This window comes from Pseudoalteromonas sp. T1lg88 (assembly GCF_002964765.1).
GTDB lineage: Bacteria > Pseudomonadota > Gammaproteobacteria > Enterobacterales > Alteromonadaceae > Pseudoalteromonas.
Genome location: NZ_PQCF01000032.1, coordinates 403,699 through 519,041, shown reverse-complemented (window position 1 = coordinate 519,041; position 115,343 = coordinate 403,699). Strand labels below are relative to the sequence as shown.

The 115,343-nt window shown below is 49.5% G+C and carries 85 protein-coding genes, 4 tRNA genes and 3 pseudogenes (2 of these 92 only partly in view); 27 read left to right on the top strand and 65 right to left on the bottom strand.

Translation table 11 applies throughout. The annotated features are described in order from the left end of the window. The 8 genes from lapB to gyrA form a co-directional block, all read right to left on the bottom strand. On the bottom strand, positions 1-1,015 hold the 5' portion of the coding sequence (gene lapB, locus C2M34_RS13915) for a lipopolysaccharide assembly protein LapB (protein WP_105198902.1). Its footprint begins 122 nt before the window's first position; the window shows 1,015 of its 1,137 coding nt (coding positions 1-1,015); it begins with the start codon at positions 1,013-1,015; its stop codon lies off the left edge, out of view. A 2-nt stretch (positions 1,016-1,017) separates the two neighbouring features. Beyond that, a complete protein-coding gene (locus tag C2M34_RS13910) occupies positions 1,018-1,317 on the bottom strand; it encodes a lipopolysaccharide assembly protein LapA domain-containing protein (RefSeq protein ID WP_105259107.1) in 300 nt (99 codons plus the stop codon). 25 nt (positions 1,318-1,342) lie between these two features. Beyond that, entirely contained in the window at positions 1,343-1,627 is a 285-nt protein-coding gene (gene ihfB, locus C2M34_RS13905) for an integration host factor subunit beta (RefSeq protein WP_105198900.1), read from the bottom strand. A gap of 61 nt (positions 1,628-1,688) precedes the next feature. Then, entirely contained in the window at positions 1,689-3,356 is a 1,668-nt protein-coding gene (gene rpsA, locus C2M34_RS13900) for a 30S ribosomal protein S1 (protein WP_105259106.1), read from the bottom strand. A gap of 104 nt (positions 3,357-3,460) precedes the next feature. Then, a complete protein-coding gene (cmk, locus tag C2M34_RS13895; RefSeq protein WP_105198898.1) occupies positions 3,461-4,171 on the bottom strand; it encodes a (d)CMP kinase in 711 nt (236 codons plus the stop codon). A 167-nt stretch (positions 4,172-4,338) separates the two neighbouring features. Beyond that, positions 4,339-5,619 carry a 3-phosphoshikimate 1-carboxyvinyltransferase gene (aroA, locus tag C2M34_RS13890; protein WP_105259105.1) on the bottom strand — a complete coding sequence of 427 codons (1,281 nt, stop codon included), beginning with the start codon at positions 5,617-5,619 and terminating at the stop codon, positions 4,339-4,341. Continuing rightward, a complete protein-coding gene (gene serC / locus C2M34_RS13885) occupies positions 5,619-6,701 on the bottom strand; it encodes a 3-phosphoserine/phosphohydroxythreonine transaminase (protein ID WP_105259104.1) in 1,083 nt (360 codons plus the stop codon). The genes aroA and serC overlap by 1 nt, the downstream gene beginning before the upstream one ends. Before the next feature lie 112 nt (positions 6,702-6,813). Next, on the bottom strand, positions 6,814-9,516 hold the full coding sequence (gyrA, locus tag C2M34_RS13880) for a DNA topoisomerase (ATP-hydrolyzing) subunit A (protein WP_105216067.1): 2,703 nt from the start codon (positions 9,514-9,516) through the stop codon (positions 6,814-6,816). A gap of 191 nt (positions 9,517-9,707) precedes the next feature. On the opposite strand from gyrA, the gene ubiG reads away from it, so the two are divergent. The 4 genes from ubiG to yfaE all read left to right on the top strand — a co-directional run bounded on the left by ubiG (position 9,708) and on the right by yfaE (position 14,736). After that, positions 9,708-10,418 carry a bifunctional 2-polyprenyl-6-hydroxyphenol methylase/3-demethylubiquinol 3-O-methyltransferase UbiG gene (gene ubiG / locus C2M34_RS13875; RefSeq protein ID WP_105198895.1) on the top strand — a complete coding sequence of 237 codons (711 nt, stop codon included), beginning with the start codon at positions 9,708-9,710 and terminating at the stop codon, positions 10,416-10,418. Positions 10,419-10,923: 505 nt separating this feature from the next. Beyond that, the gene (gene nrdA / locus C2M34_RS13870) at positions 10,924-13,206 is read left to right on the top strand and encodes a class 1a ribonucleoside-diphosphate reductase subunit alpha (RefSeq protein ID WP_105198894.1); all 2,283 of its coding nucleotides are present in this window, start codon (positions 10,924-10,926) and stop codon (positions 13,204-13,206) included. A 71-nt stretch (positions 13,207-13,277) separates the two neighbouring features. Further along, on the top strand, positions 13,278-14,408 hold the full coding sequence (nrdB, locus tag C2M34_RS13865) for a class Ia ribonucleoside-diphosphate reductase subunit beta (RefSeq protein WP_105198893.1): 1,131 nt from the start codon (positions 13,278-13,280) through the stop codon (positions 14,406-14,408). Positions 14,409-14,460: 52 nt separating this feature from the next. Continuing rightward, on the top strand, positions 14,461-14,736 hold the full coding sequence (gene yfaE, locus C2M34_RS13860) for a class I ribonucleotide reductase maintenance protein YfaE (RefSeq protein WP_105216071.1): 276 nt from the start codon (positions 14,461-14,463) through the stop codon (positions 14,734-14,736). Positions 14,737-14,738: 2 nt separating this feature from the next. Here yfaE and C2M34_RS13855 read toward each other — a convergent pair whose 3' ends face one another. Then, on the bottom strand, positions 14,739-15,263 hold the full coding sequence (locus tag C2M34_RS13855; protein ID WP_105198891.1) for a YaeQ family protein: 525 nt from the start codon (positions 15,261-15,263) through the stop codon (positions 14,739-14,741). A 150-nt stretch (positions 15,264-15,413) separates the two neighbouring features. Here C2M34_RS13855 and C2M34_RS13850 point away from each other — a divergent pair, with 150 nt between their 5' ends. Continuing rightward, positions 15,414-17,786 (top strand): TonB-dependent receptor, encoded by a 2,373-nt coding sequence (locus C2M34_RS13850; RefSeq protein ID WP_105259103.1) that lies wholly within the window; start codon positions 15,414-15,416, stop codon positions 17,784-17,786. Positions 17,787-17,872: 86 nt separating this feature from the next. Here the strand turns inward: C2M34_RS13850 and C2M34_RS13845 are convergent, their stop codons facing one another. The 22 genes and pseudogenes from C2M34_RS13845 to C2M34_RS13740 form a co-directional block, all read right to left on the bottom strand. Continuing rightward, entirely contained in the window at positions 17,873-19,618 is a 1,746-nt protein-coding gene (locus tag C2M34_RS13845) for a DUF3466 family protein (protein WP_105259102.1), read from the bottom strand. An 11-nt stretch (positions 19,619-19,629) separates the two neighbouring features. Further along, entirely contained in the window at positions 19,630-21,540 is a 1,911-nt protein-coding gene (uup, locus tag C2M34_RS13840) for an ATP-binding cassette ATPase Uup (protein WP_105259101.1), read from the bottom strand. Next, positions 21,527-21,775, bottom strand: a complete 249-nt coding sequence (locus tag C2M34_RS13835; protein ID WP_105198887.1) for a glutaredoxin family protein — start codon at positions 21,773-21,775, stop codon at positions 21,527-21,529. The genes uup and C2M34_RS13835 overlap by 14 nt, the downstream gene beginning before the upstream one ends. Beyond that, complete coding sequence (gene rlmKL / locus C2M34_RS13830) at positions 21,768-23,888, bottom strand: bifunctional 23S rRNA (guanine(2069)-N(7))-methyltransferase RlmK/23S rRNA (guanine(2445)-N(2))-methyltransferase RlmL (RefSeq protein WP_105259100.1); 2,121 nt, start codon at positions 23,886-23,888, stop codon at positions 21,768-21,770. Before rlmKL ends, C2M34_RS13835 begins: the two co-directional genes overlap by 8 nt. A gap of 53 nt (positions 23,889-23,941) precedes the next feature. Continuing rightward, complete coding sequence (locus C2M34_RS13825; RefSeq protein WP_105259099.1) at positions 23,942-24,469, bottom strand: cell division protein ZapC domain-containing protein; 528 nt, start codon at positions 24,467-24,469, stop codon at positions 23,942-23,944. A 135-nt stretch (positions 24,470-24,604) separates the two neighbouring features. Beyond that, entirely contained in the window at positions 24,605-25,615 is a 1,011-nt protein-coding gene (gene pyrD / locus C2M34_RS13820) for a quinone-dependent dihydroorotate dehydrogenase (protein ID WP_105198884.1), read from the bottom strand. 79 nt (positions 25,616-25,694) lie between these two features. Continuing rightward, positions 25,695-29,273, bottom strand: a pseudogene (locus C2M34_RS16100) (NAD-glutamate dehydrogenase domain-containing protein); the annotation flags it as partial. A 110-nt stretch (positions 29,274-29,383) separates the two neighbouring features. Beyond that, positions 29,384-30,406, bottom strand: a pseudogene (locus C2M34_RS16095) (NAD-glutamate dehydrogenase); the annotation flags it as partial. Between the two features lie 321 nt (positions 30,407-30,727). Then, a complete protein-coding gene (locus C2M34_RS13810; protein WP_105198882.1) occupies positions 30,728-33,046 on the bottom strand; it encodes an efflux RND transporter permease subunit in 2,319 nt (772 codons plus the stop codon). Between the two features lie 2 nt (positions 33,047-33,048). After that, on the bottom strand, positions 33,049-34,047 hold the full coding sequence (locus C2M34_RS13805; RefSeq protein ID WP_105259098.1) for a YCF48-related protein: 999 nt from the start codon (positions 34,045-34,047) through the stop codon (positions 33,049-33,051). Positions 34,048-34,122: 75 nt separating this feature from the next. Then, positions 34,123-35,490 carry a DUF1329 domain-containing protein gene (locus C2M34_RS13800; protein WP_105198880.1) on the bottom strand — a complete coding sequence of 456 codons (1,368 nt, stop codon included), beginning with the start codon at positions 35,488-35,490 and terminating at the stop codon, positions 34,123-34,125. 12 nt (positions 35,491-35,502) lie between these two features. Beyond that, on the bottom strand, positions 35,503-37,590 hold the full coding sequence (locus tag C2M34_RS13795; protein ID WP_105198879.1) for a DUF1302 domain-containing protein: 2,088 nt from the start codon (positions 37,588-37,590) through the stop codon (positions 35,503-35,505). Between the two features lie 452 nt (positions 37,591-38,042). Next, positions 38,043-40,661, bottom strand: coding sequence for an aminopeptidase N (gene pepN, locus C2M34_RS13790; RefSeq protein WP_105259097.1), 2,619 nt, complete (start codon positions 40,659-40,661; stop codon positions 38,043-38,045). Between the two features lie 72 nt (positions 40,662-40,733). Further along, positions 40,734-42,209: a Na+/H+ antiporter NhaC gene (gene nhaC / locus C2M34_RS13785; protein ID WP_267894356.1), complete on the bottom strand. Its 1,476-nt coding sequence runs from the start codon at positions 42,207-42,209 to the stop codon at positions 40,734-40,736. A 145-nt stretch (positions 42,210-42,354) separates the two neighbouring features. After that, entirely contained in the window at positions 42,355-44,385 is a 2,031-nt protein-coding gene (prc, locus tag C2M34_RS13780; RefSeq protein WP_105259096.1) for a carboxy terminal-processing peptidase, read from the bottom strand. A 14-nt stretch (positions 44,386-44,399) separates the two neighbouring features. Further along, positions 44,400-45,044: an RNA chaperone ProQ gene (gene proQ, locus C2M34_RS13775; RefSeq protein WP_105198877.1), complete on the bottom strand. Its 645-nt coding sequence runs from the start codon at positions 45,042-45,044 to the stop codon at positions 44,400-44,402. Positions 45,045-45,058: 14 nt separating this feature from the next. Next, positions 45,059-45,337, bottom strand: coding sequence for a hypothetical protein (locus C2M34_RS13770; RefSeq protein ID WP_105198876.1), 279 nt, complete (start codon positions 45,335-45,337; stop codon positions 45,059-45,061). Next, positions 45,334-45,795: a GAF domain-containing protein gene (locus C2M34_RS13765; protein ID WP_105198875.1), complete on the bottom strand. Its 462-nt coding sequence runs from the start codon at positions 45,793-45,795 to the stop codon at positions 45,334-45,336. The genes C2M34_RS13770 and C2M34_RS13765 overlap by 4 nt, the downstream gene beginning before the upstream one ends. A gap of 142 nt (positions 45,796-45,937) precedes the next feature. Continuing rightward, a complete protein-coding gene (locus tag C2M34_RS13760; RefSeq protein ID WP_105198874.1) occupies positions 45,938-46,324 on the bottom strand; it encodes a hypothetical protein in 387 nt (128 codons plus the stop codon). A gap of 288 nt (positions 46,325-46,612) precedes the next feature. Beyond that, on the bottom strand, positions 46,613-48,862 hold the full coding sequence (locus tag C2M34_RS13750) for a hypothetical protein (RefSeq protein WP_105259094.1): 2,250 nt from the start codon (positions 48,860-48,862) through the stop codon (positions 46,613-46,615). Positions 48,863-49,343: 481 nt separating this feature from the next. Further along, positions 49,344-49,434: transfer RNA gene (locus tag C2M34_RS13745), tRNA-Ser, on the bottom strand. A 42-nt stretch (positions 49,435-49,476) separates the two neighbouring features. Beyond that, positions 49,477-49,567 (bottom strand) — tRNA-Ser (locus C2M34_RS13740). Between the two features lie 223 nt (positions 49,568-49,790). On the opposite strand from C2M34_RS13740, the gene C2M34_RS13735 reads away from it, so the two are divergent. Genes C2M34_RS13735 through C2M34_RS13715 form a run of 5 tightly spaced genes read left to right on the top strand, consistent with a single transcriptional unit; the run spans position 49,791 to position 51,817 of the window. Then, the gene (locus C2M34_RS13735; RefSeq protein WP_105198872.1) at positions 49,791-50,456 is read left to right on the top strand and encodes a Bax inhibitor-1/YccA family protein; all 666 of its coding nucleotides are present in this window, start codon (positions 49,791-49,793) and stop codon (positions 50,454-50,456) included. A gap of 56 nt (positions 50,457-50,512) precedes the next feature. Further along, on the top strand, positions 50,513-50,866 hold the full coding sequence (gene tusD / locus C2M34_RS13730) for a sulfurtransferase complex subunit TusD (RefSeq protein ID WP_105216106.1): 354 nt from the start codon (positions 50,513-50,515) through the stop codon (positions 50,864-50,866). Next, on the top strand, positions 50,863-51,219 hold the full coding sequence (gene tusC, locus C2M34_RS13725; protein ID WP_105259093.1) for a sulfurtransferase complex subunit TusC: 357 nt from the start codon (positions 50,863-50,865) through the stop codon (positions 51,217-51,219). Before tusD ends, tusC begins: the two co-directional genes overlap by 4 nt. Beyond that, the gene (locus tag C2M34_RS13720) at positions 51,216-51,485 is read left to right on the top strand and encodes a DsrH/TusB family sulfur relay protein (protein WP_105216110.1); all 270 of its coding nucleotides are present in this window, start codon (positions 51,216-51,218) and stop codon (positions 51,483-51,485) included. The genes tusC and C2M34_RS13720 overlap by 4 nt, the downstream gene beginning before the upstream one ends. A 2-nt stretch (positions 51,486-51,487) precedes the next feature. Beyond that, the gene (locus C2M34_RS13715; RefSeq protein ID WP_105189849.1) at positions 51,488-51,817 is read left to right on the top strand and encodes a TusE/DsrC/DsvC family sulfur relay protein; all 330 of its coding nucleotides are present in this window, start codon (positions 51,488-51,490) and stop codon (positions 51,815-51,817) included. 55 nt (positions 51,818-51,872) lie between these two features. On the opposite strand, the gene C2M34_RS13710 is transcribed toward C2M34_RS13715, so the two are convergent. Next, on the bottom strand, positions 51,873-53,090 hold the full coding sequence (locus C2M34_RS13710) for an amidohydrolase family protein (RefSeq protein WP_105198868.1): 1,218 nt from the start codon (positions 53,088-53,090) through the stop codon (positions 51,873-51,875). A 10-nt stretch (positions 53,091-53,100) separates the two neighbouring features. Beyond that, on the bottom strand, positions 53,101-54,486 hold the full coding sequence (locus C2M34_RS13705) for an amidohydrolase (RefSeq protein ID WP_105259092.1): 1,386 nt from the start codon (positions 54,484-54,486) through the stop codon (positions 53,101-53,103). A 399-nt stretch (positions 54,487-54,885) separates the two neighbouring features. Between C2M34_RS13705 and C2M34_RS13700 the strand changes: the two genes are divergently transcribed. From C2M34_RS13700 to C2M34_RS13690, 3 genes are all read left to right on the top strand, one after another. After that, on the top strand, positions 54,886-55,248 hold the full coding sequence (locus tag C2M34_RS13700) for a DUF3718 domain-containing protein (protein ID WP_105198866.1): 363 nt from the start codon (positions 54,886-54,888) through the stop codon (positions 55,246-55,248). 221 nt (positions 55,249-55,469) lie between these two features. Beyond that, on the top strand, positions 55,470-56,351 hold the full coding sequence (locus tag C2M34_RS13695) for a fructosamine kinase family protein (protein WP_105259091.1): 882 nt from the start codon (positions 55,470-55,472) through the stop codon (positions 56,349-56,351). A gap of 77 nt (positions 56,352-56,428) precedes the next feature. Further along, the gene (locus C2M34_RS13690) at positions 56,429-56,632 is read left to right on the top strand and encodes a CPXCG motif-containing cysteine-rich protein (protein WP_105198864.1); all 204 of its coding nucleotides are present in this window, start codon (positions 56,429-56,431) and stop codon (positions 56,630-56,632) included. Here the strand turns inward: C2M34_RS13690 and C2M34_RS13685 are convergent. Then, complete coding sequence (locus C2M34_RS13685) at positions 56,629-57,252, bottom strand: riboflavin synthase subunit alpha (RefSeq protein WP_105259090.1); 624 nt, start codon at positions 57,250-57,252, stop codon at positions 56,629-56,631. The genes C2M34_RS13690 and C2M34_RS13685 overlap by 4 nt on opposite strands. A gap of 70 nt (positions 57,253-57,322) precedes the next feature. Between C2M34_RS13685 and C2M34_RS13680 the strand changes: the two genes are divergently transcribed. The 4 genes from C2M34_RS13680 to C2M34_RS13665 all read left to right on the top strand — a co-directional run bounded on the left by C2M34_RS13680 (position 57,323) and on the right by C2M34_RS13665 (position 60,005). Next, positions 57,323-58,675: an MATE family efflux transporter gene (locus C2M34_RS13680; protein WP_105259089.1), complete on the top strand. Its 1,353-nt coding sequence runs from the start codon at positions 57,323-57,325 to the stop codon at positions 58,673-58,675. Continuing rightward, positions 58,650-59,678 (top strand): DUF3080 family protein, encoded by a 1,029-nt coding sequence (locus C2M34_RS13675; RefSeq protein WP_105259088.1) that lies wholly within the window; start codon positions 58,650-58,652, stop codon positions 59,676-59,678. The genes C2M34_RS13680 and C2M34_RS13675 overlap by 26 nt, the downstream gene beginning before the upstream one ends. Before the next feature lie 145 nt (positions 59,679-59,823). After that, positions 59,824-59,900 (top strand) — tRNA-Val (locus C2M34_RS13670). A 28-nt stretch (positions 59,901-59,928) separates the two neighbouring features. Then, positions 59,929-60,005: transfer RNA gene (locus C2M34_RS13665), tRNA-Val, on the top strand. A 570-nt stretch (positions 60,006-60,575) separates the two neighbouring features. Here C2M34_RS13665 and C2M34_RS13650 read toward each other — a convergent pair. The 3 genes from C2M34_RS13650 to C2M34_RS13640 all read right to left on the bottom strand — a co-directional run bounded on the left by C2M34_RS13650 (position 60,576) and on the right by C2M34_RS13640 (position 63,203). Continuing rightward, positions 60,576-60,941: a VOC family protein gene (locus C2M34_RS13650; protein WP_105259087.1), complete on the bottom strand. Its 366-nt coding sequence runs from the start codon at positions 60,939-60,941 to the stop codon at positions 60,576-60,578. A 116-nt stretch (positions 60,942-61,057) separates the two neighbouring features. Beyond that, complete coding sequence (gene glnS, locus C2M34_RS13645) at positions 61,058-62,725, bottom strand: glutamine--tRNA ligase (RefSeq protein WP_105198859.1); 1,668 nt, start codon at positions 62,723-62,725, stop codon at positions 61,058-61,060. An 85-nt stretch (positions 62,726-62,810) separates the two neighbouring features. After that, a complete protein-coding gene (locus C2M34_RS13640; RefSeq protein WP_105259086.1) occupies positions 62,811-63,203 on the bottom strand; it encodes a VOC family protein in 393 nt (130 codons plus the stop codon). A gap of 172 nt (positions 63,204-63,375) precedes the next feature. On the opposite strand from C2M34_RS13640, the gene C2M34_RS13635 reads away from it, so the two are divergent. The 4 genes from C2M34_RS13635 (at position 63,376) to C2M34_RS13620 (ending at position 69,389) form a co-directional block, all read left to right on the top strand. Beyond that, entirely contained in the window at positions 63,376-63,795 is a 420-nt protein-coding gene (locus tag C2M34_RS13635; protein ID WP_105259292.1) for a CBS domain-containing protein, read from the top strand. Between the two features lie 82 nt (positions 63,796-63,877). Next, entirely contained in the window at positions 63,878-64,942 is a 1,065-nt protein-coding gene (locus C2M34_RS13630; RefSeq protein ID WP_105198857.1) for a DUF3083 family protein, read from the top strand. 212 nt (positions 64,943-65,154) lie between these two features. After that, on the top strand, positions 65,155-66,294 hold the full coding sequence (locus C2M34_RS13625; protein WP_105216123.1) for an efflux RND transporter periplasmic adaptor subunit: 1,140 nt from the start codon (positions 65,155-65,157) through the stop codon (positions 66,292-66,294). 2 nt (positions 66,295-66,296) lie between these two features. After that, entirely contained in the window at positions 66,297-69,389 is a 3,093-nt protein-coding gene (locus C2M34_RS13620) for an efflux RND transporter permease subunit (protein WP_105259085.1), read from the top strand. A 187-nt stretch (positions 69,390-69,576) separates the two neighbouring features. Here C2M34_RS13620 and C2M34_RS13615 read toward each other — a convergent pair whose 3' ends face one another. The 10 genes from C2M34_RS13615 to recC form a co-directional block, all read right to left on the bottom strand. Continuing rightward, a complete protein-coding gene (locus C2M34_RS13615) occupies positions 69,577-70,197 on the bottom strand; it encodes a TetR family transcriptional regulator (protein ID WP_105198854.1) in 621 nt (206 codons plus the stop codon). Positions 70,198-70,337: 140 nt separating this feature from the next. Continuing rightward, positions 70,338-71,210, bottom strand: a complete 873-nt coding sequence (locus C2M34_RS13610) for a hypothetical protein (protein WP_199878801.1) — start codon at positions 71,208-71,210, stop codon at positions 70,338-70,340. Positions 71,211-71,567: 357 nt separating this feature from the next. Beyond that, on the bottom strand, positions 71,568-71,918 hold the full coding sequence (locus C2M34_RS13605) for a hypothetical protein (protein WP_105259083.1): 351 nt from the start codon (positions 71,916-71,918) through the stop codon (positions 71,568-71,570). A gap of 115 nt (positions 71,919-72,033) precedes the next feature. Next, on the bottom strand, positions 72,034-72,714 hold the full coding sequence (locus C2M34_RS13600; RefSeq protein ID WP_105259082.1) for a hypothetical protein: 681 nt from the start codon (positions 72,712-72,714) through the stop codon (positions 72,034-72,036). 344 nt (positions 72,715-73,058) lie between these two features. Next, positions 73,059-74,396 (bottom strand): N-succinylarginine dihydrolase, encoded by a 1,338-nt coding sequence (gene astB / locus C2M34_RS13595; protein WP_105259081.1) that lies wholly within the window; start codon positions 74,394-74,396, stop codon positions 73,059-73,061. A 241-nt stretch (positions 74,397-74,637) separates the two neighbouring features. After that, on the bottom strand, positions 74,638-75,141 hold the full coding sequence (locus tag C2M34_RS13590) for an Mpo1 family 2-hydroxy fatty acid dioxygenase (RefSeq protein WP_105259080.1): 504 nt from the start codon (positions 75,139-75,141) through the stop codon (positions 74,638-74,640). Between the two features lie 68 nt (positions 75,142-75,209). After that, positions 75,210-75,587 carry a hypothetical protein gene (locus C2M34_RS13585; RefSeq protein WP_105259079.1) on the bottom strand — a complete coding sequence of 126 codons (378 nt, stop codon included), beginning with the start codon at positions 75,585-75,587 and terminating at the stop codon, positions 75,210-75,212. Next, the gene (gene recD / locus C2M34_RS13580) at positions 75,587-77,428 is read right to left on the bottom strand and encodes an exodeoxyribonuclease V subunit alpha (protein ID WP_105259078.1); all 1,842 of its coding nucleotides are present in this window, start codon (positions 77,426-77,428) and stop codon (positions 75,587-75,589) included. Before recD ends, C2M34_RS13585 begins: the two co-directional genes overlap by 1 nt. After that, positions 77,421-80,987 (bottom strand): exodeoxyribonuclease V subunit beta, encoded by a 3,567-nt coding sequence (recB, locus tag C2M34_RS13575; RefSeq protein WP_105259077.1) that lies wholly within the window; start codon positions 80,985-80,987, stop codon positions 77,421-77,423. The genes recD and recB overlap by 8 nt, the downstream gene beginning before the upstream one ends. Continuing rightward, entirely contained in the window at positions 80,974-84,231 is a 3,258-nt protein-coding gene (gene recC / locus C2M34_RS13570; protein ID WP_105259076.1) for an exodeoxyribonuclease V subunit gamma, read from the bottom strand. Before recC ends, recB begins: the two co-directional genes overlap by 14 nt. A gap of 159 nt (positions 84,232-84,390) precedes the next feature. Between recC and C2M34_RS13565 the strand changes: the two genes are divergently transcribed. Beyond that, the gene (locus C2M34_RS13565; RefSeq protein WP_158681453.1) at positions 84,391-84,936 is read left to right on the top strand and encodes a DUF6795 domain-containing protein; all 546 of its coding nucleotides are present in this window, start codon (positions 84,391-84,393) and stop codon (positions 84,934-84,936) included. A 139-nt stretch (positions 84,937-85,075) separates the two neighbouring features. Here C2M34_RS13565 and C2M34_RS13560 read toward each other — a convergent pair whose 3' ends face one another. Beyond that, positions 85,076-86,854 (bottom strand): choice-of-anchor I family protein, encoded by a 1,779-nt coding sequence (locus C2M34_RS13560; protein WP_105212891.1) that lies wholly within the window; start codon positions 86,852-86,854, stop codon positions 85,076-85,078. Between the two features lie 136 nt (positions 86,855-86,990). Beyond that, the gene (locus C2M34_RS13555; RefSeq protein ID WP_105259075.1) at positions 86,991-88,034 is read right to left on the bottom strand and encodes an alkene reductase; all 1,044 of its coding nucleotides are present in this window, start codon (positions 88,032-88,034) and stop codon (positions 86,991-86,993) included. Positions 88,035-88,156: 122 nt separating this feature from the next. Here C2M34_RS13555 and C2M34_RS13550 point away from each other — a divergent pair, with 122 nt between their 5' ends. Then, positions 88,157-88,741 carry a TetR/AcrR family transcriptional regulator gene (locus C2M34_RS13550; RefSeq protein WP_105199235.1) on the top strand — a complete coding sequence of 195 codons (585 nt, stop codon included), beginning with the start codon at positions 88,157-88,159 and terminating at the stop codon, positions 88,739-88,741. 187 nt (positions 88,742-88,928) lie between these two features. Then, positions 88,929-89,795, top strand: coding sequence for a patatin-like phospholipase family protein (locus tag C2M34_RS13545; protein WP_234398822.1), 867 nt, complete (start codon positions 88,929-88,931; stop codon positions 89,793-89,795). A gap of 27 nt (positions 89,796-89,822) precedes the next feature. On the opposite strand, the gene lepB is transcribed toward C2M34_RS13545, so the two are convergent. The 9 genes and pseudogenes from lepB to glk all read right to left on the bottom strand — a co-directional run bounded on the left by lepB (position 89,823) and on the right by glk (position 99,374). Further along, positions 89,823-90,539 carry a signal peptidase I gene (lepB, locus tag C2M34_RS13540; RefSeq protein ID WP_105259073.1) on the bottom strand — a complete coding sequence of 239 codons (717 nt, stop codon included), beginning with the start codon at positions 90,537-90,539 and terminating at the stop codon, positions 89,823-89,825. A gap of 92 nt (positions 90,540-90,631) precedes the next feature. Further along, positions 90,632-91,849 carry an organoarsenical effux MFS transporter ArsJ gene (gene arsJ, locus C2M34_RS13535; RefSeq protein WP_199878800.1) on the bottom strand — a complete coding sequence of 406 codons (1,218 nt, stop codon included), beginning with the start codon at positions 91,847-91,849 and terminating at the stop codon, positions 90,632-90,634. A gap of 12 nt (positions 91,850-91,861) precedes the next feature. After that, positions 91,862-92,866, bottom strand: coding sequence for an ArsJ-associated glyceraldehyde-3-phosphate dehydrogenase (locus tag C2M34_RS13530; protein ID WP_105259071.1), 1,005 nt, complete (start codon positions 92,864-92,866; stop codon positions 91,862-91,864). Positions 92,867-92,893: 27 nt separating this feature from the next. Next, a pseudogene (locus C2M34_RS13525) lies at positions 92,894-93,237 on the bottom strand (metalloregulator ArsR/SmtB family transcription factor). A gap of 139 nt (positions 93,238-93,376) precedes the next feature. After that, positions 93,377-94,381, bottom strand: a complete 1,005-nt coding sequence (gene gap / locus C2M34_RS13520) for a type I glyceraldehyde-3-phosphate dehydrogenase (protein ID WP_105212898.1) — start codon at positions 94,379-94,381, stop codon at positions 93,377-93,379. A 17-nt stretch (positions 94,382-94,398) separates the two neighbouring features. After that, positions 94,399-95,019: a bifunctional 4-hydroxy-2-oxoglutarate aldolase/2-dehydro-3-deoxy-phosphogluconate aldolase gene (gene eda / locus C2M34_RS13515; protein WP_105199229.1), complete on the bottom strand. Its 621-nt coding sequence runs from the start codon at positions 95,017-95,019 to the stop codon at positions 94,399-94,401. Positions 95,020-95,043: 24 nt separating this feature from the next. Beyond that, the gene (gene edd / locus C2M34_RS13510) at positions 95,044-96,906 is read right to left on the bottom strand and encodes a phosphogluconate dehydratase (protein WP_105259070.1); all 1,863 of its coding nucleotides are present in this window, start codon (positions 96,904-96,906) and stop codon (positions 95,044-95,046) included. A gap of 362 nt (positions 96,907-97,268) precedes the next feature. Continuing rightward, positions 97,269-98,306 (bottom strand): LacI family DNA-binding transcriptional regulator, encoded by a 1,038-nt coding sequence (locus C2M34_RS13505; protein WP_105199227.1) that lies wholly within the window; start codon positions 98,304-98,306, stop codon positions 97,269-97,271. 18 nt (positions 98,307-98,324) lie between these two features. Beyond that, complete coding sequence (gene glk / locus C2M34_RS13500) at positions 98,325-99,374, bottom strand: glucokinase (RefSeq protein WP_105259069.1); 1,050 nt, start codon at positions 99,372-99,374, stop codon at positions 98,325-98,327. 354 nt (positions 99,375-99,728) lie between these two features. Between glk and C2M34_RS13495 the strand changes: the two genes are divergently transcribed. Beyond that, positions 99,729-100,754 (top strand): LacI family DNA-binding transcriptional regulator, encoded by a 1,026-nt coding sequence (locus C2M34_RS13495; RefSeq protein WP_105199225.1) that lies wholly within the window; start codon positions 99,729-99,731, stop codon positions 100,752-100,754. Positions 100,755-100,786: 32 nt separating this feature from the next. On the opposite strand, the gene C2M34_RS13490 is transcribed toward C2M34_RS13495, so the two are convergent. Next, positions 100,787-101,251, bottom strand: coding sequence for a hypothetical protein (locus C2M34_RS13490; RefSeq protein WP_158677939.1), 465 nt, complete (start codon positions 101,249-101,251; stop codon positions 100,787-100,789). Between the two features lie 253 nt (positions 101,252-101,504). On the opposite strand from C2M34_RS13490, the gene C2M34_RS13485 reads away from it, so the two are divergent. Continuing rightward, complete coding sequence (locus C2M34_RS13485; RefSeq protein ID WP_105259067.1) at positions 101,505-102,869, top strand: hypothetical protein; 1,365 nt, start codon at positions 101,505-101,507, stop codon at positions 102,867-102,869. A gap of 74 nt (positions 102,870-102,943) precedes the next feature. On the opposite strand, the gene C2M34_RS13480 is transcribed toward C2M34_RS13485, so the two are convergent. The 6 genes from C2M34_RS13480 to C2M34_RS13455 form a co-directional block, all read right to left on the bottom strand. Further along, positions 102,944-105,337, bottom strand: a complete 2,394-nt coding sequence (locus C2M34_RS13480; protein ID WP_234398821.1) for a glucan 1,4-alpha-glucosidase — start codon at positions 105,335-105,337, stop codon at positions 102,944-102,946. A 14-nt stretch (positions 105,338-105,351) separates the two neighbouring features. Then, entirely contained in the window at positions 105,352-106,839 is a 1,488-nt protein-coding gene (locus C2M34_RS13475; protein ID WP_105259065.1) for an MFS transporter, read from the bottom strand. Next, the gene (locus tag C2M34_RS13470) at positions 106,829-108,670 is read right to left on the bottom strand and encodes an alpha-amylase family glycosyl hydrolase (RefSeq protein WP_105259064.1); all 1,842 of its coding nucleotides are present in this window, start codon (positions 108,668-108,670) and stop codon (positions 106,829-106,831) included. Before C2M34_RS13470 ends, C2M34_RS13475 begins: the two co-directional genes overlap by 11 nt. A 123-nt stretch (positions 108,671-108,793) precedes the next feature. Further along, positions 108,794-110,305 carry a tryptophan halogenase family protein gene (locus tag C2M34_RS13465; protein WP_105259063.1) on the bottom strand — a complete coding sequence of 504 codons (1,512 nt, stop codon included), beginning with the start codon at positions 110,303-110,305 and terminating at the stop codon, positions 108,794-108,796. A gap of 62 nt (positions 110,306-110,367) precedes the next feature. After that, the gene (locus C2M34_RS13460; RefSeq protein ID WP_105212907.1) at positions 110,368-113,166 is read right to left on the bottom strand and encodes a TonB-dependent receptor; all 2,799 of its coding nucleotides are present in this window, start codon (positions 113,164-113,166) and stop codon (positions 110,368-110,370) included. 384 nt (positions 113,167-113,550) lie between these two features. Next, positions 113,551-113,718, bottom strand: coding sequence for a hypothetical protein (locus tag C2M34_RS13455; protein ID WP_158677940.1), 168 nt, complete (start codon positions 113,716-113,718; stop codon positions 113,551-113,553). A gap of 102 nt (positions 113,719-113,820) precedes the next feature. Here C2M34_RS13455 and C2M34_RS13450 point away from each other — a divergent pair, with 102 nt between their 5' ends. Next, on the top strand, positions 113,821-115,343 hold the 5' portion of the coding sequence (locus tag C2M34_RS13450; RefSeq protein WP_105259061.1) for an alpha-glucosidase family protein. 94 nt of this gene lie beyond the right edge of the window; 1,523 of the gene's 1,617 nt are visible here — the first part of the coding sequence; it begins with the start codon at positions 113,821-113,823; its stop codon lies off the right edge, out of view.

Here is a 115,343-nt window from a genome sequence, read left to right as displayed (position 1 = left end):
CTATGTATGATTGAATAAGTTTATCTATTGGGTTTAGCGCTTCATCAAGCTGCGCGTTTTGCCCTGCAAGTAATTGTAGCAAAAAACGAAAGCCGCGAATATTAGGTTGTTTCTTTAAACTCTTGGTGATGAACTCAACCGCTTGTTTGCGCTGCCCGGCATCAAGCAAGTGCTGGCAATAGTGAATTTTAAGACCAATACCGCCTTTATCGACCAGCTCGGCCAACAAGTGTTCAAACTGATGCTCTAGCTGCAAATGGTGGTAGCTCTTGCTTAAGCGCTCAAGCACTAAGGGGGAGCTAAAGGTAAACTGGCAAATTAAATCACGCCAATAATGAATGGCCTGCACATAATCTTCGCGCTCATAGGCCAATTGCCCAAGTTCATACAGAGGACGTACGCTCGGCTCACCCACGCCCAAAGCCTGCGACATTAGCTCAGGTGCATGATCCGCAGCACCGGCTTCACAATAAAAATTAGCTATGGCAATTTTTTGCTGACGCTGGGTAAATAGATGAGCATAACGCTGATGCAAGGCAATGCCTTTGTGCCATTCGCGGGTCTGCGAATACAAAGAAATTAGCGGCTCAAGCGCCTGAGGTCGTTTTTGCTTAATAAGAATAAGCAGGTGCTCTTCGGCACTGTCCAACAAGCCGGCGAGGATATAGTCCTGCGCCAACTCCAGGCGACAGGTAGTCAGCTGGTCCTCGTTAAGATTAGGGTGTTCAAGCAACAATTCGTGAATTTTAATGGCACGATCCAGCTCACCACGGCGACGAAACAAGGTCGCCAAAGTCAAATAATGCTCCACCGAGTCGGCGGATACTTCAAGAAGTTGAATTAGGTGCTCAAGACCCTGATCGTCTTCCCTATCGAGAAGAAACTTCAGGCCTTTGCTGTATTCTGCGGTGATTTTACGACTGTGCTGATGAGCTTGATTTTTAGCACTGTTTTTACCCATGATCCAGCCGTAACCGGCGGCTACGGGCAAGAGTAAAAACAACAGCTCCAGCATAACTAGTTATCTTTTACAGATGCCAGAGCGGTACTTTGACTTTGCTCTTGGGCATTACGGGAAAGTTGCTCGTTGCGTTTTTGCAAGCGATAGTTTTGCCACTTTAACTTTGAAAATAAGCGGAAGCTAACAAAGCAGCCTAAGACTAATCCGACAATAAAACAGACGCTCATTAGCGCGGCTAATGGCATGGTGGCGCTGGCAATAAGGTAATTGACCTGGACTAGCTGTGGATTTTGCGAACCTAGTACAAAGGCAATAAAAATACACAGTACAAACAGAATGAACTTTACAACCTTCACTCAGCGGTTACTCCATCCGTGATGATTAAATACTGGCGTTAACGCGGTCGCGTAATTCCTTGCCCGGTTTAAAGTGCGGCACGTACTTACCGTCTAGCTCAACGGTTTCCCCAGTCTTAGGGTTACGACCTGTGCGCGGTGCACGGAAATGTAGAGAGAAACTACCAAAGCCACGGATTTCGATGCGCTCGGCTTCAGACAATGAACCGGCCATCTGTTCTAGAATTTCTTTAACGGCATTCTCAACATCGCGGGCTTGGATATGAGCGTGACTTTGTGCAAGTTGTTCTATTAGTTCTGACTTGGTCATAATGTTTCCTTAGGGGCTTACAAAGGAAGGGCTTGCGCCCTTCCTAAGACAAGACTAAATATTAGTCTTTCTGTGCATTTTTGAATGCAGCAGCCATAGCATTTTCGAACTGAGGCTCATCTGCCTTCAACTTCTCTAATGCTTCTTTTTCTTCAGCTTCGTAAATCGCTTTAACTGAAAGGCGGATAGCGCGGTTCTTACGATCTACGCCTACAAACTTAGCTTCGATTTCGTCGCCTTCAGAAACAACGGCAGTTGCATCTTCAACACGCTCTTGTGCAATGTCAGCTACACGGATGTAACCTTCAACGCCTTCGATAAGCTCTACAGTTGCACCTTTAGCGTCAACAGCAGTTACTTTACCTTTAACAATAGCACCTTTTTTGTTTGCGTCCAGGTAGTTATTGAAAGGATCAGCTTCGATTTGCTTAACGCCTAGAGAGATACGCTCACGCTCTGGGTCAACCTGAAGTACGATAGCAGTGATTTCGTCGCCTTTCTTGTACTCACGTACAGCTTCTTCGCCTGGAGTGTTCCAAGAGATGTCTGAAAGGTGTACAAGACCGTCGATGCCACCGTCAAGGCCGATGAAGATACCGAAGTCAGTGATTGACTTGATCTTACCAGTAACTTGGTCGCCTTTGTTTTGTAGACGAGCAAATTCTTGCCAAGGGTTAGCTTTACATTGCTTAAGACCTAGAGAAATACGACGACGCTCTTCGTCGATTTCTAGAACCATTACGTCTACGTTGTCACCTAGTGAAACAACTTTAGATGGGTGGATGTTTTTGTTAGTCCAATCCATCTCAGAAACGTGTACTAGACCTTCTACGCCTTCTTCGATTTCAACGAAACAACCGTAGTCAGTTAGGTTAGTTACACGACCAGATAGCTTAGCGCCTTCTGGGTAACGGTTAGCAATTTCTTGCCATGGATCTTCGCCAAGCTGCTTAAGGCCTAGAGAAACACGTGTCTTCTCTTTGTCAAACTTAAGAACTTTAACGTTGATTTCGTCGCCAACATTTACGATTTCTGAAGGGTGCTTAACACGCTTCCACGCCATGTCAGTGATGTGTAGTAGACCGTCAACACCACCTAGGTCAACGAACGCACCGTAGTCTGTAAGGTTCTTAACGATACCTTTAACTTCTTGACCTTCAACAAGGTTCTGAAGAAGTTCTTCACGCTCTTGTGAGTTTTCAGATTCGATAACTGCACGGCGAGAAACAACAACGTTGTTACGCTTCTGGTCAAGCTTGATTACTTTGAACTCAAGCTCTTTACCTTCAAGGTGAGTTGTGTCACGTACTGGACGAACGTCAACAAGTGAACCAGGTAGGAAGGCACGGATAGAATCAACTTCAACAGTGAAACCACCTTTAACCTTACCGTTGATAACACCAGTAACAGTTTCGTTTTCTTCACATGCTTTCTCAAGGCGGATCCACGCTTCGTGGCGCTTCGCTTTCTCACGAGAAAGGATAGTTTCACCGAAACCGTCTTCGATTGCATCTAGAGCAACATCTACTTCGTCACCAACAGCAACTTCTAGTTCACCAGCAGTATTTTTGAACTGCTCTGCAGGGATAGCACTTTCTGACTTAAGGCCAGCGTCTACAAGAACAATGTTGTTCTCGATAGAGATTACGGTACCTTTTACGATTGAGCCCTGTTGAGCTTCAAAACCCTGTAGGCTTTCTTCAAATAACTGCGCAAAATTTTCTGACATACTTAATACGTCTCTATAAGTTAAATTCTCCACGTCGCGTCACTGCTCAGCGGGGTTATTAATTAAGCACGTGCGTCCTGCTCATGCGTAGGTATAATTACTGCTTATTTACTTAGCTTCGCCAACTTGCCGTCAACAACGGCCTGGTCGATAATCGACATGACTTTGGCAAATACTTGCTCGGCATTGAGCTCAGTGGTATCTAAGCTTACCGCGTCTTCCGCGGGAATAAGCGGCGCCACGGCGCGATTCATATCACGCTCGTCACGAGCTTTAATGTCGATAAGTAGACCACTTAGTGTAACATCCAGCCCCTTAGCCTTCAACTCTTTAAAGCGTCGCTCGGCGCGCTCTTCAGCGCTGGCGGTCAGGAATATTTTTACATTGGCCTCGGGAAACACCACAGTGCCCATATCGCGGCCATCGGCAATCAGCCCGGCATCGCCGCGAAAGGCGCGTTGGCGGCGCAATAGTGCTTCACGAACGCGAGGCAGAGCCGCAACTTTTGAAGCTGCCGCGCCCACTTCTTCATTACGAATACCATGGGTCACTTCCTCGCCTTCGAGAATAATCTTGCTGCTTTCGCTTTGAGCATCAAAGCTAAATTGCACATCTAAATTTGCTGCAAGCGGGACTAAGGCTTCTTCATTGTCGAGTGCTATCTGATGGTGTAGCGCCGCAAGCGCCAAAACACGATAAATTGCGCCACTGTCGAGCACGTCCCAGCCCAACTTTTGCGCGAGTAAACGACACACTGTACCTTTGCCCGAGCCACTGGGCCCGTCAATGGTGATCACCGGCATAGATGCCTGCATTTAAACCTCCTGCATGCACAGCAAACATTTTAAAATCGCCGCATTATACGCGAACTATTTTGTAAATTCGCGTTAATACGCCAGATTTTTAAGATTGTTTTGTAACGGATCAACAAATGGTTAGATAAAGATGCCCGCTTGCCATAAGCCGTAAGCGGGCATGGAGATTAGCTGCAGCTGACGCTGGCTAAGGTATCAAAATAGGTAGGAAAGGTCTTGGCGGTACAACCAGGGTCGTTAATGGTCACCGGCCAACCACCGACCGCCACCATGGAAAAACACATGGCAATACGGTGGTCGTTATAGGTGTCAATGGCCACATCCGCTAAGTGCTGTGGCGGTGTGATCTCGATATAATCATGCCCTTCCACCACCTCGGCGCCGAGCTTTTTCAACTCTGTGGCCATGGCATACAAACGATCGGTTTCTTTCACCCGCCAATTGTAAATATTGCGAATGGCGGTTTTGCCCTTGGCAAACAGCGCTACCGTGGCAAGTGTCATGGCTGCATCGGGAATGGCATTGGCATCGATATCAACGCCATTGAGCTGTCCTTTACGTACCACCAGCTTATTGTCGTACCAATCAATATCGGCACCCACCTGCTCCATTACCTTGGCAAAGCCTATGTCACCTTGAACCGACGCCTTACCGACACCGTGAATGGTGATCTCGCCACCATTAATAGCGGCCGCAGCAATAAAGTACGACGCCGATGACGCATCGCCCTCTACCATGATTTCACCGGGAGAGACATATTGCTGCCCCCCTTTCACATGGAAACTCTGGTAGTTATTGTTGCTTACCTCGACACCGAATTTACGCATCACCCCCAGGGTGATATCTATATAAGGCTTGGAGACCAGCTCACCCTTAATGCTGATATTAGTGTCGCCACTAAACAGCGGTGCCGCCATTAACAGCGCGGTTAAGAACTGACTGGAAATACTGCCGTCTATAGTGACTTCGCCACCGGCCAGGGTTTTTCCTTTGATGGCCAAAGGCGGATAATCCTGCGTTTTCAGGTAGTCGATATCAGCCCCTAAAGCACGCAATGCATCAACTAGGTGGCCGATTGGGCGCTCTTCCATACGCGGCTCGCCGCTTAACTCAAACTCGCCTGGTGTGGCAGCAAGTACCGCCGTAAGCGGCCTGTAAGCGGTGCCGGCATTACCCAAAAACAAAGGCTCTTGTGGCGTAGTAAGTTTGCCCCCTTGGCCATGGACCCAGGCCTGAGTCTTGTCCTCGTTGAGCTCAACCTCAACACCCATTAGCGCAAGTGCCCCTAGCATATGACGAATATCGTCGCTATCGAGCAGGTTGGTCACCCTAGTGGTGCCTTGAGACAAGGCCGCCAACAAAAGAATACGATTAGATAAGCTTTTCGAGCCAGGTAACACCACTTCGCCTTGCACCTTATTAATGGGCTCTAAGCGCAATGACTCCATTAACTGTGCTCCTGGGCGAACTGCTCCATAAAGGTTACCAGGGCCTCGATACCCGCCACCGGCATGGCATTGTAAATACTGGCGCGCATACCGCCGACAAAACGGTGGCCCTCAAGCGCTAATAAGCCAGCCTGTTGTGACAAGGCCAGGAAGCGCTCATTCAGGCTCTCGTCGTTTAACCAAAATGGCACATTCATCAATGAGCGGCAGTCTTTAGCAACCTTGTTGCTGTAGAAATCCGATGCATCAATGTAGTCGTATAAAATCGCCGCCTTATTCTTGTTATGGCGCTGCATAGCTGGCACACCGCCCTGTTCCTCAAGCCATTTAAAGACCACATCGGCCAGATACCAGGCAAAGGTAGGTGGAGTGTTGTACATGCTGCCCTGCTCGGCCTCGATGGCGTAATCAAGTATTCCCGGGCGCGGCACGCCTTCTCGCTCAAACAAAGTCTTACGTACAATAACTATGGCCAGACCCGATGGGCCGATGTTTTTCTGTGCCCCTGCGTAAATCACATCGAACTGATTTACATCGATATCGCGCGATAAGATCATAGAGGACATATCGGCAACAATCGGCGCCGTTGGGTGAGATGGTACATCGAATAACTCAACGCCATCTATGGTTTCATTCGGGCAGTAATGGATATAACTGGCTTTTTCAGGTAAAGGCCACTGAGACACAGGAAGCACACCGAATTGTCCGTCTTTATCATCGCGAACATTGATTTCCACAACATCTGTGTATTTTTTCGCTTCCTTAGCGGCGCCATCAGACCAGATACCTGTGTTGATATACACGGCTGGAGCATCATCAAGGTGCAGGTTCATAGGCACAGCGGCAAATTGACCGCGACCACCACCGTGCATAAAGAGTACGGCAAATTCATCGCTGATGTTCATTAGCCGACGCAGACGTGCCTCACACTGTTGAGCCATGGTCAAAAAGGGTTCGGCGCGGTGACTTACTTCCATAACCGATACACCTAGTCCTTGCCAGTTTAAAAACTCTTGCTGTGCTTTTTCCATAACGGCTGGAGGTAACATGGCAGGGCCGGCACAAAAATTATAAACGCTCATTACTTCTTCCTCATTCCACTTCGCGTACCCACACAATACCCATTGTGCAGGCGATGTAACTTGAAAATATTTTATACAGGGCTAAAAAAAGCGGCCGAAGCCGCTTTATAGATTATGAGTCTTGCTCAGGGCTCTGCTCAGCCTCATCGGCGGGAGCCTCCCCCTGGACCACGGCTTCTTCATCGTGTTCCAGTATGGCCAGTTCATCTTCATCGATTTCTTCGATACGTTGTAAACCAACCACCTGCTCGCCGTCAACTGTACGAATCAAAATAACACCTTGAGTATTTCGACCCACGGTAGACACTTCATTCACGCGAGTACGAACCAAGGTGCCACGATTAGAAATAATCATGATCTCGTCGTTGTCATCGACCTGAACGGCACCGACTACGGCGCCATTACGCTCACTCACCTTGATAGAGACCACACCTTGAGTCGCACGACTCTTAGATGGATAATCTTCAAGGGCGGTACGCTTACCATAACCATTTTCGGTCACGGTTAAGATAGCACCATCTGACTTAGGTACGATTAAGGACACCACGCGCTGGTCATCGGCCATCTTAATGCCGCGTACACCGGTGGCGGTACGACCCATAGGACGTACACCCTTGAACTTGATTTCCGGATTACCTTCTTCGTCAAGTACTGGGTTACCGTTTTCGTCAACCACGGCCGACTCTTCCGCTTCTTTAAAGCGTACAACCTTACCAGCATCGGTAAAGAGCATGATCTCGTTGCTGCCATCTGTGATGTCCACACCGATCAGGCTATCGCCTTCGTTGAGGTTAACGGCAATAATACCGCTGGCGCGCTGACGACTATAAGCGGTTAGTGGCGTTTTCTTCACGGTACCAAAAGCAGTCGCCATAAAGACATACTTATCTTCTTCGTACTCACGCACTGGCAAGATAGCGGTAATGCGCTCGTCAGCTTCAAGCGGCAACAAGTTAATAATTGGCTTACCACGGGCAGCGCGGCTGGCCAATGGCAACTGGTACACCTTCAACCAGTACAGACGACCTGCGGTCGAGAAGCACAAGATGGTGTCGTGGGTGTTGGCGACCAGCAGACGCTCGATAAAGTCTTCATCCTTCATCTTGGTTGCTGATTTACCCTTACCACCACGGCGCTGCGCCTCGTAGTCACTCAGCGGCTGATACTTCACATAGCCTTCATGTGACAGGGTGACTACCACGTTTTCTTCGGTGATCAAATCTTCCAGGCTGATATCGTGGGCCGCGGCACTGATTTCGGTGCGGCGCTCATCGCCATAGGTTTCCTTGATGGTAACCAATTCATCGCGGATCACTTCCATCAAGCGCTCCGGCGAGCCAAGGATATGTAATAGTTCAGCGATTAGCTCAAGTAGCTCTTGATATTCATCAAGGATCTTCTCGTGCTCAAGACCGGTTAGCTTATGTAGGCGTAGCTCAAGGATAGCCTGCGCCTGCTGCTCAGATAAATAGTACTGACCATCGCGAATACCTAAATCATCCGCCAGCCAGTCTGGACGAGCGGCGTTATCACCGGCTTTTTCCAGCATGGCTTTAACATTACCCAGCTCCCATGGACGGGCTACAAGGGCTTGCTTTGCTTCTGCTGGTGTCGGTGACTTACGAATAAGTTCGATAATAGGATCGATATTAGCAAGCGCTATCGCCAAACCTTCAAGGGTATGAGCGCGCTCACGGGCCTTGCGTAAATCGAATACGGTACGACGGGTAACAACTTCACGACGGTGCAGGATAAATGCTTCAAGCATTTCCTTGATGTTAAAGCACTTCGGCTGGTTACCGTCCAGGGCGACCATGTTGATACCGAACACGGTTTGCATCTGGGTTTGGGCGTACAGATTATTCAGTACCACCTCGCCCACTTCGCCGCGTTTGATCTCAATAACGATACGCATACCGTCTTTATCAGACTCATCGCGCAGCGCACTGATACCTTCGATCTTTTTGTCTTTAACAAGTTCGGCGATTTTTTCGATAAGGCGGGCTTTATTCACCTGATACGGAATTTCATGAACGATAATGGTCTCGCGACTCGTTTTTTCGTCCACTTCTACTTCCGCGCGAGCGCGAATATAAACCTTGCCACGACCTGTTTTATAGGCCTGCTCTATGCCTTTTTTACCATTGATAATGGCCGCTGTTGGGAAGTCCGGGCCTGGAATATATTCCATCAGCTCGTCAATGGTGGTTTGCGGCTCTTTGATAAGCGCTAAACAGCCGTTGATCACTTCGGTTAGGTTGTGCGGCGGGATATTGGTCGCCATACCTACGGCGATACCCGATGAACCATTAACCAGCAGGTTAGGTACCTTGGTCGGTAATACATCTGGGATCTGCTCGGTGCCGTCATAGTTAGGCACGTAATCAACGGTTTCTTTTTCTAAGTCGGCTAACAACTCTTGGGAAAGTTTTGCCATGCGTACTTCGGTGTAACGCATCGCCGCCGCCGAGTCACCATCCACGGAACCAAAGTTACCTTGGCCATCGACCAACATATAACGCAGTGAAAACGGCTGCGCCATACGTACTATGGTGTCATATACGGCACTGTCGCCGTGCGGGTGGTATTTACCGATGACGTCGCCCACTACACGGGCAGACTTTTTATACGGTTTGTTCCAGTCATTGCGGAGTTCATTCATGGCGAACAAAACACGACGGTGTACCGGCTTTAGGCCGTCACGAACGTCGGGAAGCGCACGTCCTACGATTACACTCATGGCGTAATCCAGGTAGGAATTCTTTAACTCATCTTCAATATTAACCGGAAGGACTTCATTGGCGAGATCAGTCATTGATATCACTTTCCTTCTTATTTGCGACAGGGTGTAATCGGCACGAGTTTAACTCGGCTTATCACCTGCCCCATTGTCGTTATTATCTCAGCCAATGCTATCACATAATTTTTATTTTTACAGGCGCTAAATCTTTGCGATTTCACAAAATCCCCCCGTATAATGGCCTCAGACGAACGAGGAAGTTTTTTATGACCGAACATCAAAATGTAGATACGGATGAAATTGCAAAATTTGAAGCCATAGCACAGCGCTGGTGGGATCTCGATGGCGAATTTAAACCCTTACACGAAATAAACCCCTTGCGCCTGGACTTTATCGCCCAACATGCCAACGGCCTGGCCGACAAAGAAACTCTGGATATAGGCTGTGGCGGTGGCATCCTCGCCGAGAGCATGGCCAAACTCGGGGCCAAGGTCACCGGCATAGATATGGGCCGTGAGCCACTGAATGTAGCCAAGCTCCATAGTTTAGAGTCTGGTGTTAAAGTCGATTACCAACAAATTACCGCTGAGCAGTATGCGGCGGAGCATCCAGAGCGTTTCGATATAGTGACCTGTATGGAAATGCTTGAGCATGTGCCGGATCCTCAATCCGTGATAGCTAGCGCTGCCGCCCTTGCCAAACCCGGTGCCCAGGTTTATTTCTCAACCTTAAATAAAACCGCCAAGGCCTATCTGTTTGCCATCGTTGGCGCCGAGAAATTACTTAAACTTGTGCCCGAGGGTACCCACGACCATAAAAAGTTCATTCGCCCATCGCAGCTTATCCAATGGGCTGAACAGGCCGGGCTCAAAGTTCGCCACAGTGCCGGGCTAAGCTACAACCCACTGACTAAACAATACACCTTAGGCCAGGATCTAGACGTTAACTACATTTTGCACTTTGAAAAGCTGGCGTAACGCAAGTGTAGCGAATCCGCCTGGCGTTTTTTAAAACTGCGGATACACTATATCTGGTGGTTTGTTATTTTTTAAACACCAGATATAGTGCGCGGGTAAGAATTAGCGTGATGAAAAGATGGTCGACTTGATGATAAAAAACCCAGTCGGTTAGACTTGGAAAAAATCATTAAATTTGTGTTTTTTGACGTTGCTTTTCGCTGACCGACAGAGTTAAAAATGTTTGAAGGTTAACGGTCACTAACCGTGGCGACTTATCCACAGATTGTCACAGTTTGCACCTCTTGCAAATACACGCAGACCCCACTATCTTGTGAATCACAATGATGAAAACACCATATCTAGTGTTTGAATCTTATACAGCTCTAAATGCTTGGTGGCCGTGGGCGATGGCGCAAAGCGAAGGTATGCTAAAACGTAGTAAATACATCGCCTGCAATAGCTGAAAAAGACACTTTTAACAGCTGTGCGCTAATACAACTAATTATAATTACGGGCAATAACTATGACTCAACAGTTATCTGTTAGCAAACGCGATGGACGTAAGGAAGCGTTGGATTTAGATAAAATTCATCGTGTCATTACTTGGGCCGCTGAAGGGCTCAATAATGTATCTGTATCTCAGGTAGAACTTAAGTCCCATATTCAATTCTATGACGGCATTCGCACCGAAGATATTCACGAAACGATTATCAAATCGGCGGCGGACTTGATCTCTAAAGATACGCCTGACTACCAGTATTTGGCGGCGCGTCTGGCTATTTTCCACCTGCGTAAAAAAGCCTATGGTCGTTTTGAGCCACCTAAGCTGTATGATCATGTTGTTAAGCTCGTTGAAGACAAGCGTTACGATCAGCATTTAATGACCGACTACACTCAGTCGGAATTCGAGCAGATGGATCAGTTTATCGACCATAGCCGCGATTTAAACTTCAGCTATGCTGCCGTTAAACAGCTGGAAGGTAAGTACCTGGTACAAAACCGCGTCACCGGCGATATTTATGAAAGCGCCCAGTTCCTTTATATCTTGGTTGCTGCCAGCTTGTTCTCAGATTACCCCAAAGAGACGCGCCTTGATTATGTGAAGCGTTTCTATGATGCGGTGTCTTTGTTTAAGATCTCATTGCCTACGCCTATTATGTCGGGCGTGCGTACACCAACGCGTCAGTTCAGCTCATGCGTACTGATCGAATGTGCCGACAGCCTGGATTCAATTAACGCCACTTCATCGGCGATTGTAAAATACGTATCTCAGCGCGCTGGCATCGGTATCAACGCTGGTCGTATTCGCGCCTTAGGTAGCCCAATTCGCAACGGCGAAGCCTACCACACAGGCTGTGTACCTTTTTATAAGCACTTCCAAACGGCGGTTAAAAGCTGTTCGCAAGGCGGCGTACGTGGCGGTGCCGCGACTCTGTTCTACCCGCTTTGGCACCTAGAGGTTGAAAACCTACTGGTACTTAAGAACAACCGTGGTGTTGACGATAACCGTGTACGTCACCTTGACTACGGTGTGCAGTTCAACAAATTGATGTATACCCGTTTGATCAAAGACGGCTTTATCACCCTGTTCAGCCCATCGGATGTACCGGGTCTTTACGATGCCTTCTTTGAAGATCAGGAGCTGTTTGAAGAGCTTTACGTAAAATACGAGCAAGATGAGTCTATTCGTAAGAAGCGTATCAAGGCCATTGAACTCTTCTCAATGTTTTTACAAGAGCGTGCCAGCACAGGCCGTATCTACCTGCAGAACGTTGACCACTGTAATACTCACAGCCCGTTTGATGCCAAGGTTGCACCGATACGCCAGTCTAACCTGTGTCTGGAAATCGCTTTACCAACCAAGCCACTGAATGATGTGAACGACGAAACCGGTGAAATCGCTCTGTGTACTCTGTCAGCCTTTAACCTGGGCGCCATTGAGTCACTGGACGAGCTTGAAGAGCTAGCCGAGCTGGCCGTACGTGCCCTTGATAACCTGTTGGATTATCAAGAATACCCGGTACCGGCTGCCTACAATGCCACCATGGGTCGTCGTACCTTGGGTGTGGGCGTGATCAACTTCGCCTACTATCTGGCGAAAAATGGTAAGCGTTATTCGGATGGCAGTGCCAACGGCCTGACGCATAAAACCTTTGAAGCGATTCAGTACTATCTGATGAAAGCATCAAACGAGCTGGCCAAAGAAAAAGGCGCGTGTCCTAAGTTTAATGAAACCACTTATTCGCAAGGCATCATGCCTATCGATACCTATAAAAAGGATCTTGATAGCGTCTGTAATGAGCCACTGCACCTGGATTGGGATGGTCTGCGCGAAAGCATTAAAGCTCACGGCATGCGTAACTCAACGCTGTCGGCTCTAATGCCTTCTGAAACCTCGTCGCAAATCTCAAATGCCACTAACGGTATTGAGCCACCGCGCGGTCATATCAGCGTTAAGGCATCTAAAGACGGTATCCTTAAGCAGGTTGTACCTGAGTATGAGCGTCTTAAAGATCAATATGAATTACTGTGGGATATTCCATCGAACGATGGCTACCTGCAGCTAGTGGGCATAATGCAAAAGTTCGTTGACCAGACTATTTCGGCCAACACCAATTATGATCCGAATAAGTTCGATGGCGGCAAGGTGCCTATGAAGCTCTTGCTTAAAGATCTGTTGACTGCCTATAAACTGGGTGTGAAGACCTTGTACTATCACAACACCCGTGATGGTGCCTCGGACGCCCAAGACGAGTTTAAGCCTCAGGCCGATGACGGCTGTGAAGGCGGCGCTTGTAAGATATAATAATAATTAAGCAAGCGGCTTCTGAGCCGCTTTGCTTTGTTGTTCGACCCTGATTTTGAGATCCCACGACCATGTCATACTCCACTTTTAGCCGTAATCGTAACGACCAATTAAAAGAACCGATGTTTTTCGGACAAACGGTGAACGTATCGCGCTATGACCAGCAAAAGTACCCAATTTTTGAAAAGTTGATCGAAAAGCAACTATCCTTCTTCTGGCGTCCAGAGGAAGTAGACGTCAGTAAAGACCGCGTTGATTTTCAGTCTCTGCCTGAGCATGAGCGTCATATCTTCTTAAGCAACCTTAAGTACCAGACCCTGCTCGACAGCGTCCAAGGCCGCTCACCAAACGTGGCTCTGCTGCCTATTGTTTCCTTGCCCGAACTGGAAACCTGGATTGAAACCTGGGCCTTTAGTGAAACCATTCACAGCCGCTCGTACACCCATATTATTCGTAACGTGACTCAGTCACCGGAAGTTATTTTCGATGACATAGTGACCAATGAAAAAATCGCCGATCGCGCCGAGGAAGTGACCCGTTATTACGACGACCTGATCCACCTAACCTCACTTTATAACCTGTATGGCCCAGGCCAGCACATGGTTAATGGTGAAGAGATTGATGTCTCCTTGTATGAGCTGAAAAAGCGCCTGTACTTGGCCATGATGTCGGTGAATATCCTTGAAGCCATTCGCTTTTATGTATCATTCGCTTGCTCCTTCGCCTTTGCCGAGCGCGAGCTGATGGAAGGTAATGCGAAAATCATCAAGCTGATCGCGCGCGACGAAGCCCTGCACCTATCTGGCACTCAACATATCTTGAACATTATGCAAGAAGGCAAGGACGACCCACAAATGGCCGAAATCGCTGCCCAGTGCCGTGAGCAAGCTATACAAATGTTCGTTGATGCCGCTGAGCAGGAAAAAGAATGGGCCGAATACCTGTTTAAAGACGGCTCCATGATAGGTCTGAATAAAGACATTCTTTGCCAATATGTGGAATACATCACCAATGTGCGTATGAGCGCGGTAGGTCTGCCGGCACAGTTTGCCACTCAGAGTAACCCTATTCCATGGATCAACTCCTGGTTGGTATCGGACAACGTTCAGGTGGCGCCACAAGAAGCAGAAATTAGCTCTTACCTGGTCGGTCAAATCGACTCAGAGGTTGATGCCAACGACTTTGGCGACTTCGACCTATAATAAGAAGGGCTCCTTGTGAGCCCCTTTTCCCCCTCATATCAGTACATAATCCGTGTGCAAAGCAACTAAGACCAATATTACCTTTAACGGCAAAGCACTAACCCATGACTCGGATAGTCCATCTATCCTGCATAGCTTGGAGCGCCAAGGAGAAACTCCCGCCTATCAATGCCGCGAGGGCTTTTGTGGTGCCTGTCGGGCTGTTTTGGTGCAAGGGAATGTCAACTATAGCCACGAGCCGCTGGCCTTTGTCCGTGATGGCGAAATTTTGCTGTGCTGCAGCACCCCAGACGGTGATCTGGTTATTTCCAGTGACAATGAAGGCTAATCTCAGGGCCAGCTTATCAAAACCTGCGAGCTTACATAGCATTCAGCCGTGGTAATACTCAACTGATCCCACTCCACACATACATCCCAATGCAAAGAGCGCGCTAGCACAGCTTCCAATGCATTAACAAAACCCGGTTCCAAGGCGATCAGCTCGGCGCGATTATGGGCTAACTGCCAACTAGTGAGCTCGTCATTAATGGGGATGGTGGTGATCACATACAAAGACTGGGCGCGATTATAAATCTTGGTTAATTCATCGCAATTGTCATTAAATACTTCTATAACCAGTTCATAATCGTCATGGAGATCGTAGGCAACAATATCGATTTGCGGCTTTTGTTTGCTCTCACACAAGACCAGATCATGGCGATAAGCAAACAGACAAAAACCGATTAGACGTAGAATAAAATGATCAAGCAGCTCTTCATCTCTGCGTGAGGTAGTAAAGTGTTCGTTTAGCTGACAATGATGGACATTGTCCACAATAGCAAAATGTGCTTTAAAGACCCTTCCTCTGTCGCTCATGGCAAAGATGTCTACGCTGGCTACTCGATAGCAATAAGTATAGTGTACTCTCGCTCATGCAAATTTTATTTAAGTTATACTATAACATTATTGTGCTGTATGATTTTATAATGTTATAGTATCACCATTGTTAGTTAACGGATTTTCTTTATGTTTAAACCAGCCGCAATATCCTGTGCCGTCGCCGCCCTACTCGGCTCGGCAAACGCCTTCGCCGGCACGGTTACTGGCCGCGTCGTCGATGAGCAACAACAACCCTTAAGTGACGTAGTGATCCACTACCATGGCAAGCAACATAGTGTGCGAAGCGATCAGCAAGGTTATTTCACCCTTGAACTAGATCAGGCTGGCCAGCTGCATTTCAGCAAAGAAAACTACATAGATAAGCGCTTGGAAGTAAGTGCACAAGCGCAACAACTGGATATCATGCTCAGCGCCTCGGCGATTGAAACCGTGGTGATCTACGCATCAGGGTTAGATAAAAACAACCTCGACATGGTCTCGCCGGTTTCCGTACTCAGTGGCGATGAATTACGCGACAGAGCCCAGCCAACCTTAGGCGAAACATTAAAAGGTCTACCTGGCATTAATGCCAGTTATTTCGGTCCGGTATCTTCAAGCCCAGTGATCCGTGGCTTAGACGGCCCGCGCGTTAAAATCACCCAAAACGGCCTGGACAGCGGCGATGCCTCACGCGTCGGCCCAGATCATGCGGTGGCCACCGAGTCCATCGTTGCCGAACAAATAGAAGTATTACGCGGCCCAGCAACCCTGCTTTATGGCTCCGGCGCCATTGGCGGCGTGGTTAATGTGGTCGATAACCGTATTCCAACGGATCGTATCGAAGGCTATCAAGGAGCCGCCGAATACAGCCATGATACGGTTTCCAACACCAATACCTATGCGGGCAAATTTACCTCAGGGTATGATGGCTTTAATTTCCATGTTGATGGCAGCGATCGCGTTGGCCATGACTATGAAACACCCACCTTTACCCTTGAAGAAGATGGCGAACTAGAGCCCCATGACCGCGTTGCCAACACCTTTATCGACAGTGCTACGGTAAATATCGGCAGCAGCTATGTCAGCGAGCATTGGACCCTGGGTCTTTCCTACGGCACCATAGAAACTGACTATGGCATTCCCGCTCACGCCCATGATCATGGCCATGAAGATGAGCACGGACATGAGGATGAGCTTGATGGCCATAATGAAGCGGAGCATGAAGGCGAAGAAGGCGTATTTGCACGAATGCAGCAAGATCGCTGGCAGGCGCTCGCAAGCTACTCTTTCCATGACAGCTTTGTTGAAGCCCTGACGCTGCGCGCCGGATACAGCGACTATGAACATGGTGAAATCGAAGGCGAGACCCTAGGCACCCTGTTTAGCAATACCAGCCGCGAGGCCCGTTTAAACGCCAAACACCGTCTCGGAAACTGGCATGGCACCCTAGGTTATCATTACAGTGATTCCGACTATAGCGCAGCCGGCGAAGAAGCTTTCACCCCGTCGACCAAAACCAAGGTGCATGCCCTGTATTTATTGGAAGAGCGGGAATTTGAGCGTTGGACCCTAGAGTTAGGTGCCCGTGTCGAAGACTATCAACTAGACAGCGAGATAAGCGATGAAGTCGGCCATCACGACCATGAAGAAGCGGGTCATGAAGAGTCAACGACTGCTTATGAGTACAGCGATACCAACTTAAGCCTCTCACTTGGCGGCATTTGGAATTACCAGGACGGCTATGCCTTGGCCTTAAGTGTATCGCGCTCCGAGCGAGCGCCGTTAACCGGCGAGTTGCTTGCTAACGGCACCCATATTGCTACCGGCACCTATGAGCTGGGCCTGGCCTATCATATTGAAGACGGTGAAGCGCATTTTGAAGGCGAAGACATAGCTCAGGAAACCGCGACTAATATCGATTTCAGCTGGCGTAAATATGTGGGCGATTTTGGTTTTAACTTCAGCGCCTTCTATAACGACGTGGACGATTTCTACTATCAGGAGAATACCGGACTGGTATTCGACCATGATGCTGGTTTTACCGATGCCACACTTGCCGATGACGACGCCCTCGCCGTTTACCAATATCGCAGTAGCGACGCCGAGCTCTACGGATTTGAGCTAGATGCACACTACGCCTTGTCATCAAGCTGGCAAATCAAAGGCTTCGCCGATTCTGTTAGGGCAAAACTCAAAGATGGCGAGCATCTACCACGCATCCCGGCGGCAAAAATCGGCTCCCAGTTAAATTATCTCTATAAAGATTGGGATTTTGCTTTGGTTGCCACCCATTACCTTGAGCAGGATGATTTCAGTGCGTTCGAAACCAAGACTGATTCCTACACCCTGGTAGATTTTAAGGTGAACTATCACTTTAGCCTGGGTCAATTCGATGGCGTTGCCTATCTGCAGGCGCAAAACCTAGGGGATGAACTTGGCTTTGTTCACACATCCTTTATCAAGGATCAGGCCCCTTTACCTGGACGTAACTTGCGTTTAGGTGTCAGAGCCTATTTCTAAATATAAACGCCACCTGCATCACTGGTGGTTTAAAACACGCAATAAAAAGCCCGGTAAAACCGGGCTTTTTTAATGTACTAAGACAATTATTTAAAACGACGTCTCAACGCCAATAAAGGTAAGGCCAATAGTGCCAGCCAACCTAATGAGCCACTTTGGCGCTCATAGCTGCCGGCCGCTTCCGGTGGACACTCTTCAATCTCACCACCTGCTATGCGGCTTAATTTAACCGGCATTGCCACACTTTCAAAAAGAACTTTGCCACTGTCATCCACTTCGACTTCACCACGGGCATTGAGCTTTTCTTTGCTCTTAGTAGCAACACCATAGATAACGCCATCATCGTCAATGGCTGTTGCTTCGGCAAAGTTGTAAGGGTAATTACTTTCGCCATCGATATCATAACAAGGAAGCAAGTCATTAATATTAGCTACCGTGTCATCGCCAATGTTGTAAATAAAGCCTTCGCGGCGACGGCTTGATGAATTCACTACATCAACCTCACCCTCACCTATGATCACGCCATGGATGTTAACATCGCGGGCCACAGAGCTTGAGCTGACAAAGTAGTCACTTGGGAACACGGTTTGACCCGTGTTGAGATCATGGTAGAAGAATTTAGTTGTATTTCTGTTGTCTATAGCCTTATTGCCATATCCGGTAATAATGCCGGCTTCGCTAATGGCTACCGCTTTACCGCTAAACCAATCATCTTCCTGGTTTAGTAGCTCTATTACTTCACCGTTTTTGAAAACCACAGGCATAACCCGTAGCGTATTGTCATTATCGTATTTACGTACATGAGAATAGCCTACAGCGATCCCCTGACTGTTTACGGCTAACGCCACCGAGCTAAATGCATGTCCCTCGTCTTCATCAGGCACTAGGCCAAGACCTAGATCCTTGGTTTCAACGGTATTTAAATCCGCGTCCAGGGTCCAAAGTATGGCACGGCGATCATAAAAGGCACCCAGAGCATTGCTGGCCTCTAAGTTTTCCATGCGCCAAATACACACAGCAACTGGCTCGTCTTCACCGTCACAACGTTCGTCATAATCTTCCTGGCGGTCAACGGGAACGCCGATGGATGCGCTACCAACCACATAGTAGCCGCCATCGGGGCGCTGCACTATATCGGAAGCCATGCTGGTGCCACCGTACAGAGCAGAGACAGGCTCTAATGTACTTACCACACCCGTTGGTGACACCACTACGCCACGCGAGCGATAGTCACGAACAAAGTAGGTTTCTGCTTCATTTTCACCACTGGGAGTAAATTCTATTTTCTTATAAGGCGCCGAGCCGCTGCCCACGCGCACGCCATCTTCGCTGATGGCGTTATATAAGTTACTGACACTGCGGGTGTAGCCATCATAATCAGTAGATGTTTGATCGAGTAATACCTGCTCAACCGCAGGGCTCGGAGTAAAGTTTACCGCAGCCACATCGGCGAGCTTCTGCCAGTTTTCATTGCCATTATTTGATGACAAGAAGCCCAACATAAAGGTTAAGGCATCGGCATTTAAATTTCCGCCGGCAATATCGTCCAGGGTAAAGGTAATTTCCTTGTCGATTGCATCAAATCGGTCTTCTTTCCAATTATCATAGGCACGAGTAATGATGCTCTCGGTAAAATCGATATAGCTAACGTCGATAGGCAGGTTATAAATGCCGCGGACCTGGCCTATTACTTCACCGTTATTGTTGGCGTCGGTGATAAAGTGGTGTTTTGCAGTGTCTAAGGTACTAAGTTCTTCTAGTTGATATACCGCGGCTTGCGCGCTGGCGCTAAGGCCCGCAAATATGCTCAATGCAACCAAGGATTTTTTCATCTTCTTCCCTACTACTGATTTTGTAATTCTTCGAGTTCTTCCCAACGGGCGAACGCAGCTTCAAGCTTCGACTCAAGCTCTGCCAATAGGTTCAACTTGGCGTTGGTTATTTCATTGTCTTGCTTAAAAAAGTCACTACTATTGACCTCTTGCTGCAGGCTGTCAATAGCTTCTTCCAGTTCTTCTACCTGATTAGGCAGTTGTTCTAACTCGCGTTTATGCTTATAAGACAATTTATTCGCAGATTTTTGCTTCACTGCCTTGGGCGTATCAAGGGTCGCTTTTTGTGCTTGTTTTTTAGCTGCTTCCTCGGCCGCTAAAATCTGCTGCCTATAGGCTTCATAATCGCTGTAACCACCCACTACCTCGGTGATTTTACCTTCACCATCAAAACCCCAGACGCTCGAACAGGTGTTATCGATAAACTCCCGGTCGTGGCTGACTATCAAGACTGTGCCCTGATACTGGTTCACGATTTCTTCAAGCAGCTCAAGGGTTTCAATATCCAGATCATTGGTCGGTTCGTCAAGCACAAGTACATTGGAAGGCTTTAAGAAGATCTTGGCTAGTAATAAGCGGTTTTTCTCACCGCCCGAGAGCGCCTTAACCGGGGTACGGGCACGTTTTGGCGGAAACAGGAAGTCTTGCAAGTAACCTAGTACATGGCGGCTGCGACCACCAATTTGCACTTCCTGCTTACCATCTGCGACGTTATCCTGAACGCTGGCTTCTTCATCTAGCTTGGCACGATACTGATCGAAATAGGCGATTTCCAGGTTCACCCCTTGCTTGAGCTTGCCGCTGTTTGGCTGCAGTTGTCCAAACAACAACTTTAACAAGGTGGTTTTACCAACACCATTAGGGCCAACCAAGCCAACGCGGTCGCCACGCATAAGCAAGGTCGAAAAGTCATCGACTATGACCTTATCACCAAAGGCATGGCATAAGTGCTGTGCCTCGGCCACCAGTTTGCCCGAACGAGCGGCGGTTTCTATGTTTAAGTCCACCTTGCCTACTTGCTCGATACGTTGTTTACGCTCCTGACGCAAAGATTTCAGCGCCCGCACACGTCCTTCATTACGGGTACGACGCGCTTTAATACCCTGGCGGATCCAGGCTTCTTCTTCGGCGAGCTTTTTATCAAACTCGGCGTTTTGCTGCTCTTCTACTTTTAAATCATGAGCCTTACGCTCTAAGTAGGTGGCATAATCACCGGGATAAGAGACAAGCAGCCCGCGGTCTAAATCGAGAATACGTGTCGCCAGGGCGCGGATAAAGGCACGGTCGTGGGAAATAAAGACGATGGCGCCTTTAAACTCTTTTAAGAATTGCTCTAACCATTGCACCGAGGCCACATCCAGGTGGTTGGTAGGCTCATCAAGAAGCAGTAAATCAGGCTCGCCTACTAACGCCTTGGCCAAGGCCACCTTGCGCAACCAACCACCGGATAAGGTGGCTAACAAGGCATCGGCATCCAGTTGTAATTGCCCCAGTACCAGCTTGATTTTAGACTCAAAACGCCAGCCGTCTTTGGCTTCTATTTCCGCAGAAATGTTAGCTAAACGCGCCAGTGCCTTATCATCGTCGGCATTAACCGCCAAGGCGGCATTGAGGTTATGGAATTCTTTTAGCAAACGCGCCAAGGCCGGTAAACCGTCGGCTACGTAATCAAATACGGTGCCGTCACTATCGCGAGGGGGATCTTGCTCTAAGCGGGCAATTTTTAGTTCGCCAACCTGGTTTATATCACCATCATCGAGTAAAACATCACCGCTTAGTACCTTTAAAAACGTCGACTTACCGGCGCCGTTGCGGCCCACCACACATACTCGCTCGCCTTGTTCGATAACGGCATTGGCGCCGTCAAGTAAGGGATGCGTACCATAGGCTAGTTGCCCGTTTGTTATTCTAATTAGGTCCATACTGCTTAATCAATTCGCTGATTGCCTGCTGGTCAAAAGGCCACCCCAGCTCGGCCTGTGGGTTATGTGCCAAAGCCAGCACCGGAATGCGTATCTGATACGCTTCGAGCCACTGTGGCTGGTCGATAATATCGCGCAACTCAATGGCTTCGATATCCGGATGCTGTTGCAATAATGCCTGCGCCTGCTCACATAGATGACAGCCATCGGTATGATAGAGCACCACCTTAGCCATGGCGGATCAACCAGGCATTGTGGATATGCTTGTTGCGGGCGAAGTCCGGCGACTGAGTCTGCTCGGTAATGTTTTCACACTGCAAGCCTTGTAATGCCAAGGCATCCACATCCATCTTAAAGCCGCGCTTGTTATTGGAAAATAACAAGGTGCCCTGCTTGGCCAGTAGCTTGGACGCATCCTTGATAAGGGTCACATGATCACGCTGCACATCGAAGCTGTCGCGCATGCGTTTCGAGTTAGAGAAGGTCGGCGGATCTAAGAAGATCAGATCATACTCGCCGCGGGTACGCTTAAGCCACTCGATACAATCGCCCTGCTCAAAACGGTAACGCGGGCTTTTCAAGTTGTTGAGGGCAAAGTTGCGCTGCGCCCACTGCAAATAGGTTTTTGACATATCCACCGTGGTTACCGACTTGGCACCGCCAAGCGCCGCCTGCACCGATGCGGTACCGGTATAGGCGAAAAGATTAAGTACACGTTTACCCTGGCTCAGCTCACGCACCCGCTTACGGGCCAAACGGTGATCCAGGAAGATGCCGGTGTCGAGGTAATCAAACAGGTTCACCTCAAATTTAGCGCCGTACTCAGAGACCACCATGGTTTTACCCTGAGAGCCCTGAGTTTGATACTGGCTATCGCCCTTTTGCTTACGGCGCTCCTTCAGGGCAATTTGTCCCGGCGCAATTTCCAAGGTCTCACAGGTGAGCATAAGCACGTCCTGCAGGCGCTTTTGCGCAACATTGGGGTCAATATTCTTTGGCGCTGCGTATTCGTAAATCACAGCGCTGTTTTGGTAAACATCAACGGCAACGTTGTATTCCGGAATATCCGCATCGTAAAGACGATAGGCGCTGATCTCATCGCTTTTAAGCCACTTTTTCAAAGCCTGACGGTTCTTCTTCAGGCGATTAGCAAAGGCCACGGACTCTTCAAAATGCAATGGCGTTTTGCTTTCGCTCTGTCCTTGTGTCTGCTGCTCGGTAATATCGTACAGGGCCAACAAGGTATCGAGCGGGCCGTTTTTAAACTTGTATTGCTTGTGTTTTACCAGTTTAAACAGCTTGAGCATTTCTGGCTCGCTGATCAGAAGTGCTGCACGCCAATGGCAAAAGTGCTGCTTCAACTGGTGACCCATTTGGCGATACAAGGCGACGATTTCCGCCATAGAGCCAAGACGCTCACCATAAGGCAAGTTCGCCAGCAGGACACCTGGGCGTTTCGCTGGCGCCTTCATATCGGCAAGATCACCAACGGCAAAGTCGATACATTCACTCACGCCGGCGTTAGCAGCATTCTCTTGCGCCTTTTTAACTACCTGAGGGTTGATATCGCGACCGATAAGCCAAGGTTTTACGTCATCGTTAACCTGGTCTTTAATGCTTTGCTTTAGCTCTTTAAATTTGGCAATACGGAAGCTGGGCAGGCGCTCAAAGGCAAAGCCTTCGCGTGATAGTCCGGGAGCCTTGTTTTGGGCCATCAGCGCCGCTTCGATAAGCAAGGTGCCGGAGCCACAGGTTGGGTCGAATAAAGGCTTGCTGGTGTCCTCAAGCCAACCGCTACGCATCACCAGCGCTGCAGCTAGGTGTTCTTTTAATGGTGCCTTACCCTGGGCGCTACGATAACCGCGTTGCGACAGGCGTGGGCCGGAATAGTCGATATACAGGGTCAGTTTATCGCGGTTAAGTTTGGCAACCATACGTACGTCCGGCGTTTCTTTGCTGACGCTGGGACGACGCTCGTACAAGTCATAGAAATAGTCACAAATGGCATCCTTGATCACCAAGGCGCCGAACTGAGTGTTTTTCAGCTGCCGATTGGTACCGCTAAATTCCACCGCAAAGGATTGATCCGGACCGAAAAACTCCTGCCATGGCTGAAAGCGGGCAAAATTATACAGGGAGGTTTTGTCTTCGATGTCGCTGCCTTGTTGCAACACCAACATGACGCGGGTGGCCAAGCGGGTGCACAAGCACACCTTTTGTGCGGTTAAACTATCGGCGCTGAACTCGACGGCACCAACGCGCTGTTTGGTAACTTCAGCACCTAGTTCGGTGAGTTCTTGTTGTAGCAGTTGTTCTATGCCAATGGATGTAGAAGCGACAAATTGCAAGGTGACTTTCCTATCTCGTAAATTCCCCGAGATTGTATCACAGCCCCTTTGTCTTAGGCGCTTTTTTGTTGTCCTTGGGCGGAGAAAATCGGTGTGATACGGTCGTTTAGCACCTTGATCACAGCAAACTGTTGCAGCTGTAAATTTTCATCAAGGGCAAAGCTAGACTCAAGGCATAGACACACACTTGCTTGCTCGGTGCAGTCAACAATCAGGAATTGTCCACTTTGCTGGGAAGAAGTCAGCTGTACCACGGCTTCGTGATTGGCTTGGTTGCCAGTATAGGGGGCGAAGAACCAGCTTTTTGCCAGCATGGGCTTAAGGTAGTGTTTGACCGCGGTGGCGTTAAGGGCAATCTGACAGATATGGGCATCATTCCACAGCGAAAACCCGCTTAGGTACTGACAAACCTGCTGATAGAACTCGGCATCACGCAGATTAAAGTTGGGCTGGGTAAAGGCTTCATCAATCAACTGGCGGCTTTTATACGGCGTGCAAAACTGCATGTCACCCATGTCGAGTAACAGTGTATTGCGCTCTTCGCATACTTGCCATTGCCAATCTTGTTGTGCCTGTAACATCCCTTCCTCGATTTAATCTAAATTAAAGTCAATAAAATCAATGCTTATAACTTTGGATTATAGCGCTTGGCGATCCCCTGTAAAATTAATTCTAATAATATTTTACGAGGGATCGTCCGTATTAATAGCGGATCCTTATAAGCCGCTTAAGATCCGTTTAACCAGCGCCGGGCCTTCGTAGATAAATCCGGTGTAAATCTGCACCAAATCTGCTCCGCCATTGAGTTTCTCTTTGGCCGCTTCAGCGCTGTCGATACCGCCGACGCCGATAATAGGCAACTGACCATTGGAAATACGCTTGATCTCCTTGATCACCTCTAAAGACTTGGCACGCACAGGACGACCAGACAAGCCACCGGCTTCATCCGCATACTGTAGGCCCTGCACTGCGGTGCGATCTAAGGTGGTGTTGGTCGCAATCACGCCATCTATCTTGTTGTTTAACAAAGAATGGGTAACCTGCTCTACCTGCACCTGATCAAGATCAGGGGCTACCTTTACCAGCATGGGCACTTGTTTATTGTGCTTGGCAATAAGATCCAACTGTTCGTTTTTCAGGCTGGATAAAAGATCATCCAGCGCCTCGCCGTACTGCAGATCACGCAGACCCGGCGTGTTCGGCGAAGAAATATTCACCGTGATATACGAGGCGTGCTCGAACACCTTACGCATACAGTGGATGTAGTCATCCTTGCCCTGCTCGTTTGGCGTGTCCTTGTTCTTGCCGATATTAATACCCAGGATGCCGCGATAGTTTGACGCCTTAACGTTGGCAACCAGGTTATCTACGCCCTTGTTGTTAAAGCCCATACGGTTGATCACCGCATGCTGCTCTGGTAGGCGGAAAATACGCGGCTTATCGTTACCGGCTTGTGGTCGTGGCGTCACCGTGCCTACTTCGATAAAACCAAAACCCATTTGCGCAAAGGCGTCGATGCATTCGGCGTTTTTATCCAGACCGGCGGCCAAACCCACTGGGTTTTTAAATTCCAGGCCTAGAAATTCCGTTGGCTTATCGGCCACATTTTGCGACCAGGCCATAGACAATGGTGTGTTGGCAAAGCGACGTAGGTTGTTTAGCGCAAAGTCATGCGCCCATTCCGCGTCCTTGGTGAACATAAAACGGCGTGCTAATTCGTAAAACATGGATCCCCCTAGAAAAAAATACCCCAGCCAAAGGCCGGGGTATTCTACAGAGTTTTACTGCTTATTAACAGAGAGCTTAGTTACGTTGATCACAGTTATGTGCAAGTAACATCAACTCACGCAGAGCTACAGAGAACTTCGCAAAATCATGACTTTGTGACGTCTTAAATTCGCTTAGCATCTGCTGCCAACGATGCAATAAGGCATCGTTTGCGTCCATCCAGGCGTCGATTTGCGCATCAACATCCTGTTCCTTGTCATCGAAGCTGCGCAGTACAACATCAGTCAAGGTACGCTGCTGCCAATCCAGCTCTTCGCGGTACGAGGCACGAGCAAGGGCTTGCCAGTGGTTTTGTACCGGCTGATTGGTGATCTGCGTAAGGAACCAGTGTAGACCCATACGCGCACCCAGCTTGAAGTAAGTGCTTGAAACAATCGCCGTAGGACGCTTGCTTTGCGTTGCCACTTCCGCCAGATCCATGGCTGAGAACAGGCTTGAAAGCGATACGATACGCATCGCCAGTTGCGCCGGAACGCCCTTGTCTGCCAATGCAGTCGCGTTTTTGCGGATCTGCTCGCTCTCTGCGCTCACCATGTAGCTGTGCAGGTTGTCCGTTAGATCTTTAAAGCAAGGTGCAAAGTGCTCGATGCTCTGCTCAATGGTCAAGGCCTTGTTGCGGTGACGTAAGAACCAACGCGTGGCACGACGTACGGTACGACGAAGCTGATACAACATTTCTGTTTGCACCGCTGCATCAACCTGGTTGTCCAGGGCACTGATCTCGCTCCAGGTTGTTGGCAAGGCGAAGATTTCGCGGGCAATGCTGTAGCACAGGGCGATTTCAGCATCCGAGGCACCGGTTTCTTCGTGCATGCGCACCATAAAGTTAAGACCCATGTCGTTAACTATGTTGTTAGCCAACTTGGTGGCAATAATTTCTCTGCGTAGCGGGTGATTGTCCATGGCCGCATTGAAACGCTCGCGCAGTGGCGCAGGGAAAGATTGCACCAACAACTGACGGTAGTATGGGTTTTCCGATACTTCGTCCGTTACCAAGGTTTCTTTCAGTACCATTTTCGCGTACGACACCAACACAGACAGCTCAGGACGAGTCAGGTCTTTACCTGATGCGGCGCGCTCTGCCAGCTCTTCATCGCTTGGTAAGAATTCGATAACGCGATCCAGCTTGCCTTCTTTTTCAAGGGCGTGGATAAAGCGTACCTTTTCTTTAAGCGTTGACGCGCCTTTTAACTGAGTCACGGAAATGGTCTGGGTTTGACGGTAACAGTCTCTCAGTACCAACTCTGATACTTCGTCTGTCATCGCATAGAGCAATTCGTCACGCTGTTTCTTAGTCAAGTCGCCTTCACCCACTAGAGAGTTAAGCAAGATCTTGATATTCACTTCGTTATCCGAACAGGCTACACCACCTACGTTATCGGTAAAGTCGGTGTTGATACGACCGCCTTTAGCAGCAAACTCGATACGACCCAATTGCGTCGCACCCAGGTTACCACCTTCACCGAAGATCTTCGCACCCAGCTCGCCGCCGTTGATACGAAGCGCATCGTTAGCGCGATCGCCTACGTCTGTGTCGGTTTCAGACTTAGACTTGATGTAAGTACCGATACCACCGTTCCATAGCAGGTCTACAGGCATCATCAGTATGGCTTTGATCAGCTCAGTTGGCGTCATCGCCGCCTTCTTGGTGCCAATCATCTTCTTAATCTCAGGCGTCAAGGTGATTGACTTGGCGCTACGGTTAAAGATACCACCGCCTTGAGAGATCAATTCGCTGTTGTAATCTTCCCAGCTTGAACGCGGCAGGTCGAATAAACGCTTGCGCTCTTCCCAAGACGTGGCTGCGTCCGGGTTCGGGTCGATGAAGATGTGCATATGGTTAAATGCCGCTTGTAAGCGCGTGTGCTTAGATAGCAACATACCGTTACCGAATACGTCACCGGCCATGTCGCCGATAGCAATGGCGGTAAAGTCTGTGTTTTGACAATCAATGCCGATTTCACGGAAGTGACGTTTCACGACTCCCAAGCACCCTTGGCGGTAATACCCATCTTCTTGTGGTCATAACCAACAGAGCCACCCGAGGCAAAGGCATCGCCTAGCCAGAAGCCATACTCTTGCGCGATACCGTTAGCGATATCAGAGAAGGTCGCGGTGCCTTTATCGGCAGCAACAACCAGGTACGGGTCGTCTTCGTCATGACGAGTGACATCGACAGGGGCAACAATTTCGCCATGAACTATGTTGTCTGTGATATCAAGTAGACCGCGGATAAAGATCTTGTAGCACTCTTGACCTTCGGTAAAGAAGGCTTCGCGCTCACTCGGTAGCTGCTTACAAACGAAACCACCTTTAGAACCAACAGGTACGATAACCGTGTTCTTAACCTGCTGCGCCTTAACCAGACCCAATACTTCGGTACGGAAGTCTTCACGACGGTCTGACCAACGAAGGCCACCACGAGCAACCTTACCACCACGTAGGTGTACACCTTCAACGCGTGGTGAATAAACAAAGATTTCAAACGCAGGAAGTGGCAGTGGTACATCCGGGATCAAGCTTGGCTTAACCTTGAATGAGATGTAAGACTTAAACAGACCATCTTCAGCTTTTTGGTAGTAGTTGGTACGCAAGGTTGCCTTGATCATATCAACGTACAAGCGAATGATACGGTCATCATCCAGGTTAGCTACGTTTTCAAGGGCTTCGTAAATTTGCGCAATCAGCTTCTCAATGGCTTTATCTGTGCCAGGAGCCTTAACCGAGAACTTCTTAGCAAATAGTTTAACGATTTGCGTGGCGATGTCCGGGTAGTTGGCAAACGTGCTTTCGATGTAGCTTTGCGAGAAGGTTACGCCGATTTGACGCATATACTTGGCATAGGCGCGCAGGATTGATGCTTCACGACCCGCTAGGCCGCCAACCAATACCAGGCGGTTAAAGCCGTCGTCTTCCAGGCGGTTGTTCCAAACATCCGTTAGCGCTTTTTGGAAACGAGCAGAAACCTTGTCGAAGTCCGCTACTTCTTTGTTGCTCAGCAACATAGAGAAGTCCATGATCCAGTTTACCTGGCCATCAGACGTTTTCACCGCGTATGGAGTTTCACCGATAACGCGCAGACCGAAGTTTTCCAACATCGGCATAACGTCAGACAGGTGAATAGGCTCATCTTTGTGGAACAAAGATAGGCGTACTATGTTTGAGCTTACTTCTTCTTGTGGACGGTAGAAAAGCATTTCCAGCTTGTTGTCGTCATCAAGCAACTCTAGCTTTTCGATATCAACCACGGCAGCGCTAGGCAGTACCTGATCTTTGTAAGCGCTGGCAAACGCATTAGCGTATTTGCGGTTAAGTTCGTTACCACGGGCTTCGCCATTACTACCAAGTAATGCCGATTGCAGTTTATCTTCCCAAGTGCGGGCAGCTTCTACTAAATTGTTTTCGATTTCTTTCACGTCGTAATCTACGTTGTCGTCTTGCACGCGCACTATGTAGTGAGTACGAGCAAGGTTTGATTCTGAGAAATAAGTGGTAAAGGCCACTTTGTCGTTCGAGCCAAAGGCTTCTGCAAGAATTTGCTGGGTTTCGCGGCGCAGCGCTGTGTTATAACGCTCACGTGGCACATACACCATGCACGAGAAGAAACGACCATAAGTGTCTTTGCGCACGAACAGGCGACACATATCACGTTCTTGGATTTGCAATACGCCCATGGCTACATCAAGTAGTTCGCTTTCGCGAGCTTGCACCAGTTCGTCACGAGGATAGGTTTCAAGAAGGTTTAACACCGCTTTATAGGCGTGCGTACCCGCAGCGAAATCACTCATATCCAATACACGGCGGATCTTCGACTTCAACACCGGCACATCGGCGGCGCTGTTATTGTAGAAGCTCGATGAGAACAAACCGATAAAACGGTCTTCGCCTACCACGTTGCCGTCTTTATCGAAACGCTTAATGCCGATATAGTCGGTGTGCGCCGGACGGTGTACACGGGAAACCGAGTTGGTTTTAGTCAATACCAAAAGGTTATTGCTACGCGCTTCTTTGCGAGCGGTTTCTGGCATGTCTGACAGTAAGCGTACATGGTTTTCATCTGAGTTCTTCATCAGACCTAGGCTTGAGCCTTCCACGCCCTTAAGCTGATGGTCACCCTTCACCGGCGTCAGCAGGTATTGACGGTAACCCATAAAGGTAAAGTTATCGCTGGCCAGCCACTCTAGAAACTCCAGGGTTTCATTAAGCTCAACCGCATCAACATTGTGCGGGCGCTTAGGCAAGTCTTTGATCACTTCAAGCAACTTGCTGCGAATTGGCTGCCAGTCTTCTACTGCCAGTGAGACATCGTTTAGAACCGACTCAAGCTCGGCTTTAAAGGCATTGATTTCGCCTTCATCGGTTTGACGGTCAATCTCGATAAAGAACACTGTTTTCGTCGAGTTCGACTCTTGCTCGGCTTTTAGGTTCGAAAGATTGATGATGGCGCCATCGTTATCGCGCTGAATTTTTAACGGTGTATGCAGCAACAGGTGTGAAGCTATATTGGCACGATTCAGTGACATGCGCACCGAGTCCACCAAAAATGGCATGTCCTTAGCTATGATTTCAACGATGGTGTGAGAGGATTGCCAACCGTGTTTTGCTACTTCAGGGTTAATTACGCGGATCACCGCTTCGTCGCCCTTGTTTCCCTCTAGGGAATTCCAAAGACTAAGCGCTGCCCCGTAGAGGTCACTGTCATTTCTGTGTACTAGGTCCTCAGCCGACATATTGCTGTATAACGCATGGGCGAATTTGTCGACCAGTGACACCTTGTCTGGATTAACTTTGCTCTTAATAAGCTTGCTGACGTTATTCAGAATAACGCTAGCGTGACCGTCATTTTGTGTCATTGTGTGTTCCTTAATCTATACCGCCTTGTGAACGGGTGACTGAATAGCGTGGAGTCGGGGTGAATTCTAACCCTTTTACAGCTAATAAACAGCCTTTTCGATGAAATCAGACCAATGATTTCAGCGCTTTGACGCATTATTCACAAAATATAGATAGAAATGGCCGAGACCGGCCATTTCCGTTAACACGTATTCACATTATTTTTTCTGGTCAGACCACAAGAAGGCGCTGATTGCTGGAATTATAAGCAAGGCACCTATCATGTTTACCAGGAACATAAAGGTTAACAAGATGCCCATATCGACCTGAAACTTCAGCGCCGAGAAAATCCAGGTACTTACACCCACTGCCAAGGTGATACCTGTAAATAGCACAGCACTGCCCCGCTCAACCAAGGCATTACGATACGCCTGACTTACACTAAGGCCCTGCTTAAGCTGGATCATCTTGGAGGATAGGATATAAATACCGTAATCAACACCTATACCCACACCCAGGGCGATAACCGGCAAGGTCGACACAGTAAGGCCAATCTCCAATGCCACCATCAGCGCCTGCGCCAGGGTCGATACTATATACAGAGGCAGAACCACGGCTATGGTCGCGCGCACCGAGCGGAAGCTGACCAAGCATAGGGCTATCACAGCACCATAGACATACAGCATCATCGGCGTTTGCGCTTCGGATACGGACTCATTAGTGGCCGCCATCACGCCGATAGGACCTGAGGCCAAACGGAATTGCAGTTTGTCGGTGCCAAACTCGGCGCCCACTTCCTTCACCGTCGCCACTACCTGATCTATGCTTTGCGCCTTATGGTCTTTCATAAAGATGATCACCGGCATCACAGAGCAATCGCCATTAAGCAGGCCTGAGCTTGTCTCCACCCGCGACGACGCCTGCACCAGAGATGCGGTATTGCGCGGCAGGGTTTGCCATTTTAAATTGCCTTCGTTGTAACCGGCGTTGACCGCCTGCGCCACACTGGCAAGAGACACACTGCTTTGCACCCCAGGGACGTTTTCAATACGCCACTGGAATTGACGAATACGCTCCATCACATCGTGCTCGGTACAAGCCGCTGGATAGGCTTCAACTATCACCTTAAGGATATCCGAGGAGATCTCGTATCTATCTGAGATCAAGAAGGTATCCTGGTTATAGCGGGCATCTTCGTGCAACGCTGGCGCGCCTGCATGTAAGTCGCCGATATGCATCTTTTGTGATTGCCAATAACCGAAGGCAAAAAGCAGCGCCGTACAAATAAGGATAATGGCGGCATATTTTCTATCGGTGGCGCAAACCAGTAACTCACGGAGCTTAAACAGCGCATCTTTATTTCTGTTATCCGCGGACAGCACGTGCAGGTTACTCACATTCAAGTAAGAAGCAATCACGGGTAACAACACCAGGTTGGTAAAGATGATCACCGCCACCCCTAAACTTGCGGTAATGGCCAGCTCACGAATAATGCCGATGTCGATAGCAAGCAAGGTTAAAAAGCCCACAGTGTCCGATAGCAAGGCGATACCACCTGGGATCATCAGGGCCTTAAAGCTCGACTCCGCAGCATTTTTAGCGCTGCTGCCCAGTTGTACTTTTTTGGCGATATCATTGATCATTTGCACGCCGTGGCTCACGCCTATGGCAAAAACCAAAAACGGCACCAGAATCGACATGGGATCCAGACCAAAGCCCAGGGTTGAGAGCAAACCAAGCTGCCAGACCACAGCGATAAAGGAGCAGACAATTGGCAACAGGGTCAGCTTAAAGCTTTTACAGAACAGCCACACCATAATAAAGGTGATCACTATTGCGAGGGCAAAGAAGAGCAATACGCCCTTGGCACCATCGGCGATATCACCGGCCATTTTCGCAAAGCCGATAATATGAATGCTGACGTTGTCCGTACTCAGGTCATCACGGATTTTGCTTTCAAGCTGCTCGGCAATCGCCAAGGTATCGAGCTTCTCACCGGTTTGTGGGTCGAACTCCATCAGCTGGGCACTGACCATGGCACAGGAATAATCAGACGCTATCATGCGCCCTACTACCTTGGCCTTTTCTATGTTTTCTTTTACCCGGGCTAAGCCACGCTCATCGGGACGAAAATTCGCAGGAATAATGGGGCCGCCACTAAAACCATCTTCGACCACCTCAACAAAGCGGGCACTGGGCGAGAAGATCGAATTAACCAATGGGCGGTTAACGCCGGGAATAAAGTAAAGCTGATCATGTACCGACTTTAACTGAGTAAAGAACTCTTCATTAAAGATGTCACCACCGGCATCACAAACGGAAATTAATATGCTGTTGGCGCCACCAAATTGCTTCTCATGCTTGGTGTACACCTTCATATATTCATGGTTAAGAGGGATGTTTTTATTAAATGAGGCGTCGAGTTTAAGCTGAGTAGCCTGAAAAGCCAGGGCTAATGTGGCCAACACAAAGGCCATTATCACCCACATGCGATGGCGGAATAAACTACGCTCTAATGCTTCCACTATAATTTGCATGATTAGTTAAACTCCTTGCTTTGGATCCCAGCTTCGGTGGCCAGTATCAATTGTCCATTGAACAGCACCCCGTTTAAGATGGCTTTACCATCACTGAGTTGCTCACTTTGCAATTGCGTGCTGCTGGCATCATCCAGATGGTAGATCACCGCCGAGTTGCCGAAAATATACAGCTGCTTATCGGCAGTCGTCATCATGCTGTTCATGGTCGCCTGCTCATTCGCCATCAGCTGTTGCCAACCATCTTCTTCGCTATAACTAAAAGCATTACCACGTAAACCTGCTACATAAAGCTTATCGGCCATTTCGGTAATATCAAAAAACGAGCCTTGATAGATTTCTTCTTCACGCTGCCAGGTTTGGCCACCGTCGCTGCTGTGCGCTATCAGGCCCATTTCACCCACTATATACAAGCCTTTGCTGGTTGTCGCAATGCGGTTAAAGTGCGGCAAAATAGAAGCAGTCTCGCTTTCATAGCCTTCTGGGTCTTCGGCTTTAAGCTCATTTAAATAGTCGCGGTCTTCGGCAAACAACAAGCTATCGAGGAAGCGCTTTTGCCAACTTTGGCCGCCGTCCTGGGTAACGAAATACATACCGTATGCACCCACGGCTATGCCCTGTTGCGCATCCATAAAGGTAATATCCAAACAAGGCTTATCAAGCTCAGGTAAAAACTGCTGAACTTGCCAGCTTTGCCCGCCATCTTGGGTATTTAAGATGGTAGCGTCATGGCCGCATGCCCAGCCTTGGTTGTTATCAATAAAGAACACCGAGGTCAGTAACACGTCTACCGGTGATTGTGCCTGTTGCCACTGCTGAGCATCGTCACTGATCACTATGGTGCCATGTTGGCCAACGGCAATCACACGCTCAGCGGTGGCGGTAATATCGGTGAAAAGTGTATGCGTCGCCTGCTCGGCTTGGTAAGCGGGCTGAGGTGTTGTTTGAGCTACAACGTGCAGCGACAAAAGCAACGTTGCCCAACTAAGCAAGTACTTCATATAAATATGCGCCCAAAAAAGAGAAATTGAATCAAGGAGCCGAGCCCACTAGGTGAGCCCGGCTAAGTACGAGGATTAACGGCGACCTTCGCGGCGAAGAGCGTTAGATGTAAACTCATTGTCATTGAATGACTGTGAGAAATCATACATAGCTTCTTGGTTATCCAGACCAATGGCCAGGTAACGACGAGAGTTAAGGTCATGATAAACCTCAAGCGTACTCCACTGCGCCGGTACTTCGTAGTAGTTCAAGCCATAGGCCATAGCTACACGGTATAGTTGATCACGGTTGTCGTATAGGTCGGCCACAGAGATCTGCCAGCTGTCTTCGTCAATGTAGAAGGTACGCTTCTTATAGGTGTGACGCGTGCCCTCTTTCAAGGTTGCTTCAACCACCCAGACACGGTGCTTCTCATAACGCAGATGCTCAGGGTTTACATGACCCGGTTTGAGGATATCATCGTACTGCAATGAATCACTGTGCAGCTTGTAGCTGTTATAAGGGATCAATAATTCTTGCTTACCCTTTAGCTCCCAGTTGTAACGGTTAGGTGAGCCGTTAAACATATCGAAGTCATCGGTCGTGCGCAGGTTGTCTGACGCCGTTCCCGGGGCATCATAAGCAACGTTTGGTGCACGACGTACGCGGCGCTGACCCGTGTTGTAAGTCCATGCCTGACGCGGAGTCAGGATTTGGTCCATGGTTTCATGAACCAATAATGCGGTACCTGCAAGACGCGCCGGCTCGGTGACGCTTTGCTTAAATTTGAAGAGGATATTTGACTCTTCCAGCTGCTCAGGCGTGGCATCGTCGGCGGCGTACTTGATCAATAACTGCTCGTCAAAGCCAATCAGGTTATAGGCACCGGAAGCCGTTGGCATCGCCTGACCACCAAAGCGCGAAATAGACTGACCACGGTAGCGCAGCAGGTGGTTCCAAATGGCTTCAAGACCATTGGCAGGAATAGGAAATGGAATACCAATGGCTGTGTTTTTAATACCGTTACCACCTTCAATCAACTCGGCTTGAGTGGCGTACTTCTTGGTCGCATCGTAGAAGGCTTGAGGATATGAGGCACTACGGCGAGTTGGGTACACAGGCATCTTAAAGGTATCTGGGTAGGCTTCAAACAAGGCTATCTGGCCTGCACTAAGCAGGTGTTTGTACTGCTCCAGATTTGATTTGTCTATGGTGTACAACACCTGATCCGCAGCAAACGGATCCGGATGGTGCATGCCCGGCTTATAGTTTGCCGGCACTTCGGTGATACCACCATCCCAAGCAGGTATAGAACCATCTTGGTTTCCGGCCTTAACGGCGCCAATTGGCGTTAAGTCCGCGCCAAGGCGTTCCACTTGCTCCGGCGAAATTTTAGCCTGTACTGCAGTGGTAGCGAAAATGCTACAAAATGCTGCTGCAATGAGGGTAGGTTTAGTCAACATACGGATACCCTTTTAAATTGAATATTTGATATTAAAGGAAACAAAATCACGATCGGCAAATGTATTGGTCGCGCCGCCGCCCCAGAATGAGTTATAACCAAGATCAAAAGACCAGGTATTTTGATAGTTAAAATTCATATTAATGCCCAATGATTTTCTGTCTTCAATAAACAGGAACATGGGATCTGGAGTAATACCATTGACATCGTGTGAGAATACGAAACGCGGCGAGAAGTTAACGCCCGAGAACAGGTCATAATAATCGCCCTTGGCGATCAGACGATAACCCCAGGCCGAAGCCGTTGGGAATGGGTTGGTTTCAGGACCATTTGACAAAGCCATATGCAAGGCCGAATAGTCATCCGCCAAAGGCCCCTGCATAATGCCGCTACGGCCAGTACCGGAAACGTTCAAGCGTAATTCGTCATAGGCCGGCATATTGTTAATGCGTACACCGCCTACTTCACCAACCACAGCCCAGCTATCGGCACCCAGTGCAGGGCCAAACAGGTGTGTTGCAGTAAATTGCACTTGTGCTGTATTACGTAAAATATAGCCTTGAGCCGTACCACCTGGGCCAACTACCGCAGTGGCATCGCCTGGGCTGAGCTGAGAAATACCGGCGAATTCTGGACGAAGTCCTGCCAATGCCAGTTGCTCAGGCATACCTGCGTACAATAGCTCTACGTCATCAACCTGGAAAGGCTCGTCTTCACGGAAAGCAAATTCACCGGCAAGCGCGGTTTCACCAATGGAGGTATTAAAGCTTAAACCGTATAACTTGATGTCCTCTGGATAATCAAGCTTGGCCTTGGTAAAGGCTTTCAAGTCGTTTACGTTGTCGCTGTTGATCTCTGTGCTCATGATCATCGCCAAGTCTTCACCTATGGCGGTAAAGTCCGATACCTGACCCGAGATCACCGGACGACGACTGTGGTAATTAATGTAATACAAGGCCACTTCGGTGTCGTTCAGCTCAGGCATAAACATGCCAAGGCGCAAACCATATTGACCGCCATCGCTAGGCTCTGTTTTGCCTCGACTACCCTCGCCCTTCAGGGCCACTTTAGTTGGGTAAGCAAGGTACATGCTTGCTAGCAATTGCTGGCCTTCTGCGGATGTCGGGTCAATGCCCTGAGCCGCTGCTGCTGCTTGCCAATCGGCGGCAAGGTTATTCAAGCTGTCGGTTAAAAACGCCAAATCGATATCCGGGTTTGAGGTAAAGCCCAGCTGTACGTTTTGGTTAAAGCCGTTTTCCGAGGCAAAATCATTGGTCGAGAAATAGCTGCCGGTTGCAGGCAGGCGAGTTTCATGCCACTGATATTGATAAAAACCTTCTAGGAAAAGGTTTTCGGTAATACCCAATGAGGCCCATAACATGCCCACAGGAATAAAGGCTTCTTTTAACTCGGCGCCCGGCGCTTTTAAGCGGTCGATATCAACCGGGTTCACGTTGATGCCGTGAGAGATAAGTGTACTTTCACCCCAGTTAACAACCTGTTGGCCTAAACGCACAGATAGCGGGTTTTGACCTTCATTGAAATCGAAGTCGGCCCATACAAAGGCATCAAGAAGACGGAAGTCGGCACAGACCTGCTCTTTGGTTTCGTCGTAATCGCACGGGTCTACGCTTTCGCCGGATACCGGATTGGTGTAGGCGTAATCACCATCCATCAGGGCAAAATCGTAAAAATACATAAAGCGGGAGAACAAGCCGTAAGATTCGCCATTGATAGCCAGCTCATGAGTACCCTTTAACAATTGCGAAAAGGTATCGCCCTTGTCGAAATTCAGGTTACCCGCATCGCCGTTGTTTGAATAGGCGCCGGGTTGGCTCCACACGTCACTAGAACTATATACGGGATTAAGCGCGGCGTTGTAAGTGCTCCAGTCAAAGCGTGGGTGGTTACTCTTACCTATATACTGAAAATCACGGTTTTCGGTACGAATGCTCTGGCCGTATGAGAACGTCGAATCAAAATTGATATCGAAATCACCAACCGTAAAGCTGGCACTGTGTGCGGCGCTACTCATGCCCAACATCGCTGCGCCGACGCTGAGCGCTAACCGATGCTTCACAAATAGTGGCTGTCTTATCATTGTTGCTTCCCCCTTAGCGCGGGTAATTTTTAGATCAAGTTATTGTTTTTAGTGTAGTCTTGTGCATTTAAAAGGATAGGCTACAGTTACGAACAGTCTACATGAATGCTTTGTAACTGGCGTTAAATTTCCTTTTCATATGCTAATGGTATGACATCCTACCACTATTTTTATACATGACAATAACGTTAACGACAAATGCAATTTACATTACCGTCAAATAATCTAAAAATTGCTGTATTTATATTCGCTCCAGCACAACGAATTTATTTTCCCCAGTCAGGGTAAGGCGGGATCGACCAAATATGCCCAGAGCGGACATATGCGGTAATACTTTTTAGCGGCGGGAAAGCGCATGCGACTAGTATTATCGTCATACACTTAAATGGCAGTGCTTGACCTATTACCGGGCCAAGTCACTGCTCATAGGTTAGGTGCTGCGCAAATATTGCTTATTCACTTAAGGCTTTTTCAACCTTTTCAAAGAGATCTTTGCTCAGATTCGGTAATGCCATCAGGCGTTGTAACTGGGCACGCATCAATTGTTGACGGTCCAAGTCATAACGGCGCCAGGCCAACAGCGGAGTAATTAACCGCGAGGCATTTTGCGGGTTTATATCGTTAAGCTTTACCAGCACATCCCCAAGAAGCTCATAACCACGGCCATCCTGGTGATGGAACACCCTTGGGTTGCTCATGGTCAGGGGCCCCAACAAGGCTCTTACCCGGTTCGGATTTTGCCAAGAGAAGTGCGGGTGTTCAAACAAGGCGCTAATATCACTCAAGGCATGTTCGCCCTGCTTCATCGCCTGTAAGTTAAACCATTTATCCAATACCAGGACATCGTCGGCCCAGCGCGTTGCAAACTCTCCAAGCAAGATGTTTTCTTGCTTATGCTGCGCCAACACCAAGGCTTTTAGCGCCGCCAGCGACAAGGTCATAGAGCCATTGGTCGCTTGCTCGGCAATATAGTCGGTGGCGACATCAAGGCGTGCCAGGTAGTACATGCAGGCAGCAAGCAAGGCGCGTACCCCAGTGCTTTGAGCTGTTTGTTGCTTGTCGTCCTTAAACTGCTCTACGACGGCTTCTAATTGCGGGCGCAGATGCTTGGCAATATCCGTTTCAAAAGCATCAATAATGCTATTGAGCGCATCGACCGGGATTTCGCTATATCCGCTGCTCAGAGTGTCAAAGCTCGGCAAGTACAAAAGCTCGGCAATCAAAGCCAGATCAGCTTCTTCACCTGATAAAACGCCATTTAGCAACTCGCTCATGGTTGCCAATACCAGATCCGGCAACTGAACTTGCTCATTAACTTGCGCCACAGCCTGATTAACGCAATGACTGAGTGCGGCTTGCTGTGCATCCCAGCGGCTAAAGTCACTGCTGGCGTGGCGAACAATATGCAATTGATCCGCCAAGGCTTGGGCAAACTGCACCTGCACCGGCGCCGAAAAATCTTCAAAAAGAACGGCGACCGGGCGCTCATCAACCTGCTCAAACACAAATTCCTGACTTTGCTCACTCAGGTGTAAAACCTTGTCCAGGTCTTGGCCGTCACGCTTCAGCGCCATGGGCTGCCCCTGTTGATTTAACAACTCTATGGCCACCGGAATTAACAAGTTGTCCTTATGGGGCTGCTCCGCGGTTGGCTTATGGGTTTGCGTTAAGCTCAGGGTGTAGCGTTTGGCGTCGCTGTCGTAATCTTCGCGCACCGAAACCAAGGGCGTGCCCGCTTGTCCGTACCAGAGTGAAAACTGCGATAAATCCGTGTCATTGGCATCATGCATGGCGGCAACAAAGTCATCACAGGTCACCGCCTGGCCGTCATGGCGCTCAAAATACAGCTTCATGCCCTTTTGGAAGCCCGCTTCACCAAGCAAGGTATGCAGCATGCGGATCACTTCGGCGCCCTTGTCATACACGGTTACCGTGTAAAAGTTATTCATTTCAATGACTTTTTCTGGGCGTATGGGGTGCGCCATGGGGCCTGCATCTTCGGCAAACTGATGAGTACGCATCACCTTCACGGCATCGATGCGGTTAAGGGCGCGAGAGCCTAAGTCACTGCTGAACTCCTGATCGCGAAATACCGTTAAACCTTCTTTTAAAGACAGCTGGAACCAGTCGCGACAAGTAACCCGGTTACCTGTCCAGTTATGGAAATACTCGTGCCCGACAATGGACTCGATAAGATGAAAATCCCTGTCTGTGCTGGTGTCACTATTGGCCAAAACGCACTTGGAGTTAAAGATATTCAGACCCTTATTCTCCATGGCGCCCATATTGAAAAAATCGACCGCCACTATCATGTAGACATCCAGGTCGTATTCGAGGTCGAAGCGCTGCTCATCCCATTGCATAGCGCGCTTAAGGGAGGCCATGGCATGAGGCGCTTTGGAGAGGTTCCCTTTATCAACATACAGCTCCAGCGCCACCTCGCGGCCCGAGGCCGTGGTATAGGTATCGCGCAGCACATCAAAATCACCCGCCACCAAGGCAAAGAGGTAACTGGGCTTTTTAAACGGGTCTTGCCAGGTGGCGAAATGCTTACCGTCGGCTAAGTCCCCACTGTCGATTTTATTGCCATTGGACAAAAGGTGAGGAAACTGCGCCTTGTCGGCCACTATGGTCACCTTGTAACTTGCCATCACATCGGGGCGGTCAAGGAAATAGGTGATTTTACGAAAACCCTGGGCCTCACATTGAGTGCAGTAGGCACCATCTGACAAATACAGGCCTTCGAGCGAGGTATTGGTTTCGGGTGCGCATTCGGTGGTGATCTCAAGGCTAAAAGCCTGCTCAGGCAACTGCCCTATGATCAGCTGCTCGTCTTCAATGCGATAGGCGCTGTGCGCTAGGTCGTTGATGCGCACCTGCAGCAGAGTTAAATCTATGCCATCGAGTACCAGCTCATTGCTTGGGTTATCAAGGTTGGCGCGCACCAAGGAGCGGGCTACTACTTGTGTGTTTAGTGGCGCGAGTTGGACCTGTAATTCGAGTTCGTCGATAAAAAATGCGGGCGCTTGGTAATCACGTAAATACTGGGCATGGGGTTGAGTCGCACTCATGGGTGACTGTCTCCTAAAACTTAAAGCGGGCATCAAATGATGCCCGTACTGCAATTAATCGCTGTGTGTGGCTTATGCCTGTCCCTGCACTTTTGCCTCGGGCTGCAGATGCTTGGGCTCGATACGGAGAATTTTAATACCCAGGTAGGCGTAGATAATCGCCAGCACCGGGTTGATTAAATTAAAGAAAGCATAAAAGGCATAATCAAATGGGTTGATCAACAACACGCTTTGCATATAGGCACCGCAGGTGTTCCAAGGGATCAGTGGACTGGTAATGGTGCCACCGTCTTCCAGGGTACGGGACAGGTTGACCGGTTGTAAGCCGCGTTTTTTATATTCTTCTTTAAACATACGCCCCGGCACTACGATGGCGATATATTGATCCGCAGCCACCAGGTTTGTACCGATACAGGTCGAAATGGTCGCCGCTACTAAAGAGCCGGTAGACTTAGCGATTTTTAAAATGCTGCGTACAAACACCTCAAGCAGACCTGTTTTCTCCATAATGGCACCAAACATAAGCGCCATCATGATAAGCCATGTGGTGTTGAGCATGCCCGACATACCGCCGCCGGATAGCAAATCATCCATTTTTGCATCACCCGTGCTAATGGCAAAACCATCAAAGAAGGTGGCCCATACCAGCTTAAAGTAGCCGATCAGCTGACCTTGGCTGACATCCACCTGAGATGCCAGTAAATCACTTTGGAATAACAGCGCCCACACGGCACCGAGCACGGCACCAATGGAAATTGCCGGGAACGCAGGCATTTTACGAATGGCTAGAACCAGCAGCACCACTAAAGGCATGAGGTTTAAAATATTGATATTAAAGTTTGCTGCCAACAAATCCACCATGGCATCAATAGCGGTGGCGTCGCTGCTTATCTCGGCATTAAAGCCCATAAAAATAAAGATGATCACCGCAATCACAAAGCTGGGCACTGTGGTCCAGAGCATATGATGGATATGCGCAAAGAGATCGGCACCGGCTACCGCTGGCGCCAGGTTGGTGGTTTCTGAAAGCGGGCTCAGCTTATCGCCAAAATAGGCACCTGAGATCACCGCACCGGCAGTTACCACAGGGTCAAGAGACAAACCATTGGCCACACCCAGCAGGGCTACACCTATGGTCGCCGCCGTGGTCCAGGAGCTGCCGATACTCATGGCTACAACACCACAAATAATACAACTGGCGGCATAAAACCAATGCGGGTTAATAATCTGCAAGCCATAATAGATCAAAGTCGGCACTGTGCCCGACAGCAGCCAGGTACCAATAAGAGCACCAACCATGAGCAAGATCAAAATAGCCCCAAGGGAAATAGTGATACCCTTGATCATCGCCTCTTCAAGGGTTTTCCAGGTATAGCCATTTTTCAGACCCACCAAGGCCGCTGCAAAGGTCGCAAAAAGTAAGGCTATTTGGTTTGGACCCGATGACGAGTTATCACCATAGAGATAAACCGCTGCACCCAATAGGCAGATCAACACCGTAATGGGGATCATTGCATCGATAAATTTAGCTTGTTTTGTTGTCGTCAAAATCGCTCTCCTGCCCTTGCCTCTTTCGCACAACGCGACAAGGGTTATTTTTGTTATAAGCGCAAAGATTACCAGAGCAGCGCAGATTTAACAGCGCTTAAATAACAAAAAAGGCGCTTAACGCGCCTTTTGTCTTGGTATTTGCTTACTTATTATTCTTTACCAAACGCCCGTGCTTTATAAAATCTTGGGTGATTAAAGCCGCTTCTTCAAGGTAGGGGTCAAAATTATCCAATACCTCTGGAGCATTCTCTATATCGGTTACCTTCTCCAGACCCAAGCGAACTAAACGTTCATTGGTACGAGCCAGTGCCAGTTGCTCGCGCTCATCGCGCTCATTAAGGCGCTCTTTTTCATTGAGCGAAATAAACTTACGGTCCTGCTCTTCCTTATAGGTGCTAATGTCTTGTAGCACATAGCTAAACTCAGGCTCTTTGGCGATACGTTTGTCATGCTCGGCACTGAGGTAACCTATGGTATCGTCTAAGCTATCAACCATGGTGTACTTAGCGCGGATAATGCTGTCCCAAGGAAGGGCATTGTCTTCCTGGCTTTCACCCCACTGTGCGGGATCAATGGGCGATGGCAATTTAATGTCCGGGATCACCCCTTTGTGTTGCGTACTACCACCATCTATGCGGTAAAACTTGGCAATAGTATATTGCACGCTACCCAGCGGGTTATCGTATAGGTCATAGTTGCGACCCAAACCACGGTGTTGTTGCACCGTGCCCTTACCAAAGGTTTGCTCGCCGATGATCACAGCGCGGCCATAATCCTGCATAGCTGCGGCGAAGATTTCCGACGCGGATGCGCTGTAACGGTCAACCAGTACCGTCATAGGACCGTCATAGTAGGTTACGCCGTCGCTGTCTTTTTGCTGCTCGATACGACCATTAAGGGTGTGAATTTGCACCACTGGACCTTGGTCGATAAACAAACCGGATAGCTTGGTCGCTTCATATAAAGAGCCACCGCCGTTTTGACGAAGGTCGATGATGATGCCATCTACCTTTTGCTCTTTAAGTTTCACCAACTCGGCTTTTACATCTTCTGACAGGTTGTTATAAAAACCGGGGATTTCAATAACGCCTATCTTGCTGCTCATTTGTGAGTAGCTGGCATCAAAAACGTGAGATTTAGCCGCTCTGTCTTCTAGGCGCACCTTGTCGCGAGTGATTTCCACCACCTTAGGCGTGCCGTGGTCGTCCTTGCCTCTTAGATACTGTAAGCGCACCAAGGTACCCTTAGGACCCTTGATCAGGTCGACTACATCATCAAGGCGCCAGCCGATCACATCGACAAAGTCATCATCGCCTTGGGCAACACCTATAACCCTGTCTTCCGGTTTAATGGCGCCGGTTTTATCGGCAGGACCACCTGGAACCAAAGAACGGATCACTGTGTAATCTTCGTCATAACTGAGCACCGCGCCTATGCCTTCAAGCTCAAGATCCATATCCATCTTGAACTGCTCGGCACGACGTGGTGATAAGTAAGAAGTGTGCGCTTCGATGGAGCGGGCAAAGGCATTCATAATGATCTGGAACGCATCTTCACTCTTGGTTTGCACCAAGCGCTTTAACGTGTAGGTGTAGCGTTTTTCTAACACCTCTTTGATGCCATCCCAATCCTTACCCGTCATTTTCAGGCGTAACGCATCGTACTTAACCTTTTGACGCCAGAGCTCATTAAGCTCGGCTTCGGTGCTCGCATAAGGGGCGTCTTCACGATCAAAGTAATACTTATCGTCTTGGCTGAAATCGAACGGCTTGTCGAGTAAAGACAAAGAATACTGATAACGCTCAAACCGACGCTTCATGCTGAGGTTAAATAAGTCGTAGGCAAAGTCTAATTTGCCGGACTTCAGAGCGTTATCGAACTTATCGCGGTATTGCTCAAACTGGGCAACATCGCCCGCTAAGAAAATACTGCGATTAAAGTCCAGGGATTCGATATAACGATCGAACATCTGCGTCGCCAGCTCGTCGTTAAATCGTATCGGCTTGTAGTGTGCACGGGTAAAGAGGTTGGTCACTCGCTTACTGGCAGTACTGTGTTGCGACTCTTGCTGCAACATGGGTAAATCAGCGATTGTGACCTTGTCCAACGAGGCCAAGGCCGGTGCCGCGATAAGGGCAGCAACCAGGGGGATGAGTGAAAACGTCTTACTCATGCACAACTCCTTTTTTATACCAGGTACAGACTATCGGCTTTTGTCTTAACTTGCATACCGGTTACCAGCTCAACATGGATTTCGTCTTTGTTGACTTCCGTGATGGTACCGTTCACCAATGCCTGACCTAGTTTTACTTTAACTTTGGTATTAGCCTTGACCTGTTCGCTTGGTAAAGGTTCAACTTTATTGCTGCGACGAGGCTCAGCGGCTGGGGCTTTTTTGACTTTAGCGCCTTTTGCAGCAGGTTTACCACTGCCCTGTGGGCGTTTTTTGTAACCCTTTGTGTCACCTTCTTTGGCACCACGTGCTGGCTTCTTACGCTTAGCCATTTTCGCACGGCTTTGCTCTAGTGCCGTCTGTGCATGATCCACATGCTCTTGCTCAACCTTTTCGGCCTGGTTGCCGTCAAGGTCAACGCGGAATTCGTTATTCACCACCGCTTCGAGGTAGCGCCAGTGCGAGGTATATTTTCTTAGCGCCTGACGAACCTGCGTTTTGCTGACTTTTTCGTTGCCCTCAATACGCTCGGCGATGTCTTTAAAGATACCTACTTTAAGAGGCTTAATACCATCTTTTTGTTTAAAACAGTTTGGAAATTCCTCATAAAGGAATGCCAATACTTCGTTTATGTCTTTTAGCTTGTTTGTGGTTTCCATTTCTAAACCTTCAGTTACACCTGCTCATCTTGAGCCGAGTCGATATAGTGTTCCACCCAGTCCAGCAACTCTTCCAACTCGGCATCGATTAATGCCAGGTCACCGCGAAGATGTTCCCAAATACCGGATATAATACTGTCAATTTGTTCACAGCCGAGATCATCGGGTAGTCGTGCCCAAGCGTGGTGAATAAGCTCATTTAAGCGCTCACATACCAGCTCTTCTTCGCCTTCCCAATCACCTACATCGGCTATGGAAAATAGGTAATCTTGGACGTTCAGTAGATCTTTCATGCGATATGCTTCTCCAAACATTCAACCAGCAGTTCAAGACCCGCTTTATCCTGTTCGTCGAAACGCCCTACTGTAGGGCTGTCGATATCCAATACGCCAATGGCCTCGCCGTTTTTCTTAACCACGAGAACAATTTCCGAATTGGATGCCGCATCACAAGCAATATGGCCGGGGAATTGATGCACATCTGTGACCAGCTGAGTTTTATCCGCCGCTATAGCAGTGCCGCATACCCCTTTGCCCACTTCAATACGCACACATGCAGGTTTTCCCTGAAATGGCCCCAGCACTAATTGCTCAGGCGACTCCAATAAATAAAAACCGGCCCAGTTAATATCGTCCATCGACATATATAACAAGGCGCTGATGTTGGCTAAGTTGGCAATTAAGTTGGGCTCGTCACAAATCAGTGCTTGCGCCTGCTCTGTCACAGAACGATAAAATTCCGCTTTGCTCATTTAAATACTACTTCACATAGAATACGCAGTGTTTAAGGTACTCTTTGTGGCGGGCAAATGAAACCTTTTATCATGAAAAAAGTGCTGCTAGCGCTTGAAAATGCGCTGGTTGCTTAAATTTAAATCACTCGTTACAAAGCCGTTAAGCGATTTTAGCTCGCCCGCGACGCAAACCGAATAGAAACAAACCACTGCCAAGGGCGGCCATCAACGCATTGACTATAAGCAAAAAGCCGGCTCCGGCACCAAAAAGATAACTAAACACAGCGCCACCGAGCAAACCTAGGGTTAAAATACCGCTGTAATGCACCTTGTTATGTTTGTACATCAAGAGATAACCGGGCACCACCAGCACCGCCATGGCTAAACCAACAATATGGGCATTGGCCAGAGCCGATAACAAGACAGTAAAAAAGATGGCCGAGCCATTTTCTTGCACCGACAACGCATAGTAAATGCCAAGCACAAGCCCCACTAATACGGGGGCGAGCAATGAATAGAGTACGGCCTTCGCCAGATGTTGCTTCATAGAGGGATAATTCTTAAATTTTGCATCTATGCAGAGTGGCAAAGAATGCCGCCCTTGCCAATTACGACCTTAGTCGCATCGCTAAGCGTAATCCCCCATCTACAGCAATACAAACCAAGATCCTGACACTTTTCGTCTCGTTGACCCTGGCTCAGCTGCAGTTGAATATAGCCCTTAATCGGCACCAGGCAAGTTGGCGTGATATTTATCAATCTTACACGCAGGCAAAAGAAATCAGGCCCGACTTATTCCTAAGTCAGGCCTAACTTTTTGTTTAACTGTAAAAATTTATTCTACGCATTGATCGGTAAAATCGTTTGGACAGGGATCTATACCATCGTCCACGCCATCTCCATCCGTGTCTGGGTTTATGGGATCTGTGCCAAAGTTGAACAGCTCATCGTGATCAGACAGACCGTCATCATCTGTGTCTGGGTCGAGTGGATTTGTTCCGAATAAATAAACTTCTTCTTCATCTAACAGACCATCACCATCTGTGTCTGGGTCGAGTGGATTGGTTCCGAAGGCTATCTCGGTACCATCAGGCAGACCATCTCCATCCGTATCTGAATTTACGGGATTTGTTCCATAAAACAAGATCTCAACAAAATCAGACAGACCATCAGCATCTGTGTCAGCGTCTAGTGGATCTGTTCCGTATAAGTTAACCTCGTCGCCATCAGACAGACCATCAGCATCTGTGTCTGGGTTGAAGGGATCTGTTCCTAACTGGCTCTCGTCAATATCGGTTAGCCCGTCTCCATCTGAATCAGTATTTGTATCTGGAATGAGGGGATCTGTTCCTGACTGTATCTCGTCGTAATCTGTTACGCCATCACCATCAGTGTCTGGGTTTAGGGGATCCGTGCCTAACGCGATTTCTTCCGCATCGGTTAGCCCGTCTCCATCCGAATCTGAATTTGTGGGATCCGTTCCGTATAAGTTGACCTCCTCTGCATCAGACAGACCGTCACCATCGGTGTCCGAATTTAGGGGATCTGTTCCTAGTTGACTCTCTTCACCATCGGTTAGCCCATCGCCATCTGAGTCATTAGTACATGGGTTAGTATAATACTCACAGGCTTCAACGTAATCGCTAAGACCATCGCCATCTTCATCACCCGTACCATCACGCTTAATGACACCGTCGCCATTTACATCCATAACGGCTGCCAAGCACAGCGTATTAGACTCAATAATAGGAGGATATACATCACCTGATTCGTCTTCCAGGGGCAGGCCGGTGGATAATTCCAGCTTATAGACCTGAGCTCGAGCGTTCAACATAAGCGAACCACAACTGGCGGGTGCGTACTTGCCATTTTTCTTAGCGCCGCGAGTCTGGGCGAGTGCAGAAATAAAACCACCACTTGGTTCTGGCAGCCATTCAATTTGACTGGCACTTTTGCTATCGTCCTTCTTGTTGGCAGATTGAATAAAGGCCTTACCCAGGTCATCATCGGTTAACTCAACATCCCACTGGGCAGGCACTGTATCTTTAACAATAACGGGGACGCTGTCCGGGTTGTTATATGAAATACTAAAGCCATATTCGCTACTTTGGGTTTGACCTGCTTGCACAACCAGATCTATCTGGCCATCCGCTGCAGTCGAATTGTCTAGATTGTCTGATTCATCGGGACCGCTGATAATTTCTTTAGATATTGACAAGACCGATGATCGCCAGTTAACAACTTGATCAAGATGTGCTTGCGTTAAGCCTGCGGCTAAATCATCTCCTTCTTTGGGTGTAGTATCAAACAAAGTGGCAGCCGACAGCGCGTCAACTGATGATGTACTCATTTGATGGAAGAACATCAAGGCTTTTGTCGCACCCGCCTCAACGGTTAAGTGATAGCTAGCCCGCAAGCCTTCTGTACCGCCGCAGCTAAAGACTGTATCAGATACAAAGTACGGAACTACCTCAGGGTCATCGGGGCCAAAAAATACCGTGGTGTTCACTGGGTCGTCAGAATCTGGGTCCGTGGCATCATCAGTTACAACCCAGCGATCAAGCGTATCGAACACCCCGTCTCCGCTACTCGTGCCCAAAATTTCAGTAAATTGATCTGAGCCAAAATTAGTTTCAAAATCAACATCAACACTACTGTCTGTTTGGGTTGGATTAGTGAAAGTGACATAATTACGTAATGTTGCACTGCCAGGCATAATGTAATAACTCACCTGAATCGTTAATCCTGATATATCTACGGGTGAAAACGTTGCCATTTGCCCGTCAACAGTTAAATGTCCACCAACTTGCGTACCGTCGACCCATAACATCGAAGCATAGTCAAAGGCATCTCCTTGTTGTGAAATGGACGCATCATACACACTGGCCCCCGAACCAGAAGACCCATCCTCTATACAGAAACCACCAATCGGACCACCGTTGCTAGTCATAACCCTGTCGGACACAACCCAACGAGAACCCTCCCCTCCTGTTATTATTCCAGTTGCAGCCATCAGATTATCCAATGGGATTAAACTCAGACCGATTATGACTCCTGAACAAACCTTGGTTAGTAAATATTTCATAACATTTACCCTCATTTCTAACTATGCACATAAGAAATGTGTATAGGGTTTAGCTGATCGATAGAGCTAAACTTCATGCTACCGAGCCCATTACTGCCGTCTAGATTATAGTTAGGATTGGTTAAATATTGAGCAACCCGTAATGGGGCGTAATAATTGCAAAACGTATCACCTAGGTAGGACGGGTTTTAGCTAGTGATTCATTTTGAAGAGGCAGGTTTCAACACCAGAAAATTATCCGTCATGCTAGATACAGGCGAGCCTGGCGCTTATGGCCATATAACATTGAAAGCCTTGCTGATAAGAAGGAATTAGTGTGGTGATTTTTATTTCCCGATACTGCCGACGCCGGCCGGAATAATAGCGAGAGTTTAAACACTTTTTAGATGAAATCTGAAACGAATATGAAGCTGGCGAGCGGCTAATGACTTAAACACAAGCACAAAAAAGGGCTGCTTAAATAAAGCAGCCCTTTCTTATATGGCGGAGAGATAGGGATTTGAACCCTAGATAGGCTATTAACCTATGCCGGTTTTCAAGACCGGTGCTTTCAACCACTCAGCCATCTCTCCAAACGCGGTACCCGGACGACGTATCGTCCAAGTTAAATTTAGTGGCGGAGAGATAGGGATTTGAACCCTAGATAGGCTATTAACCTATGCCGGTTTTCAAGACCGGTGCTTTCAACCGCTCAGCCATCTCTCCGCAGCGGGGCGAATATTAGAGAAATGAATTGCGTTTGTGAAGTGTTATTTTCATTTTTTTGTTTAACCGCTTAATTTTTGACTGTTTTGCGCAACATTGCAGCAAGTGAGATTATTTATCCGCCATTGAAAGTGAAAGGTTTGCCCATATTTATAAGACTTGATAATCTTGAACCTGGATGTAAGTAACATCCGAGGATTGATTAATTTGAAGGAGTTTAACAATGGCGTTTAATAACTCGTACAGCACGGCTAAGCCGATGATGTCGACCATTGAGACGAATAAGGTTTTAAAGAACACTTACTTTTTACTCGCGATGACGTTGGCATTCAGTGCTGTGACTGCGGGTATTTCTATGGCGCTTAACCCTCCGTTCTTTACGGGGATCATCTGCTCTTTGGTAGGTTTGGGTCTGCTTTTTGTAGTTAACAAGAAAGCCGAAACAGCCTCTGGTGTCATGTGGGTATTTGCCTTTACCGGCATTATGGGCTTTGGCCTGGGTCCCCTGCTTAACCACTACGCAGCAATGCCAAGTGGCCCGTTCTTGATCATGCAAGCCCTGGGTTCAACGGCGCTTATCTTCTTTGGTCTTTCTGCTTATGCACTTACTACCAAAAAAGACTTCTCATTTATGGGCGGTTTTTTAACCGTAGGTCTGTTGGTGGTGATCGTTGCCAGTATCGTTAATATTTTTATCGGCAGCTCAATTGCCTTTATGGCTATCAACGCGGCGGTGGTATTTATTATGTCGGGTCTGATCCTGTTCGATACCAGCCGTATTATCAATGGTGGCGAAACTAACTATATCCGCGCCACGGTTGCCCTATACCTTAACGTATACAACCTGTTTACGTCACTTCTGCACCTACTTGGCGCAACAGATGACTAATAAATAGAATTTGTTAGAATAAGCCCCATTCATTGGGGCTTTTTTTTGGATTGAATTTGGCCAGTTTCGTACTTTCACTACACAGTGCGCCGAGCGATACCGACACGCTCAATGCCCTAGGGCGCTTTGCCACATCAGCGCTGGCGCAGGGGCACACAATTCGCTGTATTTTCCTGTATCAGGATGGGGTGTATCACGCCTCCCCTTGCTTTGATTTAGCCAGCGATGAATTTGACCCGGCCAAGGTATGGCAAGACCTGCACAAGCAAGGCATTGAATTACATCTGTGCGTTACCGCAGCCACTAAGCGCGGCATCGACTTGGACCAATGCAAACACTTTAGTGTCTCCGGTTTAGCGGAGTTCGCCATGGAAGCGGCGCAGGCAGACAGATGGGTGCAATTTAAATGAAGCATATAGTGGTTATTAGCCAACAGGCCCCCTATCAACAGCAAAGCCTTAAAGAAGCGCTTGATTTGCTGCTTATCTTTGCCGCCATCGACCAGGAAGTGTCCTGGCTGATTGAAGGCGATGCGGTGTTCGCGCTATTGGCCGAGCAGCAGCCCAAACTACTTGGTCAGAAGGACTTCACCAAGGCCCTGAAGATGCTTGAGCTTTACGATATCGACAGCATTTATGTGTGCAGCGAGTCTTTGAGCGACCGAGGTATGGATGAGAGTGCACTCATCCTGGATGTAAAAAACGTTCTAGCGCAGGATAAACAAGCCCTGTTAGCAAAGGCAACTCAGGTGGTAGTACTATGAGTCACAACAATTTATTTATCCTCAGCCGCCCCCTTGCCTCATTGCCTTTATTAGCAAGCAAGCTCAGCAAAAACGATGCGCTCTTGCTGCGTGGCGATGCCTGCTACAACCCGGCGGCCTTTAGCATGTTTGAGGTGCCCGTTTATGCCCTGAAAACGGATGTGGTTGCCCGTGGCGCGCAGTCACGTTGTAGCAAGGTGCAGCTGATCGATGACCTGGAATGGGTCGCATTAACCCTTCAATTTCAAAGATGTATTAGTGAGTAACCATGATTGAATTTAACGGCCAACAACTTGAGACCGACAAAGAGGGTTATCTGCTTGATAGCAGCCTGTGGAGCCGTGAACTGGCCCCTATTATTGCCGCAACGGAAAACATCGAGCTCAGTGACGCCCATTGGGAAGTGGTGTTCTTTGTCCGTGAGTTTTACGAAGAATTCGACACCAGCCCGGCGATACGTATGCTGGTAAAGGCCATGGCCAAAAAGCTTGGCGAGGATAAGGGCAACAGCAAATACCTGTATAAGCTGTTCCCCAAAGGCCCGGCGAAACAAGCCACGAAAATTGCCGGTCTGCCGAAACCCGCCCGCTGCATTTAATGCCACGTTAAAGTAAAAAAGGAGCCAATGGCTCCTTTTCTTTATGCTTTAGCAATTACTTGGTGTAACCACGCGGCATGTCCGAAGGCGTGGTATAACGCTCTCGTAGCTTGTCTTGACGGGCCTCGGTCGACACCTTCTCACCGTCAATCCAGATACCTTCAATCTTGGCATTCAGTTCAAACGGATCGGCACTCCAAAGTACCAGATCTGCCGCTTTACCTGCGCTGATAGCACCGGCATCAATATTGAATGCCTCGGCCACATTGCTGCTGATGGCCGCTAACGCGCCCTGCTGGCTCATGCCGTAAGATACCGCATTACCGGCATCGAAACGCAGCTGATACAGGTTATGAGCACTGTCACCAGCGATAGTCAGGATCACCTTAACGCCTGCTTTTTCAAGCTTACCGGCATTAGCCAGATCCGCATGCATGGAATCAAAGTTGCCTGGCAGGTTGTCCATGGCGCTGATGATCACAGGCGTATTGCTGGCGGCAAGCTGCTCGGCAATCAATACCGCATCATGAGCACCGGCAAACACCATATTGATGTCGTACTTGGCTTTAAGCTTTAGTAACTCGAGCATTTCAGCGGCGCGTGATACGCCGATAAGCAGCGGCATGTCTTTAGCAAAGACGGCGTCTAAAACCTGAATTTCACGGTTGTGCGCATCGCTGTCTTTCTTTTCACGTTGCTTATGACCATCGAGTTTCTCGATCAGGGTCTGCATCGACAAGGCGCGTGAGCCCTTGCTCTTTTGTCCAAGCTCAATGGCCAAGGCCACATGCTTTTGGCTCACACTGTCGAATTCACCGCTGAGCGATACCACAGAAGCAAGACCATTGAAAATGTCTTCGCTGCCGCCTGGCACGATCACGTCGCGGGTAATACCACCTTTACGTGCGTAAGGGATCAGCGATGAACGGGGATTAAAGGCAAGGCTTGGGTCGAAGGTGATAGAGGCTTTTTTATCGCTGCCATCACGTGAACCATCCACCGCACCCACTTCCACCAAACCCAGGTGGTTTAGTGAGCCGATAAAGCCCGGTGTTAAAATTTTACCTTGTGCGTCAATCACTTCCTCGGCGTCAATTTGCGCCGGATTAACAGCAACAATTTTACCGTCTTTAATTAGCACAGACGCGTCTTTTAATACGCCCTGCTCGGTAGCGGTATGAATGGTAGCATTGGTAATAGCCAATGTTTGCGCGCCTGCGGATACACTCATCGCTAAGGCTGCGGCAACCGATGTCATTGTAAACAGTTTCATCTTGTTCTCCTTAGCGTTGGCCTAACATAAAATCACTTTGGGCTTGGTATTTCTCGTCATGGCGGTCATACACCTTGGCACCATCGATAAATACCTGCTCGGCTTTGGCATAAACGCTAAACGGATTGTTGTCCCACAATACTAGGTCGGCTTGTTTACCGGCGGCAAGAGTACCTGTTTTATCCTCGATACCCAGGGCCTTGGCTGCATTTGACGTCAGCCACTTGATGGCGTGGGCTTCATCGATATTGAAACCATTTTCATTGGCGCGGTACATCACCTTACCCGCTTCCTGGTTTAGGCGCTGAATGGTGGTGTCTGAGTCAGAGTGAACTATGGCACAGGAGTTCTTCACCGCATCAACGATGGCAACGTTTTCCTGAACCATGTCATAGGCTTCCATTTTAAAGCCCCACCAATCCGGCCACAGTGCTGCACAGCTGCTGTTTTCGGCAAGCAAATCGGCAATCTTGTAGGCTTCAATACCGTGGTGGAAGGTACCGGCGTGGTAATCAAACTCTTTCGAAAGGTCGATCATCATGGCCATTTCTTCTGCTTTGTAGCAGTGGTTATGGATCAAAATGTCACCATCGAGTACACCGCGCAGGGTGTCCATGGTCAGGTCGCGCTCGGGCGCCTGTACATTCTTACCGGCGTCATAATCGGCATCGTACTTTTCCCAGGCACGCTTGTATTCTGTGGCATCAATCCAGGCATTGCGATAACCGGCCATATTACCCATACGAGTCGATGGCAATACACCCTTGCTGCCGTAAACACGCTTAGGGTTTTCACCACAGGCCATTTTTAAACCATAAGGTGCCTCTGGAAACTTCATCGCCTGCATAGTGTGGGCAGGGACGTTTTTCAAGGTTACGCCGCGGCCACCAATCAGGTTGGCTGAGCCCGGCAGAATTTGTAGCGTGGTAATACCACCTTCACGAGCACGGTTAAAGCCAGGATCTTGTGGCCATACCGAATGTTCAACCCATACTTCCGCGGTAACCGGGCTGGTCATTTCGTTGCCATCCTGGTGCGATGCCACTGCCGGGTTTGGATAGGCCCCTAAGTGTGAGTGCACATCGATAAGGCCAGGCGTTAACCATTTGCCTTGGGCGTCTAGGGTTACGTCGGCCTGAACCTGCAAGTCGGTACCAATTTGTTGGATTTTACCGTCGACCACATAAACATCACCGCCGTCGATACGCTGGCCGTCACCGGTCAATACGGTGGCATTGGTGATCAGCGTCGATTGACGAGGTAGCGGCTGATAGGTACTGGGGTAAGGGTTTTTATTAATGGTTACCTTATCGCCTTGCGGGCCTTCAGATTGTTGGCACCCGGCGAGCGTGATAGCTAAGGCTAACACGCTGAGGCTTGGTGTTTTTGTTAGCATTGTTGTTATTACTCCTATTTTTCGCACCACTGTAGCGAATAGTGCTACGAATTGCGAAGAAAATAGGTTAATAAGCGGTAAATCAAGATAAACGCCGGAGCGGCCAGCCCCTTGAGCCATCTTAGCTTTAGCTTGGTTCCATTTTGTGGGCAAATGTTACAAGAATAGGCAAGAGCCCCTGAATTAACAGGTACAAGGACGACCTGTACAAAAAAAAAGCATTTTTTTTGCTTTTTATGTAAACAGATGAGATAGGGAAAATCTGTAAAAATAGGCAGTTAGGTTAAGATATTCACAATTGACATAGATGCTTACATTCTGACTTATCCTGTTCATTCCATAACAACAAACGCGGTTCATACTTAAACAGCAATCAATGCACTAATAAGGAGAAAATCCATGAAACGCACAACTCTGTTAGGCTCTGCTGGCGTCCTACTCTTAGGAGCGCTTTCATCACACGCTATGGCCAATGAACAATTTGTTGCGGCTGATAACACCGTCGGTACGCAACTGTGTATGGCAATCACTAAGGATAATCCTTTCAAAATGGCCCAAGCGATGGATAAGCACAACATCCCACGTCATAGATTGACTAAACGTTTGTCATGCAACGACCTTAGCGTCCGTGAATTTGCAAGCCTTTATGGTTTTGAACGTAGTCTGAAAAAACTACGTCTCACTCCACTGACTGAGACATCTATTCGCGACATAGCCAAAGTACATGGCGACACCATCTTGGTGGTTTCTGGCTCGAAATAAATAGCCACAGCATTTACAGAGGCCCGCAATTGCGGGCTTCTTCTTTTTCAAAAGCGAAAACTTAATCAGGGCGTTTTTTGCACTGGCACTTACTCCCTTGTTATTTCGCTAAAATTACCGCTTATTAACCTTCGCAAAATGAACTCGACAATGAATATTATTGCAGTGAATCAGAACTTTGCCATACTTGGTGTACCCCTGAAATTTAGCGGTTTGCGGTTATGTGGAATACCTTGACTCAGTTACTTAGCGACACACTCAACAGCCCTTTTACCTTGGTGCACAAGCAACAGCTCACAAATTCTTCCGCCGATCACTTGTTTAAAATTTCCGATGGCCAGCACCAGTTTTTTGTCAAGGTCGCGCCTTTGGCCTCTCTTGAGCGCCTCGAGTGTGAAGCCGCCGATCTCGAACTGTTGACCAAAGAGTCCATGTTTATGGTGCCCGATTGTCTGCTTACCGGCACCACCTTGGAGTATTGCTTTAATGTACTTGAATGGTTAGATCTGGATCCCAATACAGATCATGCCAAAGAGCTTGGCTGGCGGCATATGGGGGAATATCTAGCGCAGTTGCACGAAAAGCATGAACAAGGCATGTTCGGCAACGAAAGAGATAACTTTATCGGCGTCACTGCCCAGCCTAATTGCTGGCATAAAAAATGGGATGTGTTTTTCAGTGAAGACCGCATAGGCTGGCAATTACAGTTATTGGCAGAAAAAGGATTTTATTTTTGCGATATTGATGAGTTTGTCTGCCAGGTCAAAGATACTCTACACCATCACCATATCAAGCCTTCGCTCCTGCACGGCGATTTTTGGCGCGGTAATGTTGGCTTTCATGGCGGCGTTCCCTGCGTATATGACCCGGCTTGTTACTATGGTGATCGGGAAGTGGATATCGCCATGAGCCGCTTTTTCGGCGCCTTCCCCGATACCTTCTATGATGCCTACCAAAGCGTTTACCCCTTAAGCGAAGGCTATGAACAAAGAGAGCGCATCTATAACCTTTATCATGTGTTAAACCATGCCAACATCTTCGCCGGCCATTATTTGACTCAGGCCAAAGAAACCATAGATAAGGTGATCAGCGAAGGTAATTAAGGTCTAAATTTTCCAAGGCGCAGGGAAAACATAACTATACTTTAAGTGATGTCATTGGACTGTCATACGAGGTGGTTATGAAAGACTACAGCCTACAAAGGGTGCGCTGCCCTCATTGCGGCCACCATACATTTGTCGATGTCGACACCAGCTCAGGTGATCAGGATTACTATGAAGATTGCGCCGCCTGCTGTAATCCTATTCATGTCAATATGCATATAGACCAAGCCCTTAACAGGGTAGAGTTAAGGATAGATGCAGACGACGAGCAAATCTTTTAGTGCTGTTGCTTTAAATAACGCTGCACCGTTTGCACTATGGTGTAGGTTTGTTGATCGACCTCGATATTAATCTCGGTCCCCGCCACCATCTGACCAAGATTGGTGATAGCCAAGGTTTCCGGAATTAGGTGTAACCAGAACCCCTGCTCTGATAACTCCCCCACAGTTAGGCTGGCGCCATTCACACTGATAAAACCCTTATACAAGACATATTCTCGCCACTTGGCATCCATGGCTATGTGCATGCGACAGTTATCCTGGGTATCGATACGCTCTATAAGACTGCCAACACAATGAATATGCCCGGAAACTATATGCCCACCGAGCTCGCTGCCAAAAGTCATGGAGCGCTCAAAGTTTACCTTATCGCCACATTCAAGTAGACCTAGATTGGTCAGCGCCAGGGTTTCATCGATAACATCAAATTGTACGCTGCCAAGGGCACCTGCATCGGCATCGTATTCAACCACAGTCAAACAACAGCCATTGACGGCAATACTGGCACCGAGTTCGAGGTTTTGCAGGTATTTAGACGGCACCGCCAACACTAAGCGCTGCACGCCATTAGTCAGGGTTTTACTTTGCACTTGAGCTTGGCATTGCACTATACCGGTAAACATCGTATTTCCTTTTTAAGTTGAAACCAACAGGATAGAATAGCGCTTTATTTTATCTGATGTTTTTTCACTTATGAAGTTTTGTACATGGGAAGCAAGTCGCCTGCTGCGCCTTGCCGCACCGGTATTTTTTGCCCAGGTGACCCTGGTGTTGATGTCTGTGGTCGACACCATTATGGCCGGTCAGGTCAGCGCTACCGACTTAGCGGCCTTGTCTATCGCTACCGGCTTGTGGAACCCTGTGGTATTCGCCCTGCTTGGAATTTTAATTGCACTGACCTCACTGGTGGCGCACAGCTTTGGCGCCGACGATGAAAAGGCCATTGCCGGTCACTTCCAACAGGCTTGTTATCTCGCCCTGATCCTGTGTCTAGTCGGCCTTATGCTGGGGCAATCTGCGGATCAACTTATTGCCCTGCTCGACACCAGCGGCGAGATTAAATCACTGGCCGGTGATTACATTACCTATGTGCAATTTGGGCTGCCTGGTTTTATCGTTTATTCCCTGTTTCGTAATGTTGCCGAGGGCAAGGCTTACACTACCCCAGCCTTTTATATTTCCATTATCGGTTTGTTGGTCAATATCCCCGCCAACTATATTTTTATTTACGGTAAGTTTGGCGCGCCTGCACTTGGCGGCGCCGGCTGCGGCGTGGCCACGGCAATTGTATTGACCGCCATGGGTGTCTCTTTACTGATCTATAGCATGATGAGCAAACGCATTAATGGCCGATTTCTTATCAATGCCTTTGCCCGCCCAAGTGTAAAAGCCATGTGGCAACAATTTAAGCTAGGTGTGCCCATCTCCTTGGCGATTTTCTTTGAAGTCACCTTATTTGCCTGTATTCCGTTATTTATCGCCTCCTTGGGCGCCGTAGTCGTCGCCGGACATCAGGTAGCTGCCTCGGTGACCACCTTATTGTTTATGCTGCCCTATAGCCTGTCTATGGCGGTAGCCATACGTTTTGGTAATCTTTATGGCCAGGAAGACTTCCAGGCACTGCGTCGCTGTATGAGCACCAGCTTTATTCTCGCCGTTGCTATTGCCGCATTCGTTGCGCTAATTACCTATGTGCTGCGCGCCGATATTAGCGCCTTATATAGCGATAACCCTGAAGTGCTGGCGCTGGCCACGGCGATTATGGTTCTCGCTTGTTTTTATCAATTGCCGGATGCGCTGCAGGTGGTAACCAGTGGTATGCTACGCGGTATTAAGCACACAGCGCCCATCTCCTATATCACCTTTTTCTCTTATTGGTTGGTGGGTTTTGCTTTGGGTTATGTGTTGGGCCGTACGGATCTGATAGTCCCGGCCATGGGTGCCCAAGGTTTTTGGCTCGGCATCATAGTTGGGCTATCCTGTGCTGCAGTACTGTTAATTTACGTGCTGCGGAGGCGTCTTGCACAAGCTCCTTTTAATTTTTAGCACACTGATACTACTGGGGGGATGCAGCGATCCTCCCAGCGCCCGCTATAACGAATATCAATATCGTCTTGGCAAGTATCTGGCCATAGAGCAACAGAGCCAGGTTCGCCTATCAACTTGGCAGCGCTTTGACAGCGAGCCTCTTCCCCCAAGTCAAAGCATAAGCCTGTTGGCGCTGGCAGACATTAACCATTGCCGTCTGGCCAGCCATATTGCCGCACATAACAACCAGCTTGGTAAGGTGGCCAGTGCCTCCGAGCGTTTTAAATATCATATCCGTTTTATCCAGTTGGTCGACCCTTGTCTCGAACATAGTCAAAGTACTGGCTTATCGGCTGAACTGCGCAGCGCCCTACAAGCGGAAAAACGCTTTAAAATGGCCCACGCCAAGCTGGCATTTAATCTGATGCTAAGCCGGGAGCCGGAGCTCAACCGACTCTTTACCCTCGCCGCCGCTGAGCTTGATTTTAACGAGCAGGCAGGACGGTCACAAAGCGCCGAAGCCTTAACCGTACTGGCCGATATGGCCAATGCGATAGCCGAAGAAAATTGGCATGCCATAGATGTAAATACGCTCACCCCGGCGCTGGCCAAGCTCAATGGTAACGATTATGTACGCAAGTTATTAACCTCGGCACGCAAACAAATTGCCCTAAACAATGAGTTGACCTCCCAACTCGAGCAAGTTTCTTTAACCTCCGAGATATGCCCACCTAAGCGCCGCAGCGACGCGGCCACCATATTACACAATATCTTCAACCTGTTTTTTATTAAGGAATTGCAGGGGTATCAGGGGCAACTCAGTGGTGCTTTGGAAGAATTTACGCCATTGTTGACGCAGGTGTGGCAATTTACCGGGAACAATAAAGATATAGAGGCCAAGCGCGCAATTGTTGGCACGCAGGAGCAAGCAAACCTATTGGCTCAACTTAAGGCATCAAGCCGTAATCATGTGCGCTGGTGGCAAGGGTTTTACGCCCAGTGCGATATTAGTCCGGTATGAATAAAAAAAAAGCAAACAATCAGGAAATTAGCCAATTGCACTTGCTAAGCCCCTGCACACACTATATATTACACGGCGTTGCCAATGAGGTAGAGGCAGGACACTGCTTCATGAATGATTTTATTGGCGCTAAAAACTAGATTGTACGACCGTAGCTCAGTTGGTTAGAGCACCACCTTGACATGGTGGGGGTCGGTGGTTCGAATCCACTCGGTCGTACCAATTCTCTAAAATACATCTCGTATTCTGTACGACCGTAGCTCAGTTGGTTAGAGCACTACCTTGACATGGTAGGGGTCGGTGGTTCGAATCCACTCGGTCGTACCAAATCTCTACAATATTTCTCATACTCAATAAAAACCCTAGCTCAGTTGCTTAGAGCACTACCTGCTCTCTATGACCCGGCCCAAGGTTCAGTGGTTCGAATCCACTCGGTCGTACCAAATCCTTAGCAAACACCCGTATTCTATACTTGCTTAGAGCACTACCTACTCTCTATGACCCGGCCCAAAGGTCGGTGGTTCGAATCCACTCGGTCGTACCAAATCTCTACAATATTTCTCGTATTCAATAAAAACCCTAGCTCAGTTGCTTAGAGCACTACCTGCTCTCTATGACCCGGCCCAAGGTTCAGTGGTTCGAATCCACTCGGTCGTACCAAATCTCTAAAATACCTCTCGTATTCAATAAAAACCCTAGCTCAGTTGCTTAGAGCACTACCTGCTCTCTATGACCCGTCCAAAGGCCAAGTAGTTCGAACCTACTTTGTCGTGCCACTCATTCAAAAGCTGCCATCTCTTTGTCTGGATAAAATCCCGAAATACAACTGTATCTTACGACCACACTGCGAGAATTATGCTCTCTTGTCGGGCTGAAAGCCCGACCTACAACGACCAGCTACTCCTCAGGCTCAGACCAGACCGCAAATTCATTGCCGCTGGGCTCAATAAAATGAAAGCGTCGGCCGCCTGGGAAGGAAAATATGGGTTTGCATATCACCCCGCCGGCGTTTTCTATTTTTTGCTTAGTTTGCTCAAGGGCGCTGGAATAAAACACCATCAATGCCGAGCCGTTTTGCGTGCTGGCACATTGGTCGCTGGCATAGAAACCGCCGTCGAGCCCGGCACCACTAAAGGCACTGTATTCGGGGCCATAGTCGGTAAATTGCCAGTTAAAAACTTGTGTGAAGAAATCCTTAGTCGCGCGTAAATCCCGCGCCGGATACTCAATGTAATTAAACTTTTCGTGACTTGTAGTGGACATGCTGAGCTCATAATTGTGTGTCTGTCCTTTTACGCTAGCATAAAAAAACGGATACCTATAAAAAGTATCCGTTTTTCAATTTGCTTAGCGTTTCGCTGAGAGCTTAGGTCGAAAGCTTAGTCTTGGTGCTCAATCTTGGCCCAAGAATCGCGTAAACCTACTGTTTGGTTAAATACCAAATGCTCAAAGTGATTGTCGCGACAGAAGTAGCCGGTACGCTCAAACTGATAACCTACTAGTGGCTGGGCATCCGCCAGGCTTGGCTCAAGTTTGGCATTGCTGACAATCTTCAGTGACTCAGGGTTAAGCACGCTGGCGATATCATCTGCAGAGCCTGGATTAGGCACATTAAACAGACGGTCATACAGACGTACTTCGGCTTCGATGCAATGAGTTGCGCTCACCCAATGGATAACGCCCTTCACTTTACGGCCATCTTCAGGGTTTTTACCTAAAGTATCTGCGTCATAGGTACAGTAAATGGTGGTGATATTGCCATCAGCATCTTCTTCGATGCGCTCGGCCTTGATCACATAAGCATTACGTAAACGCACTTCTTTGCCCAGTACCAAACGCTTGAACTTCTTGTTCGCTTCAACACGGAAATCGTCGCGCTCGATAAATACTTCACGCGTAAATGGCAATTGACGTGAGCCCATTTCTTCCTTGCTTGGATGATTAGGTGCATCAAGCATTTCTACCTGATCTTCCGGGTAGTTTTCGATAACGATACGTACAGGATCAAGTACAGCCATAGCACGGGCGGCGTTGTCGTTCAGGTCATCACGGATACAGGCTTCAAGCATACCCATTTCAACCAGGTTATCCTGCTTAGTCACACCGATACGCTTACAGAATTCGCGAATAGACGCTGGTGTATAACCACGACGGCGCAAACCAGCAATGGTTGGCATACGCGGGTCGTCCCAGCCATCAACATGACCATCAACCACCAATTGGTTAAGCTTACGCTTACTCATCATGGTGTATTCCAGGTTCAGGCGTGAGAACTCGATTTGCTGTGGATGACAATCAATGCTGATGTTATCAAGCACCCAGTCATACAGACGACGGTTGTCCTGGAACTCCAGCGTACATAATGAGTGAGTAATGCCCTCTAATGCATCGCTGATACAGTGAGTAAAGTCGTACATAGGGTAAATACACCACTTGTCACCGGTTTGATGGTGATGAGCAAAACGAATACGGTAGATAATAGGGTCACGCAACACCATAAATGAGCTGGCCATATCTATCTTGGCACGCAGTACACATTCACCTTCTTTAAACTCGCCGTTTTTCATCTTCTCGAATAACGCCAGGTTTTCAGCGGCTGGGGTATCGCGGTATGGGCTGTTTTTACCCGGTTCAGTAAGGGTGCCACGGTATTCACGGGCTTGCTCTGGGCTTAAGAAGCACACATACGCCAAGCCTTTGTTGATCAGCTCAACCGCATACTCATAAAGCTTATCGAAGTAGTTTGATGAATATTCAATCTCGCCATCCCACTGAAAACCAAGCCAACTCACATCTTCTTTGATGGAGTTAACATAGTTAATGTCTTCTTTTTCCGGATTGGTATCGTCAAAGCGAAGATTACACAAACCTTGGTAATCTTGCGCGATACCAAAGTTCAAACAAATTGATTTTGCGTGGCCGATATGCAGGAAACCATTTGGCTCAGGCGGGAAACGTGTATGAGTTTTTTGGTGTTTACCCGACGCCAAGTCTGCATCAATAATATTACGAATAAAGTTCGTTGGGCGATTTTCAATCTCCGCCATTGGGATACTTTCCTCTGAATTCTACGTGGCTTTTAACCAAGTTATTATGACAAAATCTGCCGTTAACATACAGCTTTTAGTAGGGTCAAACCAGTTTTAATTCAAGGGTGTTACCATCTGGGTCATGAATGTATAAAGAACGACCAAAACCCGTGGCGCCATAGCGTGTGGCAAATAGTAATGTCTCCATCACCCCTTTGCGTTTTAGCGTACGGATGAGCGCCTGCTCGCTCGGCGCCTTCACCTGCATGCAAATATGGGCTATGGGTGAGCTGCGTACATCCACCGCCGCCCCGCTATCAAGGCTGCCCTCGGTACTCAGTATGTCGATAAGCGCCGCACCAGCACGCAATTGATACAGGCCCTCATCCTCAAGTACCCGTTCAAGCATGGCGCCGAGTACCTCTTGGTAAAAAGCCAGTAACTGCTCTACCTTTGCAGTACGAATGACTACATGATCTAACCCCAGTAATTCCATAAACCACCTTTATTTGATTGAGATCTAAACTTGTTTCTATAGTTAAAGGTAGCGTGAAAAACACATAATCCGAAAGAGATAAGGAACCTGTATGTCTAATTCGACCGAGTCTAATTCAACCGAGTCTAATTCAACCGAGTCTAATTCAACCATATCTGAGCCGGGCGCCCCTATGCAGTGCGCCAGGGATTTAATGACCGCCACTCCCATCACCATAGCTGCTGATGCTTCCCTGTATGATGTTCATCAACTAATGCGCCAATACAATATTCGCCACATCCCGGTCACAGATGACAAGCAACACCTGGTGGGCATGCTGACGCAGAAAGTGATCATCGCCCAGGTAATGAAGATTATCTCGGTATTTGGCGCCGATGCCCTGGAGCGCAAAGAAAAGCAAACGCCTGTTAGTGAGATCATGCTGACTCGCTTTGATACCGTCGATTCCAGCGATCAGCTAATTGATATTGCCAAGTTTTTCTTGAATAACCGCCATGGCTGCATGCCGGTTTTAGAGGCGAAAAAGTTAGTGGGTGTACTGACTTCATCGGATTTCGTCAGGCTCAGTATTAGCCTGATAGAAAAGTCATAAAAGTTTAATCTAGCGCAACATCGTTGACATTTATCAGCACTAGAATGAAGCCAATGAAAACACCAAGGACTAAGGAACAATCATGGCTTCACAAAATCAGCACCGGGTCTATATCCCAACCAACGCCCGAGCTAACCAATATATCCTCGCCGAGTTTAAGCCCGACGAGGATTTTTATGCCTGTTTTAGCGATTATGCCAGCGCCCATCAACGCATAGTACGGCAGCTCTTTGCGCTGTGCGATGACGCCGAGCTATACAATGTGCACGTTTTAGTGAATGACAAGCTGCCTATCGTGCGCTTCCACGAGGAAGCCTATTGCTTAGAGACCAAACGCCAGCAATTGTTTTTCTACAACCCGCGCTATCACGAAGCCCACACCCTGCACGGCGATGACACACAAAAAGCCCGCAAGGTACGCTTATTATTCTTAGCCACAGGCGAGGATATTCGAGCCCACAGCGCCGATTTCCACTCCCGAGTAGCCAAGGTGCTAACAACATTGCAAGAGCAATTACCAAACCAGGCACAACCCTTCAAGGTTCGCGATCATCAGCACCTTACCTATGATATTTTTGCCCGCGCCAAAGGCTTTAAAGAAAGTTATGGCTACAAACTCAGAGCGTTGGACTCGCGTTATGAAGCACGCGGCTGTCCGCTGCCAGAGCACAGAGATCTCACCTATGCACGCTTTACCTTACCCCTAACTCGCCAAGTCAAAACCCAGCTTCTGGATAACGACACCACCGACTTTGCCCAGTTTTACGCCCGTATCGCCGACGCTTTCGTCACCGCTTGCGAAGCCAAGCGACTGCCACGTCGTGCCATGGTGGCCAATGGCCGTACGCCCCTGATCCGTCACCGCGATATCGACACCAGCGCCCATAATGAAGAGCTGGAAAAGTTAAGCTTTTTGCCGTGCCAGGATAATACCCAAAACTATGTACTTTATAATGGCAACCAGCTGGTACAAAGTATCGACTTTGTGATCGTTGCCGGCACCGAAGACAAGCATGATATGGGTTATGGCCGTTTTATGAATCAGGTAGAAAGTGTAATCAAATCCCTGTGTACAGAGCTGCACGTTAACCCCGAACGTCAAGACATCAATACCCGCTTCTATCAGCACCTAAGTTACGCCCTATAAGGCAAAAAATGCCCTCTTCTGCGCCGTCATTCCGCCCTGAATGGCGGCCACTTCAACAACAAACCAAACTATTAACCCCCTGATTAAATCAAGTTTATTACCATTGGTTACAACGAGTTACGTGTAAACGGAATAGTTTACCTTGCTTACATACGTTCATGTATGTATATTTGCACTCTATTTCTCGATTTGTTGTTCTTAGAAGGTTGGATATGAAAGCAAAAACCCTGGTCGCCTTAACCATAGTCGCGACACTTGGCCTTAGCGGCTGTGAACAGTCGGGCGCGCAAGCTCAGACCCAAAGCGCACCGAGCGCGGTGGAAATTGAAGCATATCAGTTGCAGCCACAAACTGTGATGCAACACACCGAGTTGGTGGGCCGCACCGTGGACTTCCGCCAGGCGGAAATTCGCCCTCAGGTTAGTGGTATTTTGCAGTCCCGCCTCTTTGAAGAAGGGCAAATGGTTGAAAAAGGCGATCTGCTTTATCGCATCGACCCTGCTCCTTTTGAAGCCGCTCTTGCCAGTGCTAAAGCGAGCTTAGCCAAAGCCGAAGCTGGGGTAAAAAACACCACTGCCCGCGCTAAGCGTATTAAAAGCCTGCTCGGCACCAACTCGGTCAGCCAACAGGACTTCGATGATGCTGATGCCCAGCGCCTTGGTGCCCAGGCCGATTTAGCCGCCGCCAAAGCTGCGGTACTGAGCGCCCAAATCAACCTGGATTACACCAGTATTCGTGCACCGATCAGCGGTCAAATCGGTCGTTCTTTGGTGACCGAAGGAGCCCTGCTTACCGCGAACCAAGGTAATGAACTGGCAACCATTCGCCAGTTAGACCCTATCTATGTGGACATGACCAAGGCAGCATCCAAACTGGCGTCATTGCGCCAGGCCATTACCACTAATGCCAGTAATACAGGTGTTGCTCCGGCGGTCCAGCTAAAGCTTGATGAGCAACTTTGGTATGGCCACTCTGGTGAGTTGCAGTTCTCCGAGGTCAGCGTTGACCCATCGACGTCTATGGTTACCATGCGTGCGGTATTCCCAAATCCAGATGGTGAACTCCTACCCGGTATGTTTGTACGTGCCCAGCTTGAGTTAGGTAACACCAACAACGGCCTTTTAGTGCCACAAAAGTCAGTGGTACGCACGCCTAAAGGTGAAGCCACCGTGATGGTAGTAAACAGCGAAAACACCATTGAGGTGCGCGTGGTCGAACTAGCTCAGCAGGTTGATCAAAGCTGGCTGGTAAACAAGGGCCTTAAAGCTGGCGATATGGTGGTGACCTCGGGTTTACAAAAAATCCGTCCTGGGGCGCTGGTTAAAGTTACCAACAACCCATCGGAGGCATAAGTATGGCGAATTTCTTTATTAGCCGACCAATCTTTGCATGGGTGATAGCAATAGTCATCATGCTGGCCGGTTTGTTGTCTGTTAAACAATTGCCGGTTGAGCAGTACCCTCAGGTAGCACCGCCAGCGGTAACTATTACCGCCAGCTACCCGGGTGCGACAGCAAAAACCGCCGAAGACGCCATCACTCAGGTTATTGAGCAGGCCATGAACGGCATCGACAACCTGATGTATATGTCGGCACAGAGTGACTCTTTGGGTAATGTAACCCTGACCCTGACCTTTGAAACCGGCACAGATCCGGATATTGCCCAGGTTCAGGTGCAGAACAAGCTACAGCGCGCTATCCCACTGTTGCCACAAGAAGTGCAGCAACAAGGTGTAGCTGTTGCCAAATCGAGCGGCAGCTTCTTAATGGTTGTCGGCTTTATTTCCGAAGACGGTTCCATGACCCGTGAAGACCTTTCCGATTACGTGGTGTCAAACGTAAAGGACCCGATCAGCCGTACTCCAGGTGTAGGTAACCTCACCGTATTCGGTAGCCAATACGCCATGCGTATCTGGTTGGATGCAGACAAACTCAATGAGTTTCAGCTAACCCCAACAGATGTGACCAGCGCCATTCGTGTGCAAAACAACCAGGTGACCGCAGGTCAGCTAGGCGGTGCACCGGCTTTACCAGGTCAGCAATATAACGCTGCAATTACGGCACAAAGCCGATTGAGCAGCCCGGAAGAGTTCGGACAAATTCTGCTGCGCGTAAATGCCGACGGCTCACGCGTATTACTTAGCGATGTTGCCCGTATTGAACTTGGCGGTGAAAACTATGCGGTTATGGGTCGTTATAACGGCATGCCAGCAACCGGTTTTGCCATTGAGCTTGCCACGGGTGCCAACGCCCTGGATACGGCCAATGCGGTAAAAGCACGTTTAGCCGAGCTTGAAGCCTATTTCCCGGCCGGTGTTAAAATCACCATCCCTTACGACACCACGCCCTTTGTTGAAGTGTCTATCAGCGCCGTAGTACAAACCCTATTTGAAGCCGTGATCCTGGTATTCGTGGTTATGTATCTGTTTATGCAGAACTTCCGCGCCACGCTGATCCCAACTCTGGCCATTCCCGTCGTATTACTTGGTACCTTCGGCATCATGTCGGCCATGGGTTTCTCTATCAACACCTTGACCATGTTCGGTATGGTACTGGCCATCGGCCTCTTGGTGGACGATGCCATAGTTGTGGTAGAAAACGTTGAGCGGGTCATGAGTGAAGACGGCCTGGGACCAGTTGAAGCCACGCGTAAGTCCATGAGTCAGATCACCGGTGCCCTGGTAGGTATCGGCCTGGTATTGTCGGCGGTATTCGTACCCATGGCGTTTTTCGGCGGAGCCACCGGTGCCATCTATAAGCAGTTCTCTATCACTATCGTATCGGCCATGGCGCTGTCGGTGCTCGTTGCTATCGTCTTTACGCCGGCCCTGTGTGCCACTATTTTGAAGCCAATCCATGGCGATCATCATAACAAAGGCGGCTTCTTCGGCTGGTTTAACCGCACCTTCGACCGCGGTAATGACAAATACGGTAAGGCCGTAGGCGGCCTGTTGAAGCGCCCTGTTCGCTCTATGGCTTTATACGGTGTGATCGTAGCGGTAATGGCACTGATGTTTGCCCGCCTGCCGTCGTCTTTCCTACCAGAAGAAGATCAGGGTATCTTCCTGACCATGGTGCAATTACCAAGTGGTGCCAGCCAGGAACGTACCGAAGCAATTATGACGCAAGTATCGGATCACTATGGCAGCGAAGAAGCGGTGCAGTCTGTATTCACCGTAAGCGGCTTTAGTTTTGCCGGTCAGGGTCAAAACGTCGGTCTTGCCTTCACCCGTTTGAAGGACTGGAGTGAGCGTGACGAAAGCCAAAGCGTGCAAGCGATTATTGGCCGCGCCATGGGCAAGTTCTCAACCATTAAAGAAGCACAGATCTTTGCCTTTAACCTGCCACCTATTGTGGAATTAGGTCAGGCCACCGGCTTTAACATGTTCTTGCAAGACCGGGGTGGTCTTGGCCACGAAGCCCTGCTGCAGGCACGTAACCAGTTCCTTGGCATGGCCGCACAACGTCCAGAGCTGATGGCGGTTCGTCCAAACGGCATGGAAGATGCGGCGCAGCTGCAGGTAGATATAGACCAGCTTAAGGCTCAAGCTTTGGGTGTGCCAATTAGCGAGATCAACAACGCCTTGTCTATCGGCTGGGGTTCAACCTATGTGAATGACTTCGTTGACCGTGGCCGCGTTAAGAAGGTGTACGTGCAGGCAGATGCCGAGTTCCGTATGACTCCTGAAGACTTAAGCCACTGGTATGTGCGTAACAATCAAGGCGAGATGGTGTCATTCGACAGCTTTGCCAGCAGCCGCTGGGTGTATGGCCCACAGCGTTTGGAGCGTTATAACGGTATCTCGGCGATGGAGATCTTAGGTCAACCGGCACCAGGATACAGCTCGGGTACGGCCATGAATGTGGTTGCCGAGTTGGTAGACCAACTACCGGAAGGCATCGACTTCGAGTGGACCAGCACCTCGTATCAGGAGAAGATGTCTGGCTCACAGGCGCCCTTCTTGTACGCCCTGTCGATCCTGGTGGTATTCCTGTGCTTAGCGGCGCTGTATGAGAGCTGGTCGATTCCATTCTCGGTGATTATGGTGGTGCCATTGGGTATCGTCGGTGCTCTCGGTGCGGCCTTTATCTTCGGCTTGGAAAATGACGTCTACTTCCAGGTGGGCCTGTTGACCACCATGGGTCTGGCCTCGAAAAACGCCATCCTGATCGTGGAGTTTGCTAAAGACCTGCAACAACAAGGTCTGGATGTTATTAAGGCAACGCTTGAGGCTATCCGCCTGCGTTTACGCCCCATCATCATGACCTCACTGGCCTTCTCACTGGGCGTATTGCCACTGGCGATCAGTACAGGTGCGGGCTCGGCAAGTCGTAACGCCATAGGTATCGGCGTACTAGGTGGTATGGCAACGGCGACCTTCCTGGCAATCTTCCTCGTCCCGGTGTTCTATTTGGTGGTACAAAAAATCTTTGTACGCAATAAATAATACCAATTCTGTTAAGTATGTGATCAGAGATAGCGCTGGATAAATGATGTGATAACAAGGCGGAGTTTTTCTTATGTAGTTATCCTACATAGAAAAATTCCAACGCCGTAAGCATGATATTTAGCCCGCTAGAATGATTAGCTATTTAAGTGAATTGGTATATGCAGGCACTGCAAGCCGGGCTAATTTAGCCCGGCTTTTTTAGGCCTACAAATAAGGTATCGAGTAAGGGCTCGACCTGCTTGGTCAGGTTCATACAGCCCGGGTGCTGTAGATACTGGCTTAGCAAACCGACGAATAAAGCGTTAAGCGATATTGCCGCATCTTCGGGGCGAATACATGGGTTTAACTCACCATTATCCAGGGCACGATTAAAAGCTAAAGTTAAAGTCGCAATCACTTCCTGATTCAACTCTTTTTGCTGCGCCACCACGGGGTTAAGCTCTTCCACATACTCACAGCGATGGAACACCACGGTGAGCACGCGATAATATTGTGGCTCCTGCTCAACCAAGAGCATAGAGCGACAAATCACATCTTTCACCTGTGCCAAGGTGCTTTGTTCATTGGCCTGCTGCAGTTCGCTCAGCATCATTCTAAAGGGCAAGCGAATACGCTCAAGCATGGCATTAAATAGATCGTTCTTATTGGCAAAATGCCAGTAAATGGCCCCCCTAGTTACCCCCGCCGCGGCGGCAATATGCGCCAAGGTGGTACAGGACACGCCATGATCAAAGAATAGTTGTTCTGCAGCATCGAGGATGGCCGCCCGAGTCTGCTCTGCATCGGCCTTACTTCGCCTTGCCATTATGCTTGCCCATTAGTTTTAGTTGCTGATTATATTAACATATTAGTTACCAAGTTTGACCAGCAAGTGTGGATTTAGGGCATAATTTCCATATAAAAAAAGGGGCTATTTGCCCCCAACTGCTAAGGTAACTTAACTTATTACTCGATCACCACAAAAGGCATATTTATGTTTGCCGCATTGACCTCAGACACCCAAAGATAATTACCCGGTGCCAAATCGACGCTGACATAGCCATGGTTACCGGCACGCATCTGTTCAATGCCGCCTAAAAAGGTCACAGGTGCCGGCGCGCGTAAGCCACCGACATTGGTCCAGTCCATCCAAAAATACACCTGCTGTAAATCCGTACCCTCTTCGAGCTTGGCCAGATGTAAGTCATAGGGTAAAAAGCCCGGCGGGTTTTCACCTATATCGATACGAAAGGTGTGTTTACCCGCTTTCACCACCTCTGGCCCACTAATGCCGGTGTTGGCGACTGTCAGATTATGAGTGGCATCGGGTAGCTCCTGCTCGGTGGGTCCGGGATGGACCTGTATCTGATGCAACATCCCCATCAGCGTGTGCCATTGGCCATCAGGGGCTTTCACATAGCATTCGAGCAAATAAATACCGGGCTTATCGATATTAAAGGTCGCCTCGACGCTGTGGCCATTGGACAAGAGCCCAGCGCCCCCTACCCAGGTCATTTGCAGCCCCCAGTCCGGGACATTCTGCTCCAGAAATGGACCTATATCTGCTTTAGTCATTTCGCCGCTGCGCAAACCCTGCATTATGGGATCAAACGCGGGGGCTACGTCTCGCAGCTGATCCTCTATGGTCTTCCCCTCCACCAGACGATACATGGCCACAAAGTGCTCCTGGCCACCGCGATTGGTAAACGCAAAGGTCGTCCAGCCGGTGGGTAAATAATCCGGCGCCAAGATGGCATATTCTGTGGTGGTGATATCCACCTTATTGACGGGTGTTAACTCAGCCCTTGGCACAGCCTGTGGCAACGCCTGTGGCGTCATCTTTTCTTGCTCATTGCTCGCCACTTCGCTTTGAGGTGCTCCACAAGCCGATAACATAATGACCAGAGCAAAGCTAAAAAGTGACTTAAATATATTTAACCCAGGCACATAAACCCCCTTGGTTTAATTTGGCGTTAAGGTTAAAGCCTAGTTAAAAAGGATGATTTGGCAACCTATCATTGCCACCCTGGTGTGGGTCGGTAAGAGAAGCTTGTATTAAGTGATGGCTATGAGCGAAGTGCAAGCGTTGATAACGCCCAAGACGGGGCGATAACACACGGGCTAAAATTAGGCACGAAGTGGCGCTGCCCATGTGTTAGCGTCCCTGCGAGCAGCGCGAGTGCCTTGAGTGGTTTGTTATGTGCTTCGCTCAGTTTTTATTAAAAGCGCAATTGCGGTTAAAACGTGGAACAACATACCCAAAATGAACCACAATAGTGCGCTACGCCCTGATGTTTTTGCCCACCATGCACAGAAAAAAGCGAACAAAACTATAGCTAAACCACTATGTCTTAAGGTCTCTTGAATTTTTGAGATGTCTGATTTTGCTTTGTTTTGAGCTGTCTCCAGTTCCCAGACTTTAGATTGAAGTTTACTTACTTTAATTTCTAACTCTGAAGTAGTTAATTGTTCTGACGCGTCGGATGCGAAAACAGAACTTTGGAGCCCGAAAAACATAAAAAACACTAAAAGTAATTTGCATTTCATTGCAGTAAATCTCCTTTGGCACATTACGCTAGCCTAACAGGCGTAAAATACTTGGCTATAATTAGCGACGAAGAAGCGCAAGCCAAGCTTTTGGCGTCCTTTGTTTAGGCGCTTGTTAAGTTTCATTTTTCTCATCTCGTTCGGCTTTTAATTTTTTTAGCCTAACACTAGTAAGCATAGCTACAGTAGCTACCATAACGGCGACGAGAACCGTTAAGGTAGGAAGTGTTATATCTAAAATACTTTTAAGTGGTGAGGATACTTTATCAGTATCAAGTACTTTAGTTGCAACTACTACCATTGTACTCATGGCAGCAGTTAAACCTAGGACACTACTTACACGTTCAGTTTGTTTTTGCCTAAACTCTGCATCGACGAGTTTTCTTTCATTTTCAATTTCCAGTGGCTCACTAACTTCTTTTTGCACATTAACTAAATGCGCCAAAGTTTCACAATAATTTTTCTTGGTATCAGACGATATAAAGCTAGAATCCATAATTTCTTTTATAAGTTCTTCCGCTATTTGTTTAGCCTGATATGCATCTTCTCTATTTATCTTGTATTTTCTAGCTGTGGCATTTATTAAGGAATGAAGTACTTCCATATCAGGTATATGTCCTTCAGAAATGCCAGGTCTTAGCGCATATACAACTTCTTTGTTTACTGCTGCTATTTTTTGAGCATATTCTGTATTGTCTTTTTTGGAAAATAAATACCGAGTAATTAGGGTAACAATTAAGCCACTAAGGATTCCTCCACCAATACCCACAAACCACGCATTTGTAAAAATTTCCACGTAATCCTCCTTGAAACTTAACAGATAATTAGTGCGAATTCCCGGTTAAGGAAGTTATCCATAACCCCATTTTTTCCCACCAATTCAATTTTTATTTAGTAATAGCAACAAGTTATCAGGTGTTTTTCTTACATGCAATTAAGAGGTGGCTCAGAAAAACGTGCCGTTACTTATTCTTGCCCTACTTGGCTCGCGACGTAATTTATTTTCTCTCTTAATATCAGCGCTCTCTCTACTATCACCACATAACCGAGCCGGTTTTTTGTGTTACATAGTGTGCCAAACAACTCTAATTACAGGCATAAAAAGAGCAGCCGTCCGCTGCTCTTTTTACACTACTAAACTTAATTTTGCTGGAAGGGATACACGGAGCCAATAGAGAGTATCTGAGTCAGCTCATCAAGCGCCGTTTGGCTTTCAGTCATCAGGCTGGGGTCGGCCAAGTCCTTCTCTGAGACTCTGTCACGGTAGTGTTTTTTCACCCAGTCACACAGAACAGCGTAAAGCCTGTCATCCAATAGACAGGAAGGGTTAACCGCCGCCAGCTCCTGCTGTGACAGTGCAACACGCAAACGCAGGCAAGCCGGTCCGCCGCCATTTTGCATGCTTTGCTTCAAGTCCAAATAGATCACCTCATTAATCGGGTTACTGGCCTTGCATAACAGTGACAGATAGCGCTCCACCCTGCCTATGGTCTGACACTCGCTTGGCGCAATAATGGCCATGCCCCCGCTTGGCAGGCTTACTAATTGGCTGTTAAATATATAGCTTTTAATCGCATCGTCCAGGGTCACGTCTGTTGTTTTTACTTCTATCAGGTGCAAAGGACGTGAGCCTGAATATCCGTTGCGGATCTGCGCTATCACCGCCTGCTGCTGATGAAACGCCTGCTCATGAAACAGCAACACATTTTCGTTGCCAATGGCTATGACATCGTTGTGAAACACCCCCTGATCGATAACGTCGGGGTTTTGCTGAATAAACAAGGTGCGCTTCGGGTCGAGCTGATGGCTGCGTGCTATTGCTTCACTCGCCTGGCGGGTTTGTCTGGCGGGAAACGCGGAGGGCCTAACATTGGAATTCATGTCTTCGCCATAGACAAACAAGGCAAGCCCACTGTGGCCGTAACTGTCGACCAGCCTGGTGTAGTTTGCCGCCCCCTCATCACCAAAGAGTGAGTGCTGGGGCAAAGGCGGATGATGCACAAAATGCGCATCATCATTAAAGGTGGCACGCAAAATTTGCCCCGTGGTTTTCGCCTCTATCGCCCGGTGCAGCTTATTATTCAGGTTGGCCGGCGTAAAGTGCACCTTGGCGTCTTGCGTATCACACCCGGGCGAGACGGTCGCAGCGTTGGCTGCCCACATGGATGATGCCGAATAACAGGCCTTCAACAACATGGGCTCGGTTTTCGCGGCCTTGTCGATCACCGCCGCATCCGAGCCGCTGAATCCCAGGGCTCTTAGCGTCGCTAAGTCAGGGCGGGCATTGGGCGCCAGCACTCCTTGGTACAGCCCCAGTTGTACTAAAGACCACATTTTTTCCAGACCCTGCAGCGCCGCTTGCCTGGGATTAGCCACCTTATTGGCATTGGATTTAGATGCAATATTACCGTACGACAAGCCTGCAAAATTGTGGGTAGGCCCTACCAGGCCATCAAAATTAACCTCGTAATAACTCACTGCTGCCCCCTTTTGGTGCGTGATGCACTATGTTGGTTTTGATTGTTCCCGCGTTGTCGCCCGCTGTTTACCAGCCCATCCCCCAGCTCTCCTACACTAAGGGAGCAAAGCGAATCAGGTGTAAAACGTATCGGCGCGATAAAGAGTAGGCAATCAAGTCCTGTGCCAAGGTGCGCAAAAAAGAACTAGTTTGGTTAGGCTGGTAAGCAGCTTTCCCGCAGGTTACCAAGTTCAACACCTGCTAACGGACTTTACCGGCAATCTGTTCAATGTCCTGCTTCAGTCCCTTGTATAGGCCGAGCATAAACAACAGCTCCACCACCACAAACAGCGGGCCGATCACCAGGCCAATCAGATCGTCGACGAACGCCGGTTTCTTCCCTTCAAAATAGTGACCAACAAATTGAAATAACCAGCCGAGCAGGAAGAGCCCAACACCCCAGCCCAGCCATTGTGGCCAGGGTAAGGCGGCCAAAGGTGCCGCGCCCACCAAGACGGCAGCCATCAGTACCGTCATCACTAACCCCAGGGACAGGGATAGAAACAAATAATAAACACAGGTGATGGCAACAGCTATGGTGGCGGGAGTGAGTGTGAGTTCGGGAGTGAGCGTAAAGTTTGGTCGCGATAACAACACCGCCAAGGCATACACTATCAGCGGGATACCGATAAAATGGGTGTAAATGTTGCGCATATCCCTGTGATAGTGGGCATAGTTAGCCAGTTGGCTAACAAGTGATTTCATCGTCTCTAACCTGCTTTACGTATATTTCTATAGGTAAAAACCAGCTTAGAGTAAAAAATCTAATCTGCCTACGCCTTTTCCGCCGGGCCGCTACCCACCTGATCTTTATAGATAAAATAGCTTCTTATCAGCATAAAGATAAGTGTCGCGCCAATAAAGGCCGCCATCATATGATGTAAAACCAGGTGGCTGGCAATCAAGATGGGCACATCCTCCCATGACTCAAGCGTGAAGAGTTTTATCAGCAACATGGCATAGGCTAAAAGATGCAGCCCAAGCGCGAGCTTGAGTATTTTCGCGGCGCGGCGGCGTAACCAGGGTTCCGGCTTGCCCAAACCCAAGCGCAGCAATAATAACCCCAACAGTGCCAGCACTATGGAAAGGCCACCCAACCCCAATAGTGACGTTTTTACCAATATCAGGGCGAGAATAATGTAAGGCCACATCAGTGATTTGCTCCTTGCAGTCGCTGATAAAGCCCGGAGGCACGACTAATGGGCTGATTAATGGCATGGAACAAGGTGCGCATATCGCAGATAAGCTCAATATGCTTTTTAGCCCGGGTAATGCCGGTGTAAACCAGTTGGCGGTTAAGACGCTGGCCGCCACGGCCCAAGGGCGGTAATACCATGGCGGTATGAGCAAATTCCGAGCCCTGCGACTTATGTATGGTCATGGCAAAGACCTTATCAAACCCGGGCAGGCGCCCCGGCTCTATGGCGCGGATAGTACCATCACTGCCGATAAACATGGCCTTCAGGGCACCGTCCTCGTCCGGTAAAACTATCCCTATATCGCCATTAAAGAGGCGTAACTGATAGTCGTTTTGGCTGATCATCAAAGGCATACCAAGATAAAAACGCTGCCTCAGATCGATTAATCCCTGCTGTGCCAAACGCTGTTCAATACGTTGATTAAGCTGTTGCACGCCAAAGGGACCTTCGCGCAGCGCCGCCAGCAATTGATACTGAGCAAAAGCCTGATGCACGGCCTTGGCATCCATCCCCTCACCAGCCAAGTTTAAATAGGTACTGTATTGGGTTGCGGCGCGGTCGATAAGCTGGGAATAGAATCCCTCCTGCAAATCAAAATAGCTGATATCCTCGGCATCGCTTTGCAGCAGCTGCCTGGCGGTATTTTGTTCGGCGCGATTGACCGCATAGGCCAGACGGCCAATGCCACTGCCCTCGGCAAAGCGATAACTATGCTGCAAAAAGGCAATATTGTCGCGCAGCAGATAAGGGGTTTGCTGCTGGCTGTGGTACTGGTGCTCCCCACACAGGCCAGCCAATTGCTGCGCCCAAGGCGCGCTGTAATTGGGTAAGTGGCCAAGCTGACACTGGCAACAGAGATCCGCCATGATATTGCCACTGTCCACCGAGCTCAACTGGTCCTTATCGCCGAGCAAAATCAACCGGGTATGCGGCGCCAGGGCATCCACCAGCTTGGCCATCAAGCTGATGTCTATCATGGAGGCCTCGTCGACTACCACCAGATCAGCATGCACCGGGTTGGCGCGGTTATGACGGAATTGATTGGAGTATGGCAAGGTACCGAGCAAACGGTGCAGGGTTTGTGCCTGCTCGGGGATAAGCGCGGCCACATCCTCCCCCACCTGAGGTAAGTCCAATTTAGCCCCCTGAATGGACTCGCTTAAGCGCGCCGCCGCCTTACCCGTGGGCGCCACCAGCTCGATATGCAGCGGCGCCTCACGATACAGGGATTGTAAAATGGCCAATAGCCGGGTTACTGTGGTTGTTTTACCTGTGCCCGGACCGCCGCTGATCACACAGAATTTGCGCGTGGCCGCAGTGGCACAAGCCACCTTTTGCCAGTTCGGGCTTTGTGCATCCTCGGCGCCAAAATACAACTGGATCAATTCAGCCAGACGGGCATTGTCCAAGGTGATGGGCGCTGTGGCCAACGCGCTAAAACGCTCGGCCAATATCGCCTCATACTCATCATACCGAGCCAGATACAGGGCGTTATCGCGAAGGCGCAGCGGCATCTGCTCACCAATGCAAGGCAACTGAGATAGCCCTAGCTCAATATCAAGCCCAAGTTCCAGCCCTGGCTCAAGACTGCGCAGGTCAAGGGCAAAGGGGTTACTGATATCAAGTGTGGTTAAATCCAGACAGCTATGCTGCTCATTCATGGCCTTAAGCAGCAATAAGAGCAGGTAGAAGCCCATTTCATTGCCGCCGTGCAGGGGCTCACCCAGCAGCAGCTTGGCCAGCTCAATATCCACGGTGCGCACCTTGTCGTGCGCTTGTAGTAACTCAATCACCGCGCTCTCCTTGGGCGAATAAGGCATCCAGTTGATTAATTTCATTGATGCTAAAGGCTTTGCTGTAGACCCCTTGCTGCTGCGGCATGGCGCGCATAAAGGTGTAGATCATGCCGCCCAAATGACGCTCGGGATCGTAATCCGGCAAGCGTTTTTGCAACAAGCGATGCAGCGCCACCATATAAATAGCGCCTTGCACATGGTAGCTGTGCGCATTCATGGCATGAGTGAGGGCATTTTGATCATAGTCCAAGGCGTTATCACCCAGGTAATTTGATTTATAATCAAGCACATAATAACGACCCTGATAACAGAAAATAAGGTCGATAAAGCCCTTTAAGACGCCCTTAACCCGCTCAAAGTCAAAATCGAAGTCATAGCCGAACAAGCTCAGCATAGCGTGGTTAAAGGCTTTTGGTTCGAGCTCAAGCAGAGGCAGATGAAACTCCATTTCCACCAGGCACTGCTTATCTTCCAGCGCCCCCAGACTTAAGCCTGTGTTATCGAGCGGACAGCGCACTATGTCCACCATCCAATGTTGCAATAATTCCAGCCAACTCTCGTCCAGAGCATACTTGTGCAGGCTCTGCTCACATACCTGTTGCAGCTGGGCTAGCGCCGATTCCTCGCCCTTGGCGACCCCGGCGAAGGAAATTTGCTCTAGGATATCGTGCAAGCAACTGCCCGGCCCCGGCCCCTTGGGGAATTCGTAGCTGCTAAGGCTTGCCTCATCGACGCTCCTGGACGGGTATAAATACTGCTCCATACGATGGTCTTCATCGTCGTCACCACCACCGGCGCCAAAACTCGGCGCTTCATGGCGTTTATAACTTAAGGCACTAAAGCTGGTCGCCCGCCAATGACGCTCTATACCCGCCGGTGGCGTAGCAAGGTGCAATTCAACGGCGTCGCTGTGCGCCAGTGCTATATCAGACACGGGCACCTGCTCTGTTAGCATCAGCGCCATATCCGCATTCGTTGCAACCTTGTCGGCCAGTAAGGCATAGAAGTCTGACTGCGGCTCGGCCTCACTAAATAGCAAATAGCCAAGGGCGCAGCTGTGCATCTGCGAGCGCCCTCTCTGGCCTATGCCGTACATTCCTAAAGAACAGTGATAGATAGCGCGGGTCAGCGCCACATAAAGCAAACGCAGGTCTTCGGCCAAACGCTCACGCTCGGCGGCCATCATGGCCTGCTCGCTCTCGGCCAGATCCAAACGTAACTGGCCGTCGCTATGGTAATAAGCCATGGCGGCGCTGCGATAACTCTGGGCAAAGGGTATAAAGACTATGGGGTATTGCAAACCTTTGGAGGCGTGCATAGTAACGATTTGCACCAACTGCGCATCGGTTTCCAGGCGCAATTGGGCGCTGTCGCCCTCACCATATTCGCTGCTCAGCTGCTGATGAAAATAGCTGAGCAAACGCGTGGTGCCATCAAGTTCAATTTGCTTATGTTGCAGGATTTCGCCCAGATGACGAAAATCCGTTAACGCCCGCTGTACATCCCAGCCCAGATCGTGCCAGCGCTGAGGGAGTTTATTTTGCCAAAGCAGCTGCTCCAGCATGGCCAGGGCACCATCGGCATACCAGCGGCGTCTTAGCTCGGCAAATTCATTTAAAAGCTCACCCCAACGTTGCTGATCATCGCCAAGGGCATAGATCTGTGCCGCCGAGAAATTATAAAAGGGGCCGCTCAACATACCGCGCAGCAAGCGCTCGTCGTAAGGCCCGTGCAGTACGCTTAACAAGCGATACAAATGCTGTGCCAATGGCTGCTTAAAGACGCTGTCACGAGCCAGATAAACACTGGCCACCCCGGCCTCAGCCAGAGCTTTTTTCATCAGCGCCGCTTCACGACGGTCGCGCACCAGAATACAGAAATCGCCGGCACAGGGAGACGTCTCGCCCAGGGTTAAACGCCCCTGTTGTGCTTCACCCAGCAGATAATGGATGCGTTTGGCAAAACTCTCGGCCAATGCGCCCTGCCCCAGCTCCTTAGAGAGTATCTCAGTGCCACCGCCATGCCAGATAAACTCCATCGCCGCCAAGGGCTTGCCATCAAGGCATAACTGCTCTTTCTTGCCCTTGGCTTTGACATTGAAAAACGGAATTTGCTCGTTATAAATAAAGCTCTGCGGATGACCGCTAAAGAGGTCGTTCACGCACCCCACCAGTTGTGTGCTGGATCTGTGGTTGACCGCCAGGGTATACAGGCGATGCTCATCAAGCTGTTGTTTGGCATCTATATAGGTAAAGATATCGGCACCACGAAAGCCATAAATGGCCTGTTTCGGGTCGCCTATCATGGTCAGACCGCTCATCGCCGAGCTTAAAGGGCGATACAGGGTATTAAAAATCCCGTATTGGACGGGGTCGGTGTCCTGAAACTCATCGATCATGGCCACCGGATATTGGCTGCGTATCTGCCGCGCCAACTCACCCTCGCTGTCATTACCCAGGGCCTGATAGAGGCCGCTCAGCAGGTCGTCCGGAGCCAAGAGTTGCTGGCGTTTTTTCGCCGTTTGCACATGGGTGCGCACATAATCCAGAGCGTAAACACACAATAGCTGGGCCAAAGACTTGCCGAAACCGGCGCTGAGCTCACTTAAGCGTTCAAACTCGCTCACCAGTTCATGGCTGAACTCCTTGCCATTTTTCTTATAAATGCTTGGGTCTTGCAGCGACTCGCTTGACCAAAGCGCAAACGACTTTTTGCCTTTATCCAGCTCAAGATCATCGCTGTGGGCAAAGGCCTGCAAAGCGGCAACATTGGCCTTGTGCTTAGGTTTAGCAGTCCCCTTGATATCGCTGGCGGCCAGGGCACTGAAGAAATCGCCGTTTCTAAGCGCCTGCTTAAACGGCTCCAGGGCCTCAAGGTATTGCGCTTGTTGCTGCCAAACCTGGGCTAATGCCTGCTGCGGGTCGTCAAAGCGCGGCTCTATGATCAGTTGCTCGCGATTGATCAGCGGGCTCAGGGTTTTTAGCAAGCTGTAAGGTGACTTATAATGGGCCAACACCGCCTGTACCTGCTGCGCCGATAAGGGGTAAACGAATTGCCGCCAAAAATCGAACACAGCCTGTTGCTGCAATTCACTTTCGTCCATAACGAAATGCAGGTTAAAGGCCATATTGGAGGCAAAGGCATGCTGTTTTAGCATGCGCTGGCAAAAGCCATGTATGGTGAAGATGGCACTGTCATCCAGAGACTTGGCCGCTGCATCCAGCAGGTTATAGGCCTGCTGTGGCTCTTTGACCTGAGCCAGCAATTGCTGCACCAGCTCATCGCTACTTGCTTTACCAAGCAGCACTTCCTTGGCCTCGGTGATGCGCGCCCGCACCCTGTCTTTAATTTCACTGGTGGCCGCCTCGGTAAAGGTCACCACCAGAATTTGCTCAACGCTTAAAGGCTCACCGTCACTGCCATCTGAGCGCTGGTACATGCCCAACAAGTAACGCAAGTATAAGCCGGTAATGGTGTAGGTTTTACCCGTACCGGCACTGGCCTCAATCAGTTGCTGGCCAATCAAGGGCAAGCTAAGGGGATCAAGAATCTGCATATTTTTGCTCCTCAGCCATCTCATCGATAGGGGCTAACAATTGCAGCGCCCAGTCGCAAAATTCCTGCTCGCATTGGTATAAATCTCGGTAGTCGGCACTGATATAAGGATCGGCACGCTCCGGCACGCCGATATAGGCGCCAACAAATTTTAAATTCGCCTTGCCGATTTCCCCCTGTTGCAACCATTCCCAGGCACTGATAGGGAAAAATGCCGGGCTGCGTGTTTGCGCCTCACGGTAAAGAGCCAACCAGGGTAACAAGAGTTGCTCGGCATGAGCCACAGTTAGCGGTTCAAAACGCACTTGCTCATCAAGGCCCATCACCAAAGTAGTAACTTCCTGGCCGCTTAATTGCGCCAGCAAATGATAAATAAAGCCCTTGATACGGTCCTTGGGTTTAATACTGGCGCTGCGATAAAACACCTGCTCATTGGCGTAAACATGACTTAGCCAGCCCTGAATTTGGTAGCCGCCGACGCTGACATCCACTTCCACCAGCTGTGGCTCTTGCCCACCGATGCGCATTTGCACCTGCTGCGCTAACGCAGTAATACGGGTTTTTAATTGCTCCAGGGTCACTTCAGCCATGATCCCTTGTGGTAACACGCCGCGTTGAATTAACTCGGCATCGTCTACCTCTTTATCATTGACGGCACACTCAAGCAGCTCATCGAGCAGCTGATAGCGAGCCAGAGGATCGACGGTAAAGTGCTCATTATCATCGCTGCCTTCATCTATGTCCTTGATGCGCACCGCCAGCACCTGCTGATAAAAAAACTGCTGGGCACGAGTGGCGCAGTGCAATAAGGCATCGAGCTCGATAATGGACTCAGGTGACGCTGCCAGGAGTTGTTGCTCACCCTGCTCCTGAGCGTCTTCATAAGTCAAAGCCCACACCGGATTAAAGCTCTGCCAGCGTCCTTGGCTTTGATAGTAGTCACTGTGAAATGGCTGCAAATGATGTACGGCGGTAAGGGCAGCACTCACAGCTTGGTCCTTATCCGGGTAATAAAAACAGCGGTCGATATATTCGCATAGCTCGCTTAACAAGATAGAGGGCATGCGCTCACTGTTATCACGGCTGGAGCGGCCAATATAGCTAAGATATACGCTGTCACGGGCACTCAAGAGCGCCTCTAAAAACAGGTATCTGTCGTCCAGGCGACGCGAGCGGTCGCCCTTACGGCGTTTGCTAAAGGGCACCAGGTCAAAACCAATGGGCTGTACGTTACGGGGATAATCCGCATCATTTAAGCCAAGAATACAGACCTTTTTAAAGGGCACCGCCCGCATCGGCATCAGGGTACAGAAGTTCACCTGTCCCATTAAGAAACGCTGACCCACGCCCTTGTCGTCTATGCCTTGTTGCAGCAGGTTTACAAACACCCGCTGTGAGATGAGGCCAAGATAATCACCATTATAATAATGCTTGTCGACGGCGTTAAAGAGCCTGTCCATGGTCGCTAAATCCACCGCACTGAGACTCGTACTGGCAAACATCTGCTCCAACACCTGACGCATTGACGCCACTTTTTGCGCCAAGTCTGCATCCGGGCTAAGCAAGGCTTTGGCCGCCAAAAGCGCATTGATAAAGCTCAGCAACTTGCTCAAGATATCGCTGTTCATCCCCTCAACCGCATCGGCGGGATACAAACCCAAATAGGGTTCGCTTCGGGTTGCCATACCGAGTAACAAACGCTGTAAGCCCAACTGCCAGGTGTTCAAAGCCAATGTCGGCAGGGCAAATTCACTTTTATGCTCACCGTCTATGCCCCACTTCACCCCGACCTGCTCAAGCCAGACATGGCATTGCTGTAATTCCGGCTCGGACAAGGCAAAACGCTCGCTGATGGCGCTAATTTGCAGCAGGTCCATTAATTCGCTGACGCCAAAGCGGCTAAAGGGTAAATTTGCCAGCACTAAAATGGCATTAAGCAGCGGGCGCTCCTGGGCGATAGATAAGTCGGCGATGGCATAGGGAATATGGCGCGCGCCCTTGGCACCACCAAACACCGCCTCGATAAAGGGACTGTATTGGCCGACATCCGGCATCATGACAATAATGTCTTTGGGCGTAAGGCTTGGGTCTTTAGCGAATTCCCGTAGCAGGTAGTCGTGCAAACATTCCACTTCCCGTAACTGGGTATGGCAATTGGCCAGCTGCACCGAGGTGTCATCATCGCACACCGGCATCTTGCCTTCGTCGCTTACAAACCAGTGCGTATCTTCGGCCAGACTCTGACCCTTAAAGGCCAGCTCATACACTTCTTGCTGAAGGCGACCAAGCAAATGCGGCGCAAATTCATCGTCAAAGCCGTCCAGCCACTTGCCGTCGAGCTGTATTAGTTGCTCTAAATAATCCCGCCCCAGTTTGCCCCAGGACGCCAATAATGGATTACCGACAATATAATAATGCTCGCCCTTTTGCGCCGCATCCAATTCGGGTTTGACCTTATAGCGGCTGTTAACCTTGGCCAGGGTTTTCTCATCAACCAGATCGCCCCAATAATGCTCGCTGGGGTTAAACAAGAAAACCAAGACCTGGGTATGGTGCGCCAGGGCGTTAAACACTTCTAACTGCGACTGAGCCAAGGCCGAGATGCCAAATATACAGATGCGCGGTGGCAGTTGTACCTTATTGCTGGCGAGCGCCGCCAACAAGGCATCATGCATATTGGCGCGGTGATACGGGCTTTGCCCAAGCTCGGCCACCACAGCAACCAGGCTGCGCCATAAATCGGGTTGCCAGGGGGCATGTGAAATATCGACTTCATCCAGCTCATCCACGCCCTGCTCCCATATTTGCAGCCACTGGGGCCGGTACATCAAATAATGGTCAAAAACATCGGCGATTTTTTCGCACAGAGCAAAACGCTTGCTGCCATCGACATCATCTTCAAGATAGCTGGCCAGCGCCTGATACGGTTCCAGAGACAGCTTTTGCATTAATAACTCATAGAGCTTCCAGGCCATATTGGCCTTATTGAATGCGGACTCTTCAGGCACATCGGGCAGAACTTGCTGGTATAAGGACCAGATAAAGCTTGAAGGTAAGGGAAAGTCGACCTGAGCACAGACGCCCTGTTGCTTTGTCAGCTCAAGTTTGAGCCATTGAGACATACCCGGCGAGTGCACCAACACCAGCTCCCGAGCGAAAATATCATCGCTACTGGGGTTCGCTAACACCGCACATAACTGGGCGCTGAGAATCTCCATGCGATTAGACTGAATGATATGCAGCATGCGTAAAAGCTGTTAAATAATAAAGACCCAGTGTACGCAATTTTTCTTCTATACTCTAGGCTACTGTTACATAAGGTGAATTAGCCCATTGGTTTGCAAAAGCCGAGATTATGCAGTACCTTCAGACTTTCTCGGATGATATTTTCACAGGGTGTGAATATGCGTTTAATCGTCTCCAGTTTACTGTGTGCCGGTATCCTAGCCTGCGCCGTATTATTGTTTACCCAAGCCAACTCCAATCGCCCTCAACTGTCCCAATTACTGCTCCAAGCTCATACTCTCTCCCCGCAAATTCAAGGCCGTTTAGCCATAGGTGATACTGACCTGGCCAATATTAAAATTACCCGCACCTTATCCATAGGCCAGCAGCACTTTGTCAGTCAGGCGATCACAGACGAGCATGGCCAGTTCAGCTTTGCCGCCCATACTTCGGATGAGCCGCTGTTAGGGCGTTCACCCGACAGACTATGGCAGGATATCAGCGTGCAATATCAGGGCCAGCAATATGTGCTCTGGTACACCGCCATAGACCATGAAATGGATAATTTTATTGTTCAGGAAGCCCTGTCAAAGCTCGACTGCAATCTGCTTTGGGGAGAGGACGAATTCAGTATTCAGGATAGGCGTCATCTGGGTCTGCCAGTCAATGTCTATTCCATCTGCGACCTAGCACCGGAGCAGATACAAAAAAAGCCGCTCATATGAGCGGCTAAGTCAGGGTTGTCTAATCAGAATTCAAGCAACAAGCAGGTCATTACTTGCCGCCTAGAATAAGTAATTGATATTTCAGTTTAATGACAAAAGTCATAAAAATGTGACCTTAGTCATCACTGCATAAAACCAGTTACTTTACGTCGATTTGCCACACGCTTACCGAACCGGAAATTTCATTGCCTACCACTAAGAGCGGCATGCCGTTAGGGCTTTGCTCAGCACTGATAAAACGCATGCCTTCCGGTGCCAGGTCGCCGGTAATATCGGCGCCTTCGACCAAGCCGCGGTTGCTGGCATAGTTTTTAAATTTCACATCGAACGGATTGGTGATGTCATACACCATGATGCCACCCATACGCTCAAGGCCGACAAAGGCATAGGTGCGACCTTGGACCTGACCTAAAGCCAGAGCTTCAGGCTCGGCACCTTTGGCGTCGGAGCGGGTGTCCCCTTCGTTTTCATCTTCATTATTGTTAAAGGCACTGCCGTGAATCGCCGCGGTAATACGACCTACATCGTCACCAGAGTCAAAGACCAGGCCGGTATTGGCATCCCAGATAGAGAAAGAGCGCGCACCATAGGCATACAGTTGCTCATAACGACCATCCTGATCCGCATCGCCACGTACCGTGCTCACAATAAGACGACCGATATCATCATCGTCGTTATTCACATAGGCAAAGTTATCCGCCAGGTCGAGGTCTTCTGCGCGCGACTCATCGATATAGGCCAAACAGCCATCATCTTCATCAAACTCTAAACCGCCTTCGGCCAAACAGCTGGCTTCATCGGCAGAGTCAAAGAAGTATTCACGACCATCGCCTTCGTTTGCAGACACTACAAAATCCGCGCCCTGCCATTGATAGGTGGCAATGGTATCCGGTTGATACATGCCGAACAGGCCTGGGTATTGTTGGAAGTTAATGCCGCCGTCTTTATCCGAGGCATCGATTAGCAAATTGCCCCAGTCCTTAAAACCAAGAGCACGTACTTCCAATGTCATATTTTCAAGGTCAACAACCGCAAGGGCGTTGTTTTCCTGCAATGACACATAAGCGGTTTTGCTGTCAGCGCTGATTGCCACATATTCCGGCTCAAGATCCATGGCTACTGTGGTATTGATCAACTGGCCCTTAATGGTACGGCCGGTTGGGTTGGCAAATACCACACCTTGGGCTGCAAGTTCCGCTTGTTGGTCATTGAATTGACTAAAACCTAGTAGGCTGGCCTCAATCGCGGGCTTACCCGATTCGATAGCAATAACGGCAATTGAACCTTCCGGATCAACACTGTAATCGCCCGCCGGCTCACCTTCATTGGCCACCACTACCTTGGTGCCATCCGGTGTAAAGGTCACCATATCCGGCAGGTAACCCACTTCAACATTGTGTAAGAACAGCGGCGCTTCACCGCTGATATCATAAAACGCTACCTGGCCTTTTACGCCTGTTTCAGCGGCCATGGCCACCGCCAGTAAGTCGTTGTTGGCGTCGATGGCGATACTGTTGGCATCGCCCGGTGTGTTAGCAGACACATCCAAGGTGGTTGTAATGTCAAGATTGGTGCTGCTGATCACCCCTTCGTTATCAGCAACTAAAGCAGCGACATCGAAGTTATCGGCAGCAATAATTTCCACCGTGGCTTTATCGCCGGAGCTGTTAATAGCGTAAATTTGCTGGGTGCGGGCATGGAAAGCGACGATTTCCGCCGCCCCTTCCGGCGACTCGGCGTTAAGTACCGCGCGACCTACCAGTGTTAATTCCAGATCGCCACTGATAGCCTGACCTGACTCGCCCTGCTCACCTTGAGGCCCTTGTGGTCCGGTTGCGCCTACGCTGCCGTCATCACCATCAAGTGAACAGCCCGCCAATACGCTGGCCAAAGTTAACGCTATTAATGTTTTTTTCATAACCCTGTCTCAATTGTTGTAAGAAATAGAAAGGGCTAAGTAAATAGTCGGAAGGTGACAATACAATGGCATGCTTATGAAAGGAGGATGACGATTTTATGGCAACGCCGGAACGCTCAGGCGTTGCCAGTGGGGATTAGACTAACTCAGCGAGCATGTCTTCACTGTATGGGGTCAGCGCCTGCTGGCCCTTGACCTTGGCGATCAAATCCGGATTAGCGATAAAGGGGCGGCCTATGGCCAACAAGTCAAAGCGTTCATTGGCAATGGCCTTGGCCCCTTGCTCTGGGGTATAGCTACCAACGCCCACCAAGGTGCCTTTATAACGTTTGCGTAAATACTCCGAAGCGCGACCACCGAGATAATCAAATTCCATGGCATCATCGAAAATACCCAGATGCAAAAACGCCAGCTCCCGTTGATTGAGCTCCTGCAACAAATAATCAAAGGTCTTGGTGTCTTCGCTGTCACCGGGCTCAAGCAGGAAGTAGGCACCCGGAGACAGACGTAAACCAACACGCTCACCGCCAATACGGGCGGTTATGGCATCAACCACCTCCAAGGCAAAGCGGGCACGATTTTCGGCGCTGCCGCCATAACGGTCGTCCCGCTGGTTAACGCTGTGATGCAAAAACTGGTCGATCAAATAGCCATTGGCACCATGGATCTCGACGCCGTCAAAGCCAGCGGCAATGGCATTTTCTGCCGCTTGAGCATAATCACCGATAAGCTCAGCAATTTGCTCCTGGGTAGCGGCTTTCGGAGTCTGGTAGCTAAGCTCACGCATTCTTGGTACCGTGCCTTCTATCCCGATGGCGCTGGCACTTAGCACCTCACCATCAAAAAAGTGAGGATGGGCAACGCGGCCAACGTGCCATAACTGGCAGAAAATTTTCCCGCCCTTGGCATGCACCTCATCGGTCACCTTACGCCACCCAGCGATTTGCGCCTCGCTAAAAATACCAGGTACATTGGGGTAGCCTTGGCCATCGGGGCGAATAATGGTGGCTTCGCTGATGATCAATCCCGCATCCGCTCGGCGTCCGTAATATTCGGCCATGGCCTGGGTGGGAACCAAGTCGTCATCGGCCATACAGCGCGTGAGCGGCGCCATCAAGACGCGATTGTTAAGCTTTAGTTCTGTGGATAAGGCATAGGGTTGTAACAATAAATCCGACATAATGACTCAATATTTATTTGAATGTTCAATCAAGATAAGGGCACTTGAATGAACATTCAAGTATATCCAAAAAATAAATGATACTATCTTATGCATCTTAAAAATAAGGGACCTCTACGCCCATGCGCAGTGCCGAGTTCGACCGCTCCCACGTCTTAGAGCAAGCCATGCACACCTTTATGGAACATGGCTACGCCAAAGCGAGTATGCAGAAATTAACCCAGGCTACCGGTTTACACCCGGGCTCTATTTACTGCGCCTTTGGCAGTAAAAAGGGGCTGTTTATTGAGGCTGTCAGCTTTTATCATCAACAAAAATTGCAGGCCTTTGAGAGCCTCTTTAGCGAAGACCAGCCGGTACTTTCAAGCCTCAAAGAATTACTCGCCAATACGGTACAGGAGTGTGTACAGAACACCTGTGCCAAGGTCTGCTTGTTAACCCGCTCGCTCAATGAAATCGAAGGCCAGGATCCGGAGATCGCCCGACTAATCGCCACGAATTTACAACAAATTGAGCTCAGTCTTGGCGAGCAAATCGCCCGCGCCCAGCGCCAGGGTGAAGCCATCAGTGATGAGGAACCTTTAGCTTTAGCGCGCTTTATCACCATGGGGGTTTACGGTATGCGCACCTATGCCTTTACCAACGCCGATCAAAGCATTTTAGAGCAGATGGCCACGCAACTGCTCAGAGCCATTGAAAAACACTGACTTGATATCAGCGTGATGCGCCCTTATTGCTATACTAAGGGGTAAGCGCTTATCCAATAAGGCAAATTCTTGGTTAATTGCTTAATCACGCGCCGACCTTTATCGGCGCCCCACCCGATTTCTCTCTTAACGGTAATCGGAAGCCTCTTCACAGTGACGTTAATAACAACAGTAGAGGATGAAACACATGATAAATTCTGCATTGGTTGCCGAAGGCGGCGGACAAAAAGGTATTTTTACCGCCGGCGTGTTGGATGCATTTTTAGAGCAAAAGTTTACCCCCTTCGATTTAAAAGTTGGCGTTTCTGCCGGCGCCCAGAACCTTGCCGCCTATTGCGCCAGAGCCCAACAGTACGCCCACACGGCGATACAACTGACCACAGAGCAACAGTTTTTTCGCCCGGCACGGTTTTTTACCGGCGGCAATGTGATTGACCTGGATTGGTATTTTCATGAGGTGCAGCATAATGGCAAGGTGCGTTTTCCCACCACGCCCGCCAACCTGACGCCACAAAGCAACTTTTATGCGGTGGCCAGTCATTTTGACTCCTTCGCCCCCCATTATCTGCACACCTGGCACGATAATATGTTTTCGCACCTGAAGGCTTCTTGCGCCATCCCGTTTTTATATCGCCCCGGAGTTGAAGTTCAAGGGCAAGGGCTGATGGATGGCGGTGTCGCCGATCCCCTGCCCGTACGCTGGGCTCATGAACAAGGCGCGAAAACCATCTGGGTGATACGAACGGTGGAAGCCCATAATGACGGTAAGATGCCCATACTGGAGCGTTTAAAGCCGATCATGAGCCGCATTAATCAGTCGCCGCGCATGTTTGCCATGTATCACCATTATCAACGCCGTTATGCGGAAGCGGTGGACTTTATCAATGCGCCGCCAGAGGGCGTTAACATAGTACAAATAGCGCCGAACCGGCCCTTGCACTCCATGGTGTTGGGCTCAGATCCGGCAACCTTGCAGGACGACTACCGTCTCGGTTTTGAACTGGGAATGGATGCGGTGCAGAAATGGCAAGATGCCAGTGCCTATGTGGGGTAAAATTTAAAACGGGCTCTCCACCCCACCCTAAGGCTGATCCTGATACAGGCTTTTGCCAAAGCGCTGCGACTTGGGCAAGTAGTGGTCGTTATAATCCAGTGAGTAGGCAATATGATGCGCCTTGCCCTTAAGCTCAGTGCGCGGCACTAAGCCATAATAACGGGAGTCGGCACTGTTACGGCGGTTGTCCCCCATCATCAGGTAATGATCGGCGGGAATTTGCACGGGAGCAAAATGGCCGCTGGCGCCAGGACGGGTCTTATCTATACGGATAGCATGCACCACATCACCTAATTCCTCAGTAGCCAGCAGTTCGTCGGCGTTATCCATTGTGATGGCATAAGTTAGCGCCTCACCGTTGATCGTCAGCACTTCATTTTTCATGGCTAGGATGTCTCCCGGCAGACCCACCACCCGCTTGATCAAGAGCTCATCAGCGGCGGCTGATTGAAACACCACAATATCACCACGCTCGGGCTCGCCGGTACGCATCAGTGAATAGCTGGTGAAGGGAATACGTAAATCATAAGCCATCTTATTAACCGTGATTTGATCGCCAATTTCTATGGTTGGTAACATGGAGCCACTGGGGACCCGATACCAGTCGGCAAAGGAGCTGCGCATGGTAAATAAACAGGCGAGAAAAAGGATCAGGCCCCAGTTATTTTTGAGGCTTTTATGCAATATCAAGGAAAGAGAAGAAATGGCTAGCGATGATTTATTGTTGGCTGCTTTTTTTAACATCGGACGCTCCGGGCGAATTGTGCTTTCATCCTTAGAGCGCCTGGTGTTGGAAAAGTTTAGCTGCAAATGTAACAACTTATATAGGAGCTACATTAGCCTTCGGATTGTTCCCCAGAAGATAAGTGCCGCGACACCCACCAGGTCGCCAGTTGCAGCATCAGGGCACAGGCCAAACAAGCCAGCAAACCGCTGACCTGATACAACCAACCGGACAGCAAGGTGCCAATTAAGCGACCGCTGGCATTGGCCATATAATAAAAGCCCACATCCAAGGATACGGCATCGCGGTCAGCCAGCTTCACAACCAGATAACTGTGCAGCGACGAGTTAATGGCAAACACGGCACCAAACAGCAATAAACCCAGCACTAAAACCCAGGTTTGAGCGTTGCTGCTATTGCCGATAAAGACCAAGGCCAGCAGCAAGAGCAAGGTCACCAGAGCCAGCAAACCACTGTAACGCTGCGCCTGCTTAAACACCGAATGACTGTTACTGCGGGTAAACCTGGGCGCCATGCTTTGCACCACACCATAGGCAATGATCCACAGCGCCATAAAGCCGCCCACCTGCTGATGCTGCCAGCCCAGTTGGCTGATAAAAAACACCGGCAAGGCCACCACAAACCACACATCCCGTGAGGCAAACAAAAACAAGCGCGCCAAAGACAAGCGGTTTAAGGCAGCGCTTTTAGAAAACACATCCTTAAACTTGGGCTTAAACTTGCTGCGTCCCAAGTCTTCACCCAGTAATACTGAGCTAAGCACAAAGCCCAAGGCTACCAGGGCGATTAACGCCCATACCGCGCCTTGAAAAGACAGCATGGATAACAATAAACCACCGAGAAAGTACCCTAAACCCTTAAGGGCATTTTTCGAGCCGGTAAGCAGTGCCACCCACTGGTATAAACGCCCCTGCTGTTGCTCCTTGACCACGAGCTTAATGGCGCTTTTGGCACTCATTTTATTGAGATCCTTGGCGATGCCACTGAGCGCTTGCGCCGCCATCACCCAGAGCACGGTTAACAGGCTTTTATCCACCAAGAGCATGGCCAGGGCGCCGATTTGCAGCGCCATGCCCAGTTGCATGGTGCGATTAAGCCCGATGCGGGCGCCAAGCCAGCCGCCCACCAAGTTAGTGACGACACCAAAAAACTCATAAAACAAAAACAGCATGGCTATCGCCAAGGGCGTATAGCCGAGCTGATAAAAGTACAGCACCACCAACATACGTAGGGCGCCATCGCTTAGGGTAAAGGCCCAGTAATTGGCGGTGATCACCCCATACTGCTGCAGTGGCGTTGACTTCATCATGATGTGCCCTAATTAAAGATCCGCGGCTACTTTTGCGACCAGCTCGGCGCTACGATTGGCATAGCCCCACTCATTGTCATACCACAAGTACAATTTGGCCTGAGTGCCGTTCACCACCATGGTTGAAAGCGCATCGACTATGCTCGAGCGCGGGTCGGTGCGATAATCGATCGACACCAGCGGCTTTTCCTCATAACCCAAAATGCCTTTTAACTCGCCCTCGGCGGCGACCTTAAACCAGGCATTGAGCTCCTGCTCCGTGGTTTCACGCTCCAGCTCGAATACGCAGTCAGTGATCGAGGCATTGGCAAGGGGCACACGAATGGCGTGACCATTTAGCTTGCCCTTAAGCTCGGGGAAGATATGAGTGATGGCGGTGGCCGATCCCGTGGTGGTCGGAATAAGGCTCATGCCACAGGCTCGGGCACGGCGCAAATCCTTATGCGGCGCATCCAAGATGGTTTGCGTATTGGTGATATCGTGCACCGTGGTCATGGAGCCGTGCTTAATGCCGATATTGTCTTGCAGCACCTTAACCACAGGCGCCAAACAGTTGGTGGTGCACGAAGCAGCCGTCACAAGATCATGCTCATCGCTCTTATAGAGATGATCGTTCACCCCCATGACGATATTGAGCACGCCCTCTTCTTTAACCGGGGCCGTTACCACTACTTTTTTAACCCCTTGATCTAGGTATTGCTGCAACAACGCACGGGTTTTCATTTTGCCTGAAGCCTCAATCACAATATCGCATCCTGACCAGTCAACCTCGGCAATCGTCTTTTGCTGTGAGCAACTTAGGGTTTGGCCGTTAACCAGCATGTGCCCATCGCTGGCGCTTGGGGCGTGATGCCAACGACCGTGCACGGAATCAAATTCTAATAAGTGCGCCAAGGTGGCGGCATCGCCGCCTGGGTCGTTGATCTGTACAAACTCAAGCTCGGGCCAGTCGAAGGCGGCGCGCATGATCAGCCGCCCCATGCGACCAAAACCATTGATCCCTACTTTGATTGTCATCTGTATCTCCTTTGGGTGAAATTCACCCTAGTTGCAGCATGAAGCCTGGCGCTCGGGCCTGGCTCCCATATTGTCTAAACCGGTTAAGGCCGCAGCCAACAGGTGTGGATTCTCAGTTAATGTGGTTTCTAATACCTGACGCTGCCAGCTCGGCAACTGCTCGTTAATGCGGTAGTAGACCCATTGTTTATGCTTGCGCGTACACAAGAGTTGCGCCTCTTTCAATAGCGCTAAATGCCGGGATATTTTCGGCTGACTCAGTCCTAATGCACTGACCAGCTCGCACACACACAACTCCCCCTGATGTAAATCAGCAGGCAAATAAGTAACCGAGTGTCATCGCTTAGTGCTTTAAAAAAGTTAACGGCCATCTTGTATATATGAAATTTCGTATGTGGCGAATACTAGCCCAGCTTTTTTATATACGCAATATCGTATATAGCTAATCTTTCCTAACGCCAAGGCATAAAAAAAGCCGCTCAAGGCGGCTTTGACATAACAACAATGGAATTATAAAAACTTGGCGAGGTTTTGCACCTGATCCAACATGCGGTTAGAAAAACCCCACTCGTTATCGTACCAGGCCATCACCTTAACCAGTTTGCCATCAACCCGGGTTTGCGTGGCATCGAATACCGATGAAGCCGGGTTATGGTTGAAATCGATAGACACCAGCGGCAGCTCGTTATAGGCCAGCACCTCAGCCATGGCACCTTGGGAAGCGGCCTTCACTGCGGCATTAACCTCCTCGATACTGGTTTCGCGCTTGGCGATAAAGGTCAAATCAACCAAGGACACATTAATGGTCGGCACCCGCACCGCCATGCCATCGAGCTTACCGGCCAATTCCGGCAGCACTAACCCCACCGCCTTGGCAGCCCCGGTTTTGGTCGGGATCATCGACTGCGTCGCACTGCGCGCCCGATAGAGATCCGGGTGATAAACGTCTGACAGGTTTTGGTCGTTAGTATAGGAATGAATGGTGGTCATGCTGCCCTGCTCTATACCTATGGCATCGTTTAGGGCTTTAGCGACAGGAGCCAAACAGTTGGTGGTACAAGAGGCATTGGAAATAATGTTGCATTGAGCATTCAGCACCTCGTCGTTAACACCATGCACTACCGTGGCATCCATATCTGTGCCTGGCGCAGAGAGGATCACCTTCTTGGCACCCGCTTCAATATGCTTGGCCGCCGCTTCGCGGGAAGTAAACAGGCCAGTACACTCTAAAACGATGTCGACGCCGAGCTGTGCCCAAGGCAGGTTTGCCGGGTCGCGTTCCTGCAGCAGCTTGATCTCATCATGACCGACGATCATTACATCATCTTGCAGGCTGACTTTTTGCGAAAACTGCCCGTGTACCGAGTCAAATTGGGTCAAATGAGCGTTAACATTAGCCGGTGCCAAATCATTAATGGCAAGGATACTGATGTCTTTATTACGACCTGATTCATACAGTGCTCTAAGGGTGTTACGACCGATGCGACCATAACCATTGATAGCTACCTTAATCATCTTCACTCTCCCCGTTATTATTTAAGTTGGCTGGCTTGGTGCGCAAGTTCTTCTATCGCTTGCCAGTCCTTGTTTTCGATTAATTTTTTATCCAGCATCCAGGTACCGCCGACACAGACTACGTTATCCAAGGCCAGGTACTCAGGTGCGCTTTGTAGGCTGATACCGCCGGTGGGGCAGAATTTAATACCGGGTAAAGGGCCACCGATGGATTTGAGCATGGCCGGACCGCCCGCGGCCGCCGCCGGGAAAAACTTTAAAAAGGAGAAGCCACGCTCGGCGAGCCTCATTACTTCGCTTGGTGTGGCCGCTCCGGGCAAGAAGGGAATATCGCTTTGGCTGGCCAAGGCCAGTAATTCATCGTTCACGCCCGGGCTCACCATAAAGTCGGCACCGGCGTTTACTGAGGCTGCAAAAGTGGCCTTATCGATCACCGTCCCCGTGCCCACATAAGCGTCGGGAACGGTTTCTTTCATAATTTTCACTGCCTCTGCCGCCACCGGGGTGCGCAGGGTAATTTCCAAGGCGCGCAAGCCGCCCTTGTACAGAGCCTGAGCCAAGGGAGCGGCGTCCTCAAGGCGCTCAATCACCACCACAGGAACCACGGGTGCCGATGCTAAAATCTGTTCTATTGCCATGTTAAATCCTCATTCCCAGTGACATTATTCTTGTTCGTAGGCCGGTGCGAAGGCACTGGCTCCTAAATCAGCGCTGCTGACAATATTCCTAAATCCAGCAAACAGTTCGCGGCCGGTGCCATAGGTGGCGCCGCTGTGCACCAGTTCGATGTCACGGGCGGCCAACTCTTCATCGCTGACATGCAGTTTTAGTACGCCGTTTGGCGCGTCTAATGTCAGCAAGTCGCCGTCTTTGATTTTGGCTATCATGCCGCCTTCAACCGCTTCAGGAGCCAAATGAATGGCCGCGGGTACCTTACCCGAGGCGCCGGACATACGCCCGTCGGTAACTATGGCCACCTTAAAGCCTTCATCTTGCAAGCTGGCCATAACCGGGGTCAGCTTATGCAGCTCCGGCATGCCTTTGGCTTTTGGCCCCTGCTCCTTGATCACGGCAATAAAATCCTGGTTGAGTTCGCCGCGAGCAAAGGCGCTTTGCAGCGAGGCCTGATCGGCAAACACCTTGGCCGGAGCACTCACTACCTGATGTTGCTCCTGCACTGCGGAGACCTTGATCACCGCCTTGCCAAGATTGCCGGTCAGCAGTTGCAGACCGCCGCTGCGGTTAAATGGATTATCCGCCGGACGTAACACCTCCTGATCATGGGATTGCTCGGCGCACGGCACCCATTTCACCTTAGTCGGGCCATTGTTATCGGAGATGATTAAATTCACATCTTTATCCAGGCGCGGCTCTGTGGTGTAGGTTTCAAGCCCCTCACCCAAGATGGTTTTGACATCATTGTGCAGCAGGCCTTTGGCAAGCAATTGCTTCATCAAATAGCCCATGCCGCCAGCGGCCTGGAAATGGTTTACATCGGCAGAGCCGTTGGGGTAGATACGGGTTAACAGAGGCACGACTTCGGATAAGTCCGCCATGTCTTTCCAGGTCAGTTCAACACCTGCGGCCTTGGCCATGGCCACCAAGTGGATGGCATGGTTGGTCGAGCCGCCGGTGGCCAAAAGGCCAACCAGACCATTGATAATGGTTTTTTCACTCATCACCTCGGCCATGGGCACCGCATCCTTACTTGTGACTAGCTGTTTAAGCATGGTCTCTACCGCGTGTGCGGTCAAACCATCGCGCAGCTCGGTATAAGGGTTCACAAATGAGCTGCCCGGCAGGTGCAGGCCCATGATCTCCATCAGCATTTGATTTGAGTTCGCAGTACCGTAGAAGGTGCAGGTACCGGCGCTATGATAAGACTCGCTTTCGGCCTTTAACAGCTCTTCACGGCTGACAAGGCCCTGGGCAAATTTTTGTCTTACGCGGGCTTTTTCTTTGTTGGGAATGCCTGAAGGCATGGGCCCTGCTGGCAGGAAAAATACCGGTAAATGGCCAAATGATAAGGCGCCAATAACCAGTCCAGGGACGATTTTGTCACACACGCCCAAACAGAATACGCCATCGAAAACATCGTGTGATAAGGCGATGGCCGTCGACATGGCAATCACATCGCGGGAAAACAGCGACAGGTCCATGCCATCACGCCCCTGGGTCACGCCATCGCACATGGCCGGCACGCCGCCGGCAACCTGAGCAGTGGCATCGAATTTGGTAACGATTTGCTTAATTAAATCCGGGTATTCCTTATACGGCACATGGGCCGACAACATGTCGTTGTAAGAATTGATAATGGCTAAATTTGGCTTTTCATCACCGCTTAGACGCGCCTTGTCGTCGCTTGTACAAGCCGCCATAACATGGGCAAGGTTGCCACATCCGATACCAGCACGTACGCGCGTTTGTGATTTAGCCGCTTGCATACGGGCCAAATAGGCGGCACGGCTCGCTTTACTGCGTTCGATTACCCGTTCAGTGACTTCTTTAATACGCGGATGCAACATAGTTCTGCTCTTTCTTGCCAGTAAGTCGATAAAAGGCTCAGCACATCAGTACAGACTCCCCGCACTGAGGTACTGAGCAGCTTGGATTACCCGTTCAAAGGTACGTTGCCAACTCGTCTCTCACAACCGAGCTGACACCGGTGTCAGGGCATTAACTCACAACCCTGACACCGGTGTCAACCCTCCATGTAAATTTAGTCTAAAAAATCTATGTTGCGAGTTTTTGACCTTTTATTGCCATTTTTCACACCAGCTGAGGGCACTTGGCAAAGATTGAAGAAAGAGCGCCGAAAACAAAAAACCAACACCTGGGCGAACCCGGATGTTGGTTTTTAATTTCCGTGCAATTGGGATTTAAAACGTTAGGACTTTGGCGCTGCGGTGGACTCGCGACAAATAAGTTTGGCTTCCAAGGTGATTTGCAGCGGCTCTTTTTGCTGCTCTTCATCGCCATTATCGCCCTGGTTGATTTGCTCGATTAAATGCTCAACCGCCAGGCGTGTCATCTCCTCCACCGGCTGAGCTATGGTGGTGAGCCCGGGCCAGATATGGCGCGCAATGGGAGCATTATCAAAACCGGCAATGGCGATATCGTCGGGGACCTTCAAATCCATTTGGGTGGCCGCTTTGAGTACTGCTGCCGCCATATAATCATTTGAGGCAAACACGGCGGTGGGTCTGGGGTCTAAATGCAATATGGTTTCGGCACTGTCGGCACCTGAGTGATAGGAGAAATTTCCCTCTTCCACCAGATGCTCCTGATAGGCAATGCCATGTTCGGCAAGCGCCCGGCGATAGCCGTTAAAACGCTGCTCGGTAGCACTGTGATCCGGATGGCCCTTAATAAAGGCAATGTCTTTGTGACCGAGCTCGATAAGCAACTCGGTAATTTCAAAGGCACCCTGCTCGTCATTGCTGCGCACCGAAATCGACTCATCATCGAGTTTCACCGAAGCCACCCGGGCAAAGGGCACTTTTTTCTGACGTAAAAAGGCCACCAGCTCACCGTGGTCGGAAAACGGTGGCGTTAATACCAGGCCATCGATACGTGAGGTTTGTAACAGTTGCTCAATATTGTCGAGCAGCGCCTGACCGCGCAGCTCACAAGGATGGATCAAGAGATTAAAACCATGTTGATGGCAGGCCGCCAAAGCACCGCTTTGCAGACGGGTAATATAACTTTTCGAAGGATTGTCGTATAAGCAGGCAATAATAAAGCTGCGATTACGGGCCAATCCCCGGGCAATAGGGTTAGGTGTATAGTCGAGCTCTTTAAAGGCCTTAAGCACCTTTTCCCGGGTCACGTCGCTGACGTTGGGCTCATTATTAAGCACCCGGGAGACGGTCTTTTTCGATACACCAGCATAGCTAGCAACACTGTTTATAGTTATCTTTTTCATCGTTGACTAGTATCTTCCTTAATCGCCTTGCCTTGTCGAACAGCCCGTTGAGCTAGCCGTTGGGCTCGCCGTATGAATACAGGCCGCGGCGCCAATAAAGGGAATATGTTCTTGGCACACCAAGGTCACAGGTATTTGACTGTTATACTGCGACATCACCCCTTTAGCAATAAATCGTTCATTAAATCTACTCGTTAGCAGCCGCTGTTGCATACGCGGCAAAATACCGCCACCGATAAATACGCCGCCTAAAGCACCAAAGCTCAGGGCTATATCACCGGCAACGCTGCCAAGCCAATCGCAAAAATGGTTCAGGGTACGCTCGGCAATCATACATTCTTTATTTTCTGCCAGAGCCGCTATTTGCGCCGCATCTATGTCTTCTACCGTTTGCCCATGAACCTTGGCCATGGCGCGATACAGACGGGCGATGCCGGGGCCGGCAAAGACATTTTCCACCGACACATGTTGCAGGTCTTCGCGCAGCACATTATGCAATTGACGGTCTAACTCTGTCACCGGGGCCAAACTGATATACCCCGCTTCACAGCTCATTACCGCCTGTTGACCCTGCGAGCGCACCAGACAAGCGGCGCCAAAGCCGGTGCCCGGTCCGAATACGGCGATATTGGCATGCTCCTGGGCAATGCCTTGCTTAACGCAGATATTATCGCGCTCATTCAAATAAGGAGCGGCATAGGCAAAGGCGGCAAAATCGTTGATCACTTGTAAATTGTCAAACCCGAAACGCCGCTTCAGTTGCTGGGTATTAAATTGCCACCCCAAATTGGTGAGCATCACTTCAGCCCCCTTAACCGGACCGGCTACTGCCAGACAGGCTCGGGTAATGCTGATGGCATTAATCTGAGATAAATAGGCATCGACCGCGTCTTCAAAAGATTTAAAGTCGCAGCTTGGAAAGGTGTGCTGATGTTCAATGGCGAAAGATTTGCTGCTATTGCAGTAGTCGGTAATTAACGCAAAACGGGCGTTAGTGCCGCCAATGTCGGCGACTAAAATAGGTGCAAAAGCCACCTTGTTACCTGCCTGTGGACCTGATGAACTCATTGTCGTTTCTCTTTTTTAATTTATACCAAGTTTTTGGGATTTCCAGGTTTTCCCCAGAGCATTACTTAATCCCAACATTGACTTACCTGGCATAAACTTATTAAGTTTATGTTAGCAGTTCTTTTTTCGCGCTACTGAAAAAAGTGCTGCCCGGGCAGCGGGCAGCCAAACCGTTTTGTGACAACAAAATGATAAAACGCCGACATTATGACACCGGTGTCAGACGGGGATCAATAAAAATTTTCAGTTCCCGCTAAAAATATTGCAAAATGCGCCCCCTATTCGGCCTAATGGCCAAGTGCAAATGCGCACCTAGAATTTCAGCCGGGTTTGTATTAACCCATGAGGACATACATGAAAGGTAAAGCCACCTCCTTCGATATCGCCCACTATGCCGGGGTATCGCAATCAACGGTGTCACGGGCACTGCGCGGCAGCCCCTTGGTCAATGAAGAAACCCGCCGCCGGGTGGTCGAGGTGGCGCGTAAGCTCAATTACAAGGTCGATAAAAATGCCAGTAACCTGAGGGCACAGCAAAGCTCGACTCTGGCGGTACTGCTGTTTGAAGACCCAACCTCGGATGAGTCTCAGATCAACCCCTTTTTCTTGTCCATGCTCGGCTCAATTACCCGAGCCTGTGCCAAGGCCGGCTATGATCTGTTGGTGTCCTTTCAATCCAGCAGCAACGACTGGCACGCCGATTATGCCGAAAGCCACCGCGCCGATGGTATTATCCTGCTCGGCTATGGCGACTATATGGACTACCAAAGCAAGTTTGAGCGCCTGCTAGAGAGCGATACCAAGTTTGTGTGCTGGGGTGCCAATGTTGAAGGACGCCCGGAGTTAACCGTCAGCTGTGACAACAGTCGCGGCGGCGCCCTGGTGGCCGAGCACTTAATTGAATTAGGACGCACCGACTGTGCCTTTATCGGCGATACATCACACCATAGCCCGGAGTTCAGCGCCCGCTTTAATGGCTTTGCCGAGCGCCTTAAAACTCATGGTGCTCATGTGAGCGAACGCAAAATAGCCACCGCAATTTCCACCGAGGAGTCCGGCTATCAGGCGACCAAGTCCTTATTGGCCAATAACATTAAATTTAATGCCCTGTTTGGCGCCAGCGACCTCATTGCCATAGGCGCCATTCGCGCATTGCAGGAGGCAGGCTTAAGGGTGCCCCATGATGTGTCCGTGGTTGGCTTTGATGACCTGGCTGTGGCGCGTTTTTGCACCCCGCCACTGTCGACTGTGCAGCAAAACACCACACTCGCCGGGCAAATGCTGGTCGCTAATTTATTGAATTTGATAGCAAAGCAGGAAGTGGATGTTGCCAGCAGCGTCTTACCACCACAATTGATTGTTAGACAATCAAGTAAATAGGTAATGCAGTTTTATCTAATAGAAAGGCAGTGTTAGGAAATAATAACCTTTTCTTTTAGCCCTTGTGGCAAGGGTAAACCGAGTTTACTCTTGCCTCTTATCTCCCATATCTCATCCACTTCGGCGGCATCGACCTCTAATATAAAGCCGTCTGACAGGCTGATAAATCCAAGTCTCGATGCAAGCTGTTCATCATGGGTTATTAAACCAAATGCTTTGGAACGAGAACTATATCCGCAAATAATAAACTCCAGCCCCTTGTAACGCCCTCTTGTTGCTACTTCATAAGCATTGTTCATATCGGCAATCTTGATGCTTTTACAATAGCGGCCTTCGTTGTCATCTAATTTAAACCCCTTGATATAACCCAACTTTTTTGCATAGGAGATTTCTCTCATATGATCTATATCTGGGTCTGATATGCCATGCCCGTAATACTCCCTGACCAGCATATGGGTATTATTATACAGGGTGTAGGTTCCATTTCTTATTTCCACACTATTACCTCGAGTAAAGCTGGTTTCTCTCGTTTATATCTACGCCAACTTACATCAGGTAAATTCATTGCGCCTAGTTTAACGATCACTTCTTAACAGCGTCTAGATAAAACAACCAAGAATACTCACAGGAGTATAACGCACACCTTGATACACATGCTAATTAACTACTTGTTTTATTTACAATAATAAATCAAGGGCTATTATGAAAATGCCGCCCTAGTCAATAACAATAAAAGAAGGAACTTGTCCTATGTATCGCAGCTTTTTCCTAAGTGCATTAAGTATTGCCGTATTAGCCGGTTGTGGTGGCTCAGGCGGCTCTGATTCAACAGCGCCCCCTGAACCCAGCGGTAAAACGTTAACCATTACCGCTGTGTATAGGGACGCGTGTGGCAACGAAACCCCGGACAGGGATGCCGCCCTGATCATACATAATGCCGATTATTCCAACAAAGCCACGGTGTATGCCGATGACAATGGCGTCATTAGCTACCCAACAACGAATGATCACGAAACATTTTCTTTAGTCAGGCTAGTTCAAGAGACAATCGATGGTATTACGCCCGTAGATTTGCTTACCTTTGTTGACCACCCTGTGACCGATTTAGGCAAAAACGCTTTGCAAACGGATGATACCAGTGCATGTGAATGTAGGACCAGCAATGTACAAGTAGCCATCCCCGCACGCGTTAACAGCTATGTAGAAAGTAGCATGTTATATGGTGCAATGTTCGACACCTACCAAAAAGGCGTTGGTTCAGTCACGTACCAAGCAGTTGTTCAGTGTAAACAAAGTGGTTCCGAGCAATGGCCGCAGCTTTCTGTGATTAACCAGTTTAGCTCGCCTGAGCAAGCGTATGGCGCTTTATTCGCCGACCTCAATGACGGTGGCACAACTGAGGTTGCAGCGGAGCTTGTCGGTACCCCTGTTGTCATTAATTCTGATATGTTTTACAAGCAAGTCTCTGCTATCGTTGATAGTAATAGTCACTTGTACAATTATGGAGTTAACGGCTCCAAAGATGTCTTCGCTTTCACCCATGAAAGCATAGAGAACCACAGCATTACTGCATACGAACATGAAAATTTAGACAATCCATCCGGTGATGGGTACATCATTACCTCATCAACGGTCAGAACCAAAGAGATTAATCAAACATTTGATTTACCACCCATGGCCCTGAGCTTAGATGACCTGGCCTCTGTACTGACTCTTGACGGTCAAGATTATGATATAGCCCAAAGCGGCGTAGACTACGCTTTCATTTTCATTGGCATGGAAGCCTCTTACAATAATCGTCCACTTCTTGGCTGGAGTATTTTTGCGCCGCCAAGCGGCACAAGTGTAAACATCGAAAATTTAAACCTTGCTGAGTTTATAGATGAGTCAGTTCTTGAGTCTAAGGTGAATTCACTAAGTATGTCTGTAACAGCTAGAGACTATGGCGGCATAGCCGGCTACGAAGACTATATGAAGCGACGTCCGACTAGACAACCTAGTACCTTTAATGACCCTGAATATGCGCAAGCTAAAACCAAGACAGTTCAATTGACAGTCGATAACCTTAGTTACTCGCAATCAGCCTTGTCTAACCTAATACCGACACAGTTTTAAACGACTCCACACTAAAATGCCGCCTATAAATATAGGCGGCATTTTTTGCCAAATTGGTCGCAGCCCAATTAATCTTACTTAAGTTTTTGCTCTACCACAGGATAGTGATCCCACACCCGTTTATCGCTTAGTGAGCGCAGCAGTTTCACGTATTCGGCGTGAGTCCATGCCAGAGGTGTGGCCGAGTTGGTGCCCTGCCCCATCTCATAACCGAAGGGGTTAACGCCAACGCCATCCCATACCTGCTCTGGTAGCATCATGCCCTTATTGGCAAAGCCTTCCATACCGCGTACATAGGTGTGCTGGATATCCGCATACTTCTGCGCCGCAGCGTCGCCTGTTAGCGATTGCGCCACGGCAATTTCATAGTGACCGCGCTCACCGGTAAAGAAGGGCCATACGCGACCGCGTTGACCATCGCTATTCACTCCACCCTCGGCGTAGTTGGTACCACGTTTTTCATCTTCACCATAGCCATCGTTACCGTAACGGCGCCAGCCCGGGAAGGCCTCGCCTTCGGCATCGGTGAAGCTGTATTTAACGCGCAGGTTTTCCGCTAGGGTTTGGTCATCGTACTCCGGCAGTGATTCGAGTACCGAGTCACTGCTTGCGGCGCGTACGCCATAACGCACCAGCTCCAGGAAACCGCCATCGAGGATCTGCTTCTTATCCATGCCCTGACGGCCATTGTTGGCGGCCAACTTGGTATCGGCGTTGGCATTCAGGTCCTGAGCGATACGCACAAAATAACGGCCATTGGCATTGTCGCCCTTGAGCGTACCCTTGGTAGTAAACATCAGGGCTTCAACGTCCTGGTTATATTGTTTGGCAGTCGCCAGGTAGCGTGCGGCATTTTTATCATCGCCGCTGAGCTTGGCGATTTCCGCGGCACTGATAAGGCCCGCAATAACCGCTGCCGTGGTTGAGGGCGAATAACCGGCCTGCTCTTCCCAACGCTCTTGTTGGGTTAACGGCGGGGTGATCTGCACATCATTCCAAAGAATTTTCGCCAGGCCACCGTCAACGAGAAAGTCAGCGGCAGGTTTAAGCATATCTGCATACCAGTTGCTTAACTCTTCCTTGGTGAGTACCTCACCCTGGTAAAGTTTCCACGCCAGCATAATAGGCATGGCGGTTTGATCCAGCTGAACACCCACCCATTCCAACTCACCATCAACATGGGTCTTTTGTAAGAACCAGCCACTGTCGCCCTGATTGCCGGGCGTGTTTTCACGCACCTGAACCTTAGGCAGGTAATTGAATGCAGCCTTGGCGGTGTCACTGTCGCCCATGGCCAAAAACGCCATGGCCACCTGATAGAAATCACGCACCCAAACCGCCTTATAGCCTGTGTGCCCCTGCTCGGCTTTGACCGTATCACCCCAAGGGTTCGACAAGGACGCAATCAGCGCGCCGGCGTGAGTTTTATCTTCCTGCGCTTTAAGCACCAGAGCACTGGTGTTAAGCAGCTTGCCGCCGTCTTTGGTCGCAGCATATAAATCTGTTACAGACAGGCTTTGCAAATAGTCCTGCCAGCCAATAAAGTCGCCTTCGCCATTGTAATGCGCCAATACTGTGTCATAGCCTCGACTCAGGGTCTTTTGCCCCTCGGCCAGCGCGCTTTGCTCCGTGTTGCCATAGCTCAGTACCAAGTCAAATTCGGCACCTTCTTTAATCTCACCCAGGGTCGCACTCATGGTGACGTTCCCGGTTTGCTCGCCGGTGCTGGTGTAGCGTGCAAAGCTATTACCTTTATTGAGCTGGGTTAAACGGTCGCTTTGACCGAAAAAGCCTACCGAAGTATCTTTTAGGCCCTGTTTGCTTTGCAGGCTTAAGAAGTGTTTGCCTTGGCTGTAGGCAAGCAATGCATCGCCGGCCACCTTGGCGCTATCATTTAAGCCATCATTATTTACATAGGGATTAACCTGCACATGGGCGCTTAGGCCAGGCTGGTTTGCTTCAAAGCGCACGCGCACCATCAGCGACTGAGCATCCGGATCGGTAAAGATATCCTTGATAATACGAAAACGCCCCTGCTCATCTTCACTGGTTACCCGGTAGGCCAAAGAAAGCGGGCGGCCTTGCTCGTCGGTATCCAGGTACTCAACCGTGTTTTTTAAGCCATCTTGCTCGCTGACCACAAAGTCATCGCCGGTGACAATAAACTGCATATCGCGAATTTGCGCCTGGTGGATAAGGCCAAACATGGTTTCGGTGATCATGCCTTTAGCCAGGGAGAACCACACCTTAGACACAGCGCCTGTACTGGCTTGGTCGCTGTATTGGCCATTGTCATAGGCCTCAAATGAGGTGCCTATGCCGGTTTTGCCCGAATAGGCCCAATAAGGGGTGTCACCAGGAGCACCCGGCGCTACCGCCTGTACCTGAGTTGTTTGCTGCTCGGCGCTGTTACAGCCCGTCAGCCCTGCGACCAGCATGGCCGCCATAATTGAATTTAAAACTTTCACTGAGTGTCCCCTTATTATTTTACTAATTTGACTCGACTAACCGCGATGGCACCTAGGACAAAGGAAATGCCGCCAATCACTAAGGCATAAATAGGCTGGTTGGCGAACCCATGCTTGAGAATAAGACCCAGGACGCTGGCCGCGAGCAACTGTGGAATAACGATAAAGAAGTTAAAAATACCCATGTAGACCCCCATTTTTGCGCTCGGCAAAGTGGTCGATAGCATGGCGTAAGGTAAAGAGAGAATCGACGCCCAGGCAAAACCTATGCCTACCATGGGTAACATCAACCAGCTTGGATCTGCAATAAACATAAAGCTGATTAGCGCCGCCGCGCCTAAGATAAGATTCAGCGCATGGGTCAAACGTATGCCCATTCGCTTAACCATGATAGGAATAATCAAGGCAGCCAAAGCGGCAAAACCATTGTAGGCGGCAAACAGCACCCCCACCCAGTCGGCACCGTCGTTATAGGCCTTGGAAGTCACATCTAAGGTATCGTAGTGGTAACTGGTTACCGCCGCCGTGGTATAAATCCACATGGCAAACAGTGAGAACCAGCTGAAAAACTGCACCCAGGCCAGCTGGCGCATGGCCGTTGGCATGGTGAAAACATCGTAAACCACGGCAAAAAAGCCGTTTTCTGTGTATTCCTTCGCTTGCTGCCACAGGGCAATGCCTTGCAACAAGGCAAAGGCCACTAGTCCGGCGCCCAGCAGATACAGCTCTTTTTCCAGATCTAGGGCCGTCACCAAGGCGATAATAGACACGCCAATCACACCACTGATGCTCATGGTGCGGCCAAAATTAATCTCTTGCTTTTGCGTGTCGCTCTCAAGATGCGCTTCGCTCTTTTCAAACGCCGCCAACTGCTCTGGACTGTATTCCTTGGTGGTAAACACTGTCCACATCACGCTCACCAATAAGAAGGCACCGCCAATATAGAAGGCATATTGCACCGACTCAGGGATCACCCCGGCAGCGGCAGTATTGCTGACATCAAACCAGTTACTCAGAATCCAAGGCAGACTTGAGGCCACCACGGCGCCTATGCCGATAAAGAAGCTTTGCAGCGAATAACCCAGGGCGCGCTGTTTATTCGGCAGATTATCGCCCACTAAGGCACGAAACGGCTCCATGGTAACGTTAATGGAAGCGTCCATAATCCACAGCATACCGGCGGCAACCCACAGAGTTGGCGAGTTCGGCATTACCAGAAGTGCTGCCGTGGTCACTATGGCACCATAGAAAAAGTAAGGACGACGACGGCCTAAGCGTCCCCAGGTTTTATCGCTCATATAGCCGATGATCGGCTGTACGATCAAACCGGTTAAAGGCGCTGCGACCCAAAGAATGGGAATATCATCGATATCGGCACCCAGGGTTTGGAAAATACGACTGACATTCGCATTTTGCAGGGCAAAGCCGAATTGTATGCCCATAAAGCCCAAACACATGTTCCAAATTTGCCAGAAGCTCAGGCTAGGCCTTTCAATATTCATCTACTTGGATCCCCATCTGAAACACGGTAACGCCCTGATATGGCAACTTGATTGGAATTTCCTTATCTAAATACAGAGGATCCGTACCCAGTAGGGTTTTCCCGACCATGGCTTCCTCTGGCTCAATATCAACAAACACCGGATGCTTGCCAAAGTTAGCAACCACGACAATACGCTGATCGCCTAGCCTGCGCTCAAAACTGATCACTGCATGGGGCGCCGAGTTTGGCACTGGGATCAGCTCACCGGCGACAATCGCAGGAAGAGAATTAAGTGCCATCAAATCAATATAAAACTGGCGCAGCGCACGCTGCTCATCGTTAAGCGCGCCGCCGTCGAACTTGCCGCCATTCATCCACTGCTGATGCGCGGGCACGCCGATATAATCAAAAATACTGGTACGTGTTGGGTCGCCGAATCCCGGCTCTTCAGAGCCATCTTCGCCCACGGTTTGGCCGAAATACAACATGCTAGGTGAGCGCCCAATTAGGGTTGAGACCGTCATCGCCGGCTTGCCCCAGCGCATATCGCCAGCAAAATCTGGGCTCGCCAGGCGCTGCTCATCGTGGTTTTCCAAAAAGTGCAGCATATGCTGTTCAATATCTGCCACCTCTTGGTGCGTTGCCAGCAGCTCGCTGGCCTCTGCTTTACCTTGAATAATGGCCTTAAGGCTGTCGTAGAAACCGACCTTGTCGTACAGGTAATCCATCTTGCCTAAATGAATATAAGGGCGGTACAGCTCGGGGTTATAAACCTCGGCCAGCAAGAAGGCATCCGGGTTGCTCATCTTGATGGAGGAGTTTAAAAAGCTCCAAAATTCCACCGGCACCATTTCCGCCATATCGTAGCGGAAGCCATCGACGCCCTTTTCGAGCCAGTATTGGGTGATATCGCGGAACTTATACCAGCTATCGGGCAGCTCCTGCTCCTGCCAAAAGGCATAATGGGCACGATAATCCAGCTCGGCGTAGTTATCCGGCAAACGGGGGAAGTCATAGCTGCCATCGGGCTTGACGCCATAGTTGATCTTTACCGTTTCATACCAGTCGTTAATATCTGGCTGGGCCTTGCGAGCACCATTACCTGTCCATTTCGCCGGGCTTTCGGCAAATTTACCGTCCGCAAGCGGGTGGCTTTGGCCGCCCAGCACCTGATAGTTGGTGTCTTGGGGAACAATAAAGTCCTCACCCACCACATAATAGAAATTATTGTCGCGCTTATAAGCGACACTGGTATCGTCATTGGCACCGAAATCTGCAGTGCCCTGAGGCTTGCTGACGGAATGATAATCGCGGGCCACATGATTGGGCACTATGTCGATGATCACCTTCATGCCATGCTTATGGGTGCGTGCGATCAGCTCTTCAAATTCACGCAGGCGGTCGGCGGGTTTGGATGCCAAGTCCGGATTCACATTGTAGTAATCCTTAATGGCATAGGGCGAGCCGGCGCGGCCTTTAACCACATCTGGGTCATCGCTCGGCAGGCCAAAATCGCTGTAATCGGTCACCATGGCATGGTGCAAAACACCGGTATACCAGATATGCGTCACACCCAGCTCTTTAATGCCTATAAGCGCCGCATCATTGAAATCCGCAAATTTACCGACGCCGTTTTGCTCCAGCGTGCCCCAGGGTTCATTGGTGCTCTTGGTATTACCAAATAAACGGGTGAATACCTGATAGACCACGGGCTTTTGCATCTGCTGCATGCCCTGCTCTGCGGTGCTTTCAGTGCTTGCGTCTTGTTGTTGTGGCCCCTGGCCACAGGCGACAAGCGCGGCGCTGAGCGACAGTACCAATAACGGCGTTTTCAACTTGCTATTTATCATTCGCTTACTTTATTTATCTTTTGTTATGACAAAAATATTACGTGCTCTGGACCCGCTTGGGTATGGCGTGCATACGTATTCAAACCAGTCCGGTGCCATATTATCCGCGGATTCAGGCGAGTATCAGCGCCCTTGTTTGGCGCTTTTTACTAAGGAACCGAGATAATCCTGGTGGCTCGGCATTTGTGCCACTGTGCGCTCAATTAAGGTGCGCAAACTGGCCAACAATTCGCTGCGCTGCTCGGCGCTAAATTGCTCTGCCAAGGGATGATGTTGCTGCGGCCAGCAATTTTGTCCAAGCAACACCTGCTGCCATGCAACCTCGGCGAACAGCTCATCCTGATAGCGAAATACCGTACCCGTTTTTTCAAACAGTTCCAGCTTTTGCGTTAAAGAGTCCGGCAATTCCATGCTTTGGCAGTGGCGCCAAAAGGCGCTGTCTTGGCGTTGGTTCAAGGCATAGTGGAGAATGATAAAATCGCGAATTTGCGCCATTTCCGTACTAAATTGCCGATTATAGGAATCCCGCGCCTCAGCGCTAATCTCCCTGTGGGGGAAATGTTTAACCAGACGAATAATCGCCGTTTGAATAAGGTGAATACTGGTGGACTCCAAGGGCTCCAAGAAGCCACTGCTGAGGCCAATGGCCACCACATTGTTTTGCCACTGTTTGCGTCGCTGCCCGGTGCGAAATTTAATAACCCTGGGCTCGGTAATGGGCTTACCCGGCAGGTTTTCAAGCAACTGGGTCATTGCCTGCTGCTCATCCATATACCGGGAGCAATACACCAAACCGTTACCCATGCGATGTTGTAGCGGGATTTGCCACTGCCAGCCACACTCGCGGGCGATGGCCCGGGTATAAGGTTTAGGGCTGTGCCCTTCGGGCAATTCGCATTGCACCGCAATGGCACGGTCGCACGGCAACCAGTGGCCCCAGTCTTCAAAGCCCACTCCCAGGGTTTGCTCGATAAGCAAAGCACGCAGGCCGCTGCAATCGATAAACAAGTCGGCTTCAATCTCGCTGCCGTTGTCGAGCGTCAGGGCGCGAATATCGCCGTTGTTATGCTGACTCACCTGCATCACCTTGGCATCTATGCGCGTCACACCCATGGCCTCGGCACGCTCGCGTAACAATTGGGCATAAAGTGAAGCATCGAAATGATAGGCATGTTGGGTGCCGGGCAATTGTGTACCGGGTATCTGTGCCAAGGGTGTAAAACGCTCGGCTTTGGCAGCCTGATAATTTAATGAGTAATCCCACAGCGAGCCGCTGTAACCCTGCTCTTTTGCGGCATGAAAAATATGGTGGAAGTCACAAAAGGGAAACGCCTTACCGAGTGAGCCAAAGGCATGCATATAGCGCTCGCCCACCTGCCCCCAGTTTTCGAACTCAATACCCAGTTTAATGGTGGCGCTGGTGCGCTCTACCAGGGTTTGCTCGTCTATACCAAGGGCCTGATTAAAAGCGACTATCGGGGGAATGGTGGCTTCGCCTACCCCTACTGTGCCAATTTGCGTCGACTCCACCAGGGTAATATCCAGACGCGCGCCCATCAGTTTTGCCAATAAGGCCGCACTAAGCCAACCAGCGGTACCACCACCGAGGATCAATACCTTTTTCACTTCCGCCATTATCCTGCTCCTGTGAAAAAGCCCTTGAAAATTCAAGGGCTTTTTTTAACTTCAGTTAAGAGTTATAGCTCATACTTGAAGCCCAGCAAGTAAGTACGACCATAATCCTGGTAGTCACGTACTTGCAGCGAGTTATCACCTTGCAGTGATACAAACGGCTCTTCGGTGATGTTTTGTACCTGGAAGGTCATTTCCAGACCTTCTAGGCCGGCAATACCCGACTCACCGAAGTCATAACCGATTTGCGCATCCCAAATGGTCTCGCCTTGGATAGCAACCTGATCGGTTGAGAAACCAGGGCCATAGATATCGCCTTTAAAGTCGCTACGCTTACGCATGCTGGTACGGGCGCTGAAACCATAACGCTCATAGTAAAGAGTAAAGCTTTGAATACTATCAGACAGACCCGGCAGTTCATATTCATCGCCGTTAGGGGTTTCCACATCCTGCTCTACGCCTGTGTGGCTGGCCAGTAAACCAAAACCTTCAAGCTCATCGGCAAAAAGATTGAACGGCAGTGCAAGTGATAGCTCGTAACCCCATAGGTCGCCGCCACCGCCATTAATTTTACCCGAGCCGGTCGCCGTGCTGTGCTCCGGCACTAGACCTGTGGCCGGATCGGCAGTGCCGCTCATATCCGCTTCATAAATACCGTCGAAAATCCACTCGTTCAGGTCCTTGTAGAACACGGCAACGGAGAAGTAGCCTTCATCGCTGAAGTAGTTTTCATAGCTTAAGTCAAAACCTGTTGCTTCTTTTGGCTCCAGCGATGGGTTACCACCGGATACAGACCAGTGATTACCGTTTTCATCAGGTCGATCCGGATTGTATGAGGCATCAATAGAGGCGTTCATTTCATCCAGACGAGCACGAGAAATAGTCTTAGCTGCACCAAAACGTACGGTTTGATCTTCTGTAATGGCGAAGTTCAGGTTGATGCTAGGTAGCAAGTGTGAGTAATCGTGACTGATATCGGTTGGCTCTGCCACTACTAGGCCATCGGCGTCAACGCTAAAGGCATAACCTTGTGACGACTGCTCGGTGCGTACATAACGCAGACCAACATTACCTGTCACTGGCACATCACCCAAAGCGGCATCGATATTGGCTTGCACAAAGGCGGCCGTCACTTCTTCTTGCACTGTCCAAGAACGCGTTAAGTGCTTAGAATCGGTCAGGCTCTCGGCCATTAGATTATAATAACCGTCGTCAACAAGGGCGCGGGTATCGTAAGCTATCATCTCGCCCATGCCGATAAAGCTAAGATCGGCTGTACCTAAACGGTATTGCTCTGGTACTACTAGCATGCCTGGGTTGCTCAAGGAGAAATCCGCAAGCGTCATAAAGTAACCTTCAGACAGCTTGGTCTTTTCACGGTCACGGTAGGAGATACCAAAATCTATGCTATTGATATATTCGTTATCGAGCAGCTTTTTGGCCGCTAGTTTTAACGTCGTCAGTTCATCTTCAACTTCCGGCGCATTAATAAAGCCATCTTGAGCGGTATTTTGATACTCAGTGCCAGTCAGGCCGTAGTGATTATTTAATGCGGCGCTGTGACCCCAAGATAGCGGGCCACCTAGTTGTATCAGGTTAAAGTCACTGTAATCCAGACCATGAGTAAACTGGGCGCCTGTGTTGCCACTGTTGAAGGTGTAGCCCAAATCATCGGCTACGCCATTGTTGTCGCCGCGACCAGTACCCGAATAACTTTCGATACTCCATACCTGACGGTCTACTTCAGAGCGGCTGGCGTCGAATTCAACCGACCATTCGTCACTTACTTGATATTCAAGATTAAAACCAAACTGAGTAAGCTCGGCCTTACGCTCTTCAAAGTCGTTACGTACGACAACGCGCTGACCTTGGGTAATTGCACTGGTAACAAATCCAGTTTCATCATCAACGGCCAGTGGTGTTCTCGTACCCTGACCCCAGGCAAAAGGTACCTCGATACCACGGAGGATCTTCTCATCAGAGAAATCCACATACAGGGCGTCAAAGGTCATGTTCAGGTCGCTGGTCGGCGCATATTCAAGCACCAACATGGCCGAGTCGCGCTCTAGTGTAGAAGAGCGAACGAAAGGTTTGGCGCCGCCCAGGATAGAATAGGTGTTGCCATCGGGCGTTTCAACATCAGGGTAACCCCATGAGTTCCAACGCTTTTCCTGGTTAGGCGAGCTCATGGTGGTGTACGCAAAGGCCACACCCAAGGTGTCATCGGCAAATTGATCGATATAAGAGATGGTGCCACGGAAACCTTTATCGTCGCCATCCGGGTTTAACTTATCGAAACTGGTTTGCTCAAATTGACCATTGAATTGGATAACCTGCTCGCCCTTGCTTAAAGGACGTACGGTTTGCATGTCGATCACACCGGCGATGCCTTCGGCTTCAATCGAGGCACTCGGTGTTTTATATACGGTTACGCCGCTCATGATCTCAGAAGGATACAGGTCGAACTCAACACCACGGTTATCGCTGATTGAAACCTGCTCGCGACCATTAAAGGTAGTGGCGCTTTCGTTTTCGCTAAAACCACGTACGCTAACGCGTGATGCACGGCCATCTAGGCGCTGGGCAGTTAGACCCGGTAGACGCGCGATTGACTCGGCAATAGATGAATCCGGTAGCTTACCAATGTCTTCGGCAGAAATAGACTCTACCACTTCGTTGGCGAAACGCTTGGTGTTGATTGACTCGGCGACGCTGCGGCGGAAACCGCGCACTTCGATCACTTCAACCTTTTGTTGCTCTTCGATGTTCGCGGCGTCATTTTCTTGCGCCAACGCAACATTGCTACTGGCAACCCCGGCGCTGATCAGCGCAAGAGTTAGCATACTTGGTTTGAACATAGACATACTGTTTTACCCCAATTAACCATAATGTGTGGCCGAACGAGGTGGAAGTTAGCGCTGCACCAAGTTGGCTCATGTTGTTGTCACAAAAAATACTAACTCCCGTGCTAAATTAATAACAAATTTATGCATACGTATTCAGGCCCCGCAACAGGTATTTTATTAACATTAAGGTTACAACAACTGTTACATCATTATAGCCATAACGCCCACTGACGCACCCTGCAGCGAGGACGCATTTGTAAACGTCTTGGGTGGCAAATAAGAAGCCATTACAACAGGGTAAATGTTAATAAAAGCCCGACCTCTGTCACCACTTGGTTTGCTCAAGCCCAAGCCTTGATTTATACGCTCGGCACAGTGTTAATTGGTCAGACCAAAATAAAATTACACCATGCTGGTGCAAAACCCTGCCGCAACGCCCAAATTCAGTGCATTCTCATTATTGCATTTATGACAACCAAGTAATTTATTTTCCCCATTGGTAAACTTGGTTTGAGTTACTTCCAGCCCCTTTTGCAGCCCAATAGGAGGCTTTTGCTTCTTTTTCTGCATACGTATCCACAATGCATACGTATGCAGTTCTTTTACAAGCCTTTGTAGCATGCCGTATTCTTTTCTCAGTTTGACTAATTAGGTTTTCATCTGGAGTGTGATATGGCAAACCCACAATGGTGGAAAGGTGCGGTTATTTACCAAATTTATCCCCGCAGTTTTCAAGACACCAATGGCGATGGCATTGGCGATCTTCGCGGTATTATCAACCGCTTAGACTATATTAACGATCTCGGCGTGGATGCCGTGTGGATCTCGCCGTTTTTTAAGTCTCCGATGAAAGACTTTGGCTATGATATTAGCGACTACCGCGATATCGACCCCCTGTTTGGCGACCTTGCTGACTTCGATGAGCTGATAGCCGAAGCCCATAAACGTGACATCAAGATTATTATCGATCAGGTATTAAGTCATACCTCAGATCAGCACCCTTGGTTCTTAGCAAGCCGCGAAAGCAAAGACAATGACTTATCCGACTGGTATGTGTGGGCCGATGCCAACGAAGACGGCACTCAGCCGAACAACTGGTTGTCTATTTTCGGCGGTCCGGCATGGCAATGGGAGCCCCGTCGCGGTCAGTATTATTTGCATAACTTCTTAACCGAGCAACCGGATCTTAACTTCCATAACCCGGACGTACGTAAAGCGGTACTCGATAATGTTGAGTTCTGGTTGGAAAAAGGCGTTGATGGTTTCCGTTTGGATGCCATTAATTTCTGCTATCACGATGCCCAGCTCCGTGACAATCCGGCCAAGCCGAAGGAAAAACGTCAGGGTCGTGGCTTTAGCGAAGATAACCCTTACGCCTTCCAATACCACTATTACAATAATACACAGCCAGAAAACCTAGAGTTTATGCGCGATATCCGGGCCCTGCTCGACAAGTACCCAGGCACAGTAGCGCTGGGTGAGATCTCTTCGGAAGACTCCTTAGCGACCATGGCCGAGTACACCTCAGGTGGCGACAAACTGCACATGGGTTACAGCTTTGAGTTGCTAACCAATGACTACAGCAGTGCATACATTCGCACCACGGTGGAAACCTTAGAAGCGCGTATGCTTGAAGGCTGGCCGTGCTGGGCCTTTAGCAACCATGATGTGGAGCGCGTTGCCAGCCGCTGGTCACCAAGCGGCGAAATACAGCAACAGCAGGTGAAAATGTTGACCGCACTCCTAGCGTCACTGCGCGGCAGTGTGTGCATGTATCAAGGTGAAGAACTGGGTCTGGGCGAAGCCAGCGTGGCGTTTGAAGATCTACAAGACCCTTATGGCATCACCTTCTGGCCAAACTTTAAAGGCCGTGACGGTTGTCGTACGCCCATGCCTTGGCAAGACACTGAACAAGGCGGCTTTAGCAGTGCCAAGCCCTGGCTGCCACTGAGCCCTGCCCACCTGGTAAACAATGTGGCCTCACAACAGCAAGAGCAGGACTCTATCCTTAAGGCCTATCAAGAGTTTATGCATTGGCGTCGCAGTCAGAGGGTATTGCTTGAAGGCGACATCGCCTTTATTGACAGCGATGAGCCAATCTTAGCGTTTCGTCGTCAGCATCAGGGCAAAACCCTGCTGTGTTACTTCAACCTGGCAGCGCAGAGCGCACAGATAGACCTAGAGGCACAGCCTGT

What these genes read in the sequence shown, in the direction of transcription:
- ihfB (WP_105198900.1), bottom strand. Translation starts at nt 1,627, where the DNA reads ATGACCAAGTCAGAACTAATAGAACAACTTGCACAAAGTCACGCTCAT.
- rpsA (WP_105259106.1), bottom strand. Translation starts at nt 3,356, where the DNA reads ATGTCAGAAAATTTTGCGCAGTTATTTGAAGAAAGCCTACAGGGTTTT.
- cmk (WP_105198898.1), bottom strand. Translation starts at nt 4,171, where the DNA reads ATGCAGGCATCTATGCCGGTGATCACCATTGACGGGCCCAGTGGCTCG.
- aroA (WP_105259105.1), bottom strand. Translation starts at nt 5,619, where the DNA reads ATGGAGTCATTGCGCTTAGAGCCCATTAATAAGGTGCAAGGCGAAGTG.
- serC (WP_105259104.1), bottom strand. Translation starts at nt 6,701, where the DNA reads ATGAGCGTTTATAATTTTTGTGCCGGCCCTGCCATGTTACCTCCAGCC.
- gyrA (WP_105216067.1), bottom strand. Translation starts at nt 9,516, where the DNA reads ATGACTGATCTCGCCAATGAAGTCCTTCCGGTTAATATTGAAGATGAG.
- ubiG (WP_105198895.1), top strand. Translation starts at nt 9,708, where the DNA reads ATGACCGAACATCAAAATGTAGATACGGATGAAATTGCAAAATTTGAA.
- nrdA (WP_105198894.1), top strand. Translation starts at nt 10,924, where the DNA reads ATGACTCAACAGTTATCTGTTAGCAAACGCGATGGACGTAAGGAAGCG.
- nrdB (WP_105198893.1), top strand. Translation starts at nt 13,278, where the DNA reads ATGTCATACTCCACTTTTAGCCGTAATCGTAACGACCAATTAAAAGAA.
- C2M34_RS13855 (WP_105198891.1), bottom strand. Translation starts at nt 15,263, where the DNA reads ATGAGCGACAGAGGAAGGGTCTTTAAAGCACATTTTGCTATTGTGGAC.
- C2M34_RS13850 (WP_105259103.1), top strand. Translation starts at nt 15,414, where the DNA reads ATGTTTAAACCAGCCGCAATATCCTGTGCCGTCGCCGCCCTACTCGGC.
- C2M34_RS13845 (WP_105259102.1), bottom strand. Translation starts at nt 19,618, where the DNA reads ATGAAAAAATCCTTGGTTGCATTGAGCATATTTGCGGGCCTTAGCGCC.
- uup (WP_105259101.1), bottom strand. Translation starts at nt 21,540, where the DNA reads ATGGACCTAATTAGAATAACAAACGGGCAACTAGCCTATGGTACGCAT.
- C2M34_RS13835 (WP_105198887.1), bottom strand. Translation starts at nt 21,775, where the DNA reads ATGGCTAAGGTGGTGCTCTATCATACCGATGGCTGTCATCTATGTGAG.
- C2M34_RS13825 (WP_105259099.1), bottom strand. Translation starts at nt 24,469, where the DNA reads ATGTTACAGGCACAACAAGATTGGCAATGGCAAGTATGCGAAGAGCGC.
- pyrD (WP_105198884.1), bottom strand. Translation starts at nt 25,615, where the DNA reads ATGTTTTACGAATTAGCACGCCGTTTTATGTTCACCAAGGACGCGGAA.
- C2M34_RS13810 (WP_105198882.1), bottom strand. Translation starts at nt 33,046, where the DNA reads ATGCAAATTATAGTGGAAGCATTAGAGCGTAGTTTATTCCGCCATCGC.
- C2M34_RS13805 (WP_105259098.1), bottom strand. Translation starts at nt 34,047, where the DNA reads ATGAAGTACTTGCTTAGTTGGGCAACGTTGCTTTTGTCGCTGCACGTT.
- C2M34_RS13800 (WP_105198880.1), bottom strand. Translation starts at nt 35,490, where the DNA reads ATGTTGACTAAACCTACCCTCATTGCAGCAGCATTTTGTAGCATTTTC.
- C2M34_RS13795 (WP_105198879.1), bottom strand. Translation starts at nt 37,590, where the DNA reads ATGATAAGACAGCCACTATTTGTGAAGCATCGGTTAGCGCTCAGCGTC.
- pepN (WP_105259097.1), bottom strand. Translation starts at nt 40,661, where the DNA reads ATGAGTGCGACTCAACCCCATGCCCAGTATTTACGTGATTACCAAGCG.
- prc (WP_105259096.1), bottom strand. Translation starts at nt 44,385, where the DNA reads ATGAGTAAGACGTTTTCACTCATCCCCCTGGTTGCTGCCCTTATCGCG.
- proQ (WP_105198877.1), bottom strand. Translation starts at nt 45,044, where the DNA reads ATGGAAACCACAAACAAGCTAAAAGACATAAACGAAGTATTGGCATTC.
- C2M34_RS13770 (WP_105198876.1), bottom strand. Translation starts at nt 45,337, where the DNA reads ATGAAAGATCTACTGAACGTCCAAGATTACCTATTTTCCATAGCCGAT.
- C2M34_RS13765 (WP_105198875.1), bottom strand. Translation starts at nt 45,795, where the DNA reads ATGAGCAAAGCGGAATTTTATCGTTCTGTGACAGAGCAGGCGCAAGCA.
- C2M34_RS13760 (WP_105198874.1), bottom strand. Translation starts at nt 46,324, where the DNA reads ATGAAGCAACATCTGGCGAAGGCCGTACTCTATTCATTGCTCGCCCCC.
- C2M34_RS13750 (WP_105259094.1), bottom strand. Translation starts at nt 48,862, where the DNA reads ATGAAATATTTACTAACCAAGGTTTGTTCAGGAGTCATAATCGGTCTG.
- C2M34_RS13735 (WP_105198872.1), top strand. Translation starts at nt 49,791, where the DNA reads ATGGCGTTTAATAACTCGTACAGCACGGCTAAGCCGATGATGTCGACC.
- tusC (WP_105259093.1), top strand. Translation starts at nt 50,863, where the DNA reads ATGAAGCATATAGTGGTTATTAGCCAACAGGCCCCCTATCAACAGCAA.
- C2M34_RS13720 (WP_105216110.1), top strand. Translation starts at nt 51,216, where the DNA reads ATGAGTCACAACAATTTATTTATCCTCAGCCGCCCCCTTGCCTCATTG.
- C2M34_RS13715 (WP_105189849.1), top strand. Translation starts at nt 51,488, where the DNA reads ATGATTGAATTTAACGGCCAACAACTTGAGACCGACAAAGAGGGTTAT.
- C2M34_RS13710 (WP_105198868.1), bottom strand. Translation starts at nt 53,090, where the DNA reads ATGAAACTGTTTACAATGACATCGGTTGCCGCAGCCTTAGCGATGAGT.
- C2M34_RS13705 (WP_105259092.1), bottom strand. Translation starts at nt 54,486, where the DNA reads ATGCTAACAAAAACACCAAGCCTCAGCGTGTTAGCCTTAGCTATCACG.
- C2M34_RS13700 (WP_105198866.1), top strand. Translation starts at nt 54,886, where the DNA reads ATGAAACGCACAACTCTGTTAGGCTCTGCTGGCGTCCTACTCTTAGGA.
- C2M34_RS13695 (WP_105259091.1), top strand. Translation starts at nt 55,470, where the DNA reads ATGTGGAATACCTTGACTCAGTTACTTAGCGACACACTCAACAGCCCT.
- C2M34_RS13690 (WP_105198864.1), top strand. Translation starts at nt 56,429, where the DNA reads ATGAAAGACTACAGCCTACAAAGGGTGCGCTGCCCTCATTGCGGCCAC.
- C2M34_RS13685 (WP_105259090.1), bottom strand. Translation starts at nt 57,252, where the DNA reads ATGTTTACCGGTATAGTGCAATGCCAAGCTCAAGTGCAAAGTAAAACC.
- C2M34_RS13680 (WP_105259089.1), top strand. Translation starts at nt 57,323, where the DNA reads ATGAAGTTTTGTACATGGGAAGCAAGTCGCCTGCTGCGCCTTGCCGCA.
- C2M34_RS13650 (WP_105259087.1), bottom strand. Translation starts at nt 60,941, where the DNA reads ATGTCCACTACAAGTCACGAAAAGTTTAATTACATTGAGTATCCGGCG.
- glnS (WP_105198859.1), bottom strand. Translation starts at nt 62,725, where the DNA reads ATGGCGGAGATTGAAAATCGCCCAACGAACTTTATTCGTAATATTATT.
- C2M34_RS13640 (WP_105259086.1), bottom strand. Translation starts at nt 63,203, where the DNA reads ATGGAATTACTGGGGTTAGATCATGTAGTCATTCGTACTGCAAAGGTA.
- C2M34_RS13635 (WP_105259292.1), top strand. Translation starts at nt 63,376, where the DNA reads ATGCAGTGCGCCAGGGATTTAATGACCGCCACTCCCATCACCATAGCT.
- C2M34_RS13630 (WP_105198857.1), top strand. Translation starts at nt 63,878, where the DNA reads ATGGCTTCACAAAATCAGCACCGGGTCTATATCCCAACCAACGCCCGA.
- C2M34_RS13625 (WP_105216123.1), top strand. Translation starts at nt 65,155, where the DNA reads ATGAAAGCAAAAACCCTGGTCGCCTTAACCATAGTCGCGACACTTGGC.
- C2M34_RS13620 (WP_105259085.1), top strand. Translation starts at nt 66,297, where the DNA reads ATGGCGAATTTCTTTATTAGCCGACCAATCTTTGCATGGGTGATAGCA.
- C2M34_RS13615 (WP_105198854.1), bottom strand. Translation starts at nt 70,197, where the DNA reads ATGGCAAGGCGAAGTAAGGCCGATGCAGAGCAGACTCGGGCGGCCATC.
- C2M34_RS13610 (WP_199878801.1), bottom strand. Translation starts at nt 71,210, where the DNA reads ATGACGCCACAGGCGTTGCCACAGGCTGTGCCAAGGGCTGAGTTAACA.
- C2M34_RS13605 (WP_105259083.1), bottom strand. Translation starts at nt 71,918, where the DNA reads ATGAAATGCAAATTACTTTTAGTGTTTTTTATGTTTTTCGGGCTCCAA.
- C2M34_RS13590 (WP_105259080.1), bottom strand. Translation starts at nt 75,141, where the DNA reads ATGAAATCACTTGTTAGCCAACTGGCTAACTATGCCCACTATCACAGG.
- C2M34_RS13585 (WP_105259079.1), bottom strand. Translation starts at nt 75,587, where the DNA reads ATGTGGCCTTACATTATTCTCGCCCTGATATTGGTAAAAACGTCACTA.
- recB (WP_105259077.1), bottom strand. Translation starts at nt 80,987, where the DNA reads ATGCAGATTCTTGATCCCCTTAGCTTGCCCTTGATTGGCCAGCAACTG.
- recC (WP_105259076.1), bottom strand. Translation starts at nt 84,231, where the DNA reads ATGCTGCATATCATTCAGTCTAATCGCATGGAGATTCTCAGCGCCCAG.
- C2M34_RS13565 (WP_158681453.1), top strand. Translation starts at nt 84,391, where the DNA reads ATGCGTTTAATCGTCTCCAGTTTACTGTGTGCCGGTATCCTAGCCTGC.
- C2M34_RS13560 (WP_105212891.1), bottom strand. Translation starts at nt 86,854, where the DNA reads ATGAAAAAAACATTAATAGCGTTAACTTTGGCCAGCGTATTGGCGGGC.
- C2M34_RS13555 (WP_105259075.1), bottom strand. Translation starts at nt 88,034, where the DNA reads ATGTCGGATTTATTGTTACAACCCTATGCCTTATCCACAGAACTAAAG.
- C2M34_RS13550 (WP_105199235.1), top strand. Translation starts at nt 88,157, where the DNA reads ATGCGCAGTGCCGAGTTCGACCGCTCCCACGTCTTAGAGCAAGCCATG.
- C2M34_RS13545 (WP_234398822.1), top strand. Translation starts at nt 88,929, where the DNA reads ATGATAAATTCTGCATTGGTTGCCGAAGGCGGCGGACAAAAAGGTATT.
- lepB (WP_105259073.1), bottom strand. Translation starts at nt 90,539, where the DNA reads ATGTTAAAAAAAGCAGCCAACAATAAATCATCGCTAGCCATTTCTTCT.
- arsJ (WP_199878800.1), bottom strand. Translation starts at nt 91,849, where the DNA reads ATGATGAAGTCAACGCCACTGCAGCAGTATGGGGTGATCACCGCCAAT.
- C2M34_RS13530 (WP_105259071.1), bottom strand. Translation starts at nt 92,866, where the DNA reads ATGACAATCAAAGTAGGGATCAATGGTTTTGGTCGCATGGGGCGGCTG.
- gap (WP_105212898.1), bottom strand. Translation starts at nt 94,381, where the DNA reads ATGATTAAGGTAGCTATCAATGGTTATGGTCGCATCGGTCGTAACACC.
- eda (WP_105199229.1), bottom strand. Translation starts at nt 95,019, where the DNA reads ATGGCAATAGAACAGATTTTAGCATCGGCACCCGTGGTTCCTGTGGTG.
- edd (WP_105259070.1), bottom strand. Translation starts at nt 96,906, where the DNA reads ATGTTGCATCCGCGTATTAAAGAAGTCACTGAACGGGTAATCGAACGC.
- C2M34_RS13505 (WP_105199227.1), bottom strand. Translation starts at nt 98,306, where the DNA reads ATGAAAAAGATAACTATAAACAGTGTTGCTAGCTATGCTGGTGTATCG.
- glk (WP_105259069.1), bottom strand. Translation starts at nt 99,374, where the DNA reads ATGAGTTCATCAGGTCCACAGGCAGGTAACAAGGTGGCTTTTGCACCT.
- C2M34_RS13495 (WP_105199225.1), top strand. Translation starts at nt 99,729, where the DNA reads ATGAAAGGTAAAGCCACCTCCTTCGATATCGCCCACTATGCCGGGGTA.
- C2M34_RS13485 (WP_105259067.1), top strand. Translation starts at nt 101,505, where the DNA reads ATGTATCGCAGCTTTTTCCTAAGTGCATTAAGTATTGCCGTATTAGCC.
- C2M34_RS13475 (WP_105259065.1), bottom strand. Translation starts at nt 106,839, where the DNA reads ATGAATATTGAAAGGCCTAGCCTGAGCTTCTGGCAAATTTGGAACATG.
- C2M34_RS13470 (WP_105259064.1), bottom strand. Translation starts at nt 108,670, where the DNA reads ATGATAAATAGCAAGTTGAAAACGCCGTTATTGGTACTGTCGCTCAGC.
- C2M34_RS13465 (WP_105259063.1), bottom strand. Translation starts at nt 110,305, where the DNA reads ATGGCGGAAGTGAAAAAGGTATTGATCCTCGGTGGTGGTACCGCTGGT.
- C2M34_RS13460 (WP_105212907.1), bottom strand. Translation starts at nt 113,166, where the DNA reads ATGTCTATGTTCAAACCAAGTATGCTAACTCTTGCGCTGATCAGCGCC.
- C2M34_RS13455 (WP_158677940.1), bottom strand. Translation starts at nt 113,718, where the DNA reads ATGCAGAAAAAGAAGCAAAAGCCTCCTATTGGGCTGCAAAAGGGGCTG.